Origin of the sequence: Psychroserpens sp. SPM9, assembly GCF_025153525.1 — a bacterium.
GTDB lineage: Bacteria > Bacteroidota > Bacteroidia > Flavobacteriales > Flavobacteriaceae > Psychroserpens.
In genome coordinates this window covers 288,358-375,281 of the sequence record NZ_JANZNR010000004.1, presented here as the reverse complement: position 1 = coordinate 375,281, position 86,924 = coordinate 288,358, and the positions used below count along the sequence as shown (strand labels likewise).

At 33.5% G+C, this 86,924-nt stretch carries 93 protein-coding genes (1 of these 93 running past the window's edge); 58 read left to right on the top strand and 35 right to left on the bottom strand.

The genetic code is table 11. The features are described 5' to 3' along the window. The first annotated feature begins 131 nt into the window (after nucleotides 1–131). A complete protein-coding gene (locus N4270_RS10715; RefSeq protein WP_260097103.1) occupies nucleotides 132–929 on the top strand; it encodes an alpha/beta hydrolase in 798 nt (265 codons plus the stop codon). A 219-nt stretch (nucleotides 930–1,148) separates the two neighbouring features. On the opposite strand, the gene N4270_RS10710 is transcribed toward N4270_RS10715, so the two are convergent. Then, nucleotides 1,149–1,715 (bottom strand): hypothetical protein, encoded by a 567-nt coding sequence (locus tag N4270_RS10710; protein ID WP_260097101.1) that lies wholly within the window; start codon nucleotides 1,713–1,715, stop codon nucleotides 1,149–1,151. Nucleotides 1,716–1,924: 209 nt separating this feature from the next. Between N4270_RS10710 and N4270_RS10705 the strand changes: the two genes are divergently transcribed. From N4270_RS10705 to N4270_RS10675, 7 genes are all read left to right on the top strand, one after another. After that, nucleotides 1,925–2,683 carry a DUF6090 family protein gene (locus tag N4270_RS10705; protein WP_260097099.1) on the top strand — a complete coding sequence of 253 codons (759 nt, stop codon included), beginning with the start codon at nucleotides 1,925–1,927 and terminating at the stop codon, nucleotides 2,681–2,683. A 205-nt stretch (nucleotides 2,684–2,888) separates the two neighbouring features. Continuing rightward, entirely contained in the window at nucleotides 2,889–3,641 is a 753-nt protein-coding gene (locus N4270_RS10700) for a DUF6090 family protein (RefSeq protein WP_260097098.1), read from the top strand. A gap of 67 nt (nucleotides 3,642–3,708) precedes the next feature. Then, nucleotides 3,709–4,473, top strand: a complete 765-nt coding sequence (locus N4270_RS10695; RefSeq protein ID WP_260097097.1) for a DUF6090 family protein — start codon at nucleotides 3,709–3,711, stop codon at nucleotides 4,471–4,473. Between the two features lie 7 nt (nucleotides 4,474–4,480). Further along, nucleotides 4,481–5,203 carry a DUF6090 family protein gene (locus N4270_RS10690; RefSeq protein WP_260097096.1) on the top strand — a complete coding sequence of 241 codons (723 nt, stop codon included), beginning with the start codon at nucleotides 4,481–4,483 and terminating at the stop codon, nucleotides 5,201–5,203. Between the two features lie 226 nt (nucleotides 5,204–5,429). Continuing rightward, a complete protein-coding gene (locus N4270_RS10685) occupies nucleotides 5,430–6,137 on the top strand; it encodes a hypothetical protein (protein WP_260097095.1) in 708 nt (235 codons plus the stop codon). A gap of 162 nt (nucleotides 6,138–6,299) precedes the next feature. Next, complete coding sequence (locus N4270_RS10680; protein ID WP_260097093.1) at nucleotides 6,300–6,758, top strand: hypothetical protein; 459 nt, start codon at nucleotides 6,300–6,302, stop codon at nucleotides 6,756–6,758. Nucleotides 6,759–6,949: 191 nt separating this feature from the next. After that, nucleotides 6,950–7,705, top strand: coding sequence for a DUF6090 family protein (locus tag N4270_RS10675; RefSeq protein ID WP_260097091.1), 756 nt, complete (start codon nucleotides 6,950–6,952; stop codon nucleotides 7,703–7,705). Between the two features lie 174 nt (nucleotides 7,706–7,879). Here N4270_RS10675 and N4270_RS10670 read toward each other — a convergent pair whose 3' ends face one another. From N4270_RS10670 to N4270_RS10660, 3 genes are all read right to left on the bottom strand, one after another. Then, a complete protein-coding gene (locus N4270_RS10670; protein WP_260097090.1) occupies nucleotides 7,880–8,368 on the bottom strand; it encodes a hypothetical protein in 489 nt (162 codons plus the stop codon). 35 nt (nucleotides 8,369–8,403) lie between these two features. Next, nucleotides 8,404–8,634: a hypothetical protein gene (locus N4270_RS10665; protein WP_260097089.1), complete on the bottom strand. Its 231-nt coding sequence runs from the start codon at nucleotides 8,632–8,634 to the stop codon at nucleotides 8,404–8,406. A 93-nt stretch (nucleotides 8,635–8,727) separates the two neighbouring features. Continuing rightward, on the bottom strand, nucleotides 8,728–9,204 hold the full coding sequence (locus N4270_RS10660) for an Hsp20/alpha crystallin family protein (protein WP_260097088.1): 477 nt from the start codon (nucleotides 9,202–9,204) through the stop codon (nucleotides 8,728–8,730). 481 nt (nucleotides 9,205–9,685) lie between these two features. On the opposite strand from N4270_RS10660, the gene N4270_RS10655 reads away from it, so the two are divergent. The 17 genes from N4270_RS10655 (at nucleotide 9,686) to N4270_RS10575 (ending at nucleotide 23,926) form a co-directional block, all read left to right on the top strand. Further along, complete coding sequence (locus N4270_RS10655) at nucleotides 9,686–10,354, top strand: toxin-antitoxin system YwqK family antitoxin (RefSeq protein WP_260097087.1); 669 nt, start codon at nucleotides 9,686–9,688, stop codon at nucleotides 10,352–10,354. Between the two features lie 103 nt (nucleotides 10,355–10,457). Beyond that, nucleotides 10,458–11,186, top strand: coding sequence for a hypothetical protein (locus N4270_RS10650; RefSeq protein WP_260097086.1), 729 nt, complete (start codon nucleotides 10,458–10,460; stop codon nucleotides 11,184–11,186). 26 nt (nucleotides 11,187–11,212) lie between these two features. Next, entirely contained in the window at nucleotides 11,213–12,193 is a 981-nt protein-coding gene (locus N4270_RS10645) for a hypothetical protein (protein ID WP_260097085.1), read from the top strand. Nucleotides 12,194–12,246: 53 nt separating this feature from the next. Then, a complete protein-coding gene (locus tag N4270_RS10640; RefSeq protein WP_260097084.1) occupies nucleotides 12,247–13,062 on the top strand; it encodes a DUF6090 family protein in 816 nt (271 codons plus the stop codon). Between the two features lie 224 nt (nucleotides 13,063–13,286). Then, nucleotides 13,287–14,093 (top strand): LytTR family DNA-binding domain-containing protein, encoded by an 807-nt coding sequence (locus tag N4270_RS10635; protein ID WP_260097083.1) that lies wholly within the window; start codon nucleotides 13,287–13,289, stop codon nucleotides 14,091–14,093. 89 nt (nucleotides 14,094–14,182) lie between these two features. Next, nucleotides 14,183–15,388, top strand: coding sequence for an intradiol ring-cleavage dioxygenase (locus N4270_RS10630; protein WP_260097082.1), 1,206 nt, complete (start codon nucleotides 14,183–14,185; stop codon nucleotides 15,386–15,388). A 148-nt stretch (nucleotides 15,389–15,536) separates the two neighbouring features. Next, on the top strand, nucleotides 15,537–16,295 hold the full coding sequence (locus N4270_RS10625; RefSeq protein WP_260097081.1) for a DUF3667 domain-containing protein: 759 nt from the start codon (nucleotides 15,537–15,539) through the stop codon (nucleotides 16,293–16,295). Between the two features lie 212 nt (nucleotides 16,296–16,507). Continuing rightward, nucleotides 16,508–17,287: a DUF6090 family protein gene (locus N4270_RS10620; RefSeq protein WP_260097080.1), complete on the top strand. Its 780-nt coding sequence runs from the start codon at nucleotides 16,508–16,510 to the stop codon at nucleotides 17,285–17,287. A 41-nt stretch (nucleotides 17,288–17,328) separates the two neighbouring features. Further along, nucleotides 17,329–17,739, top strand: a complete 411-nt coding sequence (locus tag N4270_RS10615; protein WP_260097078.1) for an immunity 22 family protein — start codon at nucleotides 17,329–17,331, stop codon at nucleotides 17,737–17,739. A 59-nt stretch (nucleotides 17,740–17,798) separates the two neighbouring features. Then, entirely contained in the window at nucleotides 17,799–18,374 is a 576-nt protein-coding gene (locus N4270_RS10610; protein ID WP_260097077.1) for a hypothetical protein, read from the top strand. Between the two features lie 273 nt (nucleotides 18,375–18,647). After that, nucleotides 18,648–19,067: a YciI family protein gene (locus N4270_RS10605; RefSeq protein ID WP_260097076.1), complete on the top strand. Its 420-nt coding sequence runs from the start codon at nucleotides 18,648–18,650 to the stop codon at nucleotides 19,065–19,067. Nucleotides 19,068–19,082: 15 nt separating this feature from the next. Continuing rightward, on the top strand, nucleotides 19,083–19,478 hold the full coding sequence (locus N4270_RS10600; RefSeq protein WP_260097075.1) for a VOC family protein: 396 nt from the start codon (nucleotides 19,083–19,085) through the stop codon (nucleotides 19,476–19,478). Nucleotides 19,479–19,489: 11 nt separating this feature from the next. Beyond that, nucleotides 19,490–20,530 (top strand): DUF6438 domain-containing protein, encoded by a 1,041-nt coding sequence (locus tag N4270_RS10595; protein ID WP_260097074.1) that lies wholly within the window; start codon nucleotides 19,490–19,492, stop codon nucleotides 20,528–20,530. A gap of 134 nt (nucleotides 20,531–20,664) precedes the next feature. Beyond that, the gene (locus N4270_RS10590) at nucleotides 20,665–21,123 is read left to right on the top strand and encodes an N-acetyltransferase (RefSeq protein ID WP_260097073.1); all 459 of its coding nucleotides are present in this window, start codon (nucleotides 20,665–20,667) and stop codon (nucleotides 21,121–21,123) included. Nucleotides 21,124–21,263: 140 nt separating this feature from the next. Further along, nucleotides 21,264–21,713, top strand: coding sequence for a nuclear transport factor 2 family protein (locus N4270_RS10585; protein WP_260097072.1), 450 nt, complete (start codon nucleotides 21,264–21,266; stop codon nucleotides 21,711–21,713). A 57-nt stretch (nucleotides 21,714–21,770) separates the two neighbouring features. Then, nucleotides 21,771–22,499 carry a hypothetical protein gene (locus N4270_RS10580; protein WP_260097071.1) on the top strand — a complete coding sequence of 243 codons (729 nt, stop codon included), beginning with the start codon at nucleotides 21,771–21,773 and terminating at the stop codon, nucleotides 22,497–22,499. A 365-nt stretch (nucleotides 22,500–22,864) separates the two neighbouring features. Next, nucleotides 22,865–23,926 (top strand): bestrophin family protein, encoded by a 1,062-nt coding sequence (locus N4270_RS10575; RefSeq protein WP_260097070.1) that lies wholly within the window; start codon nucleotides 22,865–22,867, stop codon nucleotides 23,924–23,926. An 82-nt stretch (nucleotides 23,927–24,008) separates the two neighbouring features. On the opposite strand, the gene N4270_RS10570 is transcribed toward N4270_RS10575, so the two are convergent. The 3 genes from N4270_RS10570 to N4270_RS10560 form a co-directional block, all read right to left on the bottom strand. Continuing rightward, a complete protein-coding gene (locus tag N4270_RS10570) occupies nucleotides 24,009–25,301 on the bottom strand; it encodes a lysophospholipase (protein WP_260097069.1) in 1,293 nt (430 codons plus the stop codon). Between the two features lie 62 nt (nucleotides 25,302–25,363). Beyond that, complete coding sequence (locus N4270_RS10565) at nucleotides 25,364–25,996, bottom strand: hypothetical protein (protein ID WP_260097068.1); 633 nt, start codon at nucleotides 25,994–25,996, stop codon at nucleotides 25,364–25,366. A 1-nt stretch (nucleotide 25,997) separates the two neighbouring features. Then, nucleotides 25,998–26,495 carry an RNA polymerase sigma factor gene (locus tag N4270_RS10560; protein ID WP_260097067.1) on the bottom strand — a complete coding sequence of 166 codons (498 nt, stop codon included), beginning with the start codon at nucleotides 26,493–26,495 and terminating at the stop codon, nucleotides 25,998–26,000. A 233-nt stretch (nucleotides 26,496–26,728) separates the two neighbouring features. On the opposite strand from N4270_RS10560, the gene N4270_RS10555 reads away from it, so the two are divergent. The 5 genes from N4270_RS10555 (at nucleotide 26,729) to N4270_RS10535 (ending at nucleotide 31,664) form a co-directional block, all read left to right on the top strand. Then, entirely contained in the window at nucleotides 26,729–27,277 is a 549-nt protein-coding gene (locus N4270_RS10555) for an HNH endonuclease (RefSeq protein ID WP_260097066.1), read from the top strand. Nucleotides 27,278–27,431: 154 nt separating this feature from the next. Then, nucleotides 27,432–28,019 carry a YdeI family protein gene (locus N4270_RS10550; RefSeq protein WP_260097065.1) on the top strand — a complete coding sequence of 196 codons (588 nt, stop codon included), beginning with the start codon at nucleotides 27,432–27,434 and terminating at the stop codon, nucleotides 28,017–28,019. Continuing rightward, nucleotides 28,019–28,621, top strand: coding sequence for a short chain dehydrogenase (locus N4270_RS10545; RefSeq protein ID WP_260097064.1), 603 nt, complete (start codon nucleotides 28,019–28,021; stop codon nucleotides 28,619–28,621). The genes N4270_RS10550 and N4270_RS10545 overlap by 1 nt, the downstream gene beginning before the upstream one ends. A 153-nt stretch (nucleotides 28,622–28,774) precedes the next feature. Continuing rightward, nucleotides 28,775–31,087 carry a type IA DNA topoisomerase gene (locus N4270_RS10540; RefSeq protein WP_260097063.1) on the top strand — a complete coding sequence of 771 codons (2,313 nt, stop codon included), beginning with the start codon at nucleotides 28,775–28,777 and terminating at the stop codon, nucleotides 31,085–31,087. A gap of 1 nt (nucleotide 31,088) precedes the next feature. After that, nucleotides 31,089–31,664: a pseudouridine synthase gene (locus N4270_RS10535; RefSeq protein ID WP_260097062.1), complete on the top strand. Its 576-nt coding sequence runs from the start codon at nucleotides 31,089–31,091 to the stop codon at nucleotides 31,662–31,664. Here the strand turns inward: N4270_RS10535 and N4270_RS10530 are convergent. From N4270_RS10530 to N4270_RS10515, 4 genes are all read right to left on the bottom strand, one after another. Beyond that, the gene (locus tag N4270_RS10530; protein WP_260097061.1) at nucleotides 31,648–32,031 is read right to left on the bottom strand and encodes a hypothetical protein; all 384 of its coding nucleotides are present in this window, start codon (nucleotides 32,029–32,031) and stop codon (nucleotides 31,648–31,650) included. The two genes, N4270_RS10535 and N4270_RS10530, sit on opposite strands and share 17 nt — an antisense overlap. A gap of 9 nt (nucleotides 32,032–32,040) precedes the next feature. Then, on the bottom strand, nucleotides 32,041–32,502 hold the full coding sequence (locus tag N4270_RS10525) for a cold-shock protein (RefSeq protein ID WP_260097060.1): 462 nt from the start codon (nucleotides 32,500–32,502) through the stop codon (nucleotides 32,041–32,043). Between the two features lie 180 nt (nucleotides 32,503–32,682). Beyond that, a complete protein-coding gene (locus N4270_RS10520; protein WP_260097059.1) occupies nucleotides 32,683–33,357 on the bottom strand; it encodes a hypothetical protein in 675 nt (224 codons plus the stop codon). Nucleotides 33,358–33,441: 84 nt separating this feature from the next. Continuing rightward, a complete protein-coding gene (locus N4270_RS10515; RefSeq protein WP_260097058.1) occupies nucleotides 33,442–34,956 on the bottom strand; it encodes a DEAD/DEAH box helicase in 1,515 nt (504 codons plus the stop codon). A 681-nt stretch (nucleotides 34,957–35,637) separates the two neighbouring features. Between N4270_RS10515 and N4270_RS10510 the strand changes: the two genes are divergently transcribed. Next, nucleotides 35,638–36,192 carry a biopolymer transporter ExbD gene (locus tag N4270_RS10510; RefSeq protein ID WP_260097057.1) on the top strand — a complete coding sequence of 185 codons (555 nt, stop codon included), beginning with the start codon at nucleotides 35,638–35,640 and terminating at the stop codon, nucleotides 36,190–36,192. Here the strand turns inward: N4270_RS10510 and N4270_RS10505 are convergent. Beyond that, the gene (locus N4270_RS10505) at nucleotides 36,189–36,617 is read right to left on the bottom strand and encodes a 3D domain-containing protein (protein ID WP_260097056.1); all 429 of its coding nucleotides are present in this window, start codon (nucleotides 36,615–36,617) and stop codon (nucleotides 36,189–36,191) included. The genes N4270_RS10510 and N4270_RS10505 overlap by 4 nt on opposite strands. Nucleotides 36,618–36,668: 51 nt before the next feature. On the opposite strand from N4270_RS10505, the gene N4270_RS10500 reads away from it, so the two are divergent. After that, nucleotides 36,669–37,979 (top strand): dipeptidase, encoded by a 1,311-nt coding sequence (locus N4270_RS10500; RefSeq protein WP_260097055.1) that lies wholly within the window; start codon nucleotides 36,669–36,671, stop codon nucleotides 37,977–37,979. Here N4270_RS10500 and N4270_RS10495 read toward each other — a convergent pair. Both N4270_RS10495 and N4270_RS10490 read right to left on the bottom strand, forming a co-directional pair. After that, nucleotides 37,976–38,293 carry a hypothetical protein gene (locus N4270_RS10495; protein ID WP_260097054.1) on the bottom strand — a complete coding sequence of 106 codons (318 nt, stop codon included), beginning with the start codon at nucleotides 38,291–38,293 and terminating at the stop codon, nucleotides 37,976–37,978. The genes N4270_RS10500 and N4270_RS10495 overlap by 4 nt on opposite strands. Nucleotides 38,294–38,303: 10 nt before the next feature. Next, nucleotides 38,304–40,304 (bottom strand): dehydrogenase E1 component subunit alpha/beta, encoded by a 2,001-nt coding sequence (locus tag N4270_RS10490; RefSeq protein WP_260097053.1) that lies wholly within the window; start codon nucleotides 40,302–40,304, stop codon nucleotides 38,304–38,306. Nucleotides 40,305–40,457: 153 nt separating this feature from the next. On the opposite strand from N4270_RS10490, the gene N4270_RS10485 reads away from it, so the two are divergent. The 6 genes from N4270_RS10485 to N4270_RS10460 all read left to right on the top strand — a co-directional run bounded on the left by N4270_RS10485 (nucleotide 40,458) and on the right by N4270_RS10460 (nucleotide 44,838). Next, nucleotides 40,458–41,405, top strand: coding sequence for an isopenicillin N synthase family oxygenase (locus N4270_RS10485; RefSeq protein WP_260097052.1), 948 nt, complete (start codon nucleotides 40,458–40,460; stop codon nucleotides 41,403–41,405). Nucleotides 41,406–41,469: 64 nt separating this feature from the next. Continuing rightward, on the top strand, nucleotides 41,470–41,802 hold the full coding sequence (locus N4270_RS10480; protein ID WP_260097051.1) for a translation initiation factor: 333 nt from the start codon (nucleotides 41,470–41,472) through the stop codon (nucleotides 41,800–41,802). Further along, complete coding sequence (locus N4270_RS10475) at nucleotides 41,803–42,750, top strand: DUF1835 domain-containing protein (RefSeq protein WP_260097050.1); 948 nt, start codon at nucleotides 41,803–41,805, stop codon at nucleotides 42,748–42,750. It begins immediately after the preceding gene. Beyond that, a complete protein-coding gene (locus N4270_RS10470) occupies nucleotides 42,740–43,609 on the top strand; it encodes a nucleoside phosphorylase (RefSeq protein WP_260097049.1) in 870 nt (289 codons plus the stop codon). Before N4270_RS10475 ends, N4270_RS10470 begins: the two co-directional genes overlap by 11 nt. An 11-nt stretch (nucleotides 43,610–43,620) precedes the next feature. Beyond that, a complete protein-coding gene (locus tag N4270_RS10465; RefSeq protein ID WP_260097047.1) occupies nucleotides 43,621–44,478 on the top strand; it encodes a substrate-binding domain-containing protein in 858 nt (285 codons plus the stop codon). A gap of 174 nt (nucleotides 44,479–44,652) precedes the next feature. Then, nucleotides 44,653–44,838 carry a hypothetical protein gene (locus N4270_RS10460; RefSeq protein WP_260097046.1) on the top strand — a complete coding sequence of 62 codons (186 nt, stop codon included), beginning with the start codon at nucleotides 44,653–44,655 and terminating at the stop codon, nucleotides 44,836–44,838. Nucleotide 44,839: 1 nt separating this feature from the next. On the opposite strand, the gene N4270_RS10455 is transcribed toward N4270_RS10460, so the two are convergent. After that, nucleotides 44,840–45,505, bottom strand: coding sequence for a uracil-DNA glycosylase (locus N4270_RS10455; RefSeq protein WP_260097045.1), 666 nt, complete (start codon nucleotides 45,503–45,505; stop codon nucleotides 44,840–44,842). A gap of 96 nt (nucleotides 45,506–45,601) precedes the next feature. Here N4270_RS10455 and N4270_RS10450 point away from each other — a divergent pair, with 96 nt between their 5' ends. The 4 genes from N4270_RS10450 (at nucleotide 45,602) to N4270_RS10435 (ending at nucleotide 51,425) form a co-directional block, all read left to right on the top strand. Next, complete coding sequence (locus N4270_RS10450; protein WP_260097044.1) at nucleotides 45,602–46,477, top strand: cupin-like domain-containing protein; 876 nt, start codon at nucleotides 45,602–45,604, stop codon at nucleotides 46,475–46,477. Between the two features lie 83 nt (nucleotides 46,478–46,560). Next, nucleotides 46,561–48,723 (top strand): DNA mismatch repair protein MutS, encoded by a 2,163-nt coding sequence (locus tag N4270_RS10445; RefSeq protein WP_260097043.1) that lies wholly within the window; start codon nucleotides 46,561–46,563, stop codon nucleotides 48,721–48,723. After that, nucleotides 48,723–49,139: a thiol-disulfide oxidoreductase DCC family protein gene (locus N4270_RS10440; protein ID WP_260097042.1), complete on the top strand. Its 417-nt coding sequence runs from the start codon at nucleotides 48,723–48,725 to the stop codon at nucleotides 49,137–49,139. Before N4270_RS10445 ends, N4270_RS10440 begins: the two co-directional genes overlap by 1 nt. A 366-nt stretch (nucleotides 49,140–49,505) precedes the next feature. Then, nucleotides 49,506–51,425, top strand: coding sequence for a mucoidy inhibitor MuiA family protein (locus N4270_RS10435; protein ID WP_260097041.1), 1,920 nt, complete (start codon nucleotides 49,506–49,508; stop codon nucleotides 51,423–51,425). Between the two features lie 147 nt (nucleotides 51,426–51,572). Here the strand turns inward: N4270_RS10435 and N4270_RS10430 are convergent, their stop codons facing one another. The 8 genes from N4270_RS10430 to aroC are packed head-to-tail and all read right to left on the bottom strand — an operon-like array spanning nucleotide 51,573 to nucleotide 58,487. After that, entirely contained in the window at nucleotides 51,573–52,733 is a 1,161-nt protein-coding gene (locus tag N4270_RS10430; protein WP_260097040.1) for a flavohemoglobin expression-modulating QEGLA motif protein, read from the bottom strand. After that, nucleotides 52,733–53,563, bottom strand: a complete 831-nt coding sequence (locus tag N4270_RS10425) for an N-formylglutamate amidohydrolase (RefSeq protein ID WP_260097039.1) — start codon at nucleotides 53,561–53,563, stop codon at nucleotides 52,733–52,735. The genes N4270_RS10430 and N4270_RS10425 overlap by 1 nt, the downstream gene beginning before the upstream one ends. 4 nt (nucleotides 53,564–53,567) lie before the next feature. Then, complete coding sequence (locus N4270_RS10420) at nucleotides 53,568–53,897, bottom strand: hypothetical protein (protein ID WP_260097038.1); 330 nt, start codon at nucleotides 53,895–53,897, stop codon at nucleotides 53,568–53,570. Between the two features lie 2 nt (nucleotides 53,898–53,899). Then, the gene (locus N4270_RS10415) at nucleotides 53,900–54,724 is read right to left on the bottom strand and encodes a sulfurtransferase (protein ID WP_260097037.1); all 825 of its coding nucleotides are present in this window, start codon (nucleotides 54,722–54,724) and stop codon (nucleotides 53,900–53,902) included. Then, on the bottom strand, nucleotides 54,717–55,754 hold the full coding sequence (gene gshB, locus N4270_RS10410) for a glutathione synthase (protein ID WP_204345215.1): 1,038 nt from the start codon (nucleotides 55,752–55,754) through the stop codon (nucleotides 54,717–54,719). Before gshB ends, N4270_RS10415 begins: the two co-directional genes overlap by 8 nt. A 49-nt stretch (nucleotides 55,755–55,803) precedes the next feature. Beyond that, on the bottom strand, nucleotides 55,804–57,126 hold the full coding sequence (locus N4270_RS10405; protein ID WP_260097036.1) for a dicarboxylate/amino acid:cation symporter: 1,323 nt from the start codon (nucleotides 57,124–57,126) through the stop codon (nucleotides 55,804–55,806). A 33-nt stretch (nucleotides 57,127–57,159) separates the two neighbouring features. Then, a complete protein-coding gene (locus N4270_RS10400; protein WP_260097035.1) occupies nucleotides 57,160–57,414 on the bottom strand; it encodes a hypothetical protein in 255 nt (84 codons plus the stop codon). An 11-nt stretch (nucleotides 57,415–57,425) separates the two neighbouring features. After that, the gene (aroC, locus tag N4270_RS10395) at nucleotides 57,426–58,487 is read right to left on the bottom strand and encodes a chorismate synthase (protein WP_260097034.1); all 1,062 of its coding nucleotides are present in this window, start codon (nucleotides 58,485–58,487) and stop codon (nucleotides 57,426–57,428) included. 187 nt (nucleotides 58,488–58,674) lie between these two features. Between aroC and N4270_RS10390 the strand changes: the two genes are divergently transcribed. Next, nucleotides 58,675–59,526 (top strand): UDP-2,3-diacylglucosamine diphosphatase, encoded by an 852-nt coding sequence (locus N4270_RS10390; RefSeq protein WP_260097033.1) that lies wholly within the window; start codon nucleotides 58,675–58,677, stop codon nucleotides 59,524–59,526. On the opposite strand, the gene N4270_RS10385 is transcribed toward N4270_RS10390, so the two are convergent. After that, on the bottom strand, nucleotides 59,523–62,435 hold the full coding sequence (locus tag N4270_RS10385; RefSeq protein WP_260097032.1) for an FAD-binding and (Fe-S)-binding domain-containing protein: 2,913 nt from the start codon (nucleotides 62,433–62,435) through the stop codon (nucleotides 59,523–59,525). The two genes, N4270_RS10390 and N4270_RS10385, sit on opposite strands and share 4 nt — an antisense overlap. 145 nt (nucleotides 62,436–62,580) lie before the next feature. On the opposite strand from N4270_RS10385, the gene N4270_RS10380 reads away from it, so the two are divergent. Beyond that, the gene (locus N4270_RS10380; protein WP_260097031.1) at nucleotides 62,581–63,066 is read left to right on the top strand and encodes a porin family protein; all 486 of its coding nucleotides are present in this window, start codon (nucleotides 62,581–62,583) and stop codon (nucleotides 63,064–63,066) included. Nucleotides 63,067–63,126: 60 nt separating this feature from the next. Here the strand turns inward: N4270_RS10380 and N4270_RS10375 are convergent, their stop codons facing one another. From N4270_RS10375 to N4270_RS10365, 3 genes are all read right to left on the bottom strand, one after another. Beyond that, nucleotides 63,127–63,654 carry a DinB family protein gene (locus N4270_RS10375; protein WP_260097030.1) on the bottom strand — a complete coding sequence of 176 codons (528 nt, stop codon included), beginning with the start codon at nucleotides 63,652–63,654 and terminating at the stop codon, nucleotides 63,127–63,129. A gap of 79 nt (nucleotides 63,655–63,733) precedes the next feature. After that, nucleotides 63,734–64,213: an Lrp/AsnC family transcriptional regulator gene (locus N4270_RS10370; protein WP_260097029.1), complete on the bottom strand. Its 480-nt coding sequence runs from the start codon at nucleotides 64,211–64,213 to the stop codon at nucleotides 63,734–63,736. Nucleotides 64,214–64,287: 74 nt separating this feature from the next. Then, a complete protein-coding gene (locus N4270_RS10365; RefSeq protein WP_260097028.1) occupies nucleotides 64,288–65,418 on the bottom strand; it encodes a M14 family zinc carboxypeptidase in 1,131 nt (376 codons plus the stop codon). A 305-nt stretch (nucleotides 65,419–65,723) separates the two neighbouring features. On the opposite strand from N4270_RS10365, the gene N4270_RS10360 reads away from it, so the two are divergent. The 4 genes from N4270_RS10360 (at nucleotide 65,724) to N4270_RS10345 (ending at nucleotide 68,107) form a co-directional block, all read left to right on the top strand. Beyond that, entirely contained in the window at nucleotides 65,724–66,110 is a 387-nt protein-coding gene (locus N4270_RS10360; RefSeq protein WP_260097027.1) for a helix-turn-helix transcriptional regulator, read from the top strand. Nucleotides 66,111–66,187: 77 nt separating this feature from the next. Continuing rightward, nucleotides 66,188–66,574 (top strand): hypothetical protein, encoded by a 387-nt coding sequence (locus N4270_RS10355; RefSeq protein WP_260097026.1) that lies wholly within the window; start codon nucleotides 66,188–66,190, stop codon nucleotides 66,572–66,574. A gap of 1 nt (nucleotide 66,575) precedes the next feature. Continuing rightward, nucleotides 66,576–67,370 carry a TerC family protein gene (locus tag N4270_RS10350; RefSeq protein WP_260097025.1) on the top strand — a complete coding sequence of 265 codons (795 nt, stop codon included), beginning with the start codon at nucleotides 66,576–66,578 and terminating at the stop codon, nucleotides 67,368–67,370. Next, on the top strand, nucleotides 67,367–68,107 hold the full coding sequence (locus N4270_RS10345; protein ID WP_260097024.1) for a dienelactone hydrolase family protein: 741 nt from the start codon (nucleotides 67,367–67,369) through the stop codon (nucleotides 68,105–68,107). The genes N4270_RS10350 and N4270_RS10345 overlap by 4 nt, the downstream gene beginning before the upstream one ends. 15 nt (nucleotides 68,108–68,122) lie before the next feature. On the opposite strand, the gene N4270_RS10340 is transcribed toward N4270_RS10345, so the two are convergent. The 6 genes from N4270_RS10340 to ychF all read right to left on the bottom strand — a co-directional run bounded on the left by N4270_RS10340 (nucleotide 68,123) and on the right by ychF (nucleotide 76,189). Next, a complete protein-coding gene (locus N4270_RS10340) occupies nucleotides 68,123–70,801 on the bottom strand; it encodes a DNA gyrase/topoisomerase IV subunit A (protein ID WP_260097023.1) in 2,679 nt (892 codons plus the stop codon). Then, entirely contained in the window at nucleotides 70,794–71,285 is a 492-nt protein-coding gene (locus N4270_RS10335; protein ID WP_260097022.1) for a hypothetical protein, read from the bottom strand. The genes N4270_RS10340 and N4270_RS10335 overlap by 8 nt, the downstream gene beginning before the upstream one ends. Nucleotides 71,286–71,313: 28 nt before the next feature. Further along, nucleotides 71,314–72,549: a retropepsin-like aspartic protease gene (locus N4270_RS10330; RefSeq protein WP_260097021.1), complete on the bottom strand. Its 1,236-nt coding sequence runs from the start codon at nucleotides 72,547–72,549 to the stop codon at nucleotides 71,314–71,316. A gap of 1 nt (nucleotide 72,550) precedes the next feature. Further along, nucleotides 72,551–74,410 (bottom strand): DNA topoisomerase IV subunit B, encoded by a 1,860-nt coding sequence (locus N4270_RS10325; protein WP_260097020.1) that lies wholly within the window; start codon nucleotides 74,408–74,410, stop codon nucleotides 72,551–72,553. 117 nt (nucleotides 74,411–74,527) lie between these two features. Continuing rightward, on the bottom strand, nucleotides 74,528–74,992 hold the full coding sequence (locus tag N4270_RS10320) for an SRPBCC family protein (protein ID WP_260097019.1): 465 nt from the start codon (nucleotides 74,990–74,992) through the stop codon (nucleotides 74,528–74,530). Between the two features lie 102 nt (nucleotides 74,993–75,094). Continuing rightward, nucleotides 75,095–76,189: a redox-regulated ATPase YchF gene (gene ychF, locus N4270_RS10315; RefSeq protein ID WP_260097018.1), complete on the bottom strand. Its 1,095-nt coding sequence runs from the start codon at nucleotides 76,187–76,189 to the stop codon at nucleotides 75,095–75,097. A gap of 88 nt (nucleotides 76,190–76,277) precedes the next feature. Here ychF and N4270_RS10310 point away from each other — a divergent pair, with 88 nt between their 5' ends. Next, nucleotides 76,278–76,538 (top strand): hypothetical protein, encoded by a 261-nt coding sequence (locus N4270_RS10310; protein ID WP_260097017.1) that lies wholly within the window; start codon nucleotides 76,278–76,280, stop codon nucleotides 76,536–76,538. Between the two features lie 69 nt (nucleotides 76,539–76,607). Continuing rightward, nucleotides 76,608–78,086: a DUF5686 and carboxypeptidase regulatory-like domain-containing protein gene (locus N4270_RS10305; RefSeq protein WP_260097016.1), complete on the top strand. Its 1,479-nt coding sequence runs from the start codon at nucleotides 76,608–76,610 to the stop codon at nucleotides 78,084–78,086. Nucleotides 78,087–78,275: 189 nt separating this feature from the next. Here the strand turns inward: N4270_RS10305 and N4270_RS10300 are convergent, their stop codons facing one another. After that, nucleotides 78,276–78,629 carry a 4Fe-4S dicluster domain-containing protein gene (locus N4270_RS10300; protein WP_260097015.1) on the bottom strand — a complete coding sequence of 118 codons (354 nt, stop codon included), beginning with the start codon at nucleotides 78,627–78,629 and terminating at the stop codon, nucleotides 78,276–78,278. A 164-nt stretch (nucleotides 78,630–78,793) separates the two neighbouring features. Here N4270_RS10300 and N4270_RS10295 point away from each other — a divergent pair, with 164 nt between their 5' ends. The 8 genes from N4270_RS10295 (at nucleotide 78,794) to N4270_RS10260 (ending at nucleotide 86,587) form a co-directional block, all read left to right on the top strand. Beyond that, nucleotides 78,794–79,855 carry an acyl-CoA reductase gene (locus tag N4270_RS10295; protein ID WP_260097014.1) on the top strand — a complete coding sequence of 354 codons (1,062 nt, stop codon included), beginning with the start codon at nucleotides 78,794–78,796 and terminating at the stop codon, nucleotides 79,853–79,855. A gap of 101 nt (nucleotides 79,856–79,956) precedes the next feature. Then, the gene (gene serC / locus N4270_RS10290; RefSeq protein WP_260097013.1) at nucleotides 79,957–81,018 is read left to right on the top strand and encodes a 3-phosphoserine/phosphohydroxythreonine transaminase; all 1,062 of its coding nucleotides are present in this window, start codon (nucleotides 79,957–79,959) and stop codon (nucleotides 81,016–81,018) included. Between the two features lie 68 nt (nucleotides 81,019–81,086). After that, on the top strand, nucleotides 81,087–82,037 hold the full coding sequence (locus N4270_RS10285) for a D-2-hydroxyacid dehydrogenase (protein WP_260097012.1): 951 nt from the start codon (nucleotides 81,087–81,089) through the stop codon (nucleotides 82,035–82,037). Between the two features lie 105 nt (nucleotides 82,038–82,142). Further along, the gene (locus N4270_RS10280; protein ID WP_260097011.1) at nucleotides 82,143–82,781 is read left to right on the top strand and encodes a DUF937 domain-containing protein; all 639 of its coding nucleotides are present in this window, start codon (nucleotides 82,143–82,145) and stop codon (nucleotides 82,779–82,781) included. 203 nt (nucleotides 82,782–82,984) lie between these two features. After that, nucleotides 82,985–83,413, top strand: coding sequence for a DUF6146 family protein (locus tag N4270_RS10275; RefSeq protein ID WP_260097010.1), 429 nt, complete (start codon nucleotides 82,985–82,987; stop codon nucleotides 83,411–83,413). Between the two features lie 27 nt (nucleotides 83,414–83,440). Further along, on the top strand, nucleotides 83,441–83,938 hold the full coding sequence (locus tag N4270_RS10270) for a DUF6787 family protein (protein WP_260097009.1): 498 nt from the start codon (nucleotides 83,441–83,443) through the stop codon (nucleotides 83,936–83,938). Next, complete coding sequence (locus N4270_RS10265) at nucleotides 83,938–84,270, top strand: hypothetical protein (protein ID WP_260097008.1); 333 nt, start codon at nucleotides 83,938–83,940, stop codon at nucleotides 84,268–84,270. Before N4270_RS10270 ends, N4270_RS10265 begins: the two co-directional genes overlap by 1 nt. Nucleotides 84,271–84,331: 61 nt before the next feature. After that, a complete protein-coding gene (locus tag N4270_RS10260; protein WP_260097007.1) occupies nucleotides 84,332–86,587 on the top strand; it encodes a TonB-dependent receptor in 2,256 nt (751 codons plus the stop codon). 60 nt (nucleotides 86,588–86,647) lie between these two features. On the opposite strand, the gene N4270_RS10255 is transcribed toward N4270_RS10260, so the two are convergent. Continuing rightward, nucleotides 86,648–86,924: the 3' portion of a hypothetical protein gene (locus N4270_RS10255; RefSeq protein ID WP_260097006.1), read on the bottom strand. 8 nt of this gene lie beyond the right edge of the window; only the last 277 of its 285 coding nucleotides appear in the window; its start codon lies beyond the right edge, outside the window — the gene reads right to left on this strand; its stop codon occupies nucleotides 86,648–86,650.

The following is an 86,924-nucleotide window of genomic DNA, read 5'->3' as shown; positions in this document are numbered from 1 at the left end:
CAATAGACCTCGAAAAATAATTGGGTATAAAACGCCTCAAGAAATTATGGATTCTGAACTAAAAAATGTAGCTTAGTATCAACTAAAAAAAAGCAACGTTTGTTGCGTTAGAACCTTGAATGCAGCACAAAATGAGAAACAATATTTTATTTTTTGTACTTATTGGATTTTTAAAATCAGGAATTAGTTATTCTCAAGATGTCAATGTTAAAATTGGAATTAGAGACAGCGTTCAATCAAAAGTATTAAATGAAAATAGACAATTAATTGTATCTCTTCCTAATGACTATGAAGTATCTAACGAAACTTATCCTATTCTCTTTTTGTTGGACGGAACTGAAAATAATCTAATAGATGCAAGGTTAGTAACATATAATCTGCGCTTGAAAATAATTATTGTAGCAATTTCAAATACCGATCGAGACAGAGATATGATGCCAATTAGCAGACCTTCTTACGAAGTAAAGAACCCTAAAGCCGAAAATTTTATTTCATTCCTAGAAACCGAATTGGTGCCATATATTGATAAAAAATATCGTACAAATGGACAGAAAACCATTCGAGGCAGGTCTTTGAGTGGATTATTTGTAATGTATGCCTTTTTATCAAAACCAGAATTGTTTGATAATTATATCGGAAATTGCGCTGGTTGGTTTGCAGATATGAACACTTATTTCAATAAACTAGTAGACAAATCTTTTCAAAACAAAGAGAATTTTAAAGGAAAGAAATTATTCGTAGCAAACTCTTTGGCTGACCCATTAGACCCAAACAAGGAAATACACCAATCAATAATTGATTTATCAAAGAGGATAAAATATGAATTAGAGGACCGAATAAAATTTGAATATATGACATACGAAAATGGTGGACACGTTCCTTATTCTAGTTTTTATGACGGAATGAAATTTATATTTGAGAAAGAATAAATAAAAACTGCACACAACAACGTGTATAATTAATTGCTAGTGTTGGCTAAGCGAAGGATCTTTTCTCACAATTCTCTATATTGCTTAGCAAAGAATAACAGCGTACTTACACGTAACTAGCCATTACACGAACACGTTTGGCTGTAATTAATTCAACTTGACTGAAGCATCTATAAAATAATTTCTATTAGTTTTTTTGATGTTAGTTGATATACTACTTTATTCTGGCTTTTTAAAGAAAACAGCATATTCCTTATCAATTCCCGTGGGACTATTTACTGGCCAATCTCTACTCAAGAAAAAAATTGAATCGTTATTTATTTCGACTATTGGATAAGAAATAAAATCATTTGTATCGAATCCTCTGTAATAATGAAGAGTATCATTTTTAATAAGCCAACCATTTACCCCACTTGGAAAACACCAATGAAAATATGCTGCTTCGGATACTGCAAGCTTAACGAGGGGTTTTGAGGGATTTTCATATGGACAGTCCCAACTGTAGCCAACCATTTTATTCGAATAAAATTGTATTGTATCAGTTCTATCTCCAGTTGGCCAATGAAGTCCCGTTTCGTAACTAATTTCAACAGATCCATCTTGCATTTCATTATAACCATACCCATAATACCATTTGCCCATCAAAATCTTTTCAGCATCAGAAGATTGTGAAAACAAATCTTCACCGTTGTATTGATTTGGCTCTGGAAAATCATCATTGTTATTGTATGGAGAACATGCAACAATAATAATTACAAACAATAGCAATTTAAATTTTATAACCATTTTATTTTCAACTATTTAACTAAAATAATAAAAATAATCTATAAATTATAAAACTACCTACAACAACGTGTATAATTAATTGATAATGTTGGTTAAGACGACAGTCCTTCCCTACTTTTTACTATATTGCTTAGCAAAGCATAACAGCGTACTTGTGCGCAACTAACCATACATATACACGTTGCTTCATTATAACCAACCACTAACCAATGATAAAATTTTTTAGAAAAATTAGACAAAATTTACTTTCAGAAGGAAAAACTGAAAAGCCTGCCAGCCGGACAGGCAGGTATTTTAAATATGCAATTGGCGAAATTATCCTTGTGGTTATCGGAATTTTAATTGCATTACAGATTAATAACTGGAATGAAAATAAAAAAACAGAACATCAACTTAATAATATCTATAAAGAAGTTGAACTAAATTTAAAATCTGATCTCTCAAATTTAGATATTGTCATAAATCAATATGAACAATTGGAATTAAGATTGGAAACTATGATTTCAGAAGAGTACTCAAATATTCCTTTAGATTCAATCAACGCCAAAAATTATTCTGAATGTATACCGTGTCAAGGTGATGTTATTGCTTTTATCCCCTTTGAATTTAAAGATAAAGGTGTAGAGTTACTTAAAACTTATAATGATTACAACGCAAAAGAAAATAAAGGCCTTACAAATGAAATTATTCAATTCTATAAAAATTTTGAACATTTAAATCTGGTACTTGACAAATTAAAGGAAGAGTCATTCAATACAATAAGATATTTTGAGGAATTTTCTTGGTACTCAGACTTTATGCATGGTAAGTACAATCCTAAAACGATAGATTTTTTTGCTAACAATAGAATTTTTAAAAATAAAGTAGTCACATATAGATTAATAGCAATTCAAAATTATTTGCCTTATTTAAGAGAATATAAAAAATCAGCAACTACATTATTAGAAAAATTAAAAACAACTAATTAAAAATAACGAAAGCACAACAACGTGTATGATTTATTGTTCGGACAGAGTGTGCTCGGGAAATTCTGCCGAATTTCCAATCTCTTCGTTCTTTTGTGCTAACTTAGTTCTCCTAGACTACAAACCATACACATACACATTGTGCTTCATTATTTCTCACTCGAACGGAATTAAATAATTATCCTAACTTTAAAGAAATATCTGACCAATGATAAAATTCTTTAGAAAAATTAGACAAGATTTACTTTCAAGAGGTAAAACAGGAAAGTATTTTAAATATGCAATTGGTGAAATTGTACTAGTAGTCATTGGAATTTTAATTGCGTTAAGTTTAAATAACTGGAATGAATCAAGGAAAAATGAGATATTGAAACAACAATTAATTGAAGACTTAATTATAGAACTACAGTCTTCGAAGGTAATAATAAATGATGCTATTGCTCTTGGTGATTCTCTAGTTGCAGACGGTCGATTGTATTTAAAACATATTGGTTTTAAAGAATTAACAATTCAAATAGATTCACTAAAAAAACTTGGAGGTTTTATAACATATGGTATTCCTTATGATCTCAATTTACCAATTTATGAAGATTCGAAATCGTCAGGCAAGCTTAGTATGATTAATAATAAGAAAGTACTAATACTTTACGCTGAAATAATGTCTGCCAACATGGGTGGAACCATTCACCGCAAAATTAGTAATGAGATGTATTATAATGGTTCTGGATGGGAACTAAGAAAAGAAATAGGATTAAGCGAAATTTTATCTACGCCTAATGAAATGCTACCTGAAAGATTTAGATTAACTGAAAAAAAATTTTTGGAAATCCTTGCACGTCCTTCTACGTTTGCCACGTTAAATAATTCTTTACAGATGAAAGTTGTAAGGATTAATTATATGAATAGAATAAGCAATGGAATGACAAAAGTTATTGCATTACTTGAACGTGAAAAAAAATAATCTTAAGTTATAAAAAATAACGAAATCGAAGATTTGACGAAGTCAAAGCACAACTAACCACTAACTAATGATAAAACTCTTCAGAAACATCCGTAAAAATCTACTTTCCGAAGGTAAAACTGGAAAATATCTAAAATATGCCATCGGCGAAATTGTACTTGTGGTTATTGGGATTTTAATTGCGTTACAGATTAATAATTTCAATACTAGCAGACAAGAAATAAAAATAGAACAAGAATATTTATTGTCATTACAAACTGAATATAAAACTAACCTAGATAAAATAAATCTTAGTCTTCAAAAAAATAAGGAACGCGTAAATGCAGTAGAGAATATGCTGACCTTATTTGACACGAATGTACTAGATACAATAAGTGATAAAGCTATATCAGATATACTGTATTCAGTTTTTTCTGGCGATGCAACTTATCAACCATCAAAAGGAGTATTAACTGATATGATCAGTTCAGGGAATCTTAATGTAATTCAAAATAAAAAACTAAGACAACGTCTTGCCTCATTTGAAAGTAAATTGGATTTTTTAAAATTAATGCGAAATACTATTACTGATTTAAAGAGCAAACTAAAAAACCAATTAAATAATAATGGAAGTATCCGAAAATTGTTGATTGATAGAGGTCGTAATTTTGAACATAAATCAATTTCTGATTCAAAGAATAATAGGCAAATCTTTAGTTTGATTGAATTTGAAAATAACCTTTTAGATTATTATCTAACAATTTCAGCAGCCAATGGACCAAGAGTTTTTGGTGGAATAAAAGAGCAAATAGAACTAATTTTAGTTGAAATTGATTTAGAAATTAATAAATAACTGACCAATGATAAAATTCTTTAGAAAAATTAGACAAGATTTACTTTCAAGAGGTAAAACTGGAACGTATTTTAAATATGCAATTGGTGAAATTGTACTAGTAGTCATTGGAATTTTGATTGCATTGCAGATTAATAATTGGAATGAAGTTCAAAAGGGTAAAATGAAAGCTACCACTATTTTGAAAGAAATTCGTTCGGATATGTTTAAAGATTTAGAGTTAATCGAAGAATTAAAACCATATTGGGGAAGAGAGATTATGTACTTTAAAAAAGTCTTACCTTCATTTAATCCTCGAAAAGAAATAACTTCCTTTGAAGGCTTTGATACTATTAGCAAAGTATCTTATTCGGAGTTATTTGGATATGATATGCCCTTTCGGTCAAGCAAAAGTGCCTACGATGCAATGATTGCTGATGGTAATTCTGACCTTATAATAAATGACACTCTATATTCAAATATTCAAAGGTTTTATACTTTTAATGCACCTACCAATGAAAATCTATTTGAAATCTTGAGGCAGGAATCATCTGATTTAAATTATAAATATGCTCATGTAATAGCTTATAAACCATATAAAAACATTAGTGATTTAACGGATGAATATTTAATTGCAGATCTTAATATTTATTTTCAATCAAAGAATTTTTATTATTGGAGAACATTTGTAATAAACCAGGAAAGTCTTAAGGATATTATTTCTCAAATTGATAAAGAATTAAAACATTAGCTGAATAAAAAATAATGTAAGCCTACCTGCGGTAGGCAGGCACAACAACATGCATAATTAACTGCTGCGCAAGTTGGTTCAGGAAATTCTACCGAATTTCCGCACTCTTCGTTCTTTTTTACTAACTTACTACTTTAACACTACTAACCATATACATAGACGTTATGCTTCATTATCTCTCACTCGAGTTAAATAATTGTTCTACCTTTCAAGAAACTACTAACCAATGATAAAATTCTTTAGAAAAATCCGTCAAAGATTATTGACTGAAAATAAGTTCAGTAAGTATTTACTTTATGCAATTGGAGAAATTGTGCTTGTGATAATTGGAATTCTAATCGCTTTAGGAATTAACGAAAATGTAAAAAATAGAAATAATTTAGAACTACGTGATTTATATATAATTCAGTTAAATGATGAAGCCAATCGTAACATAAAACGATTAAATGAAACTAATAATTTTACAATCGAAATACTTAAAGAAGTAGATACTGTAATTCAATTATTATACTCCAAAGATTACGACAACCCAAAATTGCCAACAAAATTGGATAGGATAATGCAATCCAACTACTTAAATCCTACAATGATAACTTATGAAAACTTGAAATTCTCTGGTGACCTAAAACTGTTTGATGATTTAAAATTACGAAACTCTATCTCTGAACCATACGAAACATTTAATGACATAAAAGTCGTAGAAGATTTAGATTTTGCAGGGTTCAAAGATTTTTATGAGAATTTTTTGATTTCAAATGTGAGTTTTTGGGATATGAACGTGTCCTCAAAAAGTTATGCGCAAGAAATCCATTTTCAGAATTATGTTTTGGCAAGAAGAGTATCTTTAAATCTAAATAAAGATGCATATGAAAATTCAATCGAATCCTTCAATAAACTAAAGACCATTTTTGCAGAATTAGAAAAGGATAATTAGAAAATAACGAAAGCCTATCTGCGGTAGACTAGCACAACAACGTGCATAATTAATTGCTTTGATTGTTGATTATTTGTAAAATTCCTTCGGAATTTTCTCGTGTTCGTTTTTGTTTACTAAATTAGTTACCGAAACATTCAACTAACCATATACAATAACGTTGTGCAATATTTAAAAGGTCCTCATAAAAAAAGAAAAACTATTTCATTATTGCTTTTAATCATTGGAACGGCTTTAAGTGTCGCCTTTATATTAAAGATTGAATTTCCTCAAGGATTCGAAGCTTATTTTAAAAGAGAATACTACAACCAATTTGGTCCCTTAGCAATAAGCGTTGAGCTATTAATTGCAGGCTACTACCTTTTTATAGGTCATAAAAAAACGAATTTCACTTTAGCTCTTTTTGGATTCACTTCTTTGCTAGATCCTTTCTTTAATCAAATAGGGCTTTTCAATAGCATAGTCCCATTATACGGAACAATAATTTTATCTATTTGTGCTCTGTTATGTTTATGGCTAGCATTTGCCAACACATTTAAATTAAAACGTTTATCCCATATAGCTGCTATCGTAAGTATTGTGCTAGGTATTCTTATTGAACTATTCTTCAATTACCTATAATAAACGTCAGCCAACAACGTGTATAGCTAATTACTGCACTAGTCCTTCCCTACTTTTCACTATAGGACATCCAAAGAATAATAGTGTACGTGTACGCAACGACACCTTACACAATTCCGTTGCGCTTCATTAATTCTCACTCGAACAGAATTAAATAATTATCCTAACTTTAGAGAAATAACACTGACCAAATGATAAAATTCTTTAGAAAAATCCGTCAAAGATTACTAACCGAAAACAAGTTTAGTAAATATTTACTCTATGCCTTCGGAGAAATTGTACTTGTTGTTATTGGTATTTTAATTGCCTTACAGATTAATAATTGGAATGAGAAGCATCAAGCTCAAAATAAGATGGAAAATAATTTCCAAAACTTAATTGAAGATTTGAAAAGTAATAAACTTCAACTATTGAATTTGATTGAGAGAAGGAATGAAGTCGCAAACGGAGCTAGTCTTTTAATCGATAATTATGAAAATGAAATTCAGGTCGATGAAAATGACTTTGTCGAAAAACTTTACCCTGTACTTTCTGAAAAGTATTTTGAAATCAATCGAAACGGAATTGATAAGGTTATAACATCCCCTGCATTTGAACGCGAGCAGATGGAAACTATTAGAGACCTTATCAAATCATACTTGCAGTTTTCTAGCGTTCTAAACAAATTCGAAATAAAAGAAGGTTCTGCGGTAGAACATATGGAAATGATAACTGCTGGAAACGGCTATTTTAGAACGGTTTGGAAAACATTTCGCAAAAATAGATACAAAACTACAACTGAATATAATAGTCCAGATTTTGATTTTCTAAAAATCATGAAAAATGATGAACTCTTATATCTTTTGTTTCGATATGAATTAGTAACACAAACAGCAAGTAAATATCGCTATGACCTCATTGAAAAAGGCGATGAAATAATAAAAGCGATCGAAGATTACAGAAAATAAAACAACGAATATAACTAATTGCTTCAGCTAGCTAAGACGAAGGTTCTTCCCTGCTTTTCACAATAGTATATAGCAAAGAATAATAGCGTATTTATAGGCAACTACTCATAGCCTAAACCGCTCTATCTAATGCGTTAAAAACAAATAGACCAATTAAAAAAAGACGAAAACTAATTAGTTTTCGTCTTTTGGGTTTATAAATTCAGATTGATATTTTTCTAAAAATTCTTTCTGTCTAGCAATCATTTGTTGTCTCATTTTATCTATATCCATAAAATCCTTACCAAAAGGACTTACAAAAAAATCATCATTAAAGAAACGATTACTAAAAAGTGAATCTTGAGAAAAGATATGTTCAAATCCTTCATTTTCAAACTTCGAAAAATTAGTAAAGAATCTTGATTTAAATGATTGCATTAAACTATCTTTATTTAAAGATGAAAAATCATCATATTTACTATTAGAAGACCAAGAGTAAATACTGTCATATCTAATTAAGTTTCCATTTTCATCAAATTCTTTATCAACTTTCCAAGTCCCTTTAGGCTTTACAATACTATTGTCTTCAACGTCTTTAGTTTCTTCTTTTTTTGCTTTATTTTCTTGACCATTACAGCTAAAGCTAAAAAAAGTTAATGCTAATAATAAAATATACTTTCTCATTGTTCTATATTATAAAAATTATACACTTTAAAAGATTAAGTTTTATACAAACCACCTGTTTCAGTCATCTTAATTAATCTATTTTGGTGAAATACTTCTGATAGTCTCTCTCCATTTTTATACCAAATACATTCCAAATAACTATCATTATCAGTCAAACCAAAAACTGTATCTTTCTTTGGGATATATTTTAGAACTTCCATTTTTGGTGCAAAAGTTTTTCCCTTTATTTTTACCCAATCGCCAGATTTAAATTTTCTTATCATCGTACTATCAAATTAAAAGTTAAAAAACATTATGAGGATGAGGCTTAAATTTCAGCGTCATCCTCAATACTTGCTTCAAGGTTAATAATTCAATTATGAAATCTTAATCGTCCTTGGTGGTTTTTGTTTTGCTTCTTCTTTTTTAGGCAAGTGAACACTTAAAATTCCATCCTTGTAGTTCGCATTAATCTTTTCTTCATTTACACTTTCTGGAAGCGTAAATACTCTTTTAAATGACGAATAACCAAATTCTCGACGTGTATAGTTATCTTCTTGAAGTTCATTTTCTTGCTTCGTTTCCGTAGAAATCGACAACGATTGATTATTTAGGTCAATGTGGAAATCTGATTTTTGTAGACCAGGAACTGCCATTTCCACAGTAAAAGCATCTGCTGTTTCTTTAATGTTAACTTTTGGCAGAGTGATTCCAGTATTAAAATTTGAAGTAAATACCGAAGGAAGGTCTCTATTGAATATATCATCTAACCAACTAGACCAATTAGGGAAGTTTAAGTTTGAATTAGTGTTTGCTAAACTTCCGTTTTTAGGAACATTAACTAAATTGCTCATAATTACAAAATTTTAATTAAACATTATTTCAAATTGAAATCTATTAAGACTTCACTCATAACATTGCAAAAAAAATACCACTTTTACGCCTCGCCATTTTTATAACATTTTTTGTTAATTCTCAATGAAAATTTGTCATTTTTATGAATTTTTGACATTTTTTTTCTTAATAGAATGACATATTTTCATATCGAAATTCTAGTTTTCATTCATATGCTTCTATAACAATAAATTTGAAAGCACGGCACACATCAACGTCTATAATTCATTGCCTCAGTTGATTAAGATGATGGTCCTTCCCTAGTTTTTACTATATTGCATAGCAAAGAATTATCGCGTACTTGCACGCAACTAACCATTCATATATCTTGTTGTGTATAATTTGAACACTGATGGCTCTATTCTATAACTTAACGCAACTAATTATAAAATTCTTTAAACATTAAAAGAAGGCCTACAAAATCAATTTAAAACAGTAAACATGAAAAAATTAATATTAGTGTTAGCATTAGGATTTGTTATCAATTCCTCGTTAGCTCAAGAAGTCAAGTCATATCATTTAAATGGGCAATTAGAATCTGTAGGTATGGAAAAAGATGGAAAGCGAACAGGTCTCTGGAAATTTTATGATGGTGAAAATGGCGGTTTTAGTGATGTAAAGGATAAAACAAAAACGGGTCCGTTAATTGAAGAAGGCACTTATGAAAATGGAAAAGAAACAGGAGAATGGAAATCCTATTATAGCAATGGTAAAATAAAGAAAATATATAACTATAAATCGGGTAAATTGCATGGAAAGTTTACACATTATAATGAAAAAGGAGAGTTAATCTGTATAATTGAAAACTTTGACGAAAACAATCCCGATATATATATTTCAACGTATCAACTTAAATTATTCCCTGGACATATAAAAATTTTAAAATCTTCAGAAAACAAATTATTGATAGAAGGTCTAATGGATTTATTAGGACAACCTTTCTCTAATAGTCATGAATTAACTAAAGTAAGCAAGCATAAATATAAATTTGAATTTGATGAATCTTACGTTGTGACGTTCGAGTTCAGACCTTATAATTCAGAAATGATTATGATTACAAATAATGATAAAGCTAGTATGGAAATGCCTTTTTTTAAAATACTAAAATAAGTATGTTCAGAAAAACAGACTAATAATCCGAATTCTATTCTAATAGAAATGAAAGGAACTATATTAAGATTAACGATCTACCAACACTGTATATAATTTACACATGATTAAGTTTTTTAGAAACATTCGAAAGCAACTACTTACTGAAAATAAAACTGGAAAACCTGTCAGCCGTACAGGCAGGTATTTTAAGTATGCTATTGGTGAAATCATTTTAGTTATGATTGGCGTGCTTCTAGCCATACAAGCTAATAATTTAAATGAGGCTAGAAAAAAAAATGAAAGCGTTGCAAACGTAAATTCGAGAATAATTTCAGATATAGAAAGAAATATCCAATCTGCTAATATTTTGATTGCCCAATACAAAGACATGGAATATCTCTACAAAAAGGTTTTAAATGATTCCATTAGTGAATCACTTCTCAATGAAGGTTTAGAGAATTTAACCACAGGTATTATTTTATTTGAATATGATAAAACAGGTATTGAACGATTAAAAGGATTAGAATTACAAGACGACAATTCAGTAGAAATTATCCGAATTTATGAAAGTGCAAATCTTCATATTAATGCCTCAGTAGAAATCATTGAGTCTAATATTAGGCGTAATTTAATTGAATGGAGAGATACTTATGATTGGTTTCAGAAATATGTCAAATTTGAGCTAGATGATGAAGCCAAAGATTATTTTGTTAATAGTCAAGATTATAAAAATAAAGTTTCTTATTCCTATATGTGCATTTATCAAAGCTATATTCCTACGATAGAAAATTTTATACTAGAATTAAAAAATTGGAAAAAAAATAATATTGAAAAAATTAACGAAGGCTAACAACTGAATAATTAAAACTAAGGATAATGAAAACACCTTCTAAGGTACTGTTTTTACTCTTGCTGACTGTTTTTAGTATGAAATCTTTTTCACAGAAAATAGTTGAATATTACGAACCAGTAAAACATGATAGCCTAAAAGTTGGAATAGGAGAAAATGACTTTTTACCTTTTATTCAAAAAGGCTATACGCTAATGCTTCCTGAAAATAAGGACCTAAAAGGTGTGCTCATTTTCCTCGAAGATTCTAAGTATGACAAAAAGAACAAGAGCTCAAAGCAGATGTATACTCAAGCTTCAGAAAAAGGCTTTGCAGTATTGTCAGTCTCAACCGAAATTCCTCTTGATTTTTACTTTTCTCAATCATCGATGCTTTCTACACACAAGCTAATTAGAGAAGTATTTGACAACTATAAGTTACCAAATAATAACATTTTCTTTTTAGGAGCGAGTTTAGTCGGACATAGAGCAATGCGTTATATTAAATTTATGAAAGAGGGTGATTTCAAATTTCAACTTAAAATTAAAGGTATTGTCGCTTGCAATTTTACGATGGATTTTACAAGAAAATGGTATCAACATCAACGTGATATAAGAATTAACCGAATTAACCTGTGGGAACCAAAATTTATAAACTATCTATTAGAAACGAACTTGGAAGGAACACCAAAAACTAATCCCGAAAATTATCACAACTTTTCTTCGTATAGTTACGCTGATGAAACGAATGACAATGTTAAGCTATTTAAAGACTATAGAGTTAGAGCGTATATAGAACCGGCAATAGAATATAAGCTAACAAAACAACTAAGAACATTATACGAGAATAATTCGACAGATATGGTAGGTTTTTTAGCTGAATTGAGAATAGCAGGAAATGAAAATACTGAATTGATTGTATTACAACCTGAAGACAATCCATCACAAGAAAGGAATACTCAATCAACTTGGGACTCGATAAATAAAGACGAACTTATGGATTGGATTCTAAAGCAGACAGAAAAATAATTACGCATAGCAGCTTGAGATAGCCGCTTGCGGAACAATTAAAAGCCATACACATGATTAAGTTCTTTAGACACATTCGAAAGCAACTGCTTTCGGAAAATAAAACTGGAAAGCCTTCCAACCGGACAGGCAGGTATTTAAAGTATGCTATTGGAGAAATTGTACTTGTGGTTATCGGAATTTTAATAGCATTACAGATTAACAACTGGAATGAAAACAGATTAAATAATAAAGCTCTTAAAGCATATCTAACTAGTTTTACTCAAGATTTAAATAGCGAAAAAGAAGGATTGGATGTGATTGTTAAATGGCATAGCTTTAAATATTACTCGATGCAATATCTTTTAAAAATGGAAGGATCGAACCCTTATGATCCAATTGCTGATCGCAAAAGTGACATCCCTTCTTTTAATACCCAAAATTATCCTTTTTGGGACAAAGAACTACCCGAGGTTCATAATAAAGAATTTATTCAACTCACCTATAGTATTATGCATAGAGCTGTTATATATCCTATGGCTAAATCCACTTTTGAAGAACTAAAAAGTTCGGGAATGTACTCGAAAATTAACCCGAAAATAAAATATGATATTGAATATTATTATGGAGCAATGGAGAATGACTTTAATGGTAAAGTTCAATCTTTGGCGATAGATTTTCAGGAATCTTTAGCAAAAGACGGTTTTATTACGACTGACACTTATAAATTACCAGATCCAATTAGCTTACTAAAAAATAATCCAGAAAGAATAGGCCTCATAAAACGAATGATAAGAGAATCTGGATGGACAGTTCAAAGTGCTATTAATGCGACAGCAAGAAATGAAGAATTAAAACAACTAATAGAAAAAGAAATAGCTAGTTTATAATGCCATATAACTAATGAATTAATGAATTAATGAATTAATGCTTTAAAAAAATAACGAAAGCCTACCTGCGGCAGACAGGCATAAGAACGTGTATCGTTAATTACAAGTATTTTTTAAGACAAAGGTTCTTCCCTACTTTTTGCTATATTGTATCGCAAAGAATAATTACGTCCTTTAACACAACTAACGATACGCAATAGCGTTGTATCCAAGCTGAAGAAACATTGGAACAATCAATTAACATAAGTGAAAAATTTAAAATTCCAAAAATTGGAAGATTACCATTCTACCTATTAATTGTAGTTTTTGTATTTCTATTGGCTGTATTACAAGACTATATCTACAGCAGAATTCACAACACAGGTTTTTACTTATCAGAATCATCCCTCTACAATACGTTTTGGATTTTTTTTATTCCGCTGACCATTTTTACAAACCGACTGATAAAAATTGTTAATCCTAAAAATAAATTCACCAAACTCCCTTTAAATTTAATGATTGGAGTATTTTTTAGTGTTCTGCATATACTATTATTTGCAGCGTTATTTGTGTTGGTTAGTCGTTTGATGTTTACACCATCACATCGGTTTTCCAGTATTTTTAATAGTGCCTTATCTAATCAATTCTATATTGCTCTATTGTGGTATATCATTTTTCCTGCAATTTATATTTCGAAACATCAATCGACTCATTTAAAAAAACAATATCCCGATAACATCAACCTTAAGATGGGTTCAAAAATTTTAAGTATTTCAACGTCAACGATACAATTAATTTCGACTGATAAGCCTTATTCCATTATTCACACAAACGACAAAAAGATTTTAGATAATAAAAGCTTAAAGGAATTTGAAACTGAACTCGACCCAAATGTTTTTTTAAGAGTACATCGTTCTTCAATTATTAACGCTACTTACGTTAAAGAACTGAAATCAAGAAATAATGGAGACTATGACGCAACACTTCAAAGCGGTCAAGTTATTCGGTTAAGCAGACATTTCAGAAATAATTGGAAACAGCTCATCCACTAAGCTATTTATTCACACCACACAGACAGTTCGTAGCAAAATATGCTGCTAACAACCCTATCAATGCCTAATTTTATTGAAAAACTTTATAGATGCAACTCATTATTAAAATAGGAATTTTGCTACTAGCTTGTTTAAATTTATCAAACTGTAATAGCCAAAACACCAAAAAAGAGACCGAAACTTTAAGTGATGATTTTGATAAATCAATGCCATTTTATTACAAAATGCCAAGAAAATTGTCCGCAATCGATACAAGTCCTGCATTTAAAGAAAAAGGACAGAAAATTTTACTTACAGGAACCGTTTATCAAATAGACGGCAAAACACCAGCTTCAAATGTAATTCTGTACTACTATCAAACCAATACTGATGGTATTTACGCCACAAAAGAAAGCGAAGAAAGAAATATGCCGAAAAATAAATTGGGGCATACTCACGGTTACATTAGAGGTTGGTTAAAAACCGATAAGCAAGGTAACTATTCAATCTACACCATAAAACCCGAAACCTATCCAAGTAGAGATCAACCTGCACATATTCATATTACTGTAAAGGAACAAAACATGAAAGAACCTTATTATATTGATGATTTTGTGTTTGATAATGACCGTCTTCTAACAACACAATGGCGAAAAAACATGGAAAATCGTGGCGGAACTGGCGTCATAAGATTTGTACAAAAAGACAATATCTGGGTTGGTGAACGCCATATCTATTTAGGCTTGAATATTCCTGACTATCCCATTGAAGATACGAGTCAAAAGAGATCAGGCAAAAACATTGGTGAAGATATTATATCCTTTACACCATTTCACGCTTATGGAGCAGACAAAGGCACAAAAACCTGCCCAATTTGTAAATACGGATGGTATCACGGGATTCTATATTTTGTAGGCAACAAACCAAATTGGAATGCTATTAAAGAATGGCTTACTTTTTTAGACACAGAAAGCCAAAAAAGAGAAGACTATTTGAAAGTTTATTTTGTTTATGGCAACGAATTAAACTACGATAAATACACCAGAATGCAGGAATTGGAAAAACTGGGAACCGAACTTGGTTTAAAGAAAGTAGCCCTGACTTTTGTACCTTCTTTTAACGATAAACCTTCAGAAGTACATTTAAATAAAATTGACCCAGATACTGAAAACACGTTTCTGATTTATAAACGAAGTAAAGTTATTGATAAATACGTCGACCTGAAGCCAAACCAGCAGAATTTCAATAAGATTATAAACCGATTAGATAAATCAGCAAACGACTATTTTAAGCTTTCAAGACCAAAGCAAAATTAATGTCGGCGTTCAAAAACGTGCATATTAATTGCTAACATTGGCAAAACTAAGGTCCTTCCCTACTTTTTACTATATTGTAGTACAAACAACAACGTACGTGTATCCAACTAAATCTGCACAACATCGTTGATTGTCATTGTTCAAAATGATGAAAAGAAATAATTGTAATAATTGTGGAACTGATTTCGAAGGAAACTTTTGTTTCAATTGTGGTCAGATTAATTCGGCTAACAATAGATTAGCGTTTTCAAATATTGTAAAAGACTTCTTTGATAATACCTTCAATATTCACAAAGGCTTTTTTTATACCTTTTGGAATCTGATTATCCAACCTAGTACAGTTTCTAAATCTTATATTCAAGGGAAACGCAAGACATACACAAATCCAACACGATATTTAGTAATTGCTCTGGCTGCATTGGCAACTATGTTATATTGGACTCAATCGAATGACGTCATTGTTAATGATAGTTTTCAAGGCTTTTCATTTTTATCTGAACAGCTAAACAAAAGTATGCGACTATGGGACTTAAGATTACTTACCGACTGGACTTTATTAGGTAATTTGATAGAGGCTCTGGTGTTTCCTTTCGGTTTTTATTTGTTATTTAGAAAATTAAAATACAACTATTCCGAACTGCTTGTTCTTAGTTTTTATCTTATATCTAACTCCATATTTATAGTCATCCTGTTGGATGGACTCCCAAAACTTTTAATAGATTTTCATGTACCAGTAGTTTTTGTTTTTGGAGCAATTATAATCTATTACTCGTATGCTTTAATTAATTTCTTCAAAGACATTCCGCTATTAAAAAGAATATTTTTTATTTTAATTGGTCTAATAATATTTGTCTTGCTTCGGTTCTTTTTAATACCTCTGATACTTGCTATATTATTTCCTATATGATTTTTTAGTCCTATAGGGATTGAGATTTAATTATAATACATCAGAAAGAAAAACGCCACACACGACGTGCATAGTAAATTACTACTGATTTCCCTATCAAAAAACCATTGAAATTAATTAAATTAGTAGCTAAACGGAAAAGGATGATAGCCATTTTCCGTAAGTAACCTTACACAAACTCGTTGGGCATCATTATGACCAACCAATGACAAATGATAAAATTCTTCAGACACATTAGAAAACAACTACTTTCAGAACATAAAACCGGAAAGTCTGCCAGCCGAACAGGCAGGTATTTGAAATACGCAATTGGTGAAATCATTCTTGTGGTTATAGGGATTTTGATCGCACTTCAGATAAATAATTGGAATGAACAGCGAAAAATAAGAAATGCGGAAGTTGAAATCCTTCAAAATTTAAAAACTGAATTAAAATTCAACCTTGAAGAACTTAAAGAGATAAATAATCAACATAAGTCGGAACTTGAAGATGGTATGTTTATTTTAAAACTTTTTGCAACTGATGTTTCCAACCTTTCTGAATCAAAATTAGATTCGCTGATGAATAATGCTTTTAGCGGATATTCATTTGAAGCTAAAGATGGCTACATCAAATCACTTATTGCATCCAATAAAATAGATTACATTCAAAACGCTGAATTGAAATCTTACATTTCATCTTTTGAATCGATGATTATAGACGCCAACCAAGAAGATGGCTACGTAAGAAAGCTCTTAAATGAACGCTTATGGCCTACATTAGATGGCAAATTAAGTACTTTAAATGCCATTACAACATCAAAAAGATATCAAGATTTTCCAAAAGGCACCTATTCATCAGACTATCAATGGTTCTTCAATAATCGTGAAATGGAAGACCTAACAGCCAATATTTTTATCTGGAAAAAAGAGAATGTAATAGATGAACAAGTTTTTATGGATAAAATCGAAATAATGATTCAGATTATTAATTCAGAATTAAAAGAAAACTAACGGAAATTCTATACCATTCGTTAGTAAACATTTGAAAACCTATGACTAAAAAGATAATTTGCGTTTGGATTGGAACTTTCAAATCTGAAGACCAATTCTACAACAACTACCTAAATTTTGATTACACAAACGATGACGCACCTGAATCTGAATTTGCAAAAGATTCTGAATTAAAATATTATGATGAAGATTTTATGGAAAGTTGGTGGTTTAGTAAACTGGAATTACATAAACTAACGGAATATAAAGACGACTTACTCGACTCTGAATACTTTTTCGACGAACTTATTTCTGAATTAAAAAAAAGAGACTTATCAAATCGACATTCGATTTCGTTTTTATTTGGAGAAAAAGGAGAACACTCAACAAATGAAATGCTATTTGAATACAACGGAATGAAAACTATTGAAAAGCCTATAGAATTTGTTTTCAAAAAAGAATATCAATTATAATTACGTAATTGCGTCTAACGTACTAAATTCAATTGTAACAATTTGACCAAAATCATAAAATGAAAGTCAACTATCAAAATTGCACTATTGAAATAACAAATGAATCTGATTTGGATACTGCGGAAATTAGTCAGAAATTCAATAAACAATATCCTGCCGATTTAGGGTTTGAATTAGAATTTAAACCGTCTTCAAAACATGGCATTCGAATCACTGAAAACGGAATTGAAACCTATAGCGCATTACTATCAGAAACAGCAGGAGCCACAGGGATTTATGAACACTCATTTCTAATTAAAAATGATCAAATTTATATTTGCTGTTCTAACCACATATACGCTCTAAATTTAGTAGATTTATCAGTTAACTGGAGGCTTCAATGTGACATGGCGACCTGTTTTGGCATTTATGAATTTGGCGAAGACTTTATTGTTCACGGAGAAATTCAAGTAAGTAGAATTACTAAAAATGGTGAAATTAAATGGCGTTTTACTGCAAGAGACCTGTTTATAAATCCAGATGGAAAAACAGAATTTAAAATCGTTGAAAATAGAATCGAATTAATAGATTGGGAAGGATATAAATATGAACTGAGCGCCGAAGGACAACTATTAAAGGAAGAAAAAACGAAGTAAACTCCCAAACCAACAATTAAAACTAACGTATTGAAAACTGGAAAAATACAATTAACCAACATAAGAAAAGTCGCAAAAATTCTCAACAGAAATAATTACTTACTTATTTATTTGTATTGGCTTAGTGCTTCTCCTCTATTTTAGTTTAATTTATTAACTTAGACTTCTACAATGCAACGAAATTTAATCACTAACGGTTGTGCATTGACATTTCAATTCAAAAAACTATTGATGATGAACTATCTTTTAACATGTTTTATAGCTATACTCTCAATGAATATCTGCTTTTCACAAAAAACAAATCCGAATTACGACCAGGAATTAGCGACCAAATTAGGTGCAGATGACTACGGAATGAAAAATTATGTATTCGTTATTCTAAAAACGGGAACCAACGAATCTACTAACAAAACTTTAAAAGACAGCTGTTTTGCAGGTCATATGAGTAATATTAGTCGCCTAGTTAAAGAAAAGAAACTCATTGTAGCTGGACCAATGGCTAAAAATGACAACACATATCGTGGCATTTTTATTTTGGATGTGCCTACCCTAGAGGACGCTCGTGTTTTACTTGAAACCGACCCAGCCATCAAAGCAAAGTTTTTAGAACCCGAACTCTATATGTGGTATGGTTCTGCTGCCTTATCTGAATACCTAGATGCTTCTGATAAAGTCTGGAAAGTAGGATTTTAAATAAATAAAACGACAATGAAAGTAACACTCATCAGTATCCCAGTGAGAGATCAGGAAAAGGCACTACAATTTTATACTAAAAAACTGGGCTTTTTAAAAAAGAAAGATCTCCCATTAGGAGGAGGCAATAGATGGCTTACACTAGTTTCTGCTGAATGGCAAGATGGTCCAGAATTATTATTAGAACCGGCACCTAATCATTTTGAACCTTGTAAAGTGTATCAAGATGCTTTGATGGAAGCAGGATATCCCTACACACAATTTGATGTTGACAATGTAGAAAACGAATATAAAAGATTAACAAAACTTGGCGTTGATTTTAGTGTTAAGCCAACTAAAATGGGAACTGTAAAATATGCCGTTTTAAATGATACCTGCGGAAATAACATTCAACTAGTAGAAGAATTGTAAACTACAAAATAATGATGTCAGAAAAATTCATACAATTAATGATCATTGTTTTAACTTTAAGTGCTTGCAATAAAGCCTCTCAAAACACAGAAGTAATTCCTGAATCCGAATTAAATCTGACAAAAATTGATAGTTTAAACACAAATTTCGAAGTTGAAAATTATATTAGAAAGGTTAACAGTCGCTACAAAGAATTTGAGTTAAGGAGAATTCAAGATTTTGACAGAGGCTATAAATCAGATAGTTTAACCAAAAAAATGGCTAATCAACTTAAAATAACTAAAGCCTTTTATAAAACTGATTTTGACAATAATGGATTCACAGACATCTTGGTTATAGGAGACAATAAAGATTGTTTTGGAGAAACATCCTGTAGCTTCAATTCAATGGTTTTAATGAATTTTGATAATGACAGTATAAAAGTTATAGATGTAGTTAAAGATCATTCAACATCCATAGTTCCTGTTATTGAAAAAGAAAACGGACAATCTTTTTTAATAATAAATACTCCTAATCAAATAAATTATAAAAATGAAAAATATAGAGACGAAACCATTGATAAGCTTATTTATAAATATGGAAGTTTTATAGAAGTAAACGCAAATCCAATTACTCATAATATAGAAACTATAGAATATTCAACAGGTCCATGTTATGGAACATGTCCTATTTTTCAACTACATATAGACGCCGACAAATCTGCCACATTTAATGCCGGTCTTTATAATTTTGATAAAAATCATGACCTCTTCAATCCTAATGGAGACCGAACTTTTAAAACAAAACTGTCTAATGAAAAATATCAAGAGATTATTGAGTTAATTAATTATTTGGATTTCGAAAACTTAAAAAACAACTATTGGGTAGACTGGACAGACGATCAAAGCTGTACATTAAAAATAGTCTATGATGGAGGAAAAGTGAAACTAATTAAAGATTATGGTTTGATTGGAACATACGGACTTACAAGATTATACGAGCTTTTATTTGAATTAAGATTTAATCAGGATTGGCAGGAGTTAACTACATCTAATAACAATTCACAAAATTAATTAAAGCAACCAGTTCTCATATTTACACTATTTTACTAACTTATGCTTAGTCAACAGGACTAATTAATACATTAAAATGTTGGTCATAATATTTCAAATAAACAGCTTAATAAAATAATAATTTCCTGAAAATATTGAATTCAAATTTCAAAATAAGAAACGTCGTAAAGGACGACCTAACACGCATTTTTCAACTGGAAGAAGAAGCTTTTGGGCCAAACAATTATCCTTTGTTCGTGCTTAGACAACTATATGATATATTCCCAGACCTCTTTTTGGTGGCTGTAGACGAACTAAATCAAATAAAAGGGTATTGTTTTGGAGGCATCGATTATGACCATAAAATGGGTTGGGTCTTTGCTCTAGCTGTCGTAAAATCAGAACAAAAGAAAAAAATCGGTCAGCATATGACCTCTAAATTGTTAACGGTATTCAAAAACAAAAACATCAGTACCATTCAGTTAACAACTACTCCCGACAATAGTGCTGCTATCAGTTTATACGAAAAATTAGGTTTCAAAAAGAAAACGGAAGTCATGAACTACTATTTCGACAATTCTCCAAGGCTACTCATGAAATTAGAATTAAACTGAACTCATAATTACCAACAAGGCGAATCGTTAATTGTAACGACTCAAGACGTACATATTCTTATCTTACAATTCACTATATTGTATTTCAGAATTAAAAAGAAAACATGTCGGCATAGTAACCAATCATTAAAATAACAACAATGAACCTTCTAAAAACATTTATCGCTTGTATTGCATTATCCATTTGCTCTGTATCTGCACAAGAAAAATGCATAAATGAAGGGCATCTTAAAAAATTAGACGCCTCCTGGGAAAAAGCGCAATTAGAATTAGACTTTGATTTTATCAAATCACTATTGGCCGACGATTTTATTTGGGTTCATAATCATGCCAATACAATCGATGATAAAACTGCTGTTTTAGAAAGAATTGGAAGGTATACAAGACAGAACAAAAAAGACACCAAATCACGAAAATCGAAAGCGGTTAAAGTAATCATTTCAGGAACTACAGGAATCGTCAGTGGCTATACCATTATTGATAGAGGTCCTACCCCAACCACCTATCATTTTATGAGAACCTATGTAGAGAAAAAAGGAAAATGCTATCTCATCGCTAATCACACTATGGCTGTTCCTGAAAAAGAATAAAGGTTGACAAGTTATCAGTACGTATTGAAAACTATTGATTTAGTAAAAAAAGAAAAAATGAAGCCTGAAATTCTAATCTTACTAGTATTTACGATGCTTTTAAATTGTAAAAAAGCAACAACTGATAGGAGTAACACAGATTTAGAAAAGGATAAAACTGAAATTGATACATCAAAGTTTAAAATTGAGGATGGTTTTTTAAAAGCACCTATTGACTCGTATTGGCATGACAAGCTGCTCATCGGAAAAAAAGACAAGCTTAAAGGGTTGAAGTCTTTAAATATTAAAGGGCATCGCTTTTATGAATTAGACGCAAACGGAAATATCACAGCAATCTATGACATTTCAAATAATTATGAAGTCTTAACATACGACGCTAAAAACAGATTGGTGAAATCAGAAATTAAACAACATACACCTCCAGAGGTTTATTATGATGTTGTATATAACTACTCAAAAAATGATTCCGTAATTGAAATACAAAAAACGTCTTATGCTGACAATAAATTAGTCAAACGTGAAATTATTAAAGAGGACATTTTACTCAATAGTGATGACGTAAAGCAACTAAATTTTACAAGCAAACAGAAGAATGACTATTACTTCAGCGCTATAAAAAATGAACTCCTCACCTATAGCGAAAAAATGGTGTTTTGCTGTGGTGTGATCATGGACGGAAAAAACAAACTCACCTATTACCTCAATAAAAATGAACTCATTGACAGTCTGATTATAGAAAGCCTTGAGAATAATAAAACGATGACATTTGAATATGTTTATGAATAAAACTTTACCCGAATAAAAACGTTAATCTCCTACAAGTGCATCTTCAGATTACTTATCGGTCTCGTATATGGAAGAAACCAGTAGTTTCAATGATAACGAACTATACATCTGGACAAATAGGTAAATGGGAAGAAAAACATCGTAGTCGATTTAAAACAATCGGAGAAACAATAGGCTTGTACAAAGATGACCTTGTTCCAAAAAACTGTATGCCTAGTTATTTACCTATATTCATACCAGTAGAAGTCGTTAAGCAGAAAAAGTAAACCGTTTAATATTCTTTCACTAACTTAGTTTTTATAATATTGTTGAATGTAAACATTTTGTAACATCCAGCGAACAACTAACTCAAAACTATAAACTTTATGTATACTAAAAAGGTTTTCAAAATTAAGGATATGGCAAAATGGACGCGTTATGAGACCCTTTTGTTTGTAGCTATAATCGTCATATTTGTATCATTATATTACTTTTTTGACTTAGAATGGTTAAAAATCCCTTGGACACCTTTAGCCTTGATTGGCACTGCAGTTGCTTTTGTTATTGGTTTTCAAAATAATTCTGCCTACGGAAGAATTTGGGAAGCCAGAAAAATTTGGGGCGGCATTGTTAATACTTCCCGAACGTTTGGTATGTATGTGCAAGACATGGTAAGTAATGAATATGCTAAAGAAAAATGCTCTGAAGAAACCTTACAACAGGAAATCAAAACATTAACTTACAGACATATCGCATGGATGACAGCATTAAGGCATGCCATGCGTGTTTCTAAACCTTGGGAAACTGTTATTCATGAAAAGACTAACAAAGAATGGAGTAAAATGGTTCGTCCACCCGAATGGGAATCTAACGTTGAAGATGACATGAGACCTTATCTTTCTAAACAAGATTTAGACTATGTGATGAGCAAAAACAACAAACAAACAGCGGTTCTTTACCTACAGTCGCATCATTTAAAACAGCTTAAAGAAAAAGGCATTGTTTGGGAATTTTCTTTTTTACAAACTGAGGGTGTTCTGGAAGAATTATTCACACTACAAGGCAAATCTGAACGCATCAAAAATTTCCCTTATCCGCGACAATTTGCAACCTTAAACCACTATTTTATGTGGCTTTTTGTGCTATTATTGCCTTTAGCAATTGTACCGCAATTTGCTGAAATTGGAAAAGAAATGACTACACTTCATCCTACAGTTGGCTCGTTTTTTATTTGGCTTTCAGTCCCTTTTTATATTATTGTTGCTTGGATTTTTCACACCATGGAACGTATTGGACGCACTGGTGAAAATCCGTTTGAAGGTTCTGCTAATGATGTTCCAATATCTAGTATGGCTCGTGGCATTGAGATCGATTTAAGACAAAATTTTGGCGAATCATTAGACGATATTCCAAAGCAATTTCCTGTAATTTATGATACACAGATGTAAGTCTAAACTTTATAAATTGATGTTTTTCTTTTTAGTCACAACAGATTCTACAGAATCATCTCGCAGAAATTCATTTAAGGACTTAGTCTAATTCACGTAAAAACTCAATAACTGAAGCCCAGTAGTCTTCGGCTCCTTTTTGGCCTGTCCACAAAGCTCTTGAGCCATGAAAACCATTAGATTCTGGAATAAATTGCTGTTGCTTCTTTTTTAATTTTAAATCGCCAATTAAAGTCTTTAATACTTCGGCTTCTTGCTTTGACGAGCTCACCCAAAAAGGAATATCAATTTTTGAAAAAACAGTGGCTAAAGATGGAGCTTTATCACCAAAATAATCTCCAGGACTAAAACCAATTATAGCTTTTATTTTAGGATTATTACGACTTTCCAATAAAGCTAAACTGGATGAAAAGGAACTGCCCCAAACTATAACTTTTTGCTTGTAAAGTTGGTTGAGAAAGGCCACAGCAGCAGTGACATCTTGCTGAGCATCTATCATTTCAGAATTCAATCCTTGTTCAATGGCACGTTGATTTGTTGTGTTTGGCTCTCCAGCAAAAGTGCCTCCAGAACGTAAATCTATCGCAAGGCAATTATAGCCTAAGGCATTTAATCTTGGTGCTATATCGGCATATTCAATTCGGTTATATCCTGCTTGGTGACATAATAACACTATTGGCTTTTGTTTATCCACTTCATATAAATTCCCATTTATAATCAAACCATCAGATGCCACAAACTCTACAGTCTTTGTAACATGCTTTTTCTCGAATTCCCCTATTTGAGGAGATTGTACACTTTCTTGTTGCTGACGCCTGGCTTCGGCTTCTTGTTTAATTAAATTATCTACCAACTCAATCTTTATTATTTTGCCAGAACTATCAAAAAATATAATAGATTCTCTTACTCCAAGAACCTCAAAATCATACTTTACTTTTGCACTACCTTGCTTACTTTCAATAAGCGTCATACTTTTAAGTTTTGGTAAATTTGACACAATATTTTTCATTATGGCAGGCGTATTTGTTGTTGGAATGTCTACAAACTTTAATTCAGAACTCATAAACGCACTTATTGCTGTTGTGTTTTTTTCGGCAAAACTCTTAGCAAAAGCATCAATCTGTTTTGAATAATCTTGACCTGTTGCACAAAATGTTGTGAGAAAAAGCAGGATTCCAATACTACGATTCTTCATAAGCTTTAATTCATGTTTAATCTTAGGATATTTCGGAATTATAATTAATAGCAAACCAATGTTATATACTATCATTTCATAGTACCAAGGTGCTGAATCTGGAAAAATTAAAAATGCAATTAACATTAATAGTACACCCATCACCGAAAAAAAACTGTTTTTTATTTTTAAAAATTTCATAACTCTTATTTTATGTTTCTATTTGATTAGTGACAAGCGTTTGGATTTTATGACAGAATAATTTAATTATCTGTGTTTTTAAGGTTATTGATAATTGTTTCAATCTGCTTGATTAGCGGACGCCAGTTAACTTTAGCTGCTTTTTTATTTAGCCATCCTATGTAAACAAAGAAGAACGCTATCAAAAAGGTGAACATTAATTTTGCTTCCCATTTATAAACCAACTGTTCTACAATACTTAGTGGTTGGCTGGATTTTGAAATGCCCCAAATTATGAGTGTATTTGCAAAAAAAAGTGGAAATGACGCCCAATATAAAACTGTATTTAACAGCTTAAATTGACCCAACATAAACTGTTTTTGGTTAACTAACTGGTCGTGAATAGGTAAAAACAAGGCTTTTGTAAACTTACTTTTTCGATGGTTCCTCAATTTAAAGATGATATATACTAATGAGAGAATACCAAGTATTGACCCTATAAACGAAATCAAATTAGAGTAAAGATAAAGTGTATATCCAAAGCCAATTATACCAACAATGGCTGCTATAATTTCTCGTCGGTCTCTTCTACGAACAATATGTTCTCTACCTTCCATACCAGCCTTAAAATCTTTAATTAATTGATTTTTATCAACTGAGATATATTCGTTTTTTGAAGAACTTTTCCAAATCTGTCTTAAATGATATTCTTCCATATTAGTTTAGCTTTGGGTTAATACAATCAAATAAACGCTTGCGAATTCGTTTCATCTTTACTGCTATATGATTTTCAGATAAACCAGTTACTGTGGCAATTTCTTTATACGACAATTCTTCCAAATACAACACAATAATCAAAGTATCACTTTCATTTAAGGTTGTAATACATTGCTTTAAAAACCTAAATTTTTCTTGTTCAGATTCATCTATTGAAGTATCGGCTACTTTAAAGGCTATCGCTTCTAACCTTACCTTTTTATCATTACTTTTTTCAAATTTCAATTTAGATCGCATACACACATTTAATGCAATTCGGTAGATCCAAGTATCAATAGTTGAGTTTCCTTTAAAACTGGATAAAGATTTCCAAATTTGAAACACGACTTCCTGAAATAAATCTTGTGGCTCTATAGGATTTATTGCATAAATCTTACAGATACGATAGATTTTTTCTTTATTAGCTTCAAGTACTTGTTCGAAATTCTGGTCCAGCACGTTTCTTTTTATCTCTTTACTGTTTTAGTTACAGAAGTTACGGAAATATGACAATTAATAATTACTATTTTTAATAGGTTTAAGGTTAAAAAAACACAAAACGCAACACCTTAAAAATTAACTACTTAATGCTAAAACCTTCAGAAAAGCCCGCAGTTGTTCGTCTTACTCATTTTCTTTTAGTAATTTTAAAGGATGTAACGTACGTTACCAACGTATAAATGAAAATGGTCATGATAAGAAATAATTGGAACGAAAAATGGAAAGAGATTGTATTTGACGAAAATATTTCAGATGCAGAAAAGTTTAAAATCTCAAATTACGGCAGAATTAAAAATTGTAAAACCGAAGAAGAATTCCTAGTCAAAAAGTACTACATTAATGGGTATCAAAACTTACCTGTAAGACAAAAAAAGAATGGAAAATTAACCAGTAGATATGTTCATAAACTGGTTGCTCAACATTTTCTTGAACAAAACGATGGCATTTGTGTGATTCATCTCAACTATGACAAAACCGATAATCGTGTCGAAAATTTAAAATGGGCTACTAAGAGAGAAAAAGAGGTGCATCAGTTTAGCAATCCAGATTTTAAAAACATCGTCCGTAAATTACCTTCACATACTAAATTAACCGAAACTAAGGTTAAACTCATTAAACGGAAAATTAATGATCCCAACCGAAGAACTCGCCTAAAAATGATTGCCAAGCAATTTGGAATTTCTGAAATGCAACTCTACCGAATAAAAACTGGAGAAAACTGGAGCTCAGTTACTGAATAAAAAAGCATTAGCCTTATCCTTGTTGCTATAATTGTGATGAGTTATAATCAACTTAACTTTGCTTACCTATAGTTCATTTTTTACTACCTTGTATCACGACTGTTTGAACGCCCCATTTAAGCGAAATAAGACTGTAATTAAATCAACAAAAGGTATGAATTCAAATGTAGATTGGTTCTTTGACAAAGACACGCCATGGAAACAAGAATATAACGAATTACGTAAGATTGTACTTGACTGTACTTTGGTAGAAGAATTGAAATGGGGCGTTCCCTGTTATACTTATAATAAAAGTAACATTGTATTAATTCACGGATTTAAAAAATATTGCGCACTTCTGTTTCATAAAGGCGTTTTATTAAAAGACACCAACACTATTCTTATTCAACAAACCAAAAACGTTCAATCGGCCAGACAACTTCGGTTTACCAGTTTACAAGAGATTATTGATTTAAAAACGACCATCAAATCTTATATTTTTGAGGCCATTGAAGTTGAAAAAGCAGGATTAGAAATAAAACTGAAAAAGACGTCTGAGTTTAAAATCCCTGACGAATTTAAAACATTGTTAGAAAGCAATTCTGAAATAAAATCAGCATTCTACTCCTTAACACCTGGACGACAACGAGGCTACCTCCTACACTTTGCCAATGCCAAACAATCAAAAACCCGTCAATCTAGAATTGAAAAGTCCATACCCAACATATTAAACGGCAAAGGTCTAAATGACAATTATAAATAATGAAAATACTAATTATTGGAGGACACGGGACTATTGGAAAAAAAGTAGTGTCCCATTTTAAAGAAAAAAATGATATTGTAATAGCTGGACGTAGTCAAGGAGAGGCAACTGTTGATATTGCAGATAGTGATTCTATTAGCGCAATGTTTGAAAAAACAGGAACCTTTGACGCTATCATTTGTATCGCAGGTGAAGCTAAATGGGACGACTTTGATAAACTTACTGAAACCGATTACTATATTGGTCTTAAAAGTAAACTTATGGGACAAGTTAATCTGGTGCGTATAGGTCAACACTATTTAAAACCAAATGGCTCTATAACCTTATCTACTGGTATTTTAGCCGATGATCCGGTTGTAAAAACTACGAGTGCTGCCATGGTAAACGGAGGGATTCATAGCTTTGTAAAAGCCGTAGCACTTGAAATTAAAAACGGAATACGAGTCAATGTCGTATCGTCAGGAATGGTTGAAGATGCTTATGAAAAATACAAAGATTACTTTCCTGGACATCATCCCATACCCATGACTAAAGTTATCAATGCTTATATTAGAAGTGTTAAAGGCAAAGGTCATGGTGAAATTATCAGAATCTACGACTAACATAATTGATTTCTTTAACCTTTAGCGATTCAAAATCAGTCCCGTAATCGACATTAAAGCTTAGTTAATAACTCTGCATAAATCCCTTTCAAAAAACAACTACATTTTCCTATTTTGCAGTGCTGTATAATTTCCAAATCATAGCATCATTATATGAAAGTTTGTATTGCCGAAAAACCTAGTGTCGCACGAGAAATCGCGCAAGTTCTTGGTGCCAATACAAAACGTGATGGCTACTACGAAGGCAATGGTTATGCGGTGACTTATACTTTCGGGCATCTATGCACACTCCTCGAACCTAACGATTATAAACCTTATTGGAAAAGTTGGGATCTTAATAATTTACCCATGCTTCCCGAAAAGTTTAAAACCAAAGTGGTGAGCAATTCTGGGATTGAAAAACAATTCAATATTGTAAAATCACTCTTTGATAAAGCCGAACTTGTCATTAATTGTGGTGATGCTGGTCAAGAGGGAGAATTGATCCAACGTTGGGTCTTAGATCAGGCAAATTATAAAGGAAAAGTACAGCGTCTATGGATTTCATCCTTAACTACGGAAGCCATTAAAGAAGGTTTTGAAAGTCTGAAAGATTCTGAAACCTACGACAACTTGTATTATGCCGGATTTTCACGTGCCATTGGCGATTGGTTATTAGGTATGAATGCCACGCGTTTATATACAGTAAAACATGGAGGCTATAAACAAGTGCTCTCTGTTGGTCGAGTGCAAACACCAACATTAGCTATGGTTGTCAACCGTTTTAAAGAAATTGAAAACTTTAAACCGCAACCCTATTGGGAATTACAAACCCTCTATCGCAATACCTTATTTGCTTATGAAGAAGGGCGTTTTCTTAAAATGGAAGATGGTGAAATTCTCGCTAATAAGGTCAAAGAACATGATTTTGAAATTGTTTCAATCACCAAAAAGAAAGGTAAAGAATATGCACCAAAACTCTTTGATTTAACAGGATTACAGGTGTATTGTAATACGAAATTCGGATTTTCAGCAGAGGACACTTTAAAGATTGTTCAGAAATTATATGAACAAAAAGTAGTCACCTACCCTAGAGTTGACACCACATTTTTACCTAATGATGTATATCCAAAAGTTCATGGTATCCTTCAAAAGCTAACGCAGTATTCTCAATTAACCCAACCGCTTTTAGATAAGAAAATAAAAAAGTCGGCTAAAGTATTTAACGACAAAAAAGTCACCGATCACCACGCTATTATTCCTACCGGAATTGAAATCAAACTTCAATACAATCAACAACAAGTTTATGATATTATTGTCAAACGATTCATTGCTGTATTTTATCCAGATTGTGAGGTTTCAAATACCACAGTTATTGGAAAAGCTGATGATGTAAATTTTAAAACTACAGGTAAAGAAATTCTGAAAGATGGCTGGAAAGTGGTCTTTAAATTCGGAAAAAAAGACACGACGACAGTTTCAGATAAAGACACTTTACCAACTTTTACAAAAGGTGAAAAAGGACCTCACGAACCATCGTTTTTGGAAAAACAAACCAAACCTCCTAATCAATTTACTGAAGCTTCGCTCCTACGCGCCATGGAAACCGCTGGAAAGCAAGTAGATGATGATGAACTTCGGGATTTAATGAAAGAAAACGGGATTGGTCGTCCTTCAACACGAGCCAATATTATCGAAACACTTTTTAAGCGTCAATATATCAAACGCAACAAAAAGCAAATCTTACCAACCGTAACTGGTATTGCACTTATTGATACGATTCAGAATGAATTATTGAAATCGGCAGAGCTCACAGGACTTTGGGAAAAGCAGCTCAAGGATATTGAAAAAGGCGAATTTAGTGCCAGTCTATTCATAAAAAACATGAAAAAAATGGTAGACGATTTGGTATATGAAGTCCGTAGTGAAACTACCAGAGCCAATATTTCGCAAGCTATAGTAGTCAAGCAAAGACAAGCTAAAGTGAAGCAAACTAAGGCTGCAGGAATTTCTGCTGAAGCTTGTCCGAAATGTAAAAACGGACAGTTAATCAAAGGAAAATCGGCCTATGGCTGTAATCAGTTTAAATCGGGTTGTGATTTTGTATTGCCTTTTAAAAACTTCGGAAAAAAGATTTCTGAAAAGCAATTTATCCGACTGTTACAAAAAGGATCTACCGTAAACCTGAAAGGCTTTACTTCAGAAGATGGAACGACTGAAGGCTTGCTGCGTTTTGATGAACAATTCAAATTGGTTTTAGAACCCAAAAAGGGAACGCCAAAACCTTCCGAAGCCAAAAAAGCAGATACCGTTAAATGCCCAAAATGCCAATCTGGAACCATTATCAGAGGAAAAACGGCTTATGGCTGTACGGCTTATAAATCGGGTTGTGATTTCCGAATGTCCTTTGATAGTATTCGTGCAAAAGCTAAGGATAAACAATTGACTAAAGATTTGGTGTATTCTATTTTAAAAGGCGAACTTTAGTATGGAACATCGTCATTTTAAGCTCTTCAAACCCTATGGGTATTTGAGCCAGTTTCAAACCAATGCCAAACATGAACGCCATAAAAAATTTTTAGGCGAATTGTATGATTTCCCTGAAGGCACGATGGCTATCGGACGCTTGGATAAAGATTCTGAAGGACTACTCTTACTGACTACAAACGGAAAAGTAAGCCATGACATTACTAGTGGCAAAACCGATAAGGAATACTATGTGCAAGTAGATGGTGATATTACAAAAGATGCCTTAGAGCAATTACAGCAAGGTGTTGCAATAAGTCATCAGAGTCAAATATATACCACCAAACCGTGTAAGGCTTTTAAACTGGATAAGCTTCCTGATTTTCCGGAGCGTGCCAAAAAAATTCGGGATGAGCGCCACGGAAAAACCTCTTGGCTATCGATTACGCTTCATGAAGGTAAGTTCCGACAAGTACGTAAAATGACCGCTCAGGTTGGTTTTCCAACATTGCGACTCGTTCGTGTACGTATCGGAACGATAACTTTGGACGATTTAGAAATGGGAGGCGTAAACGAAGTGTTTAATCCTTTACTTTAATCATTTTCTGTTGTTGACTAAATTTACCGTTCACCAGTTTCTTACAAAGAATTGTATCGCCTTTAATTTCGGTAATTTGAATTTTGTAACTCGTACCAATTAACGAAGACATGATACTATCACTGACTTTAAAATAGGTAAACTCATAGGTACAATCGTCTATCCACTTGACGCGGCTAGTCACTTTCATATGCCTCATTTCGGGAATAGAATCAATTTGTATCGAATCCCGTCTGATAGTAAACACGCCTTGATAATCGCTATCAACGTATCTAAAATGACCTGTTTTAAATCGAGAACAATCTAGTTTTTGAGAATAAGTATAAGTTGTAGATAATACTGCAATTAAGCAAAAGAGTCTTATCATCGTCTAAATTTAAATCAGCTTAACACGAACCGCATTCATTCCGCGATTTCCTTTTTCTAATTCAAATTGCACTTTATCGGTTTCCTGAATTTCGTCAATGAGTCCACTCACGTGACAGAAGTATTTTTCTTGGTCTTCGGTATCAATGATAAATCCGAAACCTTTAGAATGATCAAAAAATGATACTTTTCCTTTTCTGATAGGATCAAATTCTTCTTCTTCAACATCTTCCTTTTTAGGAATTCCGAGGACGATATTTTTTGCTTTTACTTTGACTTTATCAGCTGGATCTGGTGGTGTATCTGTAAGGTTTCCAAACTGATCTACGTAAGCAAACGGAATGCTTTCAGCACCTCCATTTTCTTCTTTTTCAAGCTTACGCGCTTCCATTTTTTTGCGCTTTTCTTCGCGCTTTTTTAAACGTTTTTTTTCTTTTTCACTTTTGTTAAATGTCTGTTGCGACTTTGCCATTCTTAATTTTTGGGTGTTTTAATTATTGATGTACATTACATCATTGTTGTAAAGATAATATGAAAAGTTGAATAAATCTCGTGTATCTGCAATTAGTTAACAATAAGTTAAATAAATGGAAAGCAAGTGCTGTATCTGTTTTCAGCATTCACCTTGAGTTTATTTTTTTAATTAGAATACTTAATCTTTAATCACATTTACGGTGGCTTTTACACCTGTGAGTAGATTCCATTTTTTTGAAGACACCAAATCGCCTTTGTCATTATAGACCAGGAATTCAGCAGTATTAGGTCCAGAATCACCTTGATTGAGCGCTAAAAACACAATTTTATTTACGCCAGGATTAAGTGTGACGTTAAACCCTTTATATCCCGAAGACAAAACCATTGCAGGTACCACAATGTCGTCATTAACAAACACGCGAACCATATCACCATCTGGATACTCATGATCCCGACAAACAATTCTAACAAAAGTGCCGTTACTTTTGATGTCACCGAGAAAAACATCTGCCATGGTTTCAATTTTAAGTCCCTGTTCAACAGCTACTTTATTAAAACGTTGTTCAAATAGTTCTCCAGGATTTCGCAATCCATTGTCATGAATCATAGAAAATTCCTTTTCAGGCTTTTTTATACTGATTTTACTTTCGGTTGGAATGCCAGCTATATTCTTTTTAGACTTGGTAATCCCAATTTTAGATTCTGGTTTTATAATCAAACGAGGCGTAGAATCTTTATCCTTCTTCTCTACTGCAGGTATCCTAATAGATTTCTTCTCGTTGTTGTCTGGTTGTTGAGCAAACAAAACGCAAGTACTTAAAAAAAGTAAGAAAAAAATTAGGTGTTTCTTCATCATATTATTTTAGTATCGTTGTTTCAAAAACCATACCTAACGATAAAAGTAACGACTTTAATGAATAAAGATTTTAATTTTTCGTTAAAACTTTCCGTTAAAACTCAATCGTAACTTTCGCGTGTACTCTTCTAACAACCAGTCTTTATAGTTTTTTGTACTGTTCATTATACAGTAACAATATTGCTTGATTCGGTAGCAAATATCATCGTGTAACAACTTTGCCAGTTCTCTGGCTTCAAAGACATCTTCGCTGTTAGCAATTACCAATTCAGAATGTTGCGCAATACTGTTTTCAATGGCTTGCATTGATTTTTTACCTTCTCGAATCACTTTTTTGTATTCGGCTTTGATATCAAAATCATCATTAGGGTTCTTCTTGAAGCGCTTTTTTAAAGAATCGGGCATTCTATAAACAAACTCCCGCTCTATATCTTCATCATTTCTAAGATTTTCCAGGTAAAAATCAGGATTTTTAAAAATATGTTGCCAATCGACAGGCTGACTCCATGGTCCGAAACGCACAGCATTATTTCCTAAATCAATAACCGAAAATTTAGTTTTGTCACCATAAATTCTTGAGCCTCTTCCAATCATCTGAAAGTATAAGGTCAATGAACGTGTAGCTCTGTTTAAAATAATAGATTCTACGGAAGGCTCATCAAACCCTGTAGTTAAGATACTCACCGAAGTCAAAATACTACCCGGTGTGTTTTTAAACCATTTTAAAATCTCTTTTCGTTCTTGTTTTGAAGAGGTATTATCCAAATGACGCACATCATATCCTGCGCGTTTGAAGGTATAATACACTTCTTTAGATGTATTGATTCCGTTGTTAAAAATTAAGGTTTTTTTACCTTTAGACAATTCCTCATAAGCAAACAATAACTTGCCTTGCATTGCTGCATTTGTGTATAAGGCTTCGGAAGACTTTACCGTATAATCACCATTAATGCCAATTTTAAGCGAGTTTAGTGATACATCATAATTATAGATTTCGGCAGAAGCTAAAAATCCGTTTTTAATCAAGGTTGAAATATTATCACCAACGATTAACTCTTTGTAGTTATCTTTCATTGGTAATTTAATATTACTACTTAAAGGAGTTGCTGTAACACCTAGGATAAAGCAATTTTCAAAAAATTTAAATAGTTTTCTAAATGAATTATAATGTGCCTCATCAATGATTACTAAGCCGATATCTTCAAGATTGAGTTTCCCGTCGTTGAGTCGGTTATTTAAGGTTTCTACCATAGCAACAAAACACTCATACTGGTCTTGATCTGGTAATTCTTTAACCTTACTATTGATAATCTTATTATTAACACCAAAACCGTGAAGAACTTTTGAAGTCTGTTTGCAAAGTTCAATACGATGCGTTAAGATGACCACTTTCTTTTTGTGGTTCTTAATATATTGTCTTACAATTTCAGAAAAAATTACCGTTTTCCCTCCTCCTGTTGGCAATTGATACAAAAGGTTGTAATTTTTTGGAGCAGAATCAAAAACGTCAAATATACGTTTAAGATCGGCTAGCTGATAGTCGTAAAGACGTTTTTTAGTTTCCTGTTTTGATGTGACTTCTAAGGTTTCGGACATAAATTAATAGCTTGAAAAACAATTCTTGCAAAACTACACTTTTATAAGAGTTTTCAAGGCATATTGTTAAAAACAATTGAAAAGTAATCCCTACCCATTTGTGTTAAAAAATGTTAAATTACTACTATGTAATGCAAAGTACTGTAACAATTTTATTTTCTGGTCGTCTTTTAGGTATAACATCAATCATTAAAAATCAATTATTATGAGAACTTTAAACAACAATCAATTGACAAGTACATCGACAGAAACAAAAATTTATACTTGGAATCAAAAAAGACGATATAGATAATATATCATCAATTCATCAATCAAAAAACATCACAATCATGAGAACTTTAAACAGCAACCAATTAACGAGCACATCAACTGAATCAAGAATTTACAGTTGGAATCAGAAAAGACGATATAGATAATACTATATCCATTCATCAATAAAAACATCAATCTACCATGAAAGCTTTAACTAAAATTATCAATACTTCACATACAACAAATGACGACTTAGAAACGTTACGTTAATAGTGATAGACAAACATTCATCAATCAAAATTAATTGAACTTTGTTCAATAGGAATCTGAAAAGACCAGCAAACTAATAGTATGCTGGTTTTTTTGTTTTAATCTATGGTATCGTTTTTGAGACGTCTTAAAAATTATATAATCTTAAAAACTATTATCATGAAAACTTCCAGACGACAACATCCACAGGTTAATGCAGGATCTATGGCAGACATTGCCTTTTTACTGCTTATTTTTTTCTTAGTAACAGCTGTTATTCCTAACGATAAGGGAATCAACCGAAAGCTTCCGCCACCTTGTGACGACTGCATAGTAGATTACGAAAAACATAACATTTTAGAAGTCAAAGTAAACGCTAACGACGAATTATTAGTTAACAATGAGCTTGTAAAAATTGACGAACTTAAAACGATTGCCAAAGCCTTTCTTGATAATAATGGCGATGGATCTTGCCTTTATTGCAACGGATTAAAAGACGAAACATCTTCTGATAATCCAGCTAAAGCAGTAATTTCGCTAACCAATGACAAAAGCACATCGTATAACTTCTATATCAAAGTGCAAGATGAGTTAACTAAAGCTTATTATGAATTACGGGAGCATTATGCTGTAAATGTCTTAAATAAACAGTCTGACCAATTAACAAAAGAAGAGCTGTTAAAAGTGAAAAAGGCTTATCCGTTTATTCTCTCTGAAGCAGAAATTAAAGACTAATTTAAAGTATCGTTTTCAATTTCAACCCTATAACTGATGTTAACTTTGCGCCTGCCCCATTGCTTTGCAGCGTTAACATCGGTTCCCATATAGATATCTATACGATTTCGCCAGCGTCTATTCATTTTATCTTTTACCAAATAAGTTCCTTCTAAGCCTTCAACTTTAACTAAGGTATTGTGCTCCAAACCTTGCTTTAATAAATCTCGTGAAACTGCTATATAACGCAAACCAGGTTTTAAACTGTCACCAAAAGCTGTGATGTGCGGATTCGAATTGGTTTGATAAGCTAATGAATTATACGCCGTTGCTGTCACTTCAATACTCACCCACTCATAAGGTGTTGACTCCACATTCTTACAACTAAAAGCGACTAAACTTAGTCCGAATAAAACATATTTGATATATGAGGCAGAGGAATTCATAAATAAATATAAGATTTTGTAACTTCACTTTCGAAACTAAATCCAACAAAAATGAAATCCAGCATCTATTCTTTTGCGCTTCTTGTACTACTAACTGCATGCAAAACCGATAATAAATCGCATGATATGTCTTCAAAAAAACACGATACTACCGAGCTAATCAAACGTGCAAAAGTCATTCACGAACATGTGATTACCTTAGATACACACTGCGATATCAATGTTAAAAACTTTACAGATTCTATTAATTATACACAAAATTTAGAATCGCAGGTAAACCTTCCTAAAATGAAAGCTGGCGGATTGGATGTCGCATGGTTTATTGTTTACACTGGTCAGGATACACTGAGTGACGCTGGATATAAAAAAGCTTACGACAATGCCATGTCTAAATTTAATGCCATTCATAAATTAGTAAATGACATTGCGCCAGACCAAATTGAATTAGCCGTAACTTCTGATGATGTGCGTCGGATTTCTAAATCCGGCAAAAAAGTAGCTATGATAGGCATAGAAAACGGTTATCCCATCGGAACAGATATTTCTAATGTGGAAAAATTTTACAACTTAGGCGCACGATATATGTCGCTTTCACACAATGGTCATAGCCAGCTATGTGATAGCAACACAGGTGAAGAAGACGATATATGGTTGCATAATGGCTTAAGTGACTTAGGAAAAGAAGTGGTTGAAGAAATGAACCGTTTGGGAATGATGATTGATGTTTCTCATCCATCAAAGGAATCTATGCGTCAAATGATAGAACTCAGTGAGGCTCCAATTATCGCCTCGCATTCTTCGGCAAGAGCCTTATGTGATCACAGCAGAAACTTGGATGACGAACAATTAGAATGGATGAAAAAAAATGGTGGTGTTGTACAAACAGTAGCCTTTCAAACCTACACCAATACTGAAAAAAATGAAGCCAGAAATAAAGCCTTAAAATCCATTAGAGAACAAATTGCAGATTCCTTAGGAACCCAATGGTATCAATGGAGTGAAATAAAAACATTATCCGATGACGAACGTAATGCCTTTTACAATGTAAGAAGTGAAATTGTAACGCTTGCCGATGAAAAAGTAAAAGAACTTGAAAACTTCCCGCCTAAGGTAAATGTGTCAGACTTTGTAGATCATATTGATTATATGGTTGAAAAGATTGGTCTTAAACATGTTGGAATTAGCAGTGATTTTGATGGCGGCGGCGGCGTTGAAGGCTGGAGTGATGCTTCAGAAACCTTTAATGTAACTTTAGAATTGGTAAAACGCGGTTACACCGAAGCACAAATCGAACAGCTTTGGAGTGGTAATTTGTTAAGAGTGTTAGACGAAGTTCAGGCAATAGCTAAAACAAAATCTTAATTAAAAGCATTAAAAACATCCATAATATTAGCAATTACGGTTGCCACAAAGAGAAAAAAGAGAATCGTATTCGCAATAATTCCAAATAATTTTTTAAACGAATTGGGTTCTTTTCGTCCTTTAATACTGAAAATAAAACCAATAATAGACGATACAAATACCAAAATCATAATAAAACCACTTGCAAACGTATACGTGTTGATTGAAATTATTTGGTTAGCTGCCAGTATTTGAACCAGTAAGAACAAGAGAAATGTAACAATAGTAATAATGGCAAACTGAAAGCCTTTTTTGGCGTTTGATGGTATATTCATGTTTATAAATTTAATAAGCCAGAAGATCTTTTAAAGCAGCTTCAAAACGCCCTTTAGCCATATATTGCTCTTCCAGCTGGTTCACAAACGGAATAGGCGTTTCCATACTAGCCACACGTTTTACAGGTGCATCTAATTGCTCAAAACAATGTTCCATAATCAATGCTGAAATATCACTAGCAATACCACCAAATAAAGAATCTTCTTGTAAAATAATGACCTTACCTGTTTTCTTAACTGAAGCATAAATGGTTTCGGTATCTAATGGCTGAAGACTTCTCAAATCAATCAAATCGGCACTAATAGTCGCATGAGTTTCAAGGGTTTCTAAAGCCCAGTGAACTCCTGCACCATAACTAATAATGCTTACTTCATTACCTTCTCGTAATACGGATGCTTTTCCTAATGGAAGCGTGTAATAATTTGTTGGTACCTCTTGTCTAATACTACGATATAAAGCTTTGTGCTCAAAGAATAATACCGGATTCGGATCTTCGATAGCTGTTGTTAATAAACCTTTAGCATCGTAAGGAAAAGCGGGATACACCACTTTTAAGCCTGGTGTTTTTGTAAACCAAGCTTCATTGGTTTGTGAATGAAATGGTCCAGCCGCAACACCACCACCACAAGGCATTCTTACAACAACATCTGCTTGTTGATTCCATCGGTAATGTGACTTAGCCAGATAATTCACCACAGGATTAAATCCCGAAGTGACAAAATCGGCAAACTGCATTTCTACAACTGCTTTCATACCAGCTATTGATAATCCCATTCCAGCTTCAACAATGGCTGATTCACAAATTGGCGTATTTCTTACGCGATCTTTCCCAAAAGCTTTAACAAAACCATCTGTGATTTTAAAAACACCGCCATATTCAGCAATATCTTGTCCCATAATGACTAAGTCCTTATGTCTTTCCATAGCTTGTTTTAATCCTGAAGAAATTGCATCAATAAGACGTAATTCTTCAGTTTTAGAGGTCGGTTTAACCGCTTCAAAATCAAATGGTTTATAAACATCGTTCAATTCGGTATCCCAATCAGGAACTATAGGTGCTTCATTAAAAGCCTTTTCCAAATGCTCGTTAATTTCATTGATAATCGCCTCTCTAATAGCAGCATCTTGCTTATCAGATAAGAGACGTTCTTCTTTTAAAAACGCTTTAAAATTTTCTAAGGGATCTTTTTTAGCCCATTCATCCATTAAAGCTTTAGGAACATATTTAGTACCACTCGCCTCTTCATGACCACGCATTCTAAACGTTTTAAATTCAATTAAAATCGGTCTAGGTCGCTTGCGAATGCTTTCGGCAAGTTTTTGAATTTTTGTGTAGACTTCAATAATATTATTACCATCCAGAATAAAAGACTCCATACCGTAACCTTTACCTCTGTCGGCTATATCTTTACAGCGATACTGCTCATTGGTTGGTGTTGACAAACCATACCCATTATTTTCAACACAAAATAAAACTGGCAATTGCCATACCGAAGCGACATTTAATGCTTCATGAAAATCACCTTCGCTCGTTCCTCCTTCACCAGTAAACACTGCCGTTACTTGCTTTTTATTTTTTAGCAAACTCGCCAAAGCAATACCATCGGCAACCCCTAATTGTGGTCCTAAATGTGAAATCATTCCAACGATATTAAATTCTTGTGTTCCAAAGTGAAACGAACGATCGCGTCCTTTTGTAAAGCCATTAGCTTTTCCTTGCCACTGACTAAATAATCGGTATAAAGGAATCTCACGTGTGGTAAAAACACCCAGATTACGATGCATAGGAAGGATATATTCTTCATTTTGCATAGCCATCGTGACACCAACAGAAATAGCTTCCTGTCCAATTCCTGAGAACCACTTAGATATTTTTCCTTGTCGTAATAGAATGAGCATTTTCTCTTCTATTAAACGCGGTTTAAGCATGTTTTTGTAGAGACGTAAAAGGGTTTTATCGTCTAGATTTTTTTTATCGTAGGTTATCAAACTCTTGGATGAGGTCAACATTATTAGAAGTATTTCGTTAGTTAATCAAATGTAAATAAAAATTGACGTTTAAAAAGACTAAGTTCATTTTTTTTAAGTACAATTGAAAACTGTGATTTTAGTTCGATTTTCGCTATTTTTGTTATATTGACGTACAAATAAATCCATTATATAATGAATAGAATACCTAGTGTGAATCTTCAGGACTTCCTTTCTGAAGACCCAAGCCGAAAGCAAAAATTTATAAACGAGATAGGAAAAGCATACGAAGACATTGGTTTTGTAGCTTTAAAAGGTCATTTTTTAGACGACGAACTCGTTGACAACTTATATAAAGAAGTAAAGAATTTTTTTAATTTACCTTTAGAGACCAAGCGCAGTTATGAAATTGAAGGGATTGGTGGTCAACGTGGCTATGTTTCTTTTGGAAAAGAAAGTGCTAAAGGAAAAAAGGAAGGTGATTTAAAAGAGTTCTGGCATTTCGGACAATATGTAGAGGATGATCCTGAGCGTGCAAAAGAATATCCTGATAATGTTGAAGTCAAAGAACTTCCTGAATTTAACAAAATTGGAAAAGACACGTATCAAATGCTTGAAAAAACAGCAAAATATGTATTACGCGCTTTAGCCTTATTTTTAGATTTAGAAGAAACCTATTTTGACAACTATATCCATAATGGTAATTCTATTTTAAGACCTATTCATTACCCTCCAATTTTAGAAGAACCTGAAAACGCTGTTCGTGCTGCCGCTCATGGTGATATCAACTTGATTACTTTATTAATGGGTGCTCAAGGTCGTGGATTACAAGTTCAAAATCATAAAGGCGAATGGATTGATGCTATTGCCGAACCCGATGAACTTATGATTAATGTTGGTGATATGTTATCAAGACATACTAATAACAAACTAAAATCTACCATTCACAGAGTGGTCAATCCGCCACGTGAACTTTGGGGGACATCGCGTTACTCAATTCCGTTTTTTATGCATCCCATCAGTGAAATGAAACTCAATGTTTTAGATAGTTGTATTGATGACAACCATCCGAAACAGTTTGATGATATTACTGCTGGAGAGTTTTTAAATGAACGCTTAATTGAACTCGGACTTAAAAAATAAGCCTTCAGTCGCTATCTCAGTATGTAAATATTGTGACTGCTAACGGAGACTGTAAATGGTTGTTATGGATTTACAAGATCAATTAAAGAACCTCTTTCCAGATCATGTTTCTGAAGAAAATTCCGAAGAAAACCCCTCGAAAGATCAAGGTATTTGGCTTCAAGATGAGCCTATACTTTGCAAGTATGAAAAGCGAAAAGGAAAGCCTATCACTATTCTTGAAGGCTATACAGGTGCCGATGATGATTTTAAAAAACTAGCTAAAGAGCTTAAGCAAAAACTATCGGTTGGCGGAAGTTTTAAGGATGATAAAATCATAATTCAAGGTGATTATCGCGATAAAATCATGCAGATTTTAAAAGACAAAGGTTTTAACGTAAAACGAGTTGGAGGCTAAATGAACGCACGCACATTACATATTACAAATGGTGATTCGTTGAGTAATTACTTATTCGAATTAAAAACAACCACTCCTGAGAATACGATTACGTGGCAGGAAACACTGTGTGTTGGTCCTACCTTAGAATATATTGCTTCGGAAGAATTTATAACAGCACGAAAATCTTTTTTCAAGTCCTTTTATAATATAACCCTAAGCCGAAAGGAAATCATGAGTACCTTCAATAAACTGAATGATATTTCGGGATTTACAGAGGTTGTACTGTGGTTTGAATACGATTTATTTTGCCATATTAATATGGTAGCTGTTATTAGTTTGCTAGAACAAAAAGGTATCAAACTACCTATTTACCTGGTTTGTAGTGGTCGTGTTCCTGGTGAAAAAGGACTAAAAGGTTTATCAGAACTTAAACCTAAACAATTAGAATCTCATTATAAAAACAAAGTTAAACTCACCGACGCTGATATTTCTTTAGCCAAAAACATATGGCAAATTTACTGCGGAAAAGATCACAATTTACTATTACCATTAATTGTAACCACGTCGTCGTTTAAATATATGAGCAATTGCTTAAAAGCGCATATCAAACGCTTTCCAGATATTAGAAGTGGCATCAGTACCTTAGAATATAATATTCTTAAACTCGTCAAAGAAAACACCATCAAATCAAAACACCATCTCGTTGGCTATGCACTTCATTATCAGGGCTATTACGGTTATGGCGATTTGCAATTAGAACGTGTCATCGATTTACTTTCTATATTTTTTACAGAAGACAACGGTTCATTAAAACTTAACAGAAAAGGTCACTTAGCCCTAGAACACCAGCACAATTACCAAAAAGAAATGAATAATACCATCTATTTTGGAGGTGTCAGTTGTTTAGATTACAAATTTGATAAACAACAAAATAAACTTATAAAAACAGCAATACATGCCAATTAAAGCATCCGAATTAATATTAAATCCAGACGGAAGTGTTTATCATTTAAATCTGCGTCCTGAGCATCTTGCACATACCATTATCACCGTTGGTGATCCCGATCGCGTTAACAGTGTAACACAACATTTTGACACTGTCGATTTTTCGACACAAAAGCGAGAATTTCACACACAAACTGGATCGTATAAAGGCAAAAGAATCACTGTTATCTCTACAGGGATTGGTACTGATAATATTGATATCGTTTTTAATGAATTAGATGCTTTAGTTAATATTGATTTAGAAAGGCGTGAAATCAAAGATACGCTCACATCACTTGATATTATTAGAATTGGAACTTCCGGATCGATTCAAAAAAACATCCCTATTGATTCTTTTGTAGTGAGCGAATATGCGGCTGGATTTGACAGTTTATTACATTTTTATGAAAGTGACCATGTTCAAGATTTTGAAATTTCTGAAGCTTTAAAGCAACAAACCGATTGGTTTGAAAAAAAATCAGATCCTTATGTCGTTACTTGCAGCCCAAAATTATTAAAACAAATAGCCAGTCAACAAACCACTAAAGGATTTACAGCAACCAATGTTGGCTTTTATGGACCGCAAGGCCGGATTTTAAGACTGGCAATTCAGGATAATGACCTTAATGACAAACTTGCTAATTTTGACTATAAAGGCAAATCTATAACCAATTTAGAAATGGAAACAGCTGGTATTTATGGCATTGCCAGTTTACTTGGGCATCATGCCTTATCGATGAATGCAATTATTGCCAATCGAGCCACAGGTGAATTCAGTAGTCATCCTAAAAAACTCGTTAACGATCTTATAATATACACCTTGAATAAACTAATCGATTAAAAAGAAACACATTGAAAAAAGTAAACATTGGAGGTGTTCCAGAACATTTTAATTTAGCCTGGTACCTCACCTTAAAAAATGGGGAATATAAAAACGAAGGCATCAATCTAAGGTGGAAAGACTATTTTGGAGGCACAGGTGCTATGAATAAAGCCTTACGTGAAGACGAAATTGATATCGCAGTTATCCTTACTGAAGGAATTATCAAAGATATAATTGAAGGAAATCCCTCTAAAATAGTGCAGACTTTTGTACAATCGCCTTTAATTTGGGGTATTCATGTTGCTGGTGATTCTCAATTTGAAACCATTGATGATATCAAAGGTACAAGAGCCGCCATTAGCAGATACGGATCCGGCTCACACCTTATGGCTTATATAAATGCTGAAAATAACCATTGGGATTTAGAAAACGATTTAAAATTTGAAGTGATTCGAAATCTTGATGGTGCCGTTGAAGGTTTAACCAATGGTGCTGCAGACTATTTTATGTGGGAAAAATTCACAACCAAACCCATTGTCGATGATGGTGTTTTTAAACGTATTGGTAACTGTCCTACGCCTTGGCCCTGCTTTGTTATAGCTGTTAGAGAAGAATTTCTAAATAACAACCTAGACGATGTTAAAACTATTTTAGAAATTATAAATAATACGACAGAAGAGTTTAAGTACATTCCGAGTATTGATAAAACTATAGCCAATAGATACGACCAAAAGCTCGAAGATGTTCAAGAATGGTTATCACTCACTGAATGGTCTCAGGAAGTTATTGACAAGAAAACAATCGCTACGATTCAAGATAAATTATTTGAATTAGAAATTATATCTAAGAAAGTCGACTACAATACGCTAGTAAAAAAAATAATTTAACAAGGGTAGGTAAATGATCATGATTCTTGTTTTATTGATGCAAATCAATGGTATTCAGCAGGTAATAAATTAACAAAAATTTAGCTTTTTATAATGATAACTTTCTATTTATCAAAAATTTAATTACATTTAGCTTACCAAATCGAAATGAGATACTTAACTAAATAACAAAATATGATAATAACAATTACTCTTATTCTTACTGTTTTAGTTGCTTTTAACTTTTTCTTATTGGCATTTAGTTGTAACAAAACGACTAAGAAAACAACTATTGAGAAACCAAATATTATCAATCCAGTAAAAGCAGAAACCCCTACTAAACGATTAGCTACTAGTCAATTAGCGCCAACAGGAAGTTAAACTACCACTTGATTTCTTTTTTTCCACAATCCTTTAGTATAGCATTAGTTTTACTAAAATGCTTATTACCAAACCAATACCCCCTATTAGCACTCAAAGGCGACGGATGTCCCGACACTAAAACATGATGCTTTGTTTCATCAATAAACTTGGCTTTTTGCTTGGCAAATCCTCCCCAAAGCAAAAAAATCACATCACTTTTTTCTTTACTTAGTAGCTTAATGACCTCATTGGTGAATTGTTCCCAACCTTTTTTTTGATGACTACCTGCTTGCTGCTTTCTTACGGTTAACGTCGCATTAAGAAGCAAAACACCTTGCTTGGCCCAACGTTTAAGGTTTCCAGATTTTGGATAAGGCCGATTTAAATCCCTTTCAATCTCTTTAAAAATATTAATTAATGAAGGTGGATGTGATATGCCATCGGCTACCGAGAAACACAAGCCATTGGCCTGCCCTTCGCCATGATACGGATCCTGACCAATAATTACCACTTTCACATCATCAAATGCACATAAGTCAAATGCAGAGAAAATTTGAGATCCAGGAGGATAACAAGTTTCAGTTTGGTACTCTTTTTTTACAAAATCAACTAAACTTTCAAAATAAGGTTTGTTAAATTCATTTGTCAATTTTTGTTTCCAGCTTTCCTCTATATTTATGTTCATTTGGTCTAAAAAAAATTCGTATCGTCTAAAATATGAAATATGTCATAAATTTGTAATATCATTTATAGTATCTTCGTTGTAGAAAATGCCCAAGTCATGGAAAAACAAATTTTAGAAAGAGTACAAAACATTCTAAATAAGGATCTTATAGAGATAAACACCATTGAGAAAATTTCTCATGATGATTTCTATTCTAATCATATTAAAAAAAATACGCCTGTAAAATTGACTCAAATGATGTCCCACTGGAAGGCAACAGAGTTATGGTCATTGGATTATTTTGAAAAAATAGGTAAAGACAAAGAAACCTATATGTATAAAGGTAATATTAGACAAAATGATACCAATTGGCAATTTGGTGCATTTCAAGATTACCTCAATGAGATTAGAAGTGAAAAAACAGATACCTATTTAGGGAATATGCCCATTGCTAAAATGTTTCCTGAGCTTTTAGAGCATGTTGACTTTTCTTTGATTTCTAATAATACAATACGCAACTCTACATCCCTATGGATTGGTCCTCCTGGCACAATAACAGGCTGGCATACAGATAGATTGGCAAACAATATCTTAGCACTCATTGAAGGACGAAAACTTGTGTTTTTAGTCAATCCGAAAGAATCTAAATCGCATATGTATCCAAGTGATAAATATGAGCCAGGATCGCGTTTAAGCGATGTTAATATGGAAAATTTTGATGAAAAAAAACATCCGAATTTTAAAAATGTAAATGTTCAGTATACCATCATCAATCCAGGTGAAATGTTATTCATCCCACAAACTTGGTGGCATTGTGTCTATGGCTTAGACGTTTCTATTAGTTCGAATAATTTTGGGTTTACTCCTATTGATAATTTTAAAATGAAATCATCAGAACTTATCAAACGTAAACTTCATAACGCTGGCCTCTACAGTCCGAAAAACTGTGTATGCCATTATATTGACGACAGTGGAAAACGTGTCAAACGATAAACCCCTTATTGAGTATAAACATTTTATTAGTCAATCATTAATAATTACCTTTGCATTCTTTAGCTGTTTGAGGTTATAAATTAATGATACATATTCACGAAAAAACATTACAGGACTTAGAGTTTTATTCCGTTTTACAACAGGTTTCAGATTTGTGTATTACAGATTTAGGCCGACTTGATGCCTTAGACATAAAGCCCTTTGCTACACACGAAGAGGTCCTGCAATCACTTGCCTACACCAACGAATATGTTTCGTCATTTGATAATGACAATAGAATTCCTAATCACGGATTTGAGCCCATCACTAAGGAGCTAAAACTATTGCATATTGAAAACTCGGTTTTAGACACCAAAAGTTTTAAGAAAATCGCTTCTATTACACTAACAGCAGGCGCTATTCTAAAATTCCTTAAAAAGTTTGAAACCTATTATCCATCCTTGTATGTAGCGTCAACAAAACTAGAGCTTGTCGCTAATATCGTTACTGAAATTGATGCCATAATTGATCGTTTTGGAGATGTAAAAGACAATGCTTCAGATACACTTTTTCAATTACGTCAAGCTATAAATTCGGTACGAGGAAAAATAAACCAAAGTTTCACCTCTGCTTTAAACACCTATCACAATCTCGATTATCTTGACGACATCAGAGAATCTGTTGTAGAAAACAAGCGCGTACTGGCTGTGAAGGCCATGTACCGACGTAAAGTTAAAGGCAGCATCATGGGAAGTAGCAAAACAGGAAGCATTGTTTATATGCAACCCGAACAAACCTTTCAGTATGCACGTGAACTCAATAATTTAGAATTTGACGAAAGTGAAGAAGTCGATAAAATTCTTCGTCAACTAACAGAATACGTCAGACCTTATACCACAGTTTTAGAGCAGTATCAAAAATTCCTGGTGCAATTAGACGTTATTTATGCTAAGGCCAAATACGCACAATCTATACAGGCTATTCTTCCGAAGATCAATACTGAAAAACAATACGAAGCCAGAGATGCTTACCATCCTTTACTTTATATATCTAACAAATCGGAAGGCAAAAAAACATTTCCGCAATCCATAAAATTACATCCGGAAAATAGAATTATCGTCATCTCTGGACCCAATGCTGGCGGAAAAAGTATCACGCTAAAAACCATTGGCTTAATGCAGGTGATGTTGCAAAGCGGCTTATTAATTCCGGTTCATGAGAAAAGCAATATCTGTCTGTTTGATCGTATTATTAGTGACATAGGCGACAACCAATCCATAGAAAATCATTTAAGCACCTACAGTTACCGCTTAAAACAGATGAATTATTTTCTGCGGAAATGCAATAAGAACACTCTATTTTTAATTGATGAATTTGGAACAGGAAGCGACCCAGAATTAGGTGGCGCTTTAGCTGAAACATTTTTAGAAGAGTTTTATCATCGTGAAGCCTTCGGAATTATTACGACCCACTACTCTAACCTGAAGGTTCTAGCCAACGAATTGCCATACATGCAAAATGCAAATATGATGTTTGACGAAAAGAGCTTAGAACCTATGTTTAAACTTATTTTAGGTCAAGCCGGAAGTTCGTTCACCTTCGAGGTTGCTCAAAAAAACGGGATTCCGTATAGCCTGATTAATCGCGCTAAAAAGAAGATTGAACGTGGCAAAGTACGCTTTGACGCAACGATTGCTAAGCTTCAGAAAGAACGCAGTAAACTTGAAAAAACGGAGCGTTCACTGAAAGAAAATGAAAAGAAAAAACAATCTGAAGCCGATAAGCTAGAAGAAGTTAATGCTAAAGTTCAGAAGAAATTAGAAAACTTTCAGGAGTTATATGACAGCAATCAGCGGTTGATTTATCTCGGACAAAAATTCAATGATATTTCGGAAAAGTATTTCGACAATAAGAAAAAACGAGAACTCATGGCTGAATTGTTTAAGCTGGTTCAGATTGAAAACTCAAAACGTAAAAAAGTTTCAGCAAAACAGAAGAAAGCCGAAAAAATCAAAGAAGAACAAATAAAAAAAGAAGCTGAAAAGAAAGTAGCTGTTATACGACAAAAGAAGAAATCGGCTAAGCAAAAAGAAATTAAAAAAGAACAACCAAAGCCTGTCTTAAAAGTTGGTGATCGTGTGAGAATGCATGATGGCAGAGCTATTGGCTCTATTGACACCCTAGAAAAAGGAAAAGCCATCGTCAATTATGGGATGTTTACCACCAACGTAAATGTTGATTTGTTAGAACTTGTAGAGCGTAAATAATGATAGCATCTTTAGAAAAACATAAAAAATTGATTCTGTTTGACGGCGTTTGTAACCTTTGCAATTCATCTATTCAATATGTGATTAAACACGACAAAAAAGATACCTTCCGATTTGCAGCTTTACAAAGTGACATTGGACAGCAAATTATTGACACCTATCACATCGACACTAAAACCACCGACTCCATATTGCTCTACTCCAATGAGCATGGGCTTTCAGCAAAATCAACCGCAGCATTAAAGATTGCTAAACATTTGGGATTTCCGAGAAACATGATGGTTATTTTCTTTATAATTCCTCCTATGGTTAGAAACTGGGTTTACGATTATGTTGCAAAAAATCGTTATAAATGGTATGGTAAAAAGGACGAATGCATGATTCCTACTCCAGAATTAAAGTCCAAATTTTTATAAAGAAAAAGTCCTTACGGGAATAAGGACTTTAACAATTAACAACTAATTAAAACTAATTTAACTCTAAAATAATTTTTTAATCAAGAGGGATTATCTTTTTAAGATTATTGATTAATAGCACATTATTTATAGTATAAATCTACTTCATATCTCAACTTCTGGGCAAAAACATCGGTATAAAACCAAAAAAAATTGTTCAAAAAACACGAGGTGTAAAAATCATCTATGAGATGCATGCCAATACATGTAAAATTTCAAACTCAATAACAATAGTAGTTTACTCATTCATAATTACTGTTCCCTAAACCTTCTTTTTATAGCATCTGCACTTCCTGTAGTTTTATAATGAATCAAAACCATATCATTATGAAGTATTTTACACTATTGCTATTTTTAATATCAAGTATCGCATTTTCAACTACAGAAAAAGGCACTCCAACCAAAATAAAAGCAGTTACTGTTTATCTTAATGGCGCACAAATTGAACGCACAGCTAGCATTAAGTTACCTGCTGGCACAACCGCATTTACTTTTGAAAAATTATCACCCAACATTCAAGAAAGCAGCATCCAGGTATCAGGATTAAAAAATGCATCTATTCTCTCTATCAACTTCGGAATAAACTACCTGAACAAGCATGACAGATCCGAAGACATCAAAAACATACACACACAAATACAAACCTTGTATGATGCTGTGCAAGCGGAAGACCACTTCATTGCTGGTTTTAGTGAAGAGTTATATCTAATTACACAAAACAGAGCTCTAGGGAACTCCAATCAAGTCGTGAGTTTAGAAAAACTTCAGACCTTTGCAGCTTATTACCGAAAACGAACCTCCGAAATTAAAGCTAAAATTTATGCCTCTCAAAAAGTAAAGGGTGAGATAAATGCCCAAATTTCTGAGTTAAAACAACAACTTAATGAACTTAGTGTAGACGAAAAAATTCAAACTGGTGAAATCAAAATTAAACTCAATACAGAAATCACTACAGACCTAGAACTTCAACTAAGCTATAATGTGACTGATGCTGGCTGGTTTCCAATTTATGATATTAAAGCTGAAAAAATTAATACACCAATCCAGTTAATCTATAAGGCTCATATATACCAAAGCACAGGAAATGATTGGGATAATATAAAATTAACTTTATCTACAAATGATCCTAATACCAATAATATAAAACCAAATATCAATCCGAAATACCTCAATTTTATAAGCTCCAATAGTGCTTACAGGAGCAACCGAGCAACCAAACGTTATAATTACAAATACAATCCTTTGGTAAAAACAGTTTCTGGTGTTGTAACTTCAAATCATGATGGATTGCCTTTGCCTGGTGTTAATGTGATTGAAAAAGGCACAAGCAATGGGACGCAAACTGATTTTGATGGCAGATATAGTTTAACAGTTAAAGGACAAAAAGCTCTTGTGTATTCGTTTTTAGGTATGCAAACTGAAACTTTACCTATTCACTCAAGTATTATGAATGTTGTAATGAATCCAGATTTGTCCAGCTTAGAAGAAGTTGTAGTCGTAGCTTATGGGACAGAAAAATCAAAAACAGCCTCTTCTGGTTATGTTAACCGAGTTCAACAAATGATTAAAGATGATTCGGATGAAATACCATATATAGAACCTGTGGATTACACTTCTAATGGTGATATCATCGAAGAAGGCATTACCAATACGCGTTTTGAAATTAAGAAGTCTTATACCATCCCAACCAATGGTGATGTTACTGTTATAGAAATTGAAAACTACGATGTACCTGCAACTTATGCCTATTTTGCGGCGCCTGTATTGAATGAAAATGTGTTTCTAACAGCAAAAATTAAAAATTGGGAACAGTACAATTTATTACCTGCCGAAGCTAATGTTTATTTTGAGGGGAGTTATTCGGGTAAAACCAATATTAATCCGCAAAGTACCACAGAACAACTTACCATTTCACTAGGTGTTGATCCTAATGTGATTGTTAAACGCGAGCAACCTAAAGACTATAAAAAGAATGCTTTCATTGGAAACAACAAAATAATATCCAAACGCTACGATATCGAAATAAAGAATAACAAATCAGTAGCCATAGACTTGATTTTATACGATAGAATTCCAATAAGTCAGCATAAAGACATTAAAATTGACGACATAGAAACGGGCACTTCAGAGTATGATGATAAAAAAGGAATTTTAAAATGGAACGTCAATCTAGAAGCCAAAGCCAAAGACACCTTTACATTTTCATACGTTGTAAAGTATCCAAAGTACAAGCGCGTTAACCTTTAACTCTAAAAAGCCTTAAAACAACAGCTTTAGTTTGAGCCTGGCTTCGGTTAGTTAGGAATGAATCAAGCTCTCCTTTGATATATTGGTCTGATATTAAAGGAGTTTCAGAAATAAACATCTGATTAGAAGCCCTGCGTTTTAAGGCTTTTATTTTAAACTTTTTAGAATAAAATCTAAATTCTTATTAGAATTATCATTAGTCAAATACGAATCGGTAACATATTTTGAAGGTATAGCCAAGCCTAAATCCTGAAGTTTGCTAATCGTATTGGTATAATCTAACGTTACTTTTCCGGTAAGTAGAACATTTAAATCACCACCATTTTTCGCATAATTATAAACACGATTGATACCACATAAATACTGATGATCTTTTGTAAAACCACCACCACGATGTACACGTAAGGTAATCGCAAATGCCGCATCGCGATTGAGTTTATATTGACTGTATAACAAGTCAAAGGTATCGGCAAAACTATAGCCTTTGTTTAAAGTATCTACAGCAATAACTCTAAACGCAAGCTCCTTTAAACGTTTCATGGTTAAGCAACCAGACATGTATTCAGAATAAACCGCTAACCCTTCCTGCGTTTCTACATTATTAGGAAAGCCATTAGAAAATATTTTCAAGGGTTGCGCTAAGCCGTTAAATGTCGTCACCATATGAACACCAATTTCATGGTTTGTCAAAACTTTTAACTGGTTTTTACTGAACTTATGATTCTTATGCAATACTAATGTTTGCGTATTATTAAGTACCATTGCAGCTGCTGAAAGATTTGTAGACAGCTTGATATTATAATCAAAATCATAACGCTTTGAATAGTCCTTAAAATAATCTACAGCATCATTAGCAGAATATATAGGCAACATTTCTTCGTCGAAGTCGCTATCGTCAAAACGCAGAATAAACTTGGCATTATCGATTTCTTTTTCGGTAGGCGTTCCAAAACTTTTTAAGCTATTGAAATAAAACTTACGCCCTTGATTAATCGTTTCAATACATTCAATCAATCCCGAATACTCATAAATCACATCTTCATAAAGTTGCCTGATATCCTCATCTGCTATACGTTCTAAGCGCTGAGAAAAAAATAAACGATGGAGTTTATATCCATTAAATTTGATCTTCGGATATTTAAAAACAGGATCATAAGTAAACTTTGAAGAATAGAATTGCTTTCGTTCACTAGCAATATTCAAGGGATTGATATAATTGAGTACTTCGATTTTCTTTACCAATCGATTCAAATTGGCATCGATGTCAAATAAATCTTGATATTCTTCGGTACTTGTAATTTGTGGCATTATTTTTTGTGCTTTTTATAAAAATTTGAAGCGTGCTCAGGTAATCGTGTTTTTAGTTGTGTCTCAACTGCAGCAACAACTTCGGGATACATAACATAATCATATTCGTCACAATACACCTTTGCAATTTCGGTTGCCAAAACTAAGGTATTTTGGAAGTTTTGCGTAATAAATTTTAAGAAATATCCATTCCCTTGAAACGTGTCATTAATTTTAGAAGTCGATTTGATATCGTGCGGAAATTTAAACTCCGACAAACTTTGCCGCCAAGCTTCAATATCTTCCCCAAATCGGTCGTTATCTACATTTGAAGTTCCCAAATTCCAGGTAGGCACTTCCCTATCCCATCGTTGCCAGTTATAGCTATGCATGTCATAGATAATCGCCAGACCAAACTTAGCTTCAAGTTTAGAAACCAAAGCATAAACTACCTTATAAAAATTAGCGTGTTTATCTAAACTCTTATTTTTTTCTGCTTCGGAAAGCGGCTCGTGCCACAATTGTTTTCCCCAGGCAGTTTCAAAAACCGCATTGTCAGGATCTCTATTGAGATCATATTCAAAGCGCGAATCACAACCTGCAATTAAAATAGGATGTGAAATAACCATGTTTTTAGTTTCTGGATCTTCTTCATACCAACGTTCATATTCGGTGTGTATGCAATTGTCCCAAAGATCTTTCCTAAATTGATGTCCGTCATGAACAGCCGCACACGCATAATGCACATAGTCGTCTATTTTTAAAGTAAACGAATAATCATCGGCAACAGCATGAAACAATTCTTCGTTGTTGATTTTAGAGATTATTGCAGCAATTGATAATCGTTCCATAGCGCTAACTTAAAATCTTTTTTAAACTGTTATAAATGGCATGTTCCATTTGATCCATCTCACCATCGGCAAATGCCATAAGTTTTATATCTGCAAAAAGTGCATCGGGATTTTTACTGTAAGAAGGTTCTGTATTGACAGCATCCACTATTTTTGTAATACTTTGGTAGTCATTATCGGCATCAAATTCAGACTTGATATGCTCATACGTTTCTGCACTTACACGAGATAAAATATAGTCGTGTTCGTCTTTTGTTTCTTTTAAATCAGAATGTGCCACAAATAATAAAATGTAGGCGACCAATTCCTGTTTAGTCCATCTTGTTTGTCCCATAATTATGTTGTTAATGTTCCGTATTCTGTCCATGAACCATCATACACAGTTAAATTTTTATAGTCTGAAATTTCCGCAGCTAAAGCTAAAATGCAAGCCGTAATACCGCTACCACATGAGAAAATTAGTGAATTATCTCCTATTTTAAAAGTATCAAAAACAGCTTTTAAGTCTGACTTGGGTTTTAAACAGTAACCATCAAACAAACGGGTATATGGTAAATTTTTTGACTTCGGAATTGTTCCGCTTCTCAGTCCGACTCTTGGTTCAGGAACTTCACATTGAAATCGCTCTTTTGAACGTGCATCTAATAGCATTACAGAATCATCTTCAGATAAATTTATGATATCATCAAAAAAGCACATCCTTTCAGATTGGTATACTGCTGAAAAATTTCCAGGATGCCAATGTGGTCTCAACAAAGCTGATGTTGTTTCGTAATCGTTTTTAACCCATTCTGGGAGTCCGCCATTTAAAACAGCCACATTATCAAATCCGAAGGTTTTAAACAACCACCAGACTCTCGGACTCCAATACATGCCTTTATCATCATAAACAACTATTAGTGAATCGCTGTTGATTCCTAGTTGTCTGGCTTCATTTTGGAATTGTTCGGGTGATGGTATTGTATTAGGAAATTCTGCTTTTAAATCGCTAAACTTTCCTTTGATATCAAAATATCTTGAATTGGGAATAAACGTTTCTTCAGAAGATGTGTCATTTGTTGTAACACGCGCATCGAGAATAATTAAAGCTTTTAGATGACGATTATCGTTTAACCATTTACAGCTGACTATAGGCGATATAAATCGACCATTTTTAAGCATCCTGAACCGTTTTTCGCAATCGCGTACGTCTATCAAAAGCTTGCATTTGGTCTACTACCTTACTTTCTAAAAAGTCAATAACGCGCTCCTCTACTTTGGTTTTAGATTTATACACTTTATTAATGTAAGTGATACCTCCAGGCGACATCACATTAACTTCTACAAGTTTTCCGCCAATCACATCAATACCTACAAAATAGAGTCCGTCTTTCACCAATTTAGGTCCGATTTGCTTACAAAGAGCTTTTTCAGCTTTAGTTAGTGTGTGCTTTTGCACAGAGCCACCAGCCGACACATTTGAACGATGATCATCAGTACCAGGAACACGTTTCATAGCACCAACAGGCTCACCATTGAGCAATAAAATCCTCACATCACCTTGGTCGGCACCTTCTATATAATCCTGAAGAATGACATAATTTGAAGAGCCATCGCCACTGGTAATATAAAAATCCAATAAAGAATTGATATTACTCATGGCCGATTTTTCAATTAAAATCACACCAGAACCTCCAAAGCCATTCAATGGTTTAATGATCATTTTATCAGACTTAGATTCTTTAATCTGTTTTACCAAATACTCTTTGTTTTTAGAGACATGCGTATTCGGAATAATATTACTGTGCGCATCACCAAAAGCAGCCGTATACAGTTTATTATTAGCTTCACGCATCCCTTGAAGTGAATTAACTATAAAGACATCATCTTTAACCGAATCTAAAAAATTCAGCATGATAGGATCTAAAGGCGGATTTGCTCTAAAAAAAATAGCATCAAAACCAGCAAGAGGCAACATTTCTTCTCTCAATTTTGCCTTATTGTAAAATGTTTTTAAGCCCGATGGCACTTTATCCATACGATTAATCACAGTACAAAATGCATTGGTTACACTGTCTCTAATCGTCAAATTTGCAGGTGTACACATGGCCACACCATGACCTCGTTTTACACATTCTTTAATTAACGCGAGACTTGTATCGTTTTCTGGATCGATTTGATCCCAAGGATACATGATAAAACAAACATTCATATTAGGTTGGTTTTTATTTGTGAATAAATCGTATTTAAATTTAAAAATTTTATTTTACTTCTTCGTAGTTGTCATCCCAATTCTTAACCTTAGGTTCACCAAGTTTTCCTACAGATTTTGCAACGACCATAGACACCGTCGCATCACCAGTTACATTTACTACAGTACGACACATATCTAAAGGTCTATCGACAGCGAAAATTAAAGCCAAGCCAATAGGTAATAATTCTGGAGGCAATCCAACGGATTCTAACACGATGACTAACATCACCATTCCTGCTCCTGGAACTGCAGCACTACCGATAGACGCTAATAAAGCTGTTAAAACAATAGTGATTTGGTCTGAAAACGTTAAATCTAAACCAAGGGCTTGAAAAATAAACACAGCTGCTACTGCTTGATATAAACTTGTACCATCCATATTGATTGTCGCCCCTACAGGTAATACAAAACTAGAAACCTCTTTATCAACTCCTATATGCTCCTCAACACGCTCCATAGTTACTGGAAGCGTTGCGGCGCTTGAACTTGTTGAAAAAGCCAACAATTGCGCAGGACTTATTTCTTTGAGAAACCAAAACGGATTTTTCTTTGTGAATGTCGCTACAAAAACACAGTAGATAACAATCATTAAAACCAAGCCTAGAACCACTACACCTGCATATTTTAATAAAGCGAATAGTATGTCTGGATCATCAGAAGAAACCACAACATTTGCTAATAGTGCAAACACGGCAATAGGAGCCGTTAGCATGATTAAATCGACCATTTTTAACACCACATCATTTAATGAATCGAAAAAACTCTTTAATGGTGCCGCTCTTTTTTCACCTATAAGAAGTAATGAAATCCCTAAGAAAATGGCAAAGAATATCACTTGAAGCATAAGTCTGTTATCACTTAAAGCCAAAAAGGCATTATCAGGAACCATATCTTCTAAAAACTGTAATGGCCCTGAATCTTTTTGTTTTGAAGCTTCGGCTATTTTGGCCTTAACACTACTATTTTCAGAATACGTTTCTGTTAATTTAGCTATGGTTTCTTCAGAAACACCATCACCTGGCTGCATGATATTAACGAGAGCTAATCCAATAGAAATGGCGATAACTGTTGTTACGATATAAATTCCGATAGTGCGAATTCCTATGTTTTTGAATTTGGAAATATCTTTCAAATCAGATATTCCTTTTATCAATGACGCTAATATTAACGGAATTGCTATCAACTTCAGCAGCTTTACAAATATGGAGCCTATAGGCTTTATCCAATCTTCAGTAAAGGCTCTTCCTCCTACTTGAAGCATTATAAAACCAAATATTAAACCCAGTAACATTCCAATTAAAATTTTCCAGTGTAAGGCTAGTTTTTTCATATATCTATTGCGATTTAATCTATTCTATTAGTACTATTTAAAGATGACACCTAATATTATGGCTATTCCAATGTAAAAAATTGTTCCATACAGTCTTGCAGCGTCGGCTTCTTTTAGTTTGGTTTCAAAACCATACTTCATAAAGCGCTCATCTTCCGCTTTATTGAGTTCATGATTGTTCATACCAAAACGCTTCACGTTAAACGGAAAAAAGAAAAACGTCAAAAATTCGGCATTCGTCAAAGACATATGCTTTCGCTTTTCGGCATTTTTTTCGGCTTCAGTCAAACTATATATCCTTAATTATACATTTTATTCAGCAAATAGAAATCTGCTAAAACCAAAGCTGCCATTGCTTCAACAATAGGAATCGCTCTAGGAACCACACAAGGATCATGGCGTCCCTTGCCTTGCATTTCTACAATATTTCCCGAACTATCTAGTGCATCTTGCTTTTGAATTACAGTCGCCACAGGCTTAAAAGCAACCCTAAAATAAATATCCATCCCATTACTAATTCCACCTTGAATGCCGCCCGATAAATTGGTTTGCGTTGTACCATCAGCATTGAACAAATCGTTATGTTCTGTCCCTTTCATTTTGGCGCCACAAAATCCGCTGCCATACTCAAAACCTTTAACTGCATTTATTGACAACATGGCTTTTCCTAAATCGGCATGCAATTTATCAAAAACCGGCTCCCCTAAACCTACAGGTAGATTTTGAAGTACACAAGTTATGGTTCCGCCAATAGTATTTCCCTCTTTACGGATGTCTTTAATTTTAGCTATCATCTGTTCCGCTACAGCGTCATCTGGACAACGAACTACATTAGTTTCAATTTTGGAAAAATCTAAGTCCTGATAAGGTTTCTCCAAAAACAAATCGCCAACTGAAGACGTATAGGCATGTATTTGAATCGAGTTCAGTAATTGTTTAGCTATAGCGCCTGCTACAACTCTTGACGCCGTTTCTCGCGCCGAACTTCGTCCGCCTCCTCTATAATCGCGAACGCCATACTTTTTGTCATAGGTATAATCGGCATGACTTGGCCTGTACACATCTTTAATATGTGAATAATCTTTAGATTTCTGATTCGTATTTTTTATGACAAAACCGATCGGTGTTCCTGTGGTTTGTCCTTCAAATATTCCTGAAAGAAATTCAACAGTATCAGGCTCTTTACGTTGTGTCACAATTTCTGATTGCCCAGGTTTTCTACGATCTAATTCATTTTGTATGGCATCAAAATCCAGTTGTAATCCTGGCGGACAACCATCAATAATTCCACCAATTGCCACACCATGAGATTCACCAAATGTGGTGAGTTTGAAAATTTTTCCGAATGAATTTCCTGCCATATATAAAGATTTTACGCTAAAGTACTTGTAAAAATAGACAAACAAAAACAGAATTCCATAATGTCACACATTTCCGAAGCAAATAAGCATAACAATTGCTTAACAATTTGCTGATTGTTTGTTAATTACAAAAATTCTTACATCTAAAATTGAATTAAGTTCTTTGTAAGATAATTGAGTATAGCTATTGAAATCTAAACGAAAAATAGAAATCGCTGTCATTTCTGATGTCCATTTAGGTACTTATGGATGTCACGCCAAGCAGCTATTGACTTATCTTAATAGTATTGCACCAAAAAAACTGATTCTCAATGGTGATATTATTGACATCTGGCAATTTAAAAAACGATATTTCCCGAAATCGCATTTAAGAGTTATTAAAAAAATCATGGATATGGCTTCCGATGGTGTAGAAATCATTTACATCACTGGAAATCACGATGAAATGCTACGAAAGTTTAGTGATACTACAATTGGAAATATTTCTATTGTCGACAAAATTGTATTGGAACTAGACGGAAAGAAAGCTTGGTTTTTTCATGGTGATGTTTTTGATGTTTCGATTCAAAATGCAAAATGGCTGGCAAAATTAGGCGGCTACGGTTACGATATCTTGATTTTGTTAAACAGGTTTGTGAATTGGTGTTTAGAGCAAATGGGGCGAGAAAAATATTCGCTCTCCAAAAAAATAAAAAACAGTGTCAAAGGTGCCATTAAATATATTAATGATTTTGAAAAAGTCGCTTCAGATTTAGCCATAGAAAACGGTTATGATTATGTTGTTTGTGGCCACATTCACCAACCTAAAATGCAAGTTACTGAGAACAAACACGGCACAACTACTTATTTAAATTCAGGAGATTGGATAGAAAACTTCACCGCTTTAGAATATCAGTTTAAGCGCTGGAAAATCTACAATTACAACCAGGATAAACTCAGAGCATTTTACGCAGACGAAGACATTAAAGATATGGATGTTAAAGATTTAATTGCAGCCATTACTATTGTTGAGCAAAAGAAGAAAAAAAAGAAAGATTAGCGCAATGCCGCTTTAAGAATCGATATTGGATGCAATGCTTCCCGTTCTGTTCCATCTTTTATTTGATGCCTGCAACTCGTTCCATTTGCCGAAATCAAGACCTCTGTAGGAGCATTGCGTACAGCAGGAAACAAGGTCTGTTCTCCAATTTGCATACTCATTTCATAATGTTCCTTTTCGTACCCAAAACTACCAGCCATACCGCAACAACCACTAGGTATAATAGTCACTTTATAGTTTTTAGGCAAGTTTAATACTGCAAAGCTAGACGATTGATTTAACAAGGCTTTTTGATGGCAATGCCCATGAAATTTAATGGTTTTTTCTTCGGAAGTAAATTGCTCTGAAGTGATGTTTCCTAATTGTATTTCATGCTGAATAAACGCCTCAATAAGATAGGTGTGATTTGCTATTTTCTTTGCTGAAACTTTATCATCTGCTAGTTTAAGATATTCGTCTTTAAAGCTAAGAATAGCTGAAGGTTCGATACCTATTAATGGTGTGTCTTTTGAAATTAGATCTTTAAAAATAGTAACATTTTTATTGGCAACAGATTTTGCCTGAAGCAACAAGCCTTTAGATAAAAACGAACGTCCCGATTCTGAATGACGAACAAGCTTTACTTCGTAATTTAAGGCTTCTAAAAGTGTTATCGCATCAATTCCTATATGAGTATCTAAATAGTTTGTGAATTCATCATTAAACAAATAAACTGTTTTAATTTTTTTATCATTATCTAATTGTTTTTTAATACTTTCATGTACTTTATATAAACTTTTAGTTGACAGTAATGGTAAGCTTCTTTTTTTAGCAATTTTAAAACTTTTTTTAATTGCTGAAGCCGTTAACGGATTAGAAAACATAAAATTCGTGAGCCCTCCAAAACGACTTCCGAAAGCGTTTAACCGATTGTTATACGCAAACAATTTTGTTCGCCAACTTACGCCATTTGCCTTTTGATAGTGGTATTGAAACTCTGCTTTTAAACTTGACACATCTACACTACTAGGACATTCGCTCGAACAGGCTTTACAGCTCAAACACAAATCAAACACATTTTTAAGAGTCTCACTGTCAAATTTATTAGGTTTTTCTGAATGTGTCAGCACTTCGCGCAATGCGTTTGCTCTTGCTCGAGTCGTATCTTTTTCATCTTTGGTGGCACGATAACTTGGACACATCGTCCCGCCAAATTCTGGTAACTTCCGACAATCGCCAGAACCATTACACTTTTCAGCTTCTCGTAAAATACCGAGCGATTCCGAAAAATCCAAAACTGTTTCTATTTCAGGCTCTTCCCTATCAGCTTCGTAACGTAAGGACTCATCCATAGGAAAAGCCTCGACGATTTTTCCAGGATTAAAGATGTTATGAGGATCAAATGCAGTTTTAATCCGCTTTAAAATCTCATAATTTTCAGCACCAATCATTAGCGGAATAAATTCTGCACGCACAATACCATCACCATGCTCTCCACTCATTGAGCCTTGATACCGCTTTACCAACTGTGCGACATCTGTTGTTATTTTTCTAAACAAAACAACATCAGCTTTCTTTTTTAAATTTAAAATAGGACGTAAATGCAGCTCTCCAGCACCTGCATGTGCGTAATAGACAGGTTTTTGATTATAAGTTTCCATTAAACTGGAAAAATCACGAATATAATTTGATAAATCTGAAAGCGCCACAGCTGTATCTTCAATACACGCTGCTGTTTTTTGATCACCAATCATATTGCCTAATAATCCCAATCCGGCTTTCCTTAATTCTAAAGCCTGATTTATTTGCTCTCCAACCAGAATCGGACAACTAAAACTCAAACCCGAACCCTTAATGTTTTCAATTAAGTCATCAACCTTAAACTTAACACTATCAACAGCTTCATCACGAACCTCACACATTAAGATAGCTTCAGGATCTCCACTTATAAATTGCCTATTACTTTGTTGCTGTTTATTATGTTTCGTTAAATCTAAAATGGTTTTATCCATCATTTCGCAGGTGAACAAATCGTGCTTCATAACCAATTCAACTGCGTTCATACATTTTTCAATACTATCAAAATGCGCTGCCACCATCATACTTTCACTAGGCGGAAGCACATCCAATTTTAAAGTAATTTGAGTTGTAAACGCCAAGGTTCCTTCGCTACCCGAAAGCAACTTACACATATTGAAACTATCATTTTCCGAAGACCATAATTCATCAATAGCGTAACCTGTGTTTCTACGGTGAATTTCGGGTTTCGGAAATTCTTTTTTAATCTGCTGCTGCACTGCTTCAGATGCCAGTTCATCGTGGATAATTTTATAAAGCTGTCCTTCTAAAGTCGAACGCTTCATCTTTTCCATCAAGTCTTCCGAAGGCATTTCAGAAAACTCCACTTCGCTTCCATCACTTAAAATAACTTGCAAAGCCTTAACTTTATCACGCGTCACACCATACTGAATAGATGTTGTTCCAGACGAATTGTTACCCACCATTCCTCCAATCATACAGCGATTTGAAGTCGACGTATTGGGTCCAAAAAACAATCCGAAAGGTTTTAAATAATGATTAAGTTCATCACGCACCACGCCAGGTTCAACAGTTACAGTCCGATCAGCTTCATTAATATCTAAGATTTTTGTAAAATACTTAGAAACATCAACAACAATCCCATTTCCAACACACTGACCTGCCAACGATGTTCCCGCTGTTCTTGGTATAATGGAGGTTTTATTCGCTTTTGCAAATTCAATTAAAAGCTTGATATCCTTTTTAGTTTTAGGCAAAGCAACCGCTAGAGGCAGCATGCGATACACAGAAGCATCTGTCGCATAAAGCACTTTCATCAATTCATCATAATGCAGTTCGCCAGATAATTTGGATTTTAGTTCAGAAAGCCTGCGGTTATTGGGTTTTTGCATTGTATTTGAGTCAATATTTTTATCGAAAGTGCTATAAAATTGTCTTAAAATTAAGCTTTACTATTCAATTTTAACATAATTTTGTCGTTATAATTAAGGTAGCAACAAAAGCTACTCAAATAACTTAAATTTAAAACTCTAAATTATGAAAAGAATACTTTTAATTGCAATCACATTTGTTGGTTTTACAACTTTATCAAACGCTCAGGACATTTCAGACAACGCTATTGGTGTTCGCCTAGGAGACAGCGACGGATTTGGAGCAGAGATTTCTTACCAAAGAGGACTTGGAGACAATAATCGTTTAGAAATTGATCTCGGATTAAGAAGCGGAAACAACTACGATGGTTTTAAACTTACCGGACTTTACCAATGGGTTTGGAATATTGATGGAGGTTTTAACTGGTATGCAGGTGCTGGTGGTGGTGTTGGATCTTACAGTTTTGACAATGTACCAGATGGATTTGATGACAGCGAAACATTTTTATTTGTTGCAGGTGATGTAGGTATAGAGTACAACTTTGATTTTCCTTTACAATTATCATTGGATGCAAGACCAGAACTAGGTTTTGGAGACTACAGAGATGACTTAGACTTTGATATCGCACTAGGTATTAGATACAGATTCTAAAAACTAATTATAGATTTTTAAAGACAAAAAGCCACTTCAATCGAAGTGGTTTTTTTTAGTTTACAAATAACGTTCATTAATAATTTCACAGTGGTGATTTTCATGACCTATAACAATAAAAGCAACAGCCCTAGGCGACAAATTACTATTACTCGCCACACCAATACGTTTTAACATTGCTTCAGAAAAACTTTCAAACATGATAATACTTGCCAATCTAACTGCTTTATATTCGTTCATAAGACTAAACATAGAACGTTTATTGGCTTCTGAGTTAGCAGCATATTCATCTTGATCATAACCAGGAAACAACGTCTTATCACCTCTAGCAATACACAGCGCTCTGTACGTAAAGACGCGTTCGGTGTCAATTAGATGCTGGATAATCTCTTTAATCGTCCACTTTCCTTCAGCGTAACGATACTCCAATTTTTCTTCTGGAATAGACTCTAAGAACGCAATAGTAAGATCGCCATTATTTTTTAAGCCTTCAGTAAGCGTCACATCACCTGATTTTTGAATGTATTGTTGATAATACGGATTATATTCATCCTTTTTTAAATCTTCTTTTGTCATTAAATTTCTCATTTGTTTCTACGTTTAAAAGTAACAAAAAACCCTTCATCCAAAAAGATAAAGGGTTAAATATTATTAGCTATAATTCTATTTAAAGCTCGTTAAATATCGTATGCATTAAACGCTTCTTATCATTAATACTTTCCTCCAAACTAATCATAGTCTCAGTTCTGTAAATGCCTTCAATATCATCTAACATAAAGATAATATCTTTTGCATGCGACGTGTTTTTAGCTCTAACTTTACAGAAGATATTGAATTTACCAGTAGTAATATGAGCTACAGTCACATAAGGAATATCTGCGATACGCTCTAAAACAAATTTTGTTTGCGAGGTATTATTCAAGAAAACTCCAACATAAGCAATAAAAGAATATCCTAGTTTTTGATAGTCTAAAGTTAATGAAGAACCCTTGATGATTCCAGCCTCTTCCATTTTCTTAACTCTTACATGAACAGTACCTGCAGAAATTACTAGTTTTTTTGCAATATCAGTAAAAGGAATCCTTGTATTATCAATTAACATATCAAGGATTTGGTGATCGATTTCGTCTAATTTAAATTTTGCCATTATTCCGTTTTTCGTAAATTAAATACAAAAATAATGCAATTTCTTTGAAGATATCACATCTAAAAACAACTTTTTCAAAGATTTAATAAAAATTTCACATTGTCAATCACTACGAAATCGATTTCGTTTCCTTCAGAAATCACCTTGCCGTTTTCAGCAAACACTTCATACCCATTGGCATCAAGCTCTTTATGTCCGTAAAAATTGCTCAGATCAGAAATTTTTTCAATTTTAGGAATAAATTTCAACACACCATCAACTAATCGTTCCTGATATTGTATTCCAACATCCAAAGCATTCGTATTTCTGATAATAACATCATAAAACAATTTTTTATTTCTTGGTATTTCAAAATAAACAGCACTCTTTTGACCATCAACATCACACTTTGCAATATAACTTAAAGCAACAAGCATAGACTGAAATATAAATTCACGTGTTTGCTCACGTCTATAATCATCTTGATAATGCCCAGCCTCAAACAGTACTGTTGGTACATTAGCCGCCTGGAAGGTGTCACCGACGCAGTTTAAGTTAAATCCGTCATCATACAAACCAACCTGATTTTTGATTTGTTTTTGAAGCACTGAATTCATCGCTACGATAAGCTCCATAGCTTTTTGTCGTGTAGATGTAACAGTACGCGCTTCATCTTGAGCTGGAGCCAAAAACGAGACAGTCGCCGAATTGCTAGTCGTACCTGCGCTAAAAATCGTACGTTGCCCATGCAGATTAAAGCAAAAATCTGGTTTAAACTCATCAAATACAGCGCGCAAGACTTTACTTTCTGGTTGCGACAATTCTTGCGCATCACGATTTAAATCAACCTGATTAGCATTTAACCTAGTGTATGCGAGCGCACCATCAGGATTAAGAATTGGAATGATTTGTATAGTACATGCATCTAAAATTGAAGATATAAGATTATGATCACCCGAAAACAGATTTAATATATCAAAAACAGCCTTCGTCGTCGTACTTTCATTGCCATGCATTTGCGACCACATGAATATTTTTTTAAATCCCGTTCCTAAAGTTATCGTAAAAATAGGAATTCCATTTACAGATTTTCCAACCTGTGTAACCGTAAATTTTTCATCGTGTTTTTTAAGCAAATCTGCAATATGTTCATGATGAATATAACGACCAGAAAGCGCTGTTTCTTTACACGAATTAAACAGCGATTTTAGAGTTTCAACGTTCATAAGTTTTTAGTATCTGTGACAAAGGTAAACAATTGATTATTTACAATTGTAAACACTGAAATTGGAGCAAAACGGACTAAAATTGTGATTGATGTAAACTCATTCTCAACAAAAGCTCAAGAGGCATTGAAAAATATGCAATAAAAATATTATTTAGCTATCAAATATTTGTTTTTCAGTATTTTAAATTAATCTACTAAAACTTATAATTTAATATATACTTAAATATACGAAAGACATATCGCTTTATATTTATAATATGTTTACATTTGTAACGTTACAAAACTATACAATTTGAGTTTACAATGATAAACAACGAAGATTTCACAAAACGACTCCAAAAAGTCATCGAATTTTACGGAGAAACTGCATCTTCATTTGCCGAAAAAATAGGTGTGCAACGCTCTAGTATTTCGCACATATTATCAGGTCGAAATAAGCCGAGTTTAGATTTTGTTTTAAAGGTACTTTCCTCCTATCAAGAAGTAGAATTATATTGGTTGATGAATGGCAAAGGCCATTTCCCTTCTGAAAAAAATAATACTCTAGAACCACCAGTTTTGGAACCTCAAAAAATTGACACCACTAAAACCTCTCAAATTTCAAGTCTTCCAACTTCTGAAGGTAAAGCAATTGAGCGTATTGTCATTTTTTATAAAGATGGGACCTTTAAAAATTTTGAACACCTGTAATTTTATTCTTCAATTTTCAAATACATGAACGCTATTAAATTACTTTCGGTTTCGTAAATTTGTATAAAACCGTATGTATGCGAAATCTTCTATCCCTATTACTTCCCTTAGTTTTTTTTAATTGTTATCAAACGGAGCGCCATTGTGCCGATTTCAAAACAGGAACCTTTGAATTTACTTATACTATAGACAACGAAGAGAAAACTGGAACGTTTGTTAGAACTGAAGATTATAATATTGATTTCTATGAAAATAAAGTCGATTCGTCTTCGGTTCGCTGGATCAACGATTGTGAATTTGTTCTGAAAAAATTAAATCCGAAGCATAAAAACGAAGAAAAAGCGATTCATATGAAGATAATAAGCACCACAGAAGATGCTTATGTTTTTGAATACCAATTAGCCGTTAAAGATGCTTTCCAACAACGACGCGTTGAAAAAGGTGTGGCCAAAAAAATAAAGTGATATGTTAGATTTTTTACTGACCAGTGAAGCCATCATGGCATTGTTAACCTTAACGTTTCTAGAAATTATCTTAGGCATAGATAATATTGTATTTATCTCTATTGCAGCTAATAAACTTCCTGAACACCAACGCGCAAAAGCAACAAACATAGGTCTGCTCTTAGCAATGGTACAACGGATTGTCTTATTGTTTTTTGTATCGTTTTTAATCGGACTCTCAAAACCATTCTACAGTATTGAAACCAACTGGCTCGAGCTCCATATTAGTTGGCAAGCATTGATTTTATTCGTTGGTGGCTTATTTCTGATTTATAAAAGCACCTCTGAAATACGTGAAAAAGTAGCACATCCAAGTCATGATGAAGAACAAGTTAAAGGCAAGAAAATTACATCTCTATCGAATGCCTTAGTACAAATATTAATTATTGATTTCATCTTCTCTATTGACTCTATACTGACTGCTGTTGGAATGACTAATGGGTTACACCCCAACCACAATTACACCTTGGTACTCATGATTATTGCTGTAATGATTTCTATTGTAATTATGATAGGCTTTGCAAATCCGATACGAAAGTTTATTAATACCAATCCGAGTATTCAAATGCTAGGTTTAGCTTTTTTAATTCTAATTGGTTTTATGCTAATTACTGAAGCTGCACATCTTTCGCATACTGAATTCTTCGGAAATAAAGTGGGCGCGATTCCAAAAGGGTATTTATATTTCGCCATCGCATTCTCATTGTTTGTGGAGTTTTTAAACTACAAAATAAGTAAGAAATCTAAATCGCAATGAAAACGCTAAGACCTTTTCATTTGCTATTGTTATTGTGCTTTTCTGTTAGTGTATACGCGCAGACGACGACTAAAGATCAATCAAAAAGTATCACTGTAAAAAAATACACATTAAAAAAAGGCAAGCATGATGTTGTTTTAAAACTAAACAACAAACAACATATCAACGCGCGTCTTAGTATTCCCGAAATCAAACCCAACCAAAAAACACCATTAATTATAGCGCTACATTGGGCTGGAGATTCAAACGCTTATAAAGAATATAGCAATTGCCTGGCATTTCCGGCGTTAAGTTTCTTAAATGGTATTATAGTAGCACCTTCCGACCATGGCTTGCATTGGACTACAAAAGAAAATGAAAGCAAGTTAAAACAGCTTATTAACAGTATTAAAAAGCACTGGCCTATTGACGCTACTAAAATCATCATAACAGGCTATAGTAATGGCGCCATTGGCAGTTGGTATTATGCACAAAAATATCCTGAACTATTTTGTGCTTCGCTTCCGGTTTCAGGAACCTATGAGGCTTCAAAAATCAAGGTTCCTTTATACGTAATTCACGGTAAAAACGACGAACTCTTTAATGCCTATCGTGTCGAAAACACGATTACAGCATCCAATAAATTAGGAAGTACCATACAATTCAAACTCCTTAAAGAACATTCGCATTTTATGGGTTGTGCCTACGTAAAGGCTTTACATGAAATGGCAACCTTGCTACAAAGTGAGCAATTTTAATCTTTTAAAAGGCTTTTAAAACAACGATACCTGACCTTGACCATCTAAATCTGACTTGTCGTCTTTAGAATCCTCTTTAGCTTTAGACTCTGTTGCTTCATTGCTAGACGCTTCGGAAGAATCATCAGAATCAGAAGGCTCAACTGTTTCATCAACCACTTCAATCTCTTCAGCAGGAATTTCTTCTGGCGCTTCGTACGGCAACGGATCTAACAGATTAACCTGGTTGATTTTTTCTTTAGTAAGCTGATTTCCAAGCGCTGAAATACCTTTGATAGCAATGAAATCTTCAAGGTTTACCTCTTCATTTTCTTTTCGGTCTTTACCACGTTCTTTTTTAAACTCGATTTCTGCCATCGGCTTCCAATCGGTAGAAACTATTTCGAGGTGAGAATCTGGATGTTCAGAAATAAACAATTCTTCGCGACCTTCATTTTCAATTAAGAAACGTTTCACATAATACATTTCCTTTTCGCCATTGTAATAAATAACAGAAATCGGCTTTTTAGGCACCCATTTTTCAAGTACTATCATATCGTCGTCAAAATGGGTCGTAAGTTCAGGCAAAATCGTTTTAGCGTGTCCTGACTGTGTAATAATCAACAATCGGTCTTCTCCTCTAAACTCGCCAATAAGCTCGCCTCTTTCGTCAACATTAAGACGCTGAACAGTTTCATCAAACCAGATTTTACGCGGTTTTAAAGTAGAAACCCCTTTTTCTTTGAGTTCGATTTTCTTAATCGCGTATTTGGTTACCAAATTTCCTTTTGAGGCACGACCTTTAATTAAAATATCTGCAAAATCTAAATCCCATTTTAGTTTTTTGATACTTCCTACCTGACGTAAGTAGATCGTGATTACCTCAGCTTCGCCATTAGGATTTGCTGAGAAATACCAAAGCTTAGAACTCTTACTGCCGTTAGTTAAGTCATATTCTTTATCGCGAGTAATAGAAGTCACCGCAAAACGCTTCACATAAGAAGGACCTTTGGCGCCATCGCGATAAATCATATTATAGATGGTACGCTTATCTTTTTTCTTGAAGACCGCTACATGAACAATATCTTTACCAACAAAGGTTTTACTATCCACTTTTGTCACCATCATTTTTCCGTCGTTAGTAAACACAATGATATCATCAATATCACTACAATCACAAACATACTCATCTCTTCTAAGTGATGTTCCGATAAAACCTTCGGCTCTATTGACGTATAGTTTTGTATTTCTGATGATTACTTTAGTTGCATCAACATCTTCAAAGGTTCGGATTTCAGTTTTTCGTTCACGACCTTCACCATATTCTTTTTTAAGACGTTGAAAATAGGCAATTGCATAAGCAATCAGATTTGCTAAATGATGCTTAACCTCAGCGATTTGATCTTCAAGCGCTTCAATTTTTTGCTGAGCTTTATCTATATCAAATTTTGAAATACGCTTAATTCTAATTTCGGTAAGACGTGTAATATCTTCAACAGTAATCGCACGTTTTAAATGCTTAATATGTGGTTTTAAACCCTTGTCGATAGCATTAATCACACCGTCCCAGGTTTCTTCTTCTTCAATATCGCGGTAGATTCTGTTTTCAATAAAAATACGTTCTAAAGACGCAAAATGCCATTGTTCTTCAAACTCCCCCAGTTTAATTTCTAATTCGCTTTTTAGAAGCTGAACGGTATTATCTGTTGAACGTCTCAACATTTCGGTAACACCTATAAACAGAGGTTTATTATCTTCGATAACACAACCTAAAGGCGAAATTGAGGTTTCACAATTCGTAAAAGCATATAAGGCATCTATGGTCTTGTCTGGAGATATTCCGCCAGGTAGATGCACTAAAATTTCGACATCTGCAGCCGTATTATCTTCAATCTTTTTAATCTTGATTTTACCTTTATCGTTGGCTTTCAGAATTGAATCTATCAACGACGATGTATTTGTTCCGTAGGGAATTTCAGTAATCACCAAAGTGTTTTTATCGAGCTGTGATATTTTAGCACGCACTCTAACTTTTCCACCTCGTAATCCGTCATTATAATTAGACACATCAGCAATACCCGCTGTTGGAAAATCGGGATAGATTGTGAAACGTTTTCCATTAAGATGTTTTATCGACGCATCGATAAGCTCTATAAAGTTATGTGGCAATATTTTAGTCGATAATCCTACAGCAATCCCTTCTCCTCCTTGTGCTAATAACAACGGAAACATAACAGGAAGATTAACCGGTTCTTTTCGTCGGCCATCATAACTAGCCTGCCATTGCGTGATTTTTGGGTTATAAACGACATCTAAGCCAAATTTAGAAATTCGGGCTTCGATATAACGCGATGCGGCAGCGCTATCGCCTGTGAGGATATTTCCCCAGTTACCTTGGGTATCTATAAGCAAATCTTTTTGCCCTATTTGCACCATAGCATCGGCAATACTGGCATCACCATGCGGATGGTATTGCATGGTATGACCAACAATATTAGCCACTTTATTATAGCGACCATCGTCAAGGTCTTTCATGGAGTGCATGATACGACGTTGTACAGGTTTAAATCCGTCTTCTATTGCTGGAACTGCTCGCTCAAGGATAACGTAAGATGCATAATCAAGAAACCAATCTTTATACATCCCAGTAACTCTGGTGATGCTTTCTTGAGGTTCGTCTTGATTATCTATTATATCATTGTGATCTTCACTCATTAATCTTTGCTTCTTTTAAATTTGATTTAACCATTTTACTTAAAGATTGCCTGATGTAACGCCTCTTTTTTCGATTGACCAATGTTACATTGAAGGTTTCAACTTTCTTTTTTCCTCGACTATCTTTGAGGTATAATTTTAGTGTTTTGTATAGAAAAAAGTTTGTAAACTTATAACCGTATAACTGTTCTTTTTCAAATTCGACTTTGTGTTCTCTGTAATTGTATTTGTCGGTAAACAACAATCCTTTATTCGTGACTACTACTTTTAATCCGTCACTATCATATTCAAAATACTTAGACACGTAATGCACTAAAAAAAACAATACGGCAAAGCCCAAGGCTATAGCCACAAACACTAAAAAGGGATTAGAAACGCCATAGGTAAACGATCTGAAAACAAACAAAAAGGCAATAGCCATGACTAACAGCACGAAATAAATCGAAATGATCGTATTTTTAACTTTAGAATTGTTTGTTCTCACTTTTATACTTTTTTACAATACTCTTTTATTAGTTCAAACTAATATTGAAATCGGTTAAAATTGCAGCCAGTTCTTTTTTTGTAACATTAATATCGAAAACGTCTCCGTTGGCTTTCTTAATATTTAAAACAATACTGTTTAAAGGCTCAAAAACAGATGCTTTAACGATAAAATCACAAAGGCTTTTTTCTTTGAGAGGCTCTCCATTTATTGCTAAGATAGCATCGCCATAACTTAGCTGTTGTTGTAATTTCTTATCCCAAACATACCCTATCACGATACGATTATCTTTTAAAGTTGATGTAAAACCGAGCACAGGTTTATCCAAATCTATATTGGCGGTTTTAGGCTCAAAATAGAAACGTTTATGTTTATAATCAATAGTCATGACGCCATGATTTAATAGCTCAGCTCCTATTTTAGAATTATCATCTTTAGTGGTATGTGTTATACAATTTTCTAAAACCAAATTATTAACCACAAGTTTTGGCAAATGCACACGTATTTGATTGTTCACCGGAACCTCGCCAAATAAGCTCACCGAAGACGCTCCGTCGCTTTGCCCAATAACATTAAAAATAGTTTTTGTTTTGAATGCCTCATAATGCGCTCTAGACAAATCGTACAAACCTCCCATTCCTGTATCTATTAAAACACGTTCCCTTCCATTATCTTTTCCTGAGACATTAATCCATACATAAGGACTGCTTTGATTGCCTACCAGTTTAATTTTATCAGATTGTTTTTTATTTACATTAAGATGTTTAAGCTTGTCGGTTAGTTTAAGCAAGCGTTGTTCTGCATCAATTTGAATGATTGAATTCTTCAACATATTACTACCAATAAACCCATCAATACCAAAGCATTTAAAAATATCACTTCCGTTAAGATCATAAACAAGTGCGCTATAACCTTGAAATTCTACAGCACCAATCTTTACGCTTTTTAGCTCAACAACTTTTAAGTTTTGCTTTTTACCATTAGCGTCATTCGTTGGCATATTAGAAATAACGTTTGGGTTTATAGCATTAAGAACTTCAAGCGACACAATATTAGGAGCACCTGTATCTAATAAAAAACGATAGGTTGTTCCGTCGATCTCAACAGGTATTATGATTTTGTTTTTCTCAAACTCAAACGCAATTTCTTCATAGTAGTTTTTAGAAACTACCTTGCCTTTTTTTAAACTAGTATTTTGAGAACAAGCAAAAAGCGAAAATGTAATAATTAATATTTTAAATGTGTTGAGAGTCGCTATTTTCATTCTACTTTTCGTCTTCTACAATATCCAGTTCGACTTTAAGATTCTCAATAATAAACTCCTGACGCGTTGGTGTATTTTTGCCCATATAGAATGATAATAATTCTTCTATAGACATGTCTTTATCCAGCATCACAGGATCTAATCGAATATCTTCACCAATAAAATGCACAAATTCATCGGGCGAAATTTCACCAAGACCTTTAAATCGTGTAATCTCTGGTTTAGGCTTTAATTCTTCAATAGCATCACGTCTTTCTTCTTCGGAATAACAATAAATGGTTTTCTTTTTATTTCGAACTCTAAACAAAGGCGTTTGCAAGATATACAAGTGTCCTTCTTTTATCACTTCAGGAAAAAACTGCAAAAAGAAAGTAATTAAGAGCAATCGAATATGCATACCATCTACATCGGCATCGGTAGCGATAACGATATTATTATAACGCAAATCTTCTAAAGATTCTTCGATATTTAATGCCGCTTGTAAGAGGTTAAACTCTTCGTTTTCGTAAACTATCTTTTTACTTAAACCATAACAATTAAGAGGTTTTCCTTTTAAACTGAAAACCGCTTGTGTATTCACATCACGTGATTTGGTAATACTACCAGATGCCGAATCACCCTCGGTAATAAACAAGGTTGTTTCGAGGTTGCGTTCGTTTTTGGTATCACCAAAATGCACACGGCAATCTCTTAATTTTTTATTGTGAAGATTCGCCTTCTTAGCTCTGTCTTTTGCAAGTTTTCTAATACCCGAAAGTTCTTTACGTTCACGTTCGGCCTGAAGGATTTTACGCTGGATTTTTTCGGCAGTATCTGGATGTTTATGTAAATAATTATCCAGATAACGCTTCATAAAATCATTGATATAGGTTCTTACCGTTGGTAAATCGCCTCCCATATCTGTGGATCCTAATTTTGTTTTGGTCTGACTTTCAAAAACGGGCTCCATAACTTTAATAGAAATGGCAGATACTACAGATTTTCTAATATCTGATGCCTCGTAATTTTTTCCGTAGAACTCACGAATCGTTTTAACCAAACCTTCACGAAAAGCTGCTAAATGTGTTCCACCTTGCGTTGTGTTTTGTCCATTTACAAAACTATGATACTCTTCACTATACTGCGTTTTACTATGTGTTAATGCTACTTCGATATCGTCTCCTTTAATATGAATGATATCATAGAGACGGTCGGTATCGTTAATATTATCTGATAATAAATCTTTTAATCCGTTCTCACTATAAAACTTTTCGCCGTTAAAAACGATGGTAAGTCCTGGGTTGAGGTAAACGTAATTTTTGAGCATTTTTGAGACATACTCATTACGGTATTTATAATTTTTAAAGATGGAATCATCTGGCACAAAAGAGACCTTTGTTCCTTTTCTTCTTGAGGTGTCGTCTAATAACTCTTGGTTAGTGAGATTTCCTTGTTCAAACTCTGCAGAAGCCGATTTTCCATCTCTGGTAGATTCAACACGAAAATAGTTAGACAAAGCATTCACCGCTTTGGTACCAACTCCGTTTAATCCTACCGATTTTTTAAAGGCGCGCGAATCGTACTTACCACCTGTATTCATTTTGGAAACAACGTCTACAACTTTTCCTAAGGGAATACCTCGACCATAATCACGAACAATCACTTTATTGCCTTGGATAGAAATCTCAATGGTTTTTCCTGCTCCCATGACATACTCATCAATAGAGTTATCTAAAACCTCTTTGAGTAAGATGTAAATTCCGTCATCTGGAGACGACCCATCACCTAATTTACCAATATACATTCCTGGTCGCATTCGGATGTGTTCTTTCCAATCGAGCGAGCGTATATTATCTTCGGTATATTTGGTTTCTTGCGACATAAATAAGTGAAAAAATTAGATAGAACGCTAATATAACATAACGTTATAAAAAATAAAACAGAGAGGACACAAAGTAATTAACAATAAAAACCCAATGTTGTTGAGAACATTAGTGAATTAAGTCATTTTAGATAATTCTTCAGCTTTTTGCTTTAAAAACGTGTTTCTAACCTTAAGCAAATTGGTCATATAGCGTTTTAATACCAAGATATTGGCTAAGGTTCCGAAGATCCCATAAGGCGATTCGAATTGAAGGGTATCGACCATAAGCGTTCCATTATCTACAGACTTGAAACTATGCTCGTGCTTAAACGATTTAAAGGCGCCAGATACCATTTCATCTACAAAGTAGTGCGGGCTCACAAATGCTGTAATTTTAGATGTGAGTTGTTGTATGATGCCAAAGTGTTTCGCTTCCCAGGTCACCCACTCGCCTAACCCTATAAGCCCAGACGTTGTTCCTGCGACAGCTTTTTCGTTAGAATGTGCTAAAGATGCTTTATGAAAATCAATATTACGCGATAAGTCAAAACATGTTTGAATATCGGCATTAATCATGGTTTTGATTTCAATTAAAGGCATCGTTATATTTAAAAGAGCTTCCTATGTTTACATCTAAAATCAAACGAAAATCCGCAAAGACATTCTCTCGATTCTAGAAGCAATATCGTTCATAAACCGGATTTAAACATTAAACAAGAAATGCATCACATCACCATCTTTGACAATGTAATTCTTTCCTTCGACACGCATTTTACCAGCTTCTTTAACCTTAGCTTCACTTCCGTAGTGGATATAATCCTCGTAAGCAATTACTTCGGCTCTAATGAATCCTTTTTCAAAATCGGTATGAATCACGCCTGCAGCTTGTGGTCCTGTAGCACCAACGTTGATGGTCCAAGCACGAACCTCTTTAACACCAGCTGTAAAATAGGTTTGCTGATTTAAAAGCTTGTAAGCTGAGCGAATTAATTTAGCCGAACCAGGCTCGTCTAAACCAATATCCTGTAGAAATAACTGACGTTCCTCATAGTCGTCTAATTCGTTAATATCTGCTTCAGTACCAACAGCTAATACTAACACTTCAGCATTTTCATCTTTTACATTCTCACGTACTTGCTCTACATAACCATTTCCAGAAACAGCACTTTCTTCATCTACATTGCACACATACATCACAGGCTTTGCTGTAATTAATTGTGCAGGCTTAACAAATTCTTCTAGATCTTCTTCACTAAACTCTAAGGCTCTAACCGATTTTCCGGCTTCTAAACCTGCTTTTAACTTTAGTAAAACCGCTTCTTCCTTTTGAGCTTCTTTATTCCCTGTTTTGGCAGCACGTTTAACTTTATCTAGCTTTTTTTCGACGGTTTCTAAATCTTTAAGCTGGAGTTCCATATCGATAGTTTCCTTGTCGCGAATAGGATTTACACTACCATCAACATGCACAATATTATCATTATCAAAACAACGCAATACATGAAGAATGGCGTCGGTTTCTCGAATATTTCCTAAAAACTGATTTCCTAATCCTTCTCCTTTACTTGCACCTTTTACCAAACCTGCAATATCTACGATTTCTACTGTTGCTGGCAAAACACGCTCAGGATTTACTAAGGCTTCCAGTTTTTGAAGTCTAGGATCTGGGACATTAACAACACCAATATTGGGTTCTATAGTACAAAATGGAAAGTTAGCACTTTGCGCTTTGGCATTAGACAAACAATTAAATAAGGTTGATTTTCCTACGTTTGGTAATCCTACAATTCCGGCTTTCATATGTTTTAATTTTGCGATTGCAAATATAGGCTTAGAATTTGAATAAATCTTGTTATTATTGCTAGAAATAATACCAAATTCCTTTTCAATGAAAAAAATTATAACCTGCTTATTCGCTTTTGTTTGTTTTCACACTTTAAATGCTCAAGACACTGTACAATTTCAGGTTGAATATGGCAGTATATTCAAAAATGATAAAAGAGAAATTCCTACAGATATTATTGCAAAAGATGACAATGGTTATTATTTACTGTATGCTGAAGGTCGGTTTGGCCAAGGCGACGATATTTCGTTACGCCAATTTGATTTGAATCTTACACCAACATGCAAAGAAATCGAATTTGATTGATTACTTAAATTAAGATTTACATCGTAACAATTTTTAATAGTGTTCGTCGTGTTTGTAAAACCATCAATCATGAAACAAAACATACTTTTAGGACTTATATTAATCCTTACTACACTTGTCAACGCTCAAGAACTTTCTGCCAAAATAATTGATAAAACGACTAGCGAACCCGTTCCATTTGTAGCCATTCAAACCGCCGAATTTAAAGGTGTCATTTCTAATGAAGAAGGTGTATTTATCATCGATTTAGATGATGTCGACGCTAATACTATCGAGTTATCCTGTCTTGGTTACCAAACTTTAACAATTAGTATTGATGACATCAAATCTTCAGGATATAAGATTCTATTAGCGCCTGCCATTAACGAATTAAATACAGTATACCTTACCAATACCAGACCTAATGTAGATTCTATCATTGCAAGAGCGAGGCGAAACTTAAAAACCAACTACAAGAGCGACTCTTTAAATTATAATTTCTTTTACAGAGAAACGTCTTATATCGATTTTAAAAATCTGGATTTTAAAGTCAATAAAGCTTCTCATTTTAAAAAGAGGCAACTTGAAGATGCGAATGAAAGCCTTAGCAGAATGGCTAACGACATCAAGAACGGTAATTTTGTTTACTTTAATGATTACTCCGGAAATCTCCTCGTTAAAGACAAAGCACATCAAAAATTAAATATTGAAAAGGCCACAAAAATCATCAACTCAAATAAGGACATTTCATTAGAAAATATCCAGGAAAAAGCTCAAAACATCGTCTTAAGATATCTGGATACCACTCAAACTTACAAACTAAAAACTGGGTTGTTTAAAATTGAAGATTCTTTAGCATTAACCAATGAAAATGATAAAAATGAAAATCCTAACGAAGTTGACACCGAAAATCTAAGAAAAAGCACGGCTTCTGTTCTTAGTAAATCACAACTAGGCAACACTAGTATGTTGACAAAAGTTCTCAATACAGACAACTACGAATACAGTTTAAAAAATGCAAGCTTATTAAATGACGAAATGGTCTATTTAATAGAATTTAAGCCAAGACGCTCAAGAGCCAACTTTACCGGACATCTCTATATTACAGAAGACAGCTATGCCATTTTGAAAATCGATTATCGGTATGCAAAAGGAAAGCGTGGTGAAAAAGTAAATTTAAGACTCATTTTAGGGATTAAATATATTGAAAACGTCAATCAAGGCACTATCATCTACAGAAAAAACGACCAAAACCTCTACGAACCAAGATATATCAAAAGTGAATCTGGCGAATACTTCTATCTGAATAGACCTCTTAAATTTATTGAGAATAGTGCCGATAGAAATAAAACCGCTTTTAATTTTAAAATTGAAGGAAACACTGTTAGTCGTGAAGAGTTATTGTTTTCAGACATCAGCAAACTAGAGCCTTCAGATTTTGATTCGTTTAATGAACATAAGTCCGTTACGTTTGAAACCTTACGCAAGTATGATGCTAATGTTTGGACCGGAAAAGAAACACTCGCTCCCACAACAGAGTTAAAGACTTTTGATGCTGAAGAAAAATAACGAATTTACTTTCTTATTAGGTACTATCATTTTAAGCCTCTATCAACAAATTAAGATTAATACCCAACACCTACTCAAATAACAAAACAGATCATTTTTAGCGTATTTTTGTCAGCTTAAAAAATTAAGTGAAATTAAAAACCCCAAGCAACAGCTTATGGTTTTTTATAATTAAATGTCGCTAAACGACTAATCATCTGGATGCATAAAACGTTGTTTTCCTAGAAGTTCTTCATCGGTTTCAACGTGATCATCATCAGGCACACAGCAATCTACAGGACATACAGCAGCACATTGTGGTTCCTCATGGAAGCCTTTACATTCGGTACATTTATCGGGAACGATATAGTAAATTTCATCACTTACTGGTTCTTGTGCTTCTTCGGCATCTACCGCCTTTCCGTTAGGTAACACAATATGACCTTCCAAACTTGTTCCGTCTTTATATCTCCAATCATCAGCACCTTCGTATATCGCTGTATTTGGGCATTCTGGTTCACATGCTCCACAGTTAATACATTCGTCTGTTATTATAATAGCCATAGTAATTGTAATCTGTTGTTAATATTCTTTAAAAAAAAAGTCAGATTTGATGCGCTTTAACTGGCGAACAAACAACACGCTTTTTCTTAGCTTATTTCTTATATAGTTTGCGTAAATTTGCAGTTGCAAAAATAAAGCCAAAACATCGTATAACCAAACAGATTATGGATTTACAACAAAGAATTAACGCATTTGTAAAATTAGGGGACTTTTTAAGCCAATTTACTAATGAAGGTATTCAAAAAAAAGAAAACATTCTTCACTATGATTTGTTTTTCGATGGTTTTAAGCATCAAATTAAATTAGCACAAGAACACAATGGTTGGTTTACCAAAGAAAATATACTATTTGCTTTAACTGGCTGGTCTAATCAATTAACACAAAACACGATTAGCCAATGGACGTCCAAGTATCAATTTAATACCGAAAACCTGAAAACTATTGCCATTATTATGGCAGGAAATATTCCTCTAGTTGGGTTTCATGATTTTTTATCGGTGCTCATTTCCGGACAAAAAGTTTTAGTCAAACAGTCGTCAAATGATCAACATCTGCTTCCTTTTTTAGCCAAATATTTAGAGTACGTAGAGCCTGAGTTTAAAAGCCGAATTAAATTTACTGAAGCCAAACTAGAACACTTTGACGCCGTTATAGCTACAGGTAGCGATAATACAGCACGTTATTTTGAATACTACTTTAAAGACCAACCTTCTATTATTAGAAAAAACCGAAATTCGGTAGCCGTTTTAACTGGCAATGAAACTGAAAGTGAACTCAAAGCGCTTTCCGAAGATATTTTTAGATATTATGGATTAGGTTGTAGAAATGTATCAAAACTTCTGGTTCCTAAAACCTATGATTTTGACAATTTCTTTAAAGCAATGTACCATTGGCACCCAATAATCAATCAGGCAAAATATGCCAATAATTACGACTACAACAAAGCTGTGTATTTAATGAGTGAATTTAAAATGCTTGAAAACGGATTTTTAATGCTGAAAGAAGATAAGAGCTTCGCATCTCCAATTGCTACACTTTTTTATGAATACTATACATCAGAAGCCGATTTAAAAACTCAATTAGAAGAGAAAAAAGAGCAGATTCAATGTGTGGTTTCAAACGGAATTTTAGATAGTGAAATTAAATTTGGGCAAACGCAATTACCAAATCTATGGGATTATGCTGATAACGTTGATACTATTACGTTTTCGTTGAAAATCTGTTAATAAATTATCATATTCTTAATGCTTTTTTTTACAGAATTTGCCACCTTTGTGAAGAATAATTTAAAAGGTTTCGAATTCCTCGGAACAAAACATAAACGCTCATGAAAAGACACAATTTTAGCGCAGGACCATGTATTTTACCTGGAAGCGTCCTTCAAAAAGCTTCAGAAGCTGTAATAAATTTTGATAACGGTTTATCACTATTAGAAATCTCCCATAGAAGTAAACCTTTTGTGGACGTTATGGAAAATGCCAGAGCACTAGCTTTAGAACTTCTTGGTTTAGAAGGCAAAGGTTATAAAGCATTGTTCTTACAAGGTGGAGCGAGCACACAATTTTTGATGGTCGCACTAAACATGTTAGAAAAGCGCGCTGGATACTTAAATACAGGAACTTGGAGTGATAAAGCGATTAAAGAAGCTCAGCTTTATGATGATATTTATGAAGTCGCTTCTTCCAAAGATGCCAACTATAATTATATTCCTAAGGGTTATGATATTCCTACAGATTATGATTATTTCCATTGTACATCTAATAATACCATTTTTGGAACGCAAATGAAAGAATTCCCTAACTCGCCTATCCCAATGATATGTGATATGAGTAGTGATATTTTTTCTCGTCAGTTAGATTTTTCAAAATTTGATATTATCTATGCAGGTGCTCAAAAAAATATGGGTCCAGCAGGCACCACCCTTGTAGTCATAAAAGAAGAGGTCTTAGGCAAAGTGTCTCGTAAAATTCCTTCAATGATGGATTATAAAGTCCACATTAGCAAGAGCAGTATGTTTAACACGCCACCAGTATTTGCTGTCTACACATCAATGCTCACTTTAGAATGGCTTAAAAACCTTGGAGGTATCGCTGCTATTGAAAAAGAAAACGATAAAAAAGCTCAATTAATTTATTCTGAAATAGATTTAAATCCGTTGTTTAAAGGGTTTTCAACAAAAGCAGATCGCTCAACAATGAACGCTACTTTTACGCTTGTTAATGAAGATTTAAAAGAAACCTTTGAAACCATGGTTAAAGAAGCCGGAATTAACGGATTAAATGGCCACAGAAGTGTTGGCGGCTATAGAGCATCAATGTATAATGCCTTACCACTGGAAAGTGTTGGTGTTTTAGTAGATGTGATGAGTGAATTAGAACGAAAAGCATAAAACAATTCATAGTATTTTGATACAGTTGATTATCAAAATGCTTAAAACAAATAACATACAACGTAATCATGAAAGTATTAGCAAACGACGGTGTTTCACAAAGCGGGATTAATGCCTTAGAAAATGCAGGTTTTGAAGTTTCTACAACAACTGTGGCTCAAGAACAATTAGAAAACTACATCAACGAAAATGAAATTTCGGTGCTATTAGTTCGAAGTGCTACAACCGTTAGAAAAAATATTATTGACAACTGCCCTAGCCTAAAAATCATTGGTCGTGGTGGTGTTGGTATGGATAATATTGATGTTGATTATGCGCGTAGCAAAGGCCTACATGTCATTAATACTCCGGCTGCATCTTCACATTCGGTTGCCGAATTGGTCTTTGGGCATTTTTACGGACTTGCTCGTTTCTTGCATAATTCTAATCGCGATATGCCTTTAGAAGGTGATGCTAATTTTAAAGGGCTGAAAAAAGCTTATGCTAAAGGCACAGAATTAAAAGGAAAAACATTAGGCGTTTTAGGTTTTGGACGCATTGGTCAAGCTACAGCAAAAGTGGCTATAGGAGCCGGAATGAAAGTGGTTGCTTTTGATCCTTTCTTAGAAAAAGCAAACTTAGAATTAGACTTTTTTGATGGTCAAAAAGTAAACTTTGAAATTAAAACAATTTCTAAAGAAGAGGTTTTAAAACAATCAGACTTTTTAACACTTCACGTTCCTGCTCAAAAAGATTATGTAATTGATGAAGCCGAATTTAAGCAAATGAAAGATGGTGTCATTATAGCAAATGCAGCCAGAGGTGGCGTTATAAATGAAGTGGCACTTGTTAAAGCTATTGAAAGTGGTAAAGTTGCCAGAGCTGCTTTAGACGTTTTTGAAAAAGAGCCTCAACCAGAAATTCAACTCTTAATGAATCCTGCTTTATCGCTCACGCCTCATACTGGCGCAGCAACCAATGAAGCACAAGATAGAATTGGTACTGAATTAGCAGATCAAATCATTAGTATTCTAAAATAAATGTCACCAAATGTGACCTAAACAAAAAAAATGAGTCCTATATATGTTAGGACTTTTTTTTGTACATTGAAGGTCCAATTATATTAACCTTATTCAAAATAAATTATGTCAGGAATTTTAGACTTATTAAACAGTGACCTTGGTAAAACAATTATTAGTGGTGTCTCTGGATCTACTGGAACAGATCAAAACAAAACGAGCAGTGTTTTAACGATGGCCTTACCAGTTTTAATGAAAGCAATGGAGCGAAATGCTTCAACACCTCAAGGTGCAGAAGGACTAATGGGTGCACTTAGCAACAAACACGACGGAAGCATCTTAGATAACTTAGGTGGTTTATTTGGCGGTGGCGTTGATGACGAAGTAAAACAAGATGGTAGTAAAATTCTTGGTCACGTTTTAGGTAACAAACAACAAGGTGTTGAAAAAATTCTTGGCGAAAAGTCTGGTTTAGATGCAGGTTCGGTAGGTAATATTCTAAAAGTAGCGGCTCCAATTTTAATGGGTGTTTTAGGAAAGCAAGCACGACAAAACAATGTGAGCTCTTCCAATGATATAGGCGGACTACTTGGTGGTTTACTTGGTGGTAATGATGCTAAAGAAGAACAAAGTTTCCTTGAAAAGATTTTAGATGCTGATGGTGACGGAAGCGTTATTGATGATGTTGCAGGAATGGTCTTAGGAAATGCTAGTAAGAAAGGAGGTCTTGGCGGACTGCTAGGCGGACTTTTTGGAGGAAAATAAACGATTTTAAACCTTATATATGATAAGCCAAACCAAGTGTTTGGCTTTTTTTGTACAATTTACTCAGTCATACGTCCTATTCACTCATTATGTCTTTTTCAATCAGTATTTGCTGCATATTTTTGAGCATCACTAATAAAAAATGAGTTTTGCAAGCTTAAAGCTTCGGAATGATTTTTGTAACTTTAAAATAAAAAAAAGTAATGAAACGTATCACACAAATTTTAATGATGGCCATACTTCTTGTAAGTTGTGGTGCTTCTCAAACTACCGTAGACAATTCAACAGCAGACATTCCTGAAGAAGATGTTGTTAGAATCGCTAACGATGATATAGAATATGAAATTATTATCATCGAACCCGGTTTTAATGGTTGGCTCAATTCAATAGCAAGACCTAAAGGATATTATTCACAATCGTTTATGGAAACTCGAAACAAAATATTTGTCCAAGAATGGAATAGCCGTGTTTTACAAGTGAATAGATTTGATCCTAATCTTTATGAAATGCAAATTGATTACCAGCCAAACATAAATTATGGCTATGATGTTAACTATAAATTATATAATTACTTCATTTACTTTCAGTTAACACATAATCAAAAATTGACCGCTTTACAACCAAGAATTTAAAGTATCTTTGCATTGCAAATTTACGCGATGCTAGATCATTTTAAATCACGTTGGGACATACAACAAAACTGGCAACTCTTGTTTCCAGTTTTTGGGCTTTTAGGCCTAGGCTATTCTGCTTACAAACTAGCATATCTACTAACAAATTCTTTGCCTCAAATTGTAACAGTACTTTCAGCTATACTTCTATTTATAGTGCTTTTAAAATTGACACTCCTTATCTTTAAAAAGCTTGAAAATAAGTGGGTTGTGGATTATAAATGGGAAATGATTCGGATTTTTATCGTATTTGCAATCACCGGCTCTTCTTCGATGCTTATAGGTAAACCTATCATGCAGTTTATCGGAATTACTAAAGAAAACTTAAATCCGATACTTTATTGGGTATTATTCATTATTATTGGGCTCATTTTCTACCAAATCCTATTAGTGATGTTTGGCTGGCTTTTTGGTCAGTTTCAATTCTTTTGGGAATTTGAAAAGAAAATGTTGAAACGCTTTGGATTAGGTAAATTTTTCAATTGATGGACATCAAAAAACCTCATATTTCAATTCAACTCGCAAGCTTAGTGCTGGCGTTTGTTTTATTGGTGCCTTCTGTTGTTAAATTTTCACATGCTTTAAGTAATCACGAACACGAAGTTTGTTTTGACAAAGATCAAACCCATTTTCATAAAATAGATCTCGATTGTGAGTTTTATAAATTCAAACTTCAAACACAAACCACCAAAGTAATCGTTGATTACGATATATATGCTATAGAGGCTAACCATAAAACAATTAACCACTATTATAGCTTTCTTAGTAATTATCAACGCTTACACTTTTCCCTTCGCGGACCACCATTTAATAATTAACATTAGTCCAAAACTGAGCTACAACACTCAGACATATCGTTAATTATTAAATTCAAATTACATGAAAACAACAACTGCTGTTGTGCTATTTCTATTAATAGCACAAAGCGTATTTTCGCAAAATATACTAAAAGGCGAAATAATAGAATCAAATAATAATCAAGCACTTGCATTTGTAAATGTCTATTTTCCACAATTAGAAAAAGGTACAGTTACCGATGACAATGGAAAGTTTCAAATGTCTAACATTCCTAACGGAACACACAAACTTGTGGTCTCTTCGGTTGGCTTTGAAACTTATTCAATCAATATAACATTTCCAGTTTCCGAAGTTTTAAAAATCATACTACAACCTTCGGCAATTGAAATGGAAGAAGTGATTATTTCTACTCCATTTCACAAGCTTCAAAGTGAGAACGTTATGAAAGTAGAACGTCAAAGCGTTAAAGAATTAAAATCACGTGGCGCAATTAACCTAGCTGATGGAATTACTAATATAGCTGGAGTTTCTAGCTTAAGTACAGGTGTTAGCATCGGCAAACCTGTAATTAGAGGTCTTAGTTCTAATCGAGTTTTAGTGTATACCCAAGGTGTACGTTTAGAAAATCAGCAATATGGAGACGAACACGGTTTAGGCATTAATGATGCTGGAATTGAAAGTGTAGAAGTTATCAAAGGTCCTGCTTCCCTACTCTATGGTAGCGATGCACTTGGTGGTGTTTTATATTTAAATCCGGAACGCTTTGCTACGGAAAATGCTTCAGAGGCAACTATTAGTGGCACTTATTTTAGTAACACACAAGGGTACAATTCGAGTGCTGCCTTTAAATCTTCTGGTGATCATTTTAAATTTTTATTCAGAGGAAGTGTTGCTGAACATTCTGATTATGAAACTACAGATTACAGAGTTACCAACACACGATTTAGAGAGCAAGATTTTAAAGCAGGTTTAGGCTATCAAAAACATCAGTTTAAAACCGAATTACGCTACAATATTAACCGCTCTAAATTAGGGATTCCTGAAGCCATTGGTATTCAAGACACTAATACAACACCTCTTGAACTGTTTCAAGAAATTACAAACCATATTTTCAGTTCTAAATCTACAATCTTCTTTAACAATTCTAGTTTAGATGTGACTTTAGGGTATATATATAATGACAGAAAAGAATTTGAAGATCATCATCATGGTGAAGAAGATCACGATGAAGACCATGATGACGATGATCACGATGAAGAGGATCATGATGACGAAGTCCACAGTGAAGATGAAGCACCTGCGCTACATATGAAACTTAAAACTTTTAATTATAATGTTAGATATAATCTTCCTGAAATTGGACGATTTGAGACTATTGTTGGTGTTCAAGGGATGAATCAAGCAAACACCAATTATGGTGAAGAACTCTTAATTCCTGATGCTATCACTAATGATATTGGAATATTAGCGACCTCTCATATTCATTTTGACAAAATTGACATTCAACTTGGTGCGCGTTACGATTATCGTCATATTAATATTAATTCTCAAATTGATAGAGATTTTAATAGTTTTAATGGCGCTCTTGGGATCAAAACAAATCTATTTCATAAAGTTACAGCACGTTTTAATTTGGCTAGCGGATTTAGAGCGCCAAACCTATCTGAACTAGCTTCAGATGGAACTCATGAAGGTACAAACCGCTATGAAATAGGAAATATTGATTTAAAAAACGAACAGAATTTCCAAGTAGATTTGGCTTTAGAATTTAAAAATGAGCATGTTGAAGTCTTTGCCAACTTATTTTACAATCAGATTAATGACTATATTTTCTTGAGCCCGAATGGTGAGTTTATTGACGATGACCCTGTTTTTGTATACCTACAAGATAATGCCAGACTTTATGGTGGAGAATTTGGATTTCATTTTCACCCACATCCTCTAGACTGGCTCCATGTTGAAAGTAGCTTCGAAACCGTAATCGGTCAGCTCGATGATGACACGCATTTGCCGTTAATTCCGGCAAATTCTTTGCACAATACGTTGCGAGTTGAATTTAATAAAGACTGGATTCAAAACAGTTATTCATTTATCAAATACAGCTATACTTTTGATCAAAATAATGTTAGTGATTTTGAATCCAATACTGCAGGTTACGGCTTATTGAGTGCTGGTTTAGGTGGTACGTTTCAACTTTTTAAAAATGACCTGGAAGTCACTATTGCGGCAAATAATATAGCCAATACAACTTATGTTAGTCATTTATCACGATTAAAATCTGATAACATCTTTAATATAGGACGTAATATTAGTCTAGGACTAAACTACACCTTATAAAAAAAGTCAGCCTGAATATAGAATTCAGGCTGATTTTTTAAACTTTTAAATTAGGTTAAACTATTTAATATCAATGATGGTTTCATCTGTTGTCTTTTCTGAAGAAAAAACATAGGTGTACAACCACATAATGGTAAACGAAGGAATAAAATCTGTTCCCGGAATTATCTCTTCTATAAATGAAAAAATTCCAGCAAGCTTACCTACTTTACCCTTATAAAGTTTAGTCATTAAATATCCTGAAAGTGGCGCCCATAATAAATCTATAAACGGAATCATCCCAATAGCGTCAAATATAAGACTCAGGACTAATTTTTTATGTTTTGATGTGTTTTCT

Excerpts from the sequence above, each read along its gene's own strand:
- N4270_RS10715 (WP_260097103.1), top strand. The coding sequence starts at position 132 with ATGAGAAACAATATTTTATTTTTTGTACTTATTGGATTTTTAAAATCA.
- N4270_RS10710 (WP_260097101.1), bottom strand. The coding sequence starts at position 1,715 with ATGGTTATAAAATTTAAATTGCTATTGTTTGTAATTATTATTGTTGCA.
- N4270_RS10705 (WP_260097099.1), top strand. The coding sequence starts at position 1,925 with ATGATAAAATTTTTTAGAAAAATTAGACAAAATTTACTTTCAGAAGGA.
- N4270_RS10700 (WP_260097098.1), top strand. The coding sequence starts at position 2,889 with ATGATAAAATTCTTTAGAAAAATTAGACAAGATTTACTTTCAAGAGGT.
- N4270_RS10695 (WP_260097097.1), top strand. The coding sequence starts at position 3,709 with ATGATAAAACTCTTCAGAAACATCCGTAAAAATCTACTTTCCGAAGGT.
- N4270_RS10690 (WP_260097096.1), top strand. The coding sequence starts at position 4,481 with ATGATAAAATTCTTTAGAAAAATTAGACAAGATTTACTTTCAAGAGGT.
- N4270_RS10685 (WP_260097095.1), top strand. The coding sequence starts at position 5,430 with ATGATAAAATTCTTTAGAAAAATCCGTCAAAGATTATTGACTGAAAAT.
- N4270_RS10675 (WP_260097091.1), top strand. The coding sequence starts at position 6,950 with ATGATAAAATTCTTTAGAAAAATCCGTCAAAGATTACTAACCGAAAAC.
- N4270_RS10670 (WP_260097090.1), bottom strand. The coding sequence starts at position 8,368 with ATGAGAAAGTATATTTTATTATTAGCATTAACTTTTTTTAGCTTTAGC.
- N4270_RS10665 (WP_260097089.1), bottom strand. The coding sequence starts at position 8,634 with ATGATAAGAAAATTTAAATCTGGCGATTGGGTAAAAATAAAGGGAAAA.
- N4270_RS10660 (WP_260097088.1), bottom strand. The coding sequence starts at position 9,204 with ATGAGCAATTTAGTTAATGTTCCTAAAAACGGAAGTTTAGCAAACACT.
- N4270_RS10655 (WP_260097087.1), top strand. The coding sequence starts at position 9,686 with ATGAAAAAATTAATATTAGTGTTAGCATTAGGATTTGTTATCAATTCC.
- N4270_RS10650 (WP_260097086.1), top strand. The coding sequence starts at position 10,458 with ATGATTAAGTTTTTTAGAAACATTCGAAAGCAACTACTTACTGAAAAT.
- N4270_RS10645 (WP_260097085.1), top strand. The coding sequence starts at position 11,213 with ATGAAAACACCTTCTAAGGTACTGTTTTTACTCTTGCTGACTGTTTTT.
- N4270_RS10640 (WP_260097084.1), top strand. The coding sequence starts at position 12,247 with ATGATTAAGTTCTTTAGACACATTCGAAAGCAACTGCTTTCGGAAAAT.
- N4270_RS10630 (WP_260097082.1), top strand. The coding sequence starts at position 14,183 with ATGCAACTCATTATTAAAATAGGAATTTTGCTACTAGCTTGTTTAAAT.
- N4270_RS10625 (WP_260097081.1), top strand. The coding sequence starts at position 15,537 with ATGAAAAGAAATAATTGTAATAATTGTGGAACTGATTTCGAAGGAAAC.
- N4270_RS10620 (WP_260097080.1), top strand. The coding sequence starts at position 16,508 with ATGATAAAATTCTTCAGACACATTAGAAAACAACTACTTTCAGAACAT.
- N4270_RS10615 (WP_260097078.1), top strand. The coding sequence starts at position 17,329 with ATGACTAAAAAGATAATTTGCGTTTGGATTGGAACTTTCAAATCTGAA.
- N4270_RS10610 (WP_260097077.1), top strand. The coding sequence starts at position 17,799 with ATGAAAGTCAACTATCAAAATTGCACTATTGAAATAACAAATGAATCT.
- N4270_RS10605 (WP_260097076.1), top strand. The coding sequence starts at position 18,648 with ATGAATATCTGCTTTTCACAAAAAACAAATCCGAATTACGACCAGGAA.
- N4270_RS10600 (WP_260097075.1), top strand. The coding sequence starts at position 19,083 with ATGAAAGTAACACTCATCAGTATCCCAGTGAGAGATCAGGAAAAGGCA.
- N4270_RS10595 (WP_260097074.1), top strand. The coding sequence starts at position 19,490 with ATGATGTCAGAAAAATTCATACAATTAATGATCATTGTTTTAACTTTA.
- N4270_RS10585 (WP_260097072.1), top strand. The coding sequence starts at position 21,264 with ATGAACCTTCTAAAAACATTTATCGCTTGTATTGCATTATCCATTTGC.
- N4270_RS10580 (WP_260097071.1), top strand. The coding sequence starts at position 21,771 with ATGAAGCCTGAAATTCTAATCTTACTAGTATTTACGATGCTTTTAAAT.
- N4270_RS10575 (WP_260097070.1), top strand. The coding sequence starts at position 22,865 with ATGTATACTAAAAAGGTTTTCAAAATTAAGGATATGGCAAAATGGACG.
- N4270_RS10570 (WP_260097069.1), bottom strand. The coding sequence starts at position 25,301 with ATGAAATTTTTAAAAATAAAAAACAGTTTTTTTTCGGTGATGGGTGTA.
- N4270_RS10565 (WP_260097068.1), bottom strand. The coding sequence starts at position 25,996 with ATGGAAGAATATCATTTAAGACAGATTTGGAAAAGTTCTTCAAAAAAC.
- N4270_RS10555 (WP_260097066.1), top strand. The coding sequence starts at position 26,729 with ATGATAAGAAATAATTGGAACGAAAAATGGAAAGAGATTGTATTTGAC.
- N4270_RS10550 (WP_260097065.1), top strand. The coding sequence starts at position 27,432 with ATGAATTCAAATGTAGATTGGTTCTTTGACAAAGACACGCCATGGAAA.
- N4270_RS10545 (WP_260097064.1), top strand. The coding sequence starts at position 28,019 with ATGAAAATACTAATTATTGGAGGACACGGGACTATTGGAAAAAAAGTA.
- N4270_RS10540 (WP_260097063.1), top strand. The coding sequence starts at position 28,775 with ATGAAAGTTTGTATTGCCGAAAAACCTAGTGTCGCACGAGAAATCGCG.
- N4270_RS10535 (WP_260097062.1), top strand. The coding sequence starts at position 31,089 with ATGGAACATCGTCATTTTAAGCTCTTCAAACCCTATGGGTATTTGAGC.
- N4270_RS10530 (WP_260097061.1), bottom strand. The coding sequence starts at position 32,031 with ATGATAAGACTCTTTTGCTTAATTGCAGTATTATCTACAACTTATACT.
- N4270_RS10525 (WP_260097060.1), bottom strand. The coding sequence starts at position 32,502 with ATGGCAAAGTCGCAACAGACATTTAACAAAAGTGAAAAAGAAAAAAAA.
- N4270_RS10520 (WP_260097059.1), bottom strand. The coding sequence starts at position 33,357 with ATGAAGAAACACCTAATTTTTTTCTTACTTTTTTTAAGTACTTGCGTT.
- N4270_RS10515 (WP_260097058.1), bottom strand. The coding sequence starts at position 34,956 with ATGTCCGAAACCTTAGAAGTCACATCAAAACAGGAAACTAAAAAACGT.
- N4270_RS10510 (WP_260097057.1), top strand. The coding sequence starts at position 35,638 with ATGAAAACTTCCAGACGACAACATCCACAGGTTAATGCAGGATCTATG.
- N4270_RS10505 (WP_260097056.1), bottom strand. The coding sequence starts at position 36,617 with ATGAATTCCTCTGCCTCATATATCAAATATGTTTTATTCGGACTAAGT.
- N4270_RS10500 (WP_260097055.1), top strand. The coding sequence starts at position 36,669 with ATGAAATCCAGCATCTATTCTTTTGCGCTTCTTGTACTACTAACTGCA.
- N4270_RS10495 (WP_260097054.1), bottom strand. The coding sequence starts at position 38,293 with ATGAATATACCATCAAACGCCAAAAAAGGCTTTCAGTTTGCCATTATT.
- N4270_RS10490 (WP_260097053.1), bottom strand. The coding sequence starts at position 40,304 with ATGTTGACCTCATCCAAGAGTTTGATAACCTACGATAAAAAAAATCTA.
- N4270_RS10485 (WP_260097052.1), top strand. The coding sequence starts at position 40,458 with ATGAATAGAATACCTAGTGTGAATCTTCAGGACTTCCTTTCTGAAGAC.
- N4270_RS10480 (WP_260097051.1), top strand. The coding sequence starts at position 41,470 with ATGGATTTACAAGATCAATTAAAGAACCTCTTTCCAGATCATGTTTCT.
- N4270_RS10475 (WP_260097050.1), top strand. The coding sequence starts at position 41,803 with ATGAACGCACGCACATTACATATTACAAATGGTGATTCGTTGAGTAAT.
- N4270_RS10470 (WP_260097049.1), top strand. The coding sequence starts at position 42,740 with ATGCCAATTAAAGCATCCGAATTAATATTAAATCCAGACGGAAGTGTT.
- N4270_RS10460 (WP_260097046.1), top strand. The coding sequence starts at position 44,653 with ATGATAATAACAATTACTCTTATTCTTACTGTTTTAGTTGCTTTTAAC.
- N4270_RS10455 (WP_260097045.1), bottom strand. The coding sequence starts at position 45,505 with ATGAACATAAATATAGAGGAAAGCTGGAAACAAAAATTGACAAATGAA.
- N4270_RS10450 (WP_260097044.1), top strand. The coding sequence starts at position 45,602 with ATGGAAAAACAAATTTTAGAAAGAGTACAAAACATTCTAAATAAGGAT.
- N4270_RS10445 (WP_260097043.1), top strand. The coding sequence starts at position 46,561 with ATGATACATATTCACGAAAAAACATTACAGGACTTAGAGTTTTATTCC.
- N4270_RS10440 (WP_260097042.1), top strand. The coding sequence starts at position 48,723 with ATGATAGCATCTTTAGAAAAACATAAAAAATTGATTCTGTTTGACGGC.
- N4270_RS10435 (WP_260097041.1), top strand. The coding sequence starts at position 49,506 with ATGAAGTATTTTACACTATTGCTATTTTTAATATCAAGTATCGCATTT.
- N4270_RS10430 (WP_260097040.1), bottom strand. The coding sequence starts at position 52,733 with ATGCCACAAATTACAAGTACCGAAGAATATCAAGATTTATTTGACATC.
- N4270_RS10425 (WP_260097039.1), bottom strand. The coding sequence starts at position 53,563 with ATGGAACGATTATCAATTGCTGCAATAATCTCTAAAATCAACAACGAA.
- N4270_RS10420 (WP_260097038.1), bottom strand. The coding sequence starts at position 53,897 with ATGGGACAAACAAGATGGACTAAACAGGAATTGGTCGCCTACATTTTA.
- N4270_RS10415 (WP_260097037.1), bottom strand. The coding sequence starts at position 54,724 with ATGCTTAAAAATGGTCGATTTATATCGCCTATAGTCAGCTGTAAATGG.
- gshB (WP_204345215.1), bottom strand. The coding sequence starts at position 55,754 with ATGAATGTTTGTTTTATCATGTATCCTTGGGATCAAATCGATCCAGAA.
- N4270_RS10405 (WP_260097036.1), bottom strand. The coding sequence starts at position 57,126 with ATGAAAAAACTAGCCTTACACTGGAAAATTTTAATTGGAATGTTACTG.
- aroC (WP_260097034.1), bottom strand. The coding sequence starts at position 58,487 with ATGGCAGGAAATTCATTCGGAAAAATTTTCAAACTCACCACATTTGGT.
- N4270_RS10385 (WP_260097032.1), bottom strand. The coding sequence starts at position 62,435 with ATGCAAAAACCCAATAACCGCAGGCTTTCTGAACTAAAATCCAAATTA.
- N4270_RS10380 (WP_260097031.1), top strand. The coding sequence starts at position 62,581 with ATGAAAAGAATACTTTTAATTGCAATCACATTTGTTGGTTTTACAACT.
- N4270_RS10375 (WP_260097030.1), bottom strand. The coding sequence starts at position 63,654 with ATGAGAAATTTAATGACAAAAGAAGATTTAAAAAAGGATGAATATAAT.
- N4270_RS10370 (WP_260097029.1), bottom strand. The coding sequence starts at position 64,213 with ATGGCAAAATTTAAATTAGACGAAATCGATCACCAAATCCTTGATATG.
- N4270_RS10365 (WP_260097028.1), bottom strand. The coding sequence starts at position 65,418 with ATGAACGTTGAAACTCTAAAATCGCTGTTTAATTCGTGTAAAGAAACA.
- N4270_RS10360 (WP_260097027.1), top strand. The coding sequence starts at position 65,724 with ATGATAAACAACGAAGATTTCACAAAACGACTCCAAAAAGTCATCGAA.
- N4270_RS10355 (WP_260097026.1), top strand. The coding sequence starts at position 66,188 with ATGCGAAATCTTCTATCCCTATTACTTCCCTTAGTTTTTTTTAATTGT.
- N4270_RS10350 (WP_260097025.1), top strand. The coding sequence starts at position 66,576 with ATGTTAGATTTTTTACTGACCAGTGAAGCCATCATGGCATTGTTAACC.
- N4270_RS10345 (WP_260097024.1), top strand. The coding sequence starts at position 67,367 with ATGAAAACGCTAAGACCTTTTCATTTGCTATTGTTATTGTGCTTTTCT.
- N4270_RS10340 (WP_260097023.1), bottom strand. The coding sequence starts at position 70,801 with ATGAGTGAAGATCACAATGATATAATAGATAATCAAGACGAACCTCAA.
- N4270_RS10330 (WP_260097021.1), bottom strand. The coding sequence starts at position 72,549 with ATGAAAATAGCGACTCTCAACACATTTAAAATATTAATTATTACATTT.
- N4270_RS10325 (WP_260097020.1), bottom strand. The coding sequence starts at position 74,410 with ATGTCGCAAGAAACCAAATATACCGAAGATAATATACGCTCGCTCGAT.
- N4270_RS10320 (WP_260097019.1), bottom strand. The coding sequence starts at position 74,992 with ATGCCTTTAATTGAAATCAAAACCATGATTAATGCCGATATTCAAACA.
- ychF (WP_260097018.1), bottom strand. The coding sequence starts at position 76,189 with ATGAAAGCCGGAATTGTAGGATTACCAAACGTAGGAAAATCAACCTTA.
- N4270_RS10310 (WP_260097017.1), top strand. The coding sequence starts at position 76,278 with ATGAAAAAAATTATAACCTGCTTATTCGCTTTTGTTTGTTTTCACACT.
- N4270_RS10305 (WP_260097016.1), top strand. The coding sequence starts at position 76,608 with ATGAAACAAAACATACTTTTAGGACTTATATTAATCCTTACTACACTT.
- N4270_RS10300 (WP_260097015.1), bottom strand. The coding sequence starts at position 78,629 with ATGGCTATTATAATAACAGACGAATGTATTAACTGTGGAGCATGTGAA.
- N4270_RS10295 (WP_260097014.1), top strand. The coding sequence starts at position 78,794 with ATGGATTTACAACAAAGAATTAACGCATTTGTAAAATTAGGGGACTTT.
- serC (WP_260097013.1), top strand. The coding sequence starts at position 79,957 with ATGAAAAGACACAATTTTAGCGCAGGACCATGTATTTTACCTGGAAGC.
- N4270_RS10285 (WP_260097012.1), top strand. The coding sequence starts at position 81,087 with ATGAAAGTATTAGCAAACGACGGTGTTTCACAAAGCGGGATTAATGCC.
- N4270_RS10280 (WP_260097011.1), top strand. The coding sequence starts at position 82,143 with ATGTCAGGAATTTTAGACTTATTAAACAGTGACCTTGGTAAAACAATT.
- N4270_RS10275 (WP_260097010.1), top strand. The coding sequence starts at position 82,985 with ATGAAACGTATCACACAAATTTTAATGATGGCCATACTTCTTGTAAGT.
- N4270_RS10270 (WP_260097009.1), top strand. The coding sequence starts at position 83,441 with ATGCTAGATCATTTTAAATCACGTTGGGACATACAACAAAACTGGCAA.
- N4270_RS10265 (WP_260097008.1), top strand. The coding sequence starts at position 83,938 with ATGGACATCAAAAAACCTCATATTTCAATTCAACTCGCAAGCTTAGTG.
- N4270_RS10260 (WP_260097007.1), top strand. The coding sequence starts at position 84,332 with ATGAAAACAACAACTGCTGTTGTGCTATTTCTATTAATAGCACAAAGC.